Genomic DNA, 115,343 nt, shown 5'->3' with positions numbered 1-115,343 from the left:
TCCCGTCGGCGAACTCCTGACGGATCGTGAGGGCGAGCGCCTCCTCCCCGATCCGGCGGCCGCGGAATCGCGTCGCGAGGAAGAGGTGGATGACGGTCGTGGGGTACTCGGGGTCGTCGCCGCGGAGGATGAACATCGCGCCGGCGCAGACGCCCTCGACCTCGATGATGCGGGTGATCTCGGGCTCGTCGATGAACTCGGCGCGGACCCGCTCCGGCGTGTAGCCGACCCACCAGAGCGACACCTCGGGCTCGGAGAGGATCTCGACGAGCGGGGCGAGGTCGCCCTCGTGCGGCGGACGGAGGGTGACGAGGGGGCCGACGAGCGGGGCGGCAGGCGGGGCAGCGGAGTCTGACATGCGTTCAGCGTAGCGCGGGATCGGGGCGGGCGTTCAGACCAATCCTGCGCGCGGGCGGCGGTCCTCTCGGCCGCTCTCTCGCTCGGCCGCTCGCTCCCTGGCTCCCGTTCGCGAGTGAGCGCACGGGCCCCGTGTCACGGACGAGACAGGGCCAGTGCGTTCACTCGGACAGAAGAGGGATAAGAAGAGATCCCACTCCCCCTCGTGTGAGCGATTTGGGGTCAAGAATGCTCTCAGCAGAACAGAAATCGCTCACGCCCCGATGCGGGAAGAGGCGGAAAGGTTCGACCCTAGGACTCGGACCCGAGGTCGGCGAGGCGGGCCTCCTCGTCGGCCTGAATGCACGAGTCGATCACGGGCCCGAGCGCGCCGTTCATGACCGCGTCGAGGTTGTACGCCTTGTACCCGGTGCGGTGATCCGCGATGCGGTTCTCCGGGAAGTTGTAGGTGCGGATGCGCTCGGAGCGATCCATCGTGCGGATCTGGCTCGAGCGGTGCGCACTGGCCTCCGCCGCGACCTCCTCCTGCTGCTTCGCGAGCAGGCGGGCCCGCAGCACGCGCATGCCGGCCTCGCGGTTCTGCAGCTGGCTCTTCTCGTTCTGCATCGCGACGACGATACCCGTCGGCAGGTGCGTGATGCGCACTGCCGAGTCGGTCGTGTTCACGGACTGACCGCCGGGCCCGCTCGAGCGGTACACGTCGATCTTGAGGTCGTTCTGGTTGATCTCGACCTCGCCCGGCTCATCGACCTCCGGGTAGACGAGCACCCCCGTCGTGGAGGTGTGAATGCGCCCCTGCGACTCGGTCACGGGCACCCGCTGCACGCGGTGCACGCCGCCCTCGTACTTGAGGTGCGCCCACACGCCCTGCGAGGGATCCGTCGCGTTCGACTTGATCGCGATCTGCACGTTCTTGTACCCGCCGAGGTCGCTCTCGTCCTTCTCGAGCATCTCGGTCTTCCAGCCCTTGGACTCCGCGTAGTACATGTACATGCGGAGCAGATCGGCGCCGAACAGTGCCGACTCGGCACCGCCCTCACCGCCCTTGATCTCGAGGATCACGTCGCGGGCGTCGTCAGGATCGCGCGGGATCAGGAGCCGGCGGACCTTCTCCTGCGCCTCGGCGAGTCCGGTCTCGAGGCTCGGGATCTCCTCGGCGAACGCCTCGTCCTCCTTCGCGAGCTCGCGCGCGGCCTCGAGGTCATCCCCGTGCTGCTGCCAGCTCTCGTAGGCGGCCTTGATCTTGCTGAGCTCGGCGTAGCGGCGATTCACCTTCTTCGCGCGTGCCGCGTCGGCGTGCAGCGCGGGATCGGCCAGCTCCTCCTGCAGCTGCGCGTGCTCGCGGAGCAGCCCCTCGACCTGTTCGAACATTCGTGACCTCTCGTCGTTCCGCGGCCGCGAAGCGGAGCGCGGACTCTCTCACCGATGGAGTTCCAGTGTCGCCCCCGCGGCTGAGCGCGAGGGCGACGGTCCGGAACCTAGGAGATGCCTCCGGCGCGCTGGATCTCAGCGAGCAGCGCGGCGTTCGAGGAGGACGAGCGGAGGCGGGCCCGCAGGCTCTCGACGGCGTCGTCTTCGGTGAGGGACACCTGGAGCTGCGCGAGGACGCGCGCCTCGTCGGCCCCGAGCATCGTGTCGGCCTGCAGCGTGTGCGAGGCACCGAGGTCGACCGCGGGAGTGTGCCCGATGGCCGTCTTCGTGAAGCGGACCTCGCTGTTGGCGACCTGGCGCACCTCGCGCAGCAGGGTCTTGTCGACCTGCACCCCGGTGCCGGTCTGCGTCGTCGCGAGGATCGTGAGCGATCCGCCGTTCTCGAGGTTGCGCGCGGCGGCGAGCAGTCGCTTGACCTGCGCGATCGCGTACTCGTCGACCACGTCGGTGGCGACCTTCACGGCACCCGGCTGGGTCTGCGCGTAGGCGCGGGCCAGACGGTTGAGCGAGTCGAGCAGCACGACGACGTCGTGGCCGAGCTCGACGAGACGACGCGCACGGTCGATGGCCAGCTCGGCGACCGTCGTCTGATCCTCAGCGGACCGGTCGAACGTCGCGGCGACGACCTCGCCGTGCACGGTGCGCTGGAGCTGGGTGACGACCTCGGGCCGCGCGTCCGTCAGCACCACCATGAGGTGCGCGTCGGGCTTGTTCGCGGTGACCGCGGCGGCCAGCTCGGTGAGGAGGCCGGTCGCCGAGGCCTGCGCCGGCACCACGAGGAGGCCGCGCTGGCCGAGGCCGATGGGGGCGACCAGATCGATCCCGCGCCCGACGAGCTGCTCGGCGGAGGTTTCGAAGCGAAGGCGCTCCTGCGGGAAGACCGGCGTCAGCTCGGCCTCGTCGGCGCGCGTCTCGTCCTCATCGACCTGACGGCCGTTGACGGAGTCGATCTTCACGATCGCGTTGTACTTCTGACGGCTGCCGCCCTCGCCCTCGCGCGGCTGGCGGATCGCACCGACCACGGCGTCGCCGCGGCGCAGCGCGTACTTCTTCACCTGTCCGAGCGAGACGTAGACGTCGCTGGTACCGGGCAGGTAGCCGCTCGTGCGCACGAAAGCGTAGTTGTCGAGCACGTCGAGGATGCCCGCGATGGGCAGCAGCACGTCGTCCTCGGTGATCTCGGGCTCGAAGTCGTCGCCCTGACCCCGACGCTTGCGATCGCGCTGGCGCGTGCGGCTCGAGCGGGTCGAGTTGTCGTCGTTCTTCGGGCCGTTCTGGCCCTGGCCCTGGCCACGGTTCTGGTTGCCGTTCTGGCCTTGGCCGCGCGACTTGGACTCATCGGCGTTGCCGCCGTTCTGCTCGCCCTCGGACTGCTCGGCGTCGTTCTTCGCGCCGCGACCGCGGCGGTTGCGCGACCGGCCATTGTCGGACGCGCCGTCACCGGCGGCGTCGGTTCCGTCGTTCTTGGCGCCCTGCTGAGCGGAGGCCTCGGCGGCCTCGGCTTCGGCCGGCGCCGCTGCGGCGTCGGACTGCGCTCGGCGGCCGCCGCGGGTGCGGCGCGCGGGGGCAGCGGTCTCGGTGGCCTCGGACTCCGCAGCGCCGGTCGTCGCGCCCGCGGCGGCGTCGGCGGCCGGGACCTCAGTGGAGGCGGGTGCTTCCGTGGAGGCCGTTGCGGCATCGCCCGCGGCCTCAGCAGCCTCTGCGGGATCAGCGGCCTTCTTGCGGCTGCGTGTCGCGCGCTTCTTCGGCGCCTCGGCAGCCGGCGCCTCGGCAGCGGGAGCATCGGCAGCGGGAGCATCAGCAGCGGCGGCCTCCGCGGGCGCGTCCGCAGCGGCGGCATCGCTCGCCGGAGCAGCGTCGGTCGATTCAGCCGCCTTCTTGCGGCTGCGCGTCGCGCGCTTCTTCGGCGCCTCCTCGGCTGCCGGAGCAGCGGGTGCCTCAGCAGCAGGGGCCGAAGCAGCAGCGGCGGGTGCCTCGGCAGCAGCCGGAGCCGCTGCCTCGGTGACCTCCGGCGCAGCGCCGGCCGCAGCGGTCACCCGACGCGACGCGCGGCGACGCACGGGCTTCTCGGCGACCGGAGCGGCGTCCGCAGCGGTGGTGGGGGTGGATTCATTCGCGTTCAGTTCCACGTTCTTCCTTTCAGAACGCCGCCAGAAGAGAGCAGTCACTCGGCTTCTCCTCCACGCGGGGGTGCACAGATGTGCGTCGGGATCACCGGTCACATGCCGGCGAGGAAAACGATCCACGTTTCGCAGCGATGCACCTCGAAGGGCGCGTGCGACGGAGCCGGAACGACTCCGCGAGGGCTCGGCCCTCTCGAACACTCGCGCTAGTGCGCGGGGATCGCCTCCACTGTAGCACCCTTGGTGTCGACGGCCAGGAGCAACGCCCGCCATTCGTCTCCGCGAGCGGCGACGAGGTCGGCGGCTGCGAGCCGCTCCGCCGGGCCGTTCGAGAGCACGAGGATCGAGGGCCCTGCCCCCGACACCACTGCCGCGTGACCCGCCGCGCGCAGGTCTCCGATGAGATCGCGCGTGGCCGGCATGGCCTCGCCGCGGTAGTTCTGGTGCAGGCGATCCTCCGTCGCCTCGAGCAGCAGCTCGGGGCTCTGGGTGAGCGCGGCGATCAGCAGTGCGGAGCGCGACACGTTGAACACCGCGTCCGCGTGCGGCACCTGCGCCGGCTGGAGGCTCCGCGCCAGCGCGGTCGACATCGTGAAGCCGGGCACGAGCACGAGCGGCGCGACGCCGCGGTGCACCATGAGCCGCTTGAACCGCGGCCCGTCGGGGGTGGTCCAGGCGATCGTCAACCCGCCGAACAGCGCCGGAGCGACGTTGTCGGGGTGCCCCTCGAGATCCGTCGCGAACGCCAGCAACTGCTCCTCGGTGAGCGCGATCGGATCGTTCGGGTCGCTCTCCAGCAGCCCCGCGGCGATCATCACGCCCGACACGATCGCCGAGCCCGACGATCCCATGCCCCGCCCGTGCGGGATCCGGTTGTGCGCCGTGATGTGGAGCCCCGGCAGCTCACGGCCGAGGCGCTCGAAGACGTGGGCGACCGAGCGCACGACGAGGTTCGTCTCATCGGTGGGCACCTCCCCCGCGCCGACACCGGTGACGACGACCGTCGCGCCCGGCGCCTCTCGTGTCTCGGCGGTCAGCTCGTCGCCGTAGGCGAGCGCGATCCCCAGCGTGTCGAACCCCGGGCCGAGGTTGGCGCTCGTGGCGGGAACGCGGACGCGGACGGCGCGTGCCGCGCTCACGCCTGTCCCTCGAGACGGAGGATGCTCGTGACACTCACGACCGTGTCGCTCGTGCGCAGGGCCTCGACCATTGCCGCGAGATCGCCCTCGCGGGCGACGTGCGTGCCGATGACGAGCGTCGCCCGCCCCGTCGCGCCGGGCTCGACCGACTGCTCGACGCTCGCCGCCGAGACGCCGTGCGTGGCGAGGATCCCCGCGACCCCCGCGAGCACACCCGGCTCATCGCGCACCTCGAGCATCACCTGGTACGCCGTGCTGACCTCGCTCACCGGCAGGATCGGAAGCTCCGCGTGCAGCGATCCCGGGATCCCGGGGCCGCCGACGACGTGGCGCCGCGCCGCGGAGACCAGGTCGCCCAGCACCGCCGAGGCCGTCTCAGCGCCACCGGCGCCGGCACCGTAGAACATGAGCTCGCCGGCGGCCTCGGCCTCGACGAACACGGCGTTCTTGCCGCCGTAGACCACCGCGAGCGGGTGGTCGCGCTCGATCAGCGCCGGGTACACCCGGGCCGAGACGCCGTCGGTACCGTCGGCCGAGGTGATCCGCTCCGCGATCGCGAGCAGCTTGATGACGTAGCCGGCGTGCTTCGCGGCATCGATCTGGGCCGCGGTGATCTTCGTGATGCCCTCGCGGTAGACGGCGTCGACCGGCACCTCGGTGTGAAAGGCGATGCTCGCGAGGATCGTCGCCTTCTGCGCCGCGTCGTAGCCCTCGACGTCGAGGGTGGGATCGGCCTCGAGGTACCCGAGCTCGCTCGCGAGGCGCGCCGCGTCCTCCGCGCTGTCGCCGAAGCGATCCATGCGGTCGAGGATGTAGTTCGTCGACCCGTTCACGATCCCGAGCACACGGGTGATGTGGTCGCCGGCGAGGCTCTCGCGGAGGGGACGGAGGATCGGGATCGCGGCCGCCACGGCAGCCTCGTAGGAGAGCTGGGCGCCGACCTGCTCGGCGGCCTCTGCGAGCTCCGGCCCGTGCGCCGCGATCAGCGCCTTGTTCGCGGTCACGACGTCGGCACCGCCCTGCAGCGCCTGCAGAATGAGCGACTTCGCGGGCTCGATGCCTCCCATCAGCTCGATCACGATGTCGGCGCCCTGCACGAGGCGCTCCGCGTCCGTCGTGAAGAGGTCCCGCGGCAGGTCGACGTCGCGCGGCGCGTCGATCGCGCGCACCGCGATCCCGGCGAGCGTCAGCCGCGCTCCGGCGCGCGCTGCCAGCTCATCGCCGTGCTCGAGGATGAGCCGTGCCACCTGGGCGCCGACCGAGCCGCAGCCCAGCAGCGCCACGCGAAGATCGCGGTATCCGTTCACTTCGTATCTCCATTCGTGCGGGCGTCGCCGGTGACGACGCTCTGTGCGAGTAAATCTTCTTCGGTCTGCCCGCGCACGATGACGCGGGCCACGCCGCCGCGAATCGCGACGACGGGTGGCCGGGGGACGTAGTTGTAGGTGCTCGAGAGCGACCAGCAGTAGGCGCCGGTCGCGGCGACCGCGAGGGTGTCCCCCGGGCGGACGTCGCCCGGCAGCTCGTCCCGATCCACGACGATGTCGCCCGACTCGCAGTGCTTGCCGACCACCCGCACGAGCGCGGGATCGGCCTCGCTCGAGCGGTTCGCGATCCGCACCTGGTAGTCCGCGCCGTAGAGCGCGGGGCGCGGATTGTCGCTCATGCCGCCGTCCACACTCACGTAGAGGCGTTCGGGGTAGCCGCGGTCCGCGGGATCCTCCGCGGCGTCCGACCCCGCCAGCTGCACCGTTTTGGTCGTTCCGACGGTGTAGAGCGTCACGCCCGCTTGCCCGATCACGGCGCGACCGGGCTCGAACGCGAGCTTCGGGATCGGGATCCCGAACTCCTCGGCGCTCGACGCGACGATGTCGGCGAGCTCGCGGGCGATCTCGGCGATCTGCGGTGCCTCGTCGGCCTCGGCGCTCGTGTAGGCGATGCCAAAACCGCCGCCGAGATTGAGCTCCGGGATCGGCGACCCCGCGAGCTCACCCAGCTCGCGGTACACGCTGAGCAGCCGGCGCGCGGACTCGCGGAAGCCGTCGGTGGCGAAGATCTGCGAGCCGATGTGGCAGTGGAGACCGACGAACTCAAGCGTCTCGTGGGCGAGGATGTCGCCGACGAGACGCGCGGCCTCGCCGAGCGGCTGACCGAACTTCTGGTCCTCGTGGGAGGTCGCGAGGTAGGCGTGGGTGGAGGCGTGGACGCCGCTGTTGACCCGGAGGCGGACCCGCTGACGGACGCCCGCCGCGCTGGCCGCTGCGGCGATCCTGCCGGTCTCGACCTCGCTGTCGATGATGAGGGTGCCGACCCCGGCGCGCACGGCGCGCTCGATCTCGGCCACTGATTTGTTGTTGCCGTGGAACCCGATGCGGGCGGGATCCACGCCTGCGGCGAGCGCCACAGCGAGTTCCCCGCCGCTCGCCACGTCGATCGCCAGGCCTTCCTCCGCCATCCAGCGGGCGACCTCGACGCACAGGAACGCCTTGCTCGCGTAGTAGACGGTGGCCTCGGTGCCGACGCGGCGGGCTTCGCCCTGCAGCGCCTCGCGGATCACCCGGGCGGTCGCCCGCGCCGCATCCTCGTCGACCACGTAGAGCGGGGAACCGAAGGACTCGGTAAGGGCGGTCGCGCGGAGGTCGCCGATCTTGAGTTCACCGCACTGGCGACCGCGACGCGCGCTCGGCGGGAAGACCCGCGGATCGATCGCGTTCGGATCCGAGGATCCGCCTGAGACCGCGGCTCCTGGCGCGGGGCGCTGCGGGGGGTGAGTCATCGATCGCTCCTCGCTCGGGTGGGGGTCGGGTTCGCAGGCGCTCGGGATCCGCCGACGACGGACCGGTGGCGAGCGGACCCGGATTGGCCCCTGAAGCCGTGCGCACGGAGCCCAGGGCTCGGAACGAACCCGTCTAGCTTAGCGTGCGGTGCATGCCCCGGGCGTGTGCCGCGGGGTCGGATAGTCGTGCACGGCGCGGCGCGGAGACCCGCGCGTCCCCGCCCTCCGTCGCGCGAGTGCGCGGATGACGGAGGACGGGGACGCGGTGTTCGGTGCGCAACGCGCGGACGCTCGGGGCTCAGCCCACACCCTCGAGCATGTCGGTGTGCGTGTTGCCGATGTTCTTCAGCACCTCGGGGCGGTTCGCCTTGATCCACCAGAACCGCAGGAACGCGAGCAGCATCGTGGCCACGAAGAGGTACGGGAGGATGTTGATCGGGAACGCCGGGACGGGCCACACGTTCGCGAAGAACACGTAGGCCATCGCGACGACCGCGACGACCGCGGCGATCCAGATCAGGGTGTTCGGCATGGCGTGCTTGCGGGTGTAGATGACCCCGGCGATCGCGACGAGCGCGTAGGCCACCATGTAGCCGTAGGTCGCGTAGGTGTCGACCCACACCACGATGTCCATCGGGTGGGTGCCCGCGAGGAGCAGGATCACGTCGAGCAGGATCGCGGCGGGTCCGGCGATGAGCAGCACGCGGTGCGGCGTCAGGTGGGTCTCGTGCGTGCGGCCGAAGCGCTCGGGCACGACGCCCTCCTTGCCCATCACGTAGATGATGCGACCGACCACGTTGAGCGGCGCGACGACCACGGCGAAGAACGAGGCGGCGACGCCGAAGACCAGCACGGGCGCGAACCAGCCCGGCATGCCGATGCGCTCGTTGATCGCCTGGAGCGGGCTCGCGACCTCGCCGAGCTCGTCGCCGAGCACGGCGATCTGCGTGTAGGCGGCGAAGACGTAGAGCACACCCACCACGACGGCGCTCCACATGATCGCGCGCGGGATCGCGGTGTGCGGGTTCCGCGCCTCGCGGCCGAGCGCATCGGCTGAGGAGAAGCCGACGAAGCCGAGGATACCGAGCACCATGCCCGCGGCGACGCCCTGGAACGGTACGCCCTCGAAGGAGAACTGCGCGGGGTCCCAGGCGTCCGGCCCGAGCCAGATGAGCGCGGCGACGAGGAGGACCACGATGATGAAGACGGAGACGAGCTCGAGCACCAGGGAGACGCGAGCCGAGATCCGGATCCCACGAATGGTGAAGAACGTCGCGAGACCGCCGATGACGACCGTGAGCACGATCAGCCAGACCGTGCCGGTCGCGGGGATCCCGAAGATCTGCAGCAGATCGGACGCGTAGGAGACTGCACCGCCGAGCGATCCGGCCGCGATGCCCCAGGAGCCGATGAGCAGAGCGACGCCGGCGGCGAATGCGCCGGTCGGGCCGAGTCCCTTCGAGACGTAGGTGTAGAGCGAACCGGCCGATGCGTGCTGGCGGGCGAACATCGAGACGATGTAGCCGACGCACAGGATGACGATGGTGGCGAGCAGGAACGCGAACATGGTGCCGTTGCCGGCTCCGAGGAAGATCGAGGCGGCGGTGAACGCGATGACGGCGCTCGGCGCGATGCTGGCGATGGCCTGGGCCGCGAGTTCGGGGCCGGACATCACCCCTTCGCGGAGGCCGGCGTCGGCCTTTCGTTCGGTGGTCTGGGTCATAACGTCTCTCCTGTGAGGATGGGTGTGGGGTGGGGTGCCGGGGACGGGGTGGGCCGCCCCCGGCAGTCAGGGGGGTGCGGCGCAGGAACAGCGCTGCGGTCGATGCGCTCCGGGCTACGGGATCAGCAGCGTACGGAGCACTCCGCCGGCCTCGAGGTCGTCGAGCGCCTCGGCGGCCTCGTCGAGCGGGCGGCGGCCCGAGATGAGCGGATCCAGCATGAGCTGTCCGTCCATGTAGCGATCGACGAGCGCGGGGATGTCGATCGAGGGCCGCACCGAGCCGTAGTTCGAGCCGAGGATCCGCTGATCCGCCTCGGCGAGCACGAGCGGCTCGAAGGAGGCCCTCGCCCCGGTCGGGGGCAGACCGACGATCACGGCGGCACCGCCGAGGCCGAGCATCTGGATCGACTGCTCGGTCGTGGAGGTGCGACCGATGGCGTCGAACGCGTAGTCGACCCCGTCGGGGATGAGCTCGAACAGCTGCTCGACGGCGTCGCGCGCCGAGGCGTCGATGCGGTCGGTGGCGCCGAACTGCAGCGCCATCGCGGTCTTCTCCGGGACGATGTCGATCGCGATGATCCGCTCCGCGCCGGCGAGCTTGGCGCCCTGCACCACGTTGAGGCCCACGCCACCGCAGCCGATCACGGCGACGGTCGCGCCGGGCTCGACGGCGGCGGTGTTCAGCACGGCGCCGACCCCGGTGGCGACGGCGCAGCCGACCACGGCGATGACGTCGAGCGGGGCGTCGTCGCGCACCTTGATGGCTCCCGACGCCGGCACGATCGTCTCCTCGGCGAAGGAGGACACCCCGAGGTAGTGATGCAGCGGCTCCTCGTCGAGGCTCAGGCGCGAGGTGCCGTCGAAGAGCACGCCCTGCGGCGCGACGACCGTGGCGACCTTCTGGCAGCGGGCCTCGTGGCCCTGCAGGCAGTAGCGGCACTCGCCGCACGGCGGCACCCAGCTCAGCACGACGTGGTCGCCGACGGCGAGCGACGTGACACCCTCGCCGAGCTCGGTGACGACCCCGGAGCCCTCGTGGCCCATGACCATCGGCGCGGGGGCGACCCACTCGCCGCGCTTCACGTGCAGGTCGGAGTGGCAGACGCCGGCCGCGGCGATCTTGACGCGGACCTCGCCCGCCTTCGGCGCGGCGAGAGTGACGTCTGCGACCTCGGCGCGGGTTTCGGGATTGCGGAACACCACGGCTTTCATGGGGAACTCCTTCGTTGCTCGACGGGCTGGGTGCCTCCCGGTGCTGTGCGGGTGGGAGTTCGGCCCACCCGGATCACACAGGCGACTGTGGAGATGGTACGGAGCCTGGAGCGGCCCTGTCACTGCACCAGAGGTCGCGCACCCCATGAAGCCTTCGCCACTTGGTACACTCCTGGCATGTCGCACGACCTGGGATCCATCGTCCGCGCGGTCGGCGGCGAGTGCCTGCCGATCGGGATCACGGACCGCTCGCTCGTCGACGTCGTCACCGAGATCGACGCGTTCGTCGTGGTCGGCAACCCGGACTTCGTGACCCTCGTGACCGGCCCGGTCGAGACGCTGCAGCGCCGACTCGCCGCCGCGGGAGACACCGAGGATCCCCTGATCAGAGCCGTGTTCGTGAGCGACGAGGATTCCCCCGCACTGCGCGCCCTCCTCGCGCGGCACGGGATGTCCGCGATCCTTGGCGCGGAGCCCGACGGCGCCGCCCTGCACGCGATCCTGCGCACCCTCATCGCCGAGGATCGGGCTGCCTCGGACCGCCTCGTGGCCGCCGGGATGAACCTCCTCACCCAGGTCGCCCGGCGCGGTGGCGTGACCGCCGTGATCGCCGAACTCGCGCACCGCATCGACGGCTGGGCCGTGCTGCTCGACGCGCAGGGCCAGCTCATCGCGAGCGCGGGCGCCGGGCGGCTGCACATCTCCGACGCCACGGCCGTGGCCCTCGGCCGCCCGGTGCGCGTGCGCCACGTCGGGCTGCAGGTGCACCAGGTGGGCTCGGATCGGGATCTCGCTGGCTCACTCGTGGTCGCCACCCGCTCGGGCTCGACCAGCCGCTCCCGCGACCTGGCGACTCAGGCCGCGGCGCTCTTCGACTTGCTCCTGCGCACCCACGACCCGTCGCGCACCGAGCACCTGGGGCGCGAGGCCCTCTTCGACGTGCTCCTCGCCGGCGGCGACCCCGCGCGGGATCTGCTGCGACGGTGGGGCGTGCACGAGACGCACCTCACGGGGTTCGCGTTCGGCGCCCGCACCCGCACGATCGACCTGGAGCGCGTGCTGCGCCGGTGGTTCGACGAGCTGGGCGCAGAGCACGTCTTCACCGCGGATCCCGGCCGCGTGCGGGGCTTCCTCCGCACCGATCTCGTCGACGAGCTCGCGGCGCGCGTCGAGTCGTTCACCCCCGTGGGCGGCAGTCACGTCGCGCTCGGGATCGGCGATCCCGCCCCCACCGAGCGTCTCGGCCCGAGCGCCACCCAAGCCCGGCAGGCCCTCGACACGGCACTGGAGGACGGGCAGCGGATCCTGCACTACGCTCGCCTCCCGAGCATCGAACTCGTCATGAGCGGCCTCGCCGGGATCCCGCGCGAGCAGCTGTCGGGCGTGCTCGACCCGCTCCGCGACGCCGACGGCGCGCACGGCGAGCTCACCCGCACGCTGCGAGTGTTTCTCTCGGAGCACGGCGGGCATCGCAGCAGTGCGGCCCGGCTCGGGATCCATCGGCAGACGCTGCGGTCGCGGATCGGCCGGGTCGAGGAGCTCACCGGGCTCTCGATGGAGCACGCCGACGACCGCGCGACCGCGTGGATCGCCCTGCGGGCCATCGGACGGTAGGCGCCAGGGGGTCGGGCGGGGGTCGCAGCTGGCATGGCGCGCTGAAGCGACTTCTGGTCGCACGGAAAAGCTCCCACCGCCGAAGCGATGGGAGCTGGTGTCGCAGTGCCCCCGGAGGGAATCGAACCCCCGACCTACGGTACCGGAAACCGGCGCTCTATCCCCTGAGCTACGGAGGCGAGCAATTGCAACTCGACCAGCCTAGCGCAAGTAGACTGGGTGATTGTGACACCTCAAGAACTTGCCCTCGCACTCGCCCGGATCCTCACCGACCTCATCGCCGCACGCGACGGCGAAGGGGCTCGAGACCTCACCGTCTCCGAGCAGGACACCGCGGTGGAGCGACCCCGCAACCGGGAGCACGGCGACTGGGCGTCGAACGCGGCGATGAAGTTCGCGAAGCGCCTCGGCGTCAACCCGCGCGAGCTCGCGACCGAGATCGCCGCGCGTGTCGCAGAGATCGACGGCGTCGCGAAGGCGGAGGTCGCCGGTCCCGGCTTCATCAACATCACGCTCGACGCGGCCAGCGCCGGCGAGACGGCCCGGCGCATCGTCGAGGCGGGTGAGCAGTACGGCCGCAGCGACACGCTCGCGGGCCAGCACATCAACCTCGAGTTCGTCTCCGCGAACCCCACGGGACCGCTCCACATGGGACACACGCGCTGGGCGGCGCTCGGCGATTCCACGGCCCGAGTGCTCCGCGCAGCGGGTGCCGACGTGACGAGCGAGTACTACATCAACGACGCCGGCGCGCAGATGGAGAAGTTCGGTCGTTCCGTGCTGGCCGCGGCGCTCGGGGAGCCCGCGCCGGAGGATGCGTACCCCGGCGCCTACGTCCAGGAGCTCGGACGGCAGATCCGGGAGCAGATCCCGAACCTGCCCGAGATCGCCGCCGAGGATCGCGCCGCCGCGCTGGAGCAGGCGCAGGAGCTCGGCTACGCACTGCAGCTCGCCGAGATCAAGGACTCGCTCGAGCGCTTCAACGTGCACTTCGACGTCTACTTCTCGGAGCGCACGCTGCATACGCCCGCCCCAGACGGCGGGGCGAGCCCCATCGCGGCCGCGATCGACCGCCTCCGCGAGCAGGGTCACGTCTACGAGGAGGACGACGCGATCTGGGTGCGCACGACCGACTTCGGCGACGACAAGGATCGGGTGTTCACCCGCGGCAACGGCATTTACACCTACTTCGCGGCCGACGCGGCGTACTACCTGTCGAAGAAGGATCGCGGCTTCGGCGAGAAGATCTACCTGCTCGGCGCGGACCACCACGGCTATATCGGGCGACTCACGGCGATCGCGGGCGCAGCGGGCGACAACACCGAGACCGACATCACGGTGCTCATCGGCCAGCTCGTGAACCTGAACGGCGCGCGGTTGTCGAAGCGCGCGGGCAACATCATCGAGCTCGACGACCTGCTCGAGTGGCTCGGCAGCGACGCGCTGCGCTACTGGCTCGCCCGCTACCCGGCCGATTCGCCGCTCGCGCTCGACGGCGAGCAGGTCCGCAGCCGTTCGAACGACAACCCCGTGTTCTACGTGCAGTACGCCCACGCCCGCACCTGCGCGGTCGACCGCAATGCTGCGGCCGCCGGGATCGACCGGTCCGCCTTCGCCCCCGAGCTGCTGACGCACGAGACCGAGACCGATCTGCTCGGCCGTCTCCAGCAGTACCCGGGCGTCGTCGCGAGCGCGGCCGAGCTGCGCGAGCCGCACCGCATCGCGCGCTACCTCGAGGAGCTCGCCGCGTCGTACCACCGCTGGTACGACCAGTGCCGGGTGATCCCGCTCGGCGACGCTACGGTCGAGGATCTGCACCGCACGCGCCTGTGGCTCAACGACGCCGCGGGCCAGGTGCTGCGCAACGGCCTGGACCTGCTCGGCGTCTCGGCGCCCGAGCGGATCTAACGGACCGGCGGAGACTCGGATGAGCGAACGCAGACCGCGCTGGTGGCTTCGGATCCTCGGCGTCGTGGTGGCGCTCGGGCTGCTCGCAGGAGCGGCCGAGGTGGCCCTGCGGCTCATCATCCCTGGGGTGATCGCGGGGGCCGTCCGCAGCCAGCTCAACATGACCGACGATCACCCGGTCGATGTCTCGCTCGGTGGATCGGCGCTGTTCAGCGCGGTGCGCGGCGAGGTGGGCGACGTGACGATCGCCGTGCCGAACGTCCCGCTGCTCGAGGGGGTGGAGACGGATGCCTCGCTGCACGCTGCCGCGGTGCCGTTCGACCCGACCTCGGGGGAGATCTCCGACGGCACCGTCGAACTCGTCGTGCCGAAGGATCAGCTCGGCGCGGTGGTCGACCTCGTGACCTCGGGGGTCGCGCAGACCGGCGAGGTGCGCGACGGCGCGCTCGTCGTCGGGCGATCGATCGAGATGTTCGGCCAGGAGGTGCAGCTCTCGGCGTCGATCGGGATCACGGTGGTGGACGGCGCCGTGGAGATCGAGCCCCTCGGGGTGAAGGCCGCGGGCTTCGACTTCACGGCGGAGCAGATCTCGGCCGCGACGGGCTCGCTGCTGGATCCGGTGCTGCAGCCCCAGACGGTGTGCGTGCGGGATCAGCTGCCCGCGGGCGTCACGCTGACCGACATCTCCCTCTCGAGCACCGGATCCGCGACGATCCGCGCGAGCCTCGCTCCGGGCATCCTCTCGGATCCCGCGCAGCAGGCGCAGGGAACCTGCGGTTAGGCCCCGCCCGACACACCTCGCCTGATGCCCGTGCCAACTCCCGCGGTCCGGTTCACGATCGCGAGGGCGTCGGACGGATGCACCGGGCTCGGAAATCACCGCTTCGATCGCGTCGCGCTATCACCCGCAGCTTCTACGCACCCCACTGAGCCGGCCATGATGTGAACGGTGAGTTCACGCTGCAGTCTCCGGCTTCGGAATGGCGCTCCACGATCCGTTCGACCACACCTTGTTCACCGAGTACCGGGAATGCTGGCCTTCACCAGCCCAAGGCTCGGTTCAGCTCGTGAGTATCTCAACCGACCTCGATCCCTCGCCAGCTCCACCAGAAGATCAGCGCGACTCCCCAGGATGCCGAAAGCGAAAACGCGTGCGCTGAGAGATACACATCCCACTCGATCACCGGATCGTGGAGGGAATACGTCGCTGCGGCAGAGGCGAGGATCGTACCGAGCACCAGTGCCGAAATCGTCAGAAGCGTCATCACGACCACCACAACGAGGCGTGCCTTGGGTCGGTCCTCAACTCGTTTCAATTTCCCGAGATGGTGCAGGACAACAGCCGCTGCGCAGCCCAGGGCGAGGGCAACGAGGTCTGCGCCGACCGTGTCGGAGAGGCGATGCCACTTCGCGGTGATCGTGTACGCGCCGATGCCGGCTGCCCACCCCATCGTGAGCATCATCGCGAGACCACGGACACGATACGGGACGACGAGAAAGATGGCGACCATGACGGTCATCGCGATGGTCGTATGCCCGGAGGGAAAGGAGTTCTCCGTGAAGCTGCCACTCACTGGAACGAGTTCGGGCCTGGGGAGGATGTAGCGTTTGAGGCTCTGCGTGACGACCTGACCGCCCACGATGACCGCAACGGCTGCGAGGGCGAGCGCGGGTTGTCTCCGGAGAAGCCCGATCGCACCGACCACGAGGGTCGCGATGCCCAGGCTCCACACCGTGATGTGCCCGAGAGCGATGTTCGCCTGGTCCATCGCGCTCGCCCCGACCTGATCAGCACCCCGCAACGCGGTGTTCTCGAAGGCTTGCCCGACCGCGGTTTGCACGGCGAGCAGGTACACTCCGGCACCTGCGATGGTGGCGCAGATCAACAGCGCCCACCATCGCCGAGGGGTGATCGGGGATGCCGAAGTCGCTACCGTCGAAGTCGTTGCGGCCGTTGCGTCGCTGCGGGAACTGAACGCGCGGATGTTTCTTTGCATGTTGTTCCGATTGTGACATGAGCAGCGCTCGGTTCTTCCGAAGGCCACGCGTGATGCGAAGACCGCGAGACCTGGGGGGGGCCACTCCCCCACCAGGGGTCCGCTAGCGAGCCCATGTCGATATGCCACGTGCATCGCTGCTTTTTCCCTCCCCAGCACTCATCACTGACCAGCATCCGGCGTCCTCGACCACGCCCCACCCGGCAGGAGTTCCTGAAACCCGTCGGCGGCTTGCTCGAGATCGCCGCGTGTGGCCGGAGAGAGTGCGCTGTGGCGTGCAGTGAAGCTCAGCACGTGGAGCCCTCCGGTCAGACCGCAACCGACGGAGACGTCTCGGGGGTGTTGCCTGCTGCGATCCAGGCCGCGTAGCTGCCGTCGAGCTCGGCGACCTCGTAGCCCGCCCGGCGCAGCGCGCTGGCTACGACACTGTTGCGGACTCCGCTCTGGCAGTAGGACACGATCGTCCCGGCTCCGGGCTCAGGAAGCAGATCGAGATTCCACAGCACCCTCCCGCCCGAGACCTGGCGTGCACCGGGCAGGTGCCCGTCGGCGTATTCAGTGGCGTTGCGCACATCGAGCAGCACCGCCCGCTCGACGCCATCGAGCTCGTCGGGCTGCACGAGCCTCGGCGTCACCACCTCGAGGCCGTCGAATGAGGTGACGTACCCGCGCACCGTATCGATCCCAACACGGAGCAGGTGATCCCGGATCGCCTCTGCCTGTTCGAGATCGGCGGCGAGGAGCACCAGGGGGCGAGGCTCGACCAGTGGGTCGAGCACCCAGGCGCCGTAGCTCGCGGCCTTGGCGACCCCCGGAATGTTGAGCGAACGCTCCACCGTGCCGCGGTGCACGTCGCTGTTGTGCCGCGTGTCGATGAGGATCACCGCATCTGCGGCGAGTTCCGCCGACAGCTGCTCGGTCGTGTACTCGATGAGCGAGGGCACCTCGCCGATGACATCGGGCCCGGCCCGGTTCTCCATTTTCATGCGCCCGAAGTAGGCGTGCGCGTCGGGCTGCCCACTGAGGAGTTCGTCGATGAAGCCCTGCTCGTCGTCGTTCTGCAGGTACTGGCTCCACCAGGAGAAGTTGCGCTCATAGCCGACGGTCGAGGCGGGGATCGCGCCGAGGGCCTTGCCGCACGCGCTCCCGGAGCCGTGGGCCGGGAGTACCTGGACGTAGTCGGGCAGGGTGAGGAAGCGGTCGTTGAGGCTCGCAAAGAGGTCCCTCGCTCCCTGGAAACGGGTATCGACGAACCCGGCCGCCTCGTCGAGCAGATCGGGACGGCCGAGATCTCCGACGAAGACGAAATCTCCGGTGAGCATGAACCCGGGCTCAGCCGATTGTGCACCGTCGGTGACGAGGAACGACAGGTGCTCGGGGGTGTGGCCAGGAGTGTGCACCGCCTCGACCTCGATGTTGCCGAGCTGGATCCGGTGGCCGTGCTTCATGCGCACTGCGTCGTCGAAGTCGGTGCCGTACGTCCAATCGGCCCCGCCCTCGTCGGAGACGTGCATCCGCGCGCCGGTTCTCCCGGCGAGCTCGCGGGTGCCCGAAAGGTAGTCGGCGTGGATGTGCGTCTCGGTGACGGCGACAATCCTCAGGGCGTGCTTCGCAGCAAGGTCGAGGTAGGTGGCGATGTCGCGGCGCGGGTCGACGACGATCGCCTCGCCCGTCGCTTGGCAGCCGATGAGGTAGCTCGCCTGCGCGAGGTCCTCATCGTAGATGCGTTCCAGCAGCATGATCGGATCTCTTTCTCGTCGTCAGCGGAGCGGTATCAGCGGCAGGCGCAGCGGTCGGCCTCGGGAACCCCGGCGAGGGCGTCCTCGATGTGCTGGCCGCACCCGGTCCAGGTCGTTTTCCCGCAGGTCTTGCACGTTGTCGCTCGACACATATCGTCTTCTCGCTCCTCAGGTCAGGCTGAATACCCCCCGGGGTATCCTAAGCACAGCAAAACTATACCCCCTGGGGTATTGTTGTTGTCAAGCCCACCCCTATTCGACTCCCGAAAGCAGGCAACGTTGTCACACACGACCGCACCCGACCTCAGCACTGCCTCGCACGACGAGGAGGCCAAGCGCAAAGTGGTGAACCGGCTCCGACGCGCCCACGGGCAGCTTGCTGCCGTAATCGGCGCGGTCGAGAGCGATGCCCACTGCCGGGACATCGTCAATCAGCTCGCCGCGGTCTCCAAAGCACTCGATCGCGCGGGTTTCCTCGTCATCTCCAGCGCACTCAAGGAATGCCTGACCGACCCGGACGGTGAATCAGCCGACCAAGACGAATTGGAGAGACTCTTCCTCAGCCTTGCGTGACACCGCAGGCTTCGCGCAGCTCGAGCGATCGACTCGACCAGTGGAGGACGGCGAGGCCACCGTGCGCACGCCCGCCCGCCCCGCGCGACAGAACCTACGGCCGCTCCGCCGGTTTCAGCGGCAGCACCTGGTCGCACGTCGGGGCGACGGGCACGCCGTCGAAGCGGTCCTGGAGCCAATCGACAGCGAGCATGCCCCCCATGACCGCGGTGTCCTCGTGGGTGACCATGTCGAGCCATGACACTGCAATGCCGGGAGCGGGGAGCTCGCAGGCCGACTCCGCGAGCAGCGCGGTGGTGTTCGGCAGCACCACGTTGTCGGTCAGACTCTGCACCACGAAGATCGGCGCCTCGATTCGGGCCGGATCGATCTGCTCCCGTGAGACCGCAGACGCCCATGCCGGATCGGAGAGCGGATCCTTCTGGAAGAACTGCTCGTCGAACGTCTTTTTCACGAGGAGTTGATCGACCTCCTGGAGCAGGCAACCGTGGGCAAGTTCACTGTAGTCCCGCTGCGCCGACGCGCTCAGCACCCCATCGAGCGTGAGGTCCGTGTGCACCAACGGCCATGACGCCGCGACACTGGGGCCGTCACCCCACGCCACGGGCTTGTCGTACTGCTGGGCGAAGAGCGCCCCCAGCTCGGCTGCCGGCGCCGCTCCCGACACGGCGACGAGCTCGAGCTCGGGCGCGTAGTCCGCGTACATCCCGGCGGCGAGCGACGCGTGGCCACCCTGCGAGTGACCGAACGTCGCATACCGGCTCCCCGCATGCGCATCCGGGAAGTTCTGGGCGGCACGCACGGAATTGATGACGTCCTGAGCTTCACTCTGCGCGATCAAGTAGTAGGGGTCACCGTCGGTCCCCACCCCCGCGTAGTCGGTCGCCGAGACGACCCATCCGCGCTGCATGGCGACGCCGAGCCACGACCCGAAATCCAGACCGTGCAGCGTCGGATGGTAGGTGCGGGACGGCGTGCAGTCATTGCCGAACCCGAGGGTGCCGTGCGCCCAGGCCAGCACCGGTCGGCCCTCCGCCGGCGCGTCGCCATCTGGGACGATGAGCATCCCCGACGACACGGTCGCGCTGCCGTCAGGGGCCTGAGTCCCGTACATCATGCGATACGCGGTGCCGCCGGGAACCTCGAGGTCGGTGATCTCTTCCGCGCGGATCAGCTCACCGGGTGCGGCGGGCGCATCCGGTGACGCGTAGAAGTCCTGCAGATCTTCCTGGAACGCACGGACCGAAGCCGACTCCACGTTTGCGGACACCAGCGCCCAAACACCCCACCCGGCGACGGCAGCCACGACGAGCGCACCGACGACGGTCAACGCCACGACCCCCCGACGTCTCCTCGGCCGCACGGCCGCTGCCGTCTCGGTGGTCTTGCGCGCGTCATCGCCTGACATGAGTGCTCCAATTCCCCACAATTGAACGCCACATCACGGTCGTTCGCGGCCCGTCGCAAATGTATCGCGTCCCGCCCCTCTCGTGACCACACCAATTCTCCCGAAACCGGGTCGACCAATCATGCTCGTATCGCGTACTGAGCCGCACGCACGAGGACACCCACTATTCACTTGCGTATCGACACCACAAGCTTCAATATAGAAATGTTTCAATACAAGATACGCGGCCTCGGAGTGCGACGGCTTCGGGATCGACACACGGCGCTCGCACGCGCGAGTTGAGCATGAGGGACGGTTTTTCGTGGCATCTGCAGGAGCGGCACCGGCGCGCATGAAACCCCAGCGGCTGTCCACGCTCGACAAGTGGTTGCCGTTGTGGATCGGGCTTGCGATGGTGGTGGGTATCCTGCTCGGCCGATTCGTGCCGGCGCTCTCTGACCTGCTTGCCGGCATGGAGGTCGGCGGGATCTCGGTGCCGATCGGGATCGGGCTCCTCGTCATGATGTACCCCGTGCTCGCGAAAGTACGGTACGACAGGATCGCAGCAGTCACGGGAGACAGGCGGCTCCTCGTGTCATCGTTGCTGCTGAACTGGGTCGTCGGACCCGCAGTGATGTTCGCTCTGGCCTGGATCTTCTTGCCTGACCTGCCGGAATACCGGACCGGGCTGATCATCGTCGGTCTCGCGCGCTGCATCGCGATGGTCGTCATCTGGAACGACCTTGCGTGCGGTGACCGTGAAGCGACCGCGGTCCTCGTGGCCATCAACTCCGTGTTCCAGGTCGTGGCGTTCTCCCTCCTGGGGTGGTTCTACCTCACGATCCTGCCCGGCTGGCTCGGCCTCGACGCCCAAGGACTTGAGGTGTCGGTCTGGCAGATCGCGCTCAACGTGCTCGTGTTCCTCGGTGTTCCCCTGCTCGCAGGGTTCGCGTCGCGTTGGATCGGAGAGCGCCGCCGCGGCAGAGACTGGTACGAGAAGCAGTTCCTGCCCGTGATCGGACCGTGGGCGCTCTACGGTCTGCTCTTCACCATCGTGCTGCTGTTCGCCTTGCAGGGTGACGCGATCATCGAGAACCCCTGGGACGTCGCGCGCATCGCGCTGCCGCTGCTCGTGTATTTCGCCCTCATGTGGTTCGCAGGCATCTTCCTGGGACGGGCGCTGGGGCTCGGCTACGCGAGGTCCACGGCGCTCGCGTTCACCGCGGCTGGCAACAACTTCGAGCTCGCCATCGCCGTCGCCATCGGCACGTTCGGCGCCACGAGCGGACAAGCGCTCGCCGGTGTCGTCGGCCCCCTCATCGAAGTTCCCGTGCTCGTCGGACTCGTCTACGTCTCGCTGCGGGTGGCCCGCGCCTGGTTCAACATCGACCCCTTCGCCGCAGAGACGATCGCTGCAGATACGAGGACACCATGACCCCCACGATTCCCGCACCCGAAACAGTGTGCACGCCGTCCCCCACACACGCGATCGGTGCGGAGTCCGCCGCGGCCGTCGCGGGCACCTTGAAAGCGCTCGCCGACCCCCTCCGCCTCCGCATGCTCTCCGCCATCGCGACCGACCCTCGCGGCGAGTCGTGCGTGTGCGACCTCGCGGAACTCGCCGACGTCACCCAACCCACCGTCTCTCACCACCTGAAGGTCCTGAAAGACACGGGGATCCTGACGTCGGAACGCCGCGGGACCTGGGTCTGGTACCGCATCATCCAGTCCCGTCGGGGGGCCGTCACCGCGCTGCTCGACGCGTTTGCCCCGTCAGCCGTGATCGAACGCGCAGAGGATGAAGCCTCGCGAGCGGAAGCGCTGCGCACCATGGATGCGCGGGTGACGAGGCTCGCGGATGAGCTCGCAGACGAACTCACAGACCTGAATCGGGATCTCGTCATCGCGATCGTCCGGGAGTCGTACGCAGGGCTCGTGAAGTCCGCGAAGCTCACCCAGCACATGATCCCCCTGACGGAACGATTCGCCAGGCAGCGCCTCCAGGATCTCACCCGGGATCGCACGACCGGCACCCCGCAGGTGCTGTTCGTGTGCGTTGCAAACGCGGGGCGCTCGCAGCTCGCGGCGGCCCTGGTGAACCACATGTCGAACGGCACCGTGATCGCCCGGTCGGCCGGATCGACTCCCGCAACGGACATCCACCCGCACGTTCGCTCGCTCCTCACCGAGATCGCAGGTGAGTCTGACGCGCTCGACACGTTCCCGAAACCACTCACCGACGACGCCGTGCGCGCCGCCGACGTGGTCATCACGATGGGCTGCGGCGACGTCTGCCCCATCATCCCGGGCGTCCGCTACGAGGACTGGGTCGTGGGCGACCCGGCTCTTGCATCCGCGGAGGGTGTCGCGGCGATCCGCGACGACATCGCTGCCCGCGTCCGCACCCTCCTCGACACCCTCCCCTCCCGCTGACACCGCGAACAGGACACCCGCTCATGACTGAACCCCACCCGTCCGTGCTCTTCGTATGCGTGCACAACGCCGGCCGCTCACAGATGGCTGCCGGCTACCTGCGGCAGCTCGCTGGTGCCAAGATCGACGTGTACTCCGCAGGATCGATGCCCGCCGACCAGATCAACCCGACCGCCGTCGAAGCCATGCTCGAAGACGGCATCGACATCGCCTCCGAGCACCCCAAGGTCCTCACGACCGAGGCCGTGCACGCCGCCGACGTCGTCATCACGATGGGGTGCGGCGACACGTGCCCGATCTTCCCCGGCAAACGTTACGAAGACTGGACGCTCGACGACCCCGCAGGGCACGGCATCGACACCGTGCGGCGGATCCGGGACGACATCAAGCTCCGCGTCGAGCGGCTCGTCGCGGAGCTCGCCTGAGGCGCTGCCACACCGCGTCGCCTACTGGCGATGCTGGTACATCACCTGTTTGCGCAGCAGGAACGCACCAGCTGCCATGCAGGCGAGCCCGAACGCGATGCCGACACCTCCGCCCTGCCCACCGGTGGCACTCAGACGCTGCTCATCATCGCCCGGTGAACGCTCCGGGGTCCCCACCAAGCCCGTCGATACCACCACCGTGGCATCGTCGACCCGGACGAGCGGCTCGATCCCCAACTCCTCCGCGCACGTTCCAGGCGCCTCCGCGCCGGTGCATCGCATCGCGATGCCACTGGCACTCGCGGTGTTGACGAACCTCTCCGCCCGGTCTGCGGTCCAGGAGCAGCTGACGGTGCGCGTCTCCCCTGGCAGCAGCGTGCCGATCTGCTGCGAGCACTCGGCGAGGTCGAGATCCTGGAGCACCACCTGATCGAGGCGCACATTGCCGTCATTCGTGACAGCGATCGCGAACGTGGCAGTCTCCCCCACGCGAATGTCCTGGTCGGAGACGGACTTGTCGACGGCGAGCGAGGGGCGCGCGGCGATCATTCGAGCCGTGTCCGCCTCTTCGAGCGTGTTCCCGAGCGGGTCGGTTCCGATGGCGGTGGCCGAATTCTCTCCTCCGGCGATCGGCGCAACCGCGGAGCACCGGAGCGCGTGTTGTGCCCCGGCGGCGAGCACTCCGATGTCCGCTGAGCAGTCCGGCACCTTCTGATCCTCGACGCGCACCTCGCTCAGGTCGACATCGCCCGTGTTGTGGACGGTGATCGCGAAGTTCACCGTCTCTCCGTCCAGGGCGAGTGCCGTGTCCGAGGTCTTGGTGATCGACAGCGCCGGATGAATCACCTCGACGGTGGCACTGTCTTCGGCGCTGAGCACGGTACCCAGTTCGGTCCGCGCGGTCACGGTGGCAGTGTTGGTCACGGTCTGCTCCGGGAGCACTCCCGCACAGGTGTAGGTGAAACTTCCAGATGCCAGGAAGCTCGACGGGATCTCGCGCTCGCAGCTCGCTTCGTGCGGGTCGGTGACGATCACCTCTCGAATCGCAGCCGGGCTCGGGTTCGATACCGTGATGGTCCACACCACCGGGTCTCCCGGCCTCCCAACCGCGATGTCTGCGGTCTTGTCGATGCGGACACTCGCGATCGGAGCCTCGAGCCAGACGGACTGTAACCAGTAGCCGTCTCCGTTCGTCCGGAACCCCAGGGTTGCCTCAGTGTCACCCGCCTGGATCAGGTCGGTTTCGAAGTCATTCACATCGACGCTGAAGTTCACACCCCATGCGGGATCACTCGAAATGTTCCCTGCGGAGACGAAGAAGTCGTTGACAGCACCGTAACCCGTCGGTTCGGGGATATCGGTCCCGTTGATCGAGAAGCGATCGCCCACGGTACCTCGGTCACCCTCGTAGGCCACGAGTCCGATCCTGTTGGTCGAGGACGCCGCTTCGAACCCGCTGAAGGTCGCGGTGGACGGGAGATCGGCCGCACCCTGTCGGATGTGCCCCTGGTAGATACTGATCGTGTTCTGGTATTCGGCGACCCCCTCGACCGGAGCGTCAAATGCCCACACGACCGTGAGCCCCCATCCAGCGGTGCAATTCACGCCAGCAGGTGCCCAGATATTCGAGACCGTCACCGTGGTGAGTCCGGAAAGCTCCGAGCTCTCGAGAAGATCCGTCACGTCGGACCACCCCGTGTACATGCGATCGCTGTTGTTGGGCCACCCGAGGCCACTGTCGCGCGTCACGTGCGGCGTCACTTCGACCGGTGCCGCGCCATTGATCTGGACACCCGGGGACTGCGCCTCCGGCGTCGCTGCTGCAGGGGCCGGAGGGAGTCCCGTCGGGAACAGCGTCGAATACTGCTGCCCCACGATGTTGCATGAGGAGATCGACGACGTGTTGCCGCCAGCGGTTTTGAACTCTCCCGTGTGGCCCGCCCACTCGAGCATGGCGTACGTGATGGTCGCTCCGGCCGGAATCGTGAACTGCGCGGACGAGTTGTTGAACGTATCGCTGCGTCCGTCCGTGTCGTTCCAGCGCATCGAGTGGTCGTTGTTGTTGGTGCGGATACCGGCAGGGATCGTTCCCGCCTGCGCCTGCGCGCACGATTCAAACGTCGTACCGGCCCGCAGATTCACCCCGTCAGTGGCAGTCGGACACCGCATGCTTCCATTGCCCACGGAGAGCACTGAGCCGTACACCGTATCCGCATAGACGGGTTCCAGAGGCACGACAACCGCTGCCTGAGCGGCGGCTGGGGAGAGTGATACCCCCAGCGCCAGCCCCGCGCACATCAGAAGCATCGGAATGACGCTCCGCTTCCGGTGAGGTGCTACGCAGACACGATGCATGTGGGTGTCGATTCTCTCCGGCCACGTCGAGACCCGCGAGCCTCCCCTGGCCACCGCTCGGTGCGATTGATCCTAGTCAGTTGATGTTGATGAGGCGAGGGGTTTGCCGCCGCCTCGACGTGTCCGCATCCCCGCGACGACACCACCGCGCGTGCAGTCGACCCATCCGATCGATTGTCTCGGTTGCGGCGCAGCGCGATGACACGAATGAGCGCGGTTACGTGGTCGTGTGATGGACATCAGTAGCGACGTGCGCGCCGACACTTCCTGCCGGCCTCTTGCGACCCCTGGTCACGAGGCGGATCACGAATCTCAGGGCCCTCGGGTACCGCCGCGGAGGCTCGCCGCGCCGCGGCGCGCCTGCAGCGGGAGTGGCATTCGCCGACGTGGCCTGAGCCATACCGGAAGAGTGCAATTCAGACGACATACCCGCTGCCCTCGCAGAGATGGTTCTTGGTCCCCGGAGCTGATTCGACGAGCACGCTCGATCGCTCGGGGCTGGACACGATCTCCCCAAGCCCACAGAGTACCCCGGCTCTTATCACCTCCATGCCCCAACCCTCCAGCCTACGTACCAGCAGCCGCGAGGCACCGTAGTGCGTCGCTCACCCGTTGGTGAGCACCGTGGGGAGCTTGCGCCGCCCCCGTTGGAGGGCCATGCTAAGGCCCAGGGGGTACGCATGACGAATGACGAGTCGCGATCGGACGCAGCACGCGTCCCCACTGCGCAACACGAGAACGAACCGCACCAGGGGCGCATCGGTGGAAAACTGAACTGGCTTCGCGCCGGGGTCCTGGGGGCGAATGACGGCATCGTGTCCACTGCGGGTGTGGTGATCGGTGTCGCCGGCGCCACACCGGGCAACGTGCTCGCCATCGCGACCGCCGGGATCGCCGCGCTGGTGGCCGGCGCATTCTCCATGGCGGGTGGCGAGTACGTCTCGGTGAGCACGCAACGCGACACGGAGCACGCACTCATCGAGAAGGAGCGGCGCGAACTCGCGGACGCACCCGAGGAGGAGCTGCACGAGCTCGCCGGCCTGTACCGCGAGCGCGGGCTCTCCGATGAGCTTGCGCTCCGAGTGGCCGAGGAACTCACCGCCCACGACGCGCTCGCCGCGCACGCCGAGGTCGAGCTCGGCATCGATCCCGAGGAGTTCACGAGTCCGTGGTCGGCGGCGCTGTCGTCGTTCATCGCGTTCACCGCCGGAGCGCTGCTCCCGCTGGTCATGATCCTGCTGCCGTTCGGGGACCATCGCGTGTGGGCGGCCGCAGCCGCGGTCGTCATCGGGTTGATCGCAACCGGGTGGATCAGCGCCGCACTGGGCGACGCTCCGCGGGGCCCCGCGATCGCGAGGAACGTGATCATGGGGAGCGCCACCATGGCCGCGACCTATGGCATCGGGCTCCTCTTCGGGGTGGCCGTCTCGTAGCCCGTTCGTCGCCCCGTCAGGAGATGTCAGTCGAATCGGCGCAATCGACCACGAAGGCGGTGACGAGACCCTGGCTGGCCGCACTGGCGTGCTCCGCGATGAACGCGTCGCGAGTACCCGATTCCGAGCGGAGCGGACGCATCCTCGTGAGCTCGCGGAGGGCCTCCGCGCTCATCCTGACACAGTGCGCAGCAGGCTCGCTACGCAGCGGCGCCGAGGAAGACGAGCGCGGTGCCGGCCATCGCCCCGAGCACGACCACCGTCCACGCCGGCAACCGGGTGAACTGCAATAGCACGAAGGCACCCGCGGCGATCCCGAGTGCCGGGAACCCCGTGATCGACGAGGTGATGATCGGGGTGATGAGCGCGGCGGCGAGGATCCCGACCACCGCGGCGTTGCCCCCGAGCAGTGCAGCCCCCGCGCGGGGGAACGCCTGGAGGCGACTCCACAGCGGGAGCGCCGCCAGCAGCACCAGCATGCCGGGAAGAAAGACGGCGACCAGGGCCACGAGAGCCAAGAGGAGGCCCTGGGCGCCTGGTGCAAGCTCGAACCCGACGAACGCCGCGTAACTGAAGAGCGGGCCCGGCACCGCTTGTGCCGCAGCGTAGCCCGAGAGGAGCTGATCCGACGCCACCCCCGTCGTGACCGTCTGATCGCCGAGCAGCATCGGCAACAGCACATGTCCGCCGCCGAACACCAGGCCGCCCGCCCGGAAGAACGCCGCAGCGACCTGCGCCCCGAGCGACTGCGTGACCGAGGCGAGCACGGCGAGACCGACGAACACCGTCACGGCTGCCACCAGCGCCCCCACCGCGACCCTTCGAGACACGCCGAACGACGACGATTCCGGCTGCGGCGAGGACATCCCGTGACAGAGGATCGCGCCGGCGAGAAACCCCGCCAGCAGTGCGGAGACCTGACCGGCCGTTCCCGGGAGGAGCAGCGCGAGCGCGAGCGCGCCGATCCCGATCAGCATGCGTCGGACATCCGGAGTGAGGGTTCGCGCCATCCCCAGCACGGCGTGCGCGACCACGGCCACGGCGACGGACTTCAAGCCGAGAAGCAGCCCGTGTCCGAGCGCTCCGTCGAGCGCGAATGCACCCCAGGCGAAGAGCACCAGCAGGATCGCGGACGGCAGGGTGAACGCGATCCATGCCGCGAGAGCCCCCGCGTACCCGGCCCGCTGCAGCCCCAGGGCGAAGCCCACTTGGCTCGAAGCCGGGCCGGGAAGGATCTGACAGAGGGCCACCAGCTCCGCATAGCGCCCTTCGGAGACCCACTTGCGCTTCTGGACGAGTTCGTCCCGGAAGTATCCGAGGTGGGCGATCGGACCACCGAACGACGTCAGCCCGAGTTTCGCAAAAGCGAAAAACACCTCGCGCACCGAGGGCCGACTCGTCCGGTCGCTGAGCACGTCTCATCCTAACGCGGATCGTGTCCGCACTCGCCGCATCGCGAGAAACGAGCTGGAGGCGTGCCGCGACGCGGGTCTCGACGCGGCGATCCCAGCGACCTTCGAGGGTCGCCCGGGAGACTGGCGACACGGGTCTCGCGATGCGTCCCGATACCCCCGCGATGAAAGGAACCTCATGAAAGTCGAACGACCGACAGATTGCGGCAATGCCCCTCGGATGCAGATCGTGACTGACTTCGTCACGCAGTGGGCTCGGGCGGACGAGGCGAGGTGCTCGGAACGGCTCGCCGACGACGCCCGCTGGCGCATCCGCGGAGCCGCCGACGACATTCCAGCGGATGTCTACCCGACTTCGAGCCCGGATCGATTGGTCATCATCTCAGTGCTCACGCACGGTCGTCTCGCGGCGTGCGACGGGTACCTGGAATCTCAGGACGGCCGGCTCGACTTTAGCCACATGTTTCGATTCGCAAGCACCGCGAAGACCGCGAGCATCGCGGAGATCCGGAGCTACTGCATTCAGACGGCTCGCGGTTGAGCGGCCCGGGGCGCTCCCACGACGCGTCAGCGTACAAACCGCAGGAATACGCGCGAGAACAGGCACATTTTTCAGATCTGAATAGGGCTATCTTTCTTTCCTGTTCTATGCCACGGTGCGCATATGGGGTACATCACGCATGCCGGAAATGAATACGAAATCGACGATCGCTGTCTGGCGCATCTGAAGGTGGTTGTGGGCTCGAAACTCAGACGACGGGAGTCATTCTTTCTCAACCTCTCGACCGGCACCCGTTACCGACCCGGCACGGTGGCGCTCTGGATCAGCCCGAACGTACCACTTGAATTCCGGTTCGCCGGAAGCCGGGTTCCGCCGCTGAATGAGAACTGGATCCTGGCGATGCGTGAGAGCGCGAGCACGCCGCGCGGGATCGTGCTCATGACGGAGGCGGCGGCTGATGCGCGCGCTGTGGCGAGGGGGCAGGCTGGGCGGTAGCAGATCGTGGACCGCGGGCGTCAGCGCGCGACCGTGGTGCAGGACGCGCGATCGTCACGCTCGACGCAGACCCGCGTGCCGGGATCGCCGAATTCGACGAGCAGCTCGGTGAACCGGTCGACCTCCGCGTCGGAGGCGTCTGGTGCGGTGATCCGGGCCGAGCGCGGACCGATGGCGATCGAGGTGACCGCGTCGGCGGCGACCAATTGGGCGAGCACGATGGTGAGTGTCGCGAGTTCGTCGGGGCGCGGAAGGTCGACCGTGACGGAGGTCCCTCCCTCGGCGCGCACGTGCGCCGACTGCGCACCAGCCTGCGACGCCGACGACCCGACCGGCGTCACCAGCGCCGGGACCGCACTCGCGTCGACGGCCATGACCTGCACGGCACCCTCCGACTCCCACACGAAGCGCACCAGCTCCCGAGTCGGATCATCGAGGAGCCCGAGCAGGCTGCGGGCGATCGTGCCGTCGGCGTTGCCGAGCCGCACCCGGTCGCTCTCGAATCGGATGGGCGTCACCGAGCCCACCTGCGCACTGGCCGCCTCGGCCGCAGCCAGGTCGGATTCGTGCTCCAGCGCGACCGTGGTGACGGTGTCGTCGGCCCGGATGCCGGACACCGTGACGTCGTGCGACACCGCGGACCAGACGGCAGCAGCTTCCGTGAGCCGGGCCTCCGAGAGGTCGGTCAGGACCGTGGTGTCGTCGTCGGTGCGCGCGGTGACGTCCATCGATCCCGCGACGCCGGCGTCATCCGCGAGCGCGGGCACCAGACCCGCCACCGCAAAGGCGTCGTCGGCCATGAGCACTCGCACGCTCAGGGACACCGCATCGTCGCCCGTGAGGGATCCCGCGACGAACCCGGGCTGCTCGCGCAGTGCGAGCAGGAACGCCACGCGGGTCGCGTCCTCGGTCGTGACTCCGGAGACGGGGAGGGAAACATCGGGACCGACCACGGTGACGCGACCGCGCATGGTCGTGCCATGCGCGGCGGTGTAGTCCGAGACCCGGGCGACGAGCGCTGCGAACTCCTCGTCCGTCAGCTCGTCGTCGGCGACCACGTCACCGCTCACTCCCCCGGTGAACGGCTGATTGTCGTGGCTCGTGAGCTCCAACGAGGCGACTGCCGGGTCATCGGCGAACGCCGCGGCGAAGTCCCGCACGGCCCCGTCTCCCGTGCACGCCGTCAGCAGCGACAGCAGCAGACCGACGGCCGCAGCGGCCGTGATCGCGCGTCGTCCGCGCGGCGCTGGACCGCTGCGGGGCACCCTCTGCCGCCCCCGGTTGCCCGGAACACCCCCACGACACCCTTCTGCCACGTGTTCAGTCTAGAGACTCGGGATCCCGAGCACCCGATGCCCGAGCAGGTCTTCGGGTCCAGCGCGGGTGCGGTGATCTTCGCCGACATCGGACGTCTACCGCGTGAGCTGCCGTCTGCGCCAGGCGGCAGCGGCACCGAGCGCAATCAGCAGGGCTGCGGAGGCCAGGAGGATCGTGACCGTCGCGCCGGTCTCGGAGAGGATTCCCCCGCGGGGGCCTCCATCCCCCGATCCAGCCCCGGTGTCCTGCGAGCCGCCCCCGCCCCCCGGGGCGTCCGGATCGGCACTGCCGACCGCGGTGATCCGCACGGAGGCCTCGATCCGGTTGCCCCAGGTGTCGATCGCCGCAAGCTCGACCGTCCAGCTGCCGGCCGTCTCGGGCCGTGCGACGAGCACCCCATCAGTGTCGATGCGCACCCAGTCGGGGGCGTCGGCGAGTGCGAGATCGACGAGCGGGAACCCCTCGGTCACCGTCAGCGGAAGGGTGAGCGTGTCGCCGACACGACCGTCGAGCGCGCGGGCGCTGGTGACATCTGCACGAACCACGGGATACACGATCTCCCCGGTGAACGCACCGTCCGCGCTCGCGAATCCAGCAGTGAGTGAGGTGTCCGCCGCGGTCAGCCCGTTCCAGGTGAGGATGCCGCCATCCCCGCCGGAGGGCTGCAGCGAGATCGACTCCCCTCCGAGACCCAGCACGCTGCGGGCGTCCTCCGTGGTGAACGTGTCGGCACCCGCCGGCACGAAGACGGTGCTCCCGGGGATTCGCTGCGACTGCGCGCTGAACGACTCCAGGTATTCGAATGCGGGGAGCGGACTGAGATCGGTGATCTCATTGCCGTCCAGGTACAGTTCGCCGAGGTTCGACATCGACGCGAGCGGTGAGATGTCTGCGATCCGGTTCTGCCGCAGAGACAGCACGGAGAGGTATGCGTTCCCGCTGAGTGCGGACACGTCCGTGATCTGGTTGTTGTCGAGGAACACTTCGTACAGGGTCGTGGTCCCGGCCAGTGCGGAGAGGTCCGAGATCTGATTGTCGTCAAGCGAGATCGAATACGGGCCCGTGAGGCCCGTGAGCGGCGTCAGGTCGGAGATCTGATTCCCCGCAGCGCGCAACATGCTGAGGCCAGTCAGTGCAGCGACAGGGCCCAGATCCGTGACGCCCATTCGGTCGATGCTCAGATCACCCAAACCGGTCAGGCTTCGCAGCACCTCGATATCGGACGTCGGATTGTCGCTGAGATCCAACAGATACAGGTTCGGATACGCGGCGAGCGCATCGAAATTGACGATCGCGTTCAGGCTCAGATCGAGGTACTGCAGGGTAGGAGCCTCGGGGAGCCCGTCGGTGCTGGTGATGTTGTTGCCGCTCAGCTCCAGCGTTTGCAGTGACGGTGCGGTGAACGACGGCATGCGGGTGAGTTCGTTGTCGTTGGCCCGGAATCCGTACAGGATCTCCCGGTACCCGAGATCGGGAAGCTCTTGCAGCCGATTGCCTGAGATGTCCACCTCGAAGAGGTATTCCTGCGCTGCGAGGAAGTTCACGCTCTCGATGGCGTTGTCTTGCAGCCGCATCTCATACAGTTGCGTGAGGCCGCCGAGCACCGAGTCGACCTCGCGCACGTCGTTGCTCGCGAGAATCAGCCGTCCCAGCGACGTCATCCCCGACAGCGCGCTGACGTCCTGAATGCGGTTGTCGCCCAGGTCCAGAACGGTCAGTTTCGTCGTTCCGGCGATTCCGCTGATGTCTCGGGTGCCGTTGCCGGCCGCGTAGAGCCCGGTGAGCTCGGTGAGCGGTGCAAGGGCGTCGAGGTCGGGAATCTCCGCCGCGAGACTGCTCATCGTGAGATAGCGCAACTCCGTCAGCACCGACAGTGGCGCGATGTCGGCGACCTGGCTGTGTGAGATCATCAGGTACCCCAGCTGGGACATGGTCCGCAGCAGCTCGGCGTCGGCGAAACTGGACCCCTCCACGTTCAGATCCGTGAGGTTGATCAAGCTCGACAGCGGACTCCAGTCGTCCACCTGGATCTGCCGTGCGGTGAGCCCTTCCAGCTGGGTCATGTCCCGGATCGGATCGAGCGACGAGATGGGAAGCCCGATGACTCTCAGATCAGTCAGCGTGTTGCCGGCGAGCGGAGCAATATCCGTCACCGGCATATCCTCCAGGTACACCGACGCGAGAAGTGGCAGATCTCCGAGCGGAGTGAGATCGCTCACGCCCTGACGAAGCACTGTGAAGTGCGTCAAGTTCGTGGCGTACTCCAGACCGCTGAGGCTCGACACGCTGTCGCCGAAGTAATCTGCGATGGTCAGTCGATCAAGTGACGCGAGATCCGCATCAGTGACCGGCTGGGTCGCCGGGTGCCCGAGCGTCCGATTGACCGCCTTGGCAAGAGCGGGCTCGAGATCGATGACCACCGGGTCGGCCAGGACCTCCGCAGCATCGAGATCCGCGTCGGGGTGGGCTCGGAGAGGTTCGTCAGAGGAGCGTCAACTTCGTCCTGCGCCGCCGCGCCATCTTCGACGACCGCGGAGGGTGGCGGCGTATCCTCTGCGAAGCCGGGTGACGGCGCCAGCAATGGCACCCCCACGATCACAGCGGTGGCCAGACCGACCACTACCGAACGTATCACTCGTGCACTTCGGGGTCGTTCGCTCATCACGTCGCTCTTTCAATGGTGTCTCGTGACTCGCGCTCCCCCCGGAGATCACCCTCTCGTCAAGCATGCCCGCCTCTCGGCCCCACCCTGACCATGCCCGCGGTGCCGCGAGTCCGGCTCCTGAGATGATCCCCTACGGGTGAACACTGTTGATGCAAGCTTCCCCTTCCTCGGGGATGCCTCCAATGATATCATCCGGCGTCTCCGTGCACACCAGGGGAATTGCTGCTCGGGCCCCGTGATGGGGTCACTTCACGTGCTCGTCCGACGCCGCCCCTGAAGCCTGGTCTGGCCGGGCCGGCACCGTGCGCTGCCCTGCCGCGGCCGTGATCCGATTCGCCATGCCGTTGAAGATCACGCCGTGGAACGGGAGGATCGCGAACCAGTACAGTCGACCGGCGAGTCCCCGCGGGAAGAAGATCGCGCGTTGACGGTACTGGGACCCGGTGCCGTCCGGGAGCACCTCCATCTGGAGCCAGGCGAGCCCGGGCACCTTCATCTCCGCTCGGAGCAGGAGCAGTCGCCCCCGTTCCAGCCGCTCGACCCGCCAGAAGTCGAGTGCGTCGCCCGTGTTGAGGTGCTGCGGGTGCCTTCGGCCGCGTCGCAGTCCGACCCCGCCGACGAGTTTGTCCATCCACCCTCGAGCGGCCCACGCGAGCGGGAAGGAGTACCACCCGTTCGCTCCGCCGATGCCCTCGACGATGGCCCACAGGCGATCAGGAGCCGCGCTCGTGCGCCGCTCGCGGAAGTCCGTGTAGACCGTGCGCCCCGCCCAGTCCGGATCACTCGGCAGCGGATCGCTCGGCGCGTCGACCACGGAGGCGTTCTGCCACGTGGTCTCCACCGCGCCCGCGTCGATCTTGGCGAGGGCCAGGCGAACGGCCTGCCGATAGCCGGTCAGCCCGCCTTCGGGCGGTGGGATGACCTCGTCGATGTCGTGATCCGCCATGACGCAGTCGTGCTGCAGCGACGCGATGATCGGGATCGCCAGGCGACGCGGGATCGGAGTCACCAGGTTCACCCACTGCGATGCGAGCCACGGGGTCAACACCGGCAGCGCCGCGATGGGCCGCTGGGGCAATCCCGCCTCGACGGCGTATCCGTTCATCATCTGCCCGTAGCGCAGCACATCGGGCCCGCCGATGTCGAAGGCTCTGCTGACCGACGACGGAAGCTCCGCCGCCGCGACGAGGTAGTGGAGCACGTCGCGCACCGCGATCGGCTGAATGAAGTTGCGCACCCATTTCGGAGCGGGCATGTAGGGCAGGACCTCGGTCAGGTGCCGGATCATCTCGAACGACGTCGATCCGGAACCGATGATCACCCCGGCCTGCAGCGCCACGGTCGGGACACCGGAGTCGAGCAGGATCTCCCCCACCCGCTTCCGCGAGGTGAGGTGGCGCGACAGCTTCGGCGTCGCCGGGGAGAGTCCACCCAGGTACACGATTCGTTGCACACCGCAGGCCTGCGCGGCCCCGGCGACGTTGCAGGCGGCGCGGCTCTCGGCCGCCTCGAAGTCGCCCCGGGATCCCATCGCGTGCACCAGGTAGTACAGCACATCGATCCCCTCGCAGGCGCGCGAGACCGTGTCGGCGTCGAGCAGATCCCCCTCGATGATGGAGACCTCGGCCGCCCACGGCACGTCCACGAGCTTCGAGGCGGACCGCACGAGCACGGAGACCTCGTACCCGGCGTCCAGCAATCGCGGCACGAGCCGCCCGCCGACGTAGCCGGTCGCTCCGGTGACGAGCACGGTGGTCATCGCTGGTCTCCTTCCGCTCCGCTGGCCGCATTCATGTCGCGTTCGGCACGGGGCGACCGGCGAAGAATCCCTGGATCTCGTCGAACCCCTCCCCCCGCAGGAGCTCGAGTTGGTTCTGAGTCTCCACCCCCTCGACGAGCACCGTCGTCGTCAGCGCGTGACCGAGCGCCAGGATGGCGCGCAGCACGCTCCGGGTGCGCGAGGGCTGCAGACTGGCGTGCAGCACCGACCGGTCGATCTTGATGCGGTCGAACGCAAAGGCGAGCAGGGTGTCCAGTGAGGAGAACCCGGTTCCGAAGTCGTCCAACGCGATCTTCACTCCCAGCGCCTGCAGCCGCGCGAATACGTCCACGACCTCGGTGCGCTGGCGGATGAGCGTGGTTTCCGTGATCTCGAGTTCGAGCCGCTGGGGATCCAACCCGCTCGACCTCAGCGCCTCTGCAACGGTGGATGCGAAGTCCGCATCGCGGAGCTGCAGGGCCGAGATATTGACCGCGACTCGCGTCCGGTCCGGCCAGCCGGCGGCGTCGGAGCAGGCCTGGGCGAGCACCCATCGACCGAGCTCGATGATGCTCCCGTTCGCCTCGGCGAGCGAGATGAACTCTCCCGGGTAGAGCGTGCCGAGCACCGGGTGATGCCACCGGATCAGTGCTTCGCGCCCGACGATCGCCCCGTCGCGCAGAGACGTCTGCACCTGGTACTGCAATTGGAACTCGCCGCGGCCGATCGCGCCGGCGATCTCGCGATCGAGGAATCTCCGCGAGGCCGAACGCTTCAGCAGTCCCTCACGGTAGGTCACGGGGTGCTCGGACTGCGTGTCCTTCGCTTCGTACATGGCGGCGTCGGCACGCGCGAGCAGTTCTGACACATTGGTGGCGTCCTCGGGGAAGCAGGCGACGCCGACACTCGCGGAGACCTCCGACTGCGCGTCGCCCAGCATGACCGGCTTGCGCACCGCCTCCGCGAGCAATTCCACGAAGTCGTCGCAGGCATAGCCCTCATGCGTTTGCGCGGCAACGGCGAACTCATCGCCGCCCAGTCGGGCCGCGATGATCCCCCGGAGGCCGCATCGTGCAGGTGCTCGGCGAACGACTTCAGCAGCGTGTCGCCGGCGGCGTGGCCGAGGGAGTCGTTGACCAGCTTGAAGCCGTTGAGATCGATGATGCTCGCGGCGAACACCTTGTCCGTCGCGACCCAGCGATCGAGCTCATCGAGGAACGCGGTCCGGTTCCACATGCCCGTCAGCGGATCCGTGAGCGCGGCGGTGCGCAGCGCCCGCGAAGTCTCCCTCGCGGCCGTGACATCTCGGGTGATCTTGGCGAAACCGATGAGCGACCCCTGCTCATCCTCCACCGCATTCAGGGTCGCCCGCGCCCAGAAGTGCGATCCGTCCTTCCGCACCCGCCAGCCCTCGGTCTCGTGCCGACCGTGGCGCCGCGCCTCGTCGAGGATCTGCTCGGGGATGCCGTTCTCGCGATCGTCCGCGGTGAAGAAGTGGGAGAAGCATGTGCCGAGAATCTCGGTCTCCTCGTAGCCCTTGATGCGCTCTGCGCCTCGGTTCCAGCTACTGACCTCACCGTCGGGGGACAGCAGGAAGATCGAGTAGTCCTCGACCGCTTCGACCAGAAGCTTGAACATCTCCGCGTCCTGCACAGCATTCCTCTCGGGTTCCGAGACCATTCTCCCGTACTCAGCAGTCTCGACCTGCACCCGCCCCCCGTCAATGCGCTGCCCGACGGGTGTCGGATCGGGTAGACTCGCCCGCCTCGGCGGGTCGGAGCGGGCGCGCACTGGGTGCTGACCGCCCTTAGTAGACCCCGCGGAGCACGTCAATGGGGTCCGCGGTGTCGCCGGATGCCGATACGATTCGATCGATCTGCCGATCGCACGCACCGATAACGAGGAGAGACTCCGCATGGAGCACAGGAGTACGACGGATTCGAAGGTCCTGTGGGCCAGAGTCGACGAGGGATTCTACGTCTGCAGTCAGGAGGCGGACTTCTTGGGCTACGTCGACCAGGACAGCGAGTCCCGCTCGGTGGCCTACGACATGTTCGGGCGCGCGGTCGGGTCCTTCGCCTCGCTGCAGGACGCGATGGCGCGCGTCGAAGCCGGAGTGACGACCGAGGGAGAGTGCCCCAGTGTTGCATGAGTCAGCGGCTGCCCCCGCGACGATCTCGGGCTCGACCGCCGTGCGGTCGCTCGTGTACTCCAGCGATGCGCTCGCTCGCTTCTATCAAGAGGATCTCGACGCGCTTCTCACTCACGCGAGAGCGAAGAATCACGCCGCGGGCATCACCGGGATCCTCCTGTACCGGAACCACCAGTTCATCCAGTTCCTGGAGGGGCCCTCCAGCGCGGTCGACGCGATCATGGCGGAGATCACCGCGGATCCACGGCACGGCAGGATCCGCATCGCGGTCGACGAGTTCACCTTCGAACGACAGTTCTCCGACTGGTCGATGGGGTACGTGCCGCTCATCGGGCAGTCCTCGGAGCGCATTCCAGGCTTTCGCGACTCCTTCGCCGATATCGCGGAGGCGCCCGAGGCGATCGTGCGCGGACGAGCGGCGAAGGAGCTGGCGCTCTGGTTCAACGTGCGTTCGGCCCCCACGGAAGTTCGGGAACGGAGTGCCGCACCCGCCTAGGCCGAGATGCTGCGGTGCATGCCCAGGGATCCCGAGCTCGTGAATCCCAGGGACTCGTAGACCCCTTCCGCCTCCGGGCTCGCGAAGAGGCCGACGAAGAGCTCGGTGCCGGGGTGAGGCCGGAGCAGCGTGAGCAATCGCTCGACGAGACGCGTTCCGATGCCCGCGCCCTCATGACCCGGGTGCACGATGACGTCCTGCACGTAGGCGTACTGCATGCCGTCGCCCACGGCCCGTGCCATTCCGACCACGCCGTCCTCATCGTTCTCGAACACCACTCCGGCGATCGACGCGTCGAGCGACGCCGCGCGCACCGCATCATCGAAGTGACCTTCCCACCCCACCGCGGCGGCGAGCGCGGCGTGCTCGGCCGGTGTCGCCACGCGGTCGACGATTCGGCCTGATCCAGCGCCTGAGGCGCCGTTCGCGAGTGCGTTCGTTCGATGCTCCATACGGTCCATTCTCTCGTGCTCCGGTCCGCTCGCGGCTGGCATGTGCATGGTTCCGATGCCCCGCGGGTCATGGGCGGGCGGCGGGCGGCACCGCGCATCGGCAGACGGTGGGGTGCTCGAGCGATCACGCCGATCGAGTCCTCCCCGCGCCGGGTCGTCGCCCCCGTAGAGCGACGACCGGGGCCGGCGGATCCTCCACGGCCGACCACTCACGCGTCGTGCACCTCGCCGTCGTCGCCTCGACCAGCTCGCGGGTCATCGACGCGAGATCCCCGGCCTGGCCGAGCGCAGCGCGTTGCAACGACGCCCCTCCGCCCACCCGGATGATCTCCTCGATCACCGCACGCACCTCGGCCCACTCCCCCAGGTCGACGAGGACCGGCCGCACCGTGGCGAGCAGCCGATCGACGGCGGCGCGGGCCGGGACCATGCGACCGGTCAGCGGATCCGCGAGCTCTCCCGTCACCCCGTAGCGACTCGCGTGCCATGCCCAGAGGCGCAGCACGGCCCCCGGGACCGGATCCGGATCGAGGCCGCGGTGCCAATCCCGCGCGCACGTCTCGACGAGCGCGCGGACGAGCGCGGCAATCGCGGCGGCGTGCGTCGCATCGGTGCAGACATCGGCGACGCGGATCTCCACGGTCGGAAAACGGTCGCACAGCCGTGCGTCGAAGTAGAGCATGCCGCGGTCGAGGGGCACACTCGTCCGGAGCAGCGCTGCGCGGTGCTCGTCGTACGCCGCGACCGACCCGAAGACCTCCGTGGGCCCGGAGGTCGGCCACTGCGACCAGGCCTGGTAGCGGTAGGAGGCGTAGCCGCTGTCGCGCGCCCGCCAGAAGGGAGAATTCGCGCTCAGGGCGAGCAGCGCGTGCAGCCAGGGGCGGATCCGGTCGATCACCGCGACCCCCTCGTCGCGCGAGCCGATGGCGACGTGCACGTGGAAGCCGTTGGTGAGGTGCCGATCCGTCGTGCGCTGGAACTGCGCCGACACCCGCTCGTAACGATCGTCGGGATACAGGTGCGGCCACTCGAGATCCGGTGCCGTGCCGATGGCCGCAAGCCGTGCTCCGAGCCGCTGCGCCGCCTCGTCCACGGCGGCACGCGAGGAGCGGATCGACCGCAATTGCGCGCTGAAGGTGCGCTGCGGCGCCGTGATCAGTTCCAATTGCTCGCGCTGCAACTCCGCGCTGACCCGCATCGCGTCCGGTTTCAGCGGCCCGATGCTCTGAATGATCTGCTCGGCGACCGGCATCGGTGCCATGGTGGATGCGTCCACCAGCAGCATTTCTTCTTCAACACCGAATGTGCGCATGCGCTCCGTCGTCCTCCCAGGAGCGCCCTCGGGCGCGTTCCGGAACGCGAGCCCGCTGCTCCGCCCGATGCACCGCACTCCGCGTTTCCACCCCTGCTCTGATGGTCACAGGTCGCCCGCTTTCTCAGGAGTGCTTCTCATCTCCGCCCGACCGGCGTACAATAGCCCGGGCTCCACCGGTTGACGCCGACCGGTGGGCCGTGCAAAGTGGATCTGTGCCGCCTGGCGCCGCCCCCGAGCGCCGCGCATCTGCAGTCCACCGAGCAAAGGAACACGCACTATGGGATCGATCCGCTACGACGGAATGGTGACGCATTTCGAGGACCGCCTCCTCACCCACTTGCAGATCGTGATCGTGCAGAAGCTGTCGCGAGGCGAGAGCTTTCTCATGTCCTGGAAGGACAGCTCGACGATGGGCGACGGGCGCTCTGCGATCTGGCTGAACCCCCAGACGCCGCTGAGCTTCAAGTTCGCGGGGAGCCGGGTGCCGGAGATCAACCGGGATTGGCTGCTCACCCTTGGAAAGTCGGTCGAGTCCTCCACCGGGCTCATCGTGACCAAGGAGGACGGCTCGCTCGCGGAAGCCGACGCGACCGGGCCGAAGTACCCGGGCAACCTCCGCGCCTGAAATCGCACCGGATACACCGCTTTCCCGGGAAGCGTCGATAGCATCGGCTGGACGCCCTGTTCCTGACCCACGAGAGAGACCCCGTGAGCCATCAACGCACCTCCACCGATCAGGAGGGTCGATCACCGCGCCCTCTCGCACGTCGAGGGGGTGATTCCGAATGGTCGAGGCAGGCGTAACGCTGCTGCTCGGCACGATCCTGACGCTGGCGATCATCGCCGCGTGCGGGTTCTTCGTCGCGCAGGAGTTCGCGTACATGTCCGTGGACCGCTCGAAGCTCTCCGCGCAGGCGGAGAAGGGCGACGAGCAGGCGAAGCGGGTACTCGCGATCACGAACCGCACCTCGTTCATGCTCTCGGGTGCGCAGCTCGGGATCACGGTCACGGGTCTGCTCATCGGGTACGTCGCCGAGCCGCTCATCGGCGCCTCCATCGGCACCCTGCTCGGCGGGGTCGGGATCGATCCCGCCGTCTCGATCCTCATCGGCACGATCGGCGCGCTGCTGCTCGCGACCATCGTCACGATGATCTTCGGCGAGCTGTACCCGAAGAACCTCGCCATCGCGAGCCCGGAGCCGCTGGCGCGCGCCCTCGCACTGCCGACGCGCATCTACCTGCTCCTGTTCGGCTGGCTCATCACGATCTTCGACCTGGCGGCGAATGCGCTGCTGCGACTGCTGCGCATCGAACCGCTCGAGGACGTCGATGAGAGCGCGACGGCGCGCGACCTCGAGGCGATCGTGGAGGAGTCCCGCTCATCGGGGGATCTCACCGACGAGCTCTCGATGGTGATCGACCGCATCCTGGACTTCCCGGAGCGGGACGCGGAGCACGCGATGGTGCCGCGCTCGCGCGTCGATTCGGTCTCCCGCGACACGACGATCGGCGAGGTGCTCACGCTCATGTCCACCGGGCACACCCGCTACCCGGTGGTCGACGACGAGGACTACCCGATCGGGATCGTCGCGCTCATCGATCTGCTGCGCGGACACCATGATCCGAGCGACACCGTCGAGTCGGCGATGCGGGAGGTCGTGGTGATCCCGACCTCCATGCGGCTGCCCGTCGCGCTCGACCGCATGCGCGAGAGTCGCAACGAGATGGCGTGCGTGATCGATGAGTACGGCAACTTCGACGGCATGCTGACCATCGAGGATCTCACCGAGGAGGTCATCGGAGAGCTCTCGGACGAGCACGATCTGGAGGTGGAGGAGGTGTCGGTGCACGACGACGGGCACTGGTCGCTCCCGGGCGACGTCCACCTCGACGAGGTGGAGCGGCTCATCGGCCACGACCTCCCGGGCGACGACTCGGAGACGATCGCCGGACTCATCATCAGCCGCTTCGGCGACCTCGTGCCCGTCGGCGGCCGCGTGCGCGTCGATCTGCCCGAACGGCCCTCCGAGGTCGCGCTGGGGCTGGAGATCGAACGCTGGCTGGACGTCGAGGTGACGGAGGTCACGCGGTTGGTGCCGTCCCGCCTGACGGTGCGGCTGCACGAGACGGGCCCGGACGATCCGTCTCCTTCGACTTCGACTGGCACCGAGGAACCGCATGCGGTCGCCTCGGCAGTCGACGACGGGGAGGTCGACCGATGAGCTGGTGGCTGGTGACGATCATCACCGTGGCGCTGATCGTGGCGAGCGCGTTCTTCGTGATCGTCGAGTTCGCCCTCCTCGCCGCACGGCGGCACCGCCTCGAGCAGGAGGCCGACCGCAGCGCGGCTGCGCGATCCGCACTCCGCAGCATGAACGAGCTCACCGTGATGCTCGCGTTCGCGCAGCTCGGGATCACCGCGTGCACCTTCCTCCTCGGTGCGATCACGAAGCCCGCGATCGACTACGCGCTCTCCCCGGTGTTCGAGCAGTGGGGCCTCCCCTACGTGCTCGCCGACATCATCGCGTTCATGCTCGCGCTGATCGTGGTGACGTTCCTGCACCTCGTCATCGGTGAGATGGCCCCAAGTCGTGGGCGATCGCCCACCCCGAGACCGCGGCGAAGGCGACCAGCATCGTCGCCCGTGGGATGACCTGGCCGCTCCGCCCGCTGCTGCTCTGGATCAACCGGATCGCCAACCGGCTGGTGTCGGCCTCGGGCGTCGAGCCGGTCGAGAAGGCCGCCGCCGGTGGGCAGGACGCCGACACGATCCGCGAGATCGTCGCCCGCTCGCGCGCCGCCGGCACGCTGGAGGAGCAGTTCTCCGGGCCGATCGCCCAGGCGATCGCACTCGGATCGCTGACGGTCCGCGGGATCGTGCAGACCGAACGGCCGCCGACGGCGGTGCCGACCACCGCGACGGTCGCCGACGTGCGGGAGGTGGCCGGGCGATCCGGACACCTGCGGGTGCTCGTCGGGACCGGTGCGGACTGCCGCGTCGTGCACGTGCGCGACACACTTGCGCTCCCCGACGATACCCCGGTGACGCAGGTCGCGCGCGACGCGCTCTCGCTCACCGGCGACACCTCGGCCACCGAGGCGCTGACGCGCATGCGCCGCGCGCGGGTGCAGCTCGCGACCGTGGTCGAGGGCGAGCGCCTGCTCGGCGTGGTGACGCTCGATGACCTCCTGCGGGAGATCGTGCCGAGTTCCGCGGGCCCGGCCGGGGCGCTGCCGGCGTAGGGCGGCGCGGGTGGGGCGCGCACTCACGCGGAGATCGCGCGTCACGCGGATCGAAACCGGCAGATCGGTCCGCGTAACGCGCGATCTCCGCGTGACGCGCCGCGGTTGCGCCGCGGTTGCGCCGCGGTTGCGCCGGAGTTGCCCCGAGGATCCGCCCAGACGCACTCGGTAGGGTGAGCCGATGGCGGATCCGGACCCACCGGCTGGATCGCACGATGCAGGTCACCACGACCAGAGCCACCACGACCAGAGCCACCACGACCAGAGCCACCACGACCAGAGCCACCTCGACCAGCCACGGAGGACAATCATGACCGTCATGGAACAGCGCACGCTCGGCCGCTCCCCGAAGCGGGCCTCCGTCGTGGGGCTCGGCACCTGGCAGCTCGGCGCGGACTGGGGTGACGTCTCCGAGGCCGACGCGTTCGCGGTGCTCGACGCCGCGGTCGAGGGCGGCGTGACCTTCTTCGACACCGCGGACGTCTACGGGGATGGGCGCAGCGAGCAGCTCATCAGCCGATTCCTCGACGATCGCGGGCTGCGGGATCGCATCACCGTCGCCACCAAGATGGGCCGGCGGCAGGATCAGGTCCCCGAGAACTATTCGCTCGAGAACTTCCGCGCCTGGACGGACCGCTCGCGCCGCAACCTCGGCGTCGATCGCCTCGATCTCGTCCAGCTCCATTGCCCGCCGACCCCGGTGTACGCGACCCCGGCCGTGTACGACGCGCTCGACACGCTCGTCGATGAGGGCGTGATCGCCCACTACGGCGTCAGCGTCGAGACGACTGCGGAGGCGCTCGAGGCGATCGGGCACCCGCACGTCGCGACCGTGCAGCTCATTGTGAACGCCTTCCGGCTGAAGCCGATCGACGATGTGCTGCCCGTCGCCCGCGAAGCAGGGGTCGGGATCATCGCGCGGGTCCCCCTGGCCTCGGGGCTGCTCTCGGGGCGCTACACCGAGGACACGACATTCGCCGCGAACGACCACCGCACCTACAATCGCACGGGCGCGGCCTTCGACGTGGGCGAGACCTTCGCCGGCGTCGACTTCGCCGAGGGCGTCGCCGCCGCACGCGAGTTCTCCGACCTCGTGCGCGAACACGCTCCGGCCGGCACGACCCCCGCGCAGGCGGCCATCGCATGGCTCTGGCAGCAGCCGGGGATCACCACTGTCATTCCGGGCGCCCGGAACGCCGAGCAGTCGCGCGGCAACGCGCAGGCCGGCGCGATCCCGGAGCTCGGCCCCGACTTCTCCGCCGGGGTGCGCGACATCTACGACCGGCGCATCCGCGGCGCCGTGCACGAGCGGTGGTAGCCGCCCCCTCCTCCACGCGAGCCGGCGGCGGCGATCCCACTCGTGGCCTCGCCGGTGCCCGCACGATCGCCGTCGTCTCGGTGCTCCTGACTCTGACGATCGCGCTGCACTCGATGCTCCCGGGGTCGCTCGGCACGCTCGTCGCGACCGCGCTGCCCTGGCTCGGGTGGCTGCTCCCGCTGCTCGGGATCGGCGCGCTCCTCACCCGGCGCAGGCGCGCCTGGCTCATCGTGCTGCTGCCGACCCTCGTGTGGGCGCTGCTCGTCGGCACGGTGCTCCTCCCCCTCGGCCGCAGCGCGAACGCGGTGCCCGCGGACGAGCGCTTCACGGTCGCGTCGCACAACGTGCGGGGCGACTCGAACGCCGCCGCCGCGTCGGCCCGGGATCTGGCCGTCGAGGGCGCCGACGTCATCGCGCTCGTCGAGCTCGACGCCGACGACCGCGAAGCCGCCGCCGCGGAACTCGCTGCCACGCACCCCTACGCGTACACGGTGGGCACCGTCGGGCTCTGGAGCGTGTACCCGCTCGAGCAGCAGACGCCGCTCGATCTGGGCCTCGGCTGGCAGCGCGCCCTATCCGCGGACGTCATGACGCCCAGCGGACCGGTCAGCGTGTACGTGGTGCACGCGGCCTCGTTCCGTCCCTGGGACCAGGGCAACCGAGACACGATGCTGCAGCGCCTCGGCGAGCTCGTACCCCAGGATCTCGCGGAGCGCGTCGTGGTGATGGGCGATTTCAACGCGACCACCTTCGATCCGGCGATGGCGACGCTGCAGAGCGCCGTCAGCGAGCCGCGCCAGTCGTCGCCCTCCTGGGGGTTCACGTGGCCGTCGGCTTTCCCCGCTGCGCGCATCGACCATATCTTCCAGCGCGGCATGACACCGCTGGAGAACCGGGTCGTCGCCGCGGGCGACAGCGACCATCGGGCGGTCCTGGCGGTGCTGCGGAACGAGTGAGCCACCGGCCCGGCGCGGTGCCTCGGCACGCGCGACCTGCGAACATGGAGCCATGGGGATCGTGCAGAAGGGCGTGTGGTGGGCCGCGGACTACCTCTACGCGGCGCGCGCCCAGCTCCGCGCGCTCGACCCGCGCGTCACCCCCGAGGCCTTCCGCAGCGGCGATCGTCGGCCGGTCCTCGTGATTCCCGGCGTCTACGAGCCCTGGCGTTTCATGCTCCCCCTGATCCGGACCCTGCACGGCGACGGGCATCCGGTGCACGTCGTGGATCCGCTGCGCGCGAACCGGCGGCCAGTCGCGGACGGTGCGGCGGCGGTCTCGCGCTATCTCGCCGCAACGGGCCTCGACGACGTCGTGATCGTCGCCCACAGCAAGGGCGGGCTGATCGGGAAGCATGTCATGGCGCTCGACGCGGAAGGGCATCGCGTCCGCGCGATGGCGGCGATCGCCACCCCCTTCGGCGGTTCCGCCCTCGCCCGCTACCAGTTCTCGCGCACGCTGCGGGCGTTCTCACCCCGCGACGCCACGCTGCGCCGGCTCGGCGCGGAGCGCGAGGTGAATCGTCGGGTCGTGTCGATCTTCGCCGACTTCGATCCGCACATTCCCGAGGGCAGCGAGCTCGCGGGCGCCCGCAACGTCCGGCTGGCCACCGGCGGGCACTTCCGGATCCTCGCGCACCCTGAAACGCTGCGCGTCGTCCGTGAGGTCGTGGGAGCGACCGCAGACCCCGACGGGTTCCCCGCGCACGACGAGGCTCCTCCACACGACAGCGGGCGTGCGGAGCACCCGTGAGGGTGCCCGCACGCCCGCTGCGTGGTGCGCTGTGACCGAGGCCTGCGCCTAGCTCTTCCGACCGGTGAGCGATCGGATGAGCCAGGCGATCACCGCGAGGATCGCGAGGATGATGCCCACCCAGAGCAGGAAGTTGACGGCCTCAACCAGACCGCCGACGATTGCGAGCACGATGGCGACAATGATGATGATGATAAATAAACCGTTCATGGCTTCAGCGTAGGCCTCGCGCGAGATTCGCCGCGCCCCCTTGCGCTGGCACCCTGATCCTTGCTACTCGTGCGCCCGCGGTCAGCGATCGTCGAGCGCCTTGCCGCGGCGATCCACCAGCCCCCACGTGGCCGCGGCGGCCACGATGAAGAAGATCGCGAACACCGTGAAGGTGAGGCCCGCACCGCCAGCCACGAGCAAGATCGGCACGAGCAGGGGTGCGATGATCGAGGCGATGCGGCCGACGCCCGCCGCCCAGCCCGCCCCGGTCGCCCGGAGCGACGTCGGGTAGATCTCGGGGGTGACGGCGTAGAGCGCGCCCCAGGCCCCGAGATTGAAGAACGACAGCGCCATTCCGGAGGCGACGATCGCCGCCTCCGTGTGCACCGTACCGAAGACGATGGCGGATCCGGCGGAGCCGATCAGGAAGATCGAAAGGGTGAGGCGCCGCCCCCACCGCTCGATCAGCCACGCGGCGACCGCGTACCCCGGCAGCTGGGCGAGGGTGATGATCAGCGTGAAGCCGAATGAGCGCACCAGGCTGAAACCGGCGTCGACGAGGATGCTCGGGATCCAGATGAAGGCGCCGTAGTAGGCGAAGTTGACGCAGAACCAGACCAGCCAGATCGACACCGTGCGCTTGCGGAACTCCGTCGACCACAGCGCGGCGACCCGACCCCCGGCGCGGCGGGCGAGCGCCGGCTGCGGTGCGGCGAGGTCGGCGACGTTCGGTTCGGCCGACGCGGGCTCGGCGGCACGGGGCGCGGCCGGGTCTGCGGTCGTGGCCGATCCCGCACCCGCGACCCGCGACTCCAGCTGCGCCTCGAACGACGCGACGACCTGCTCGGCCTCGGCGGTGCGGCCCCGACTCGCGAGCCAGCGCGGGGATTCGGGGAGCCCCCAGCGTACGGCGAGGGCGTAGAGCGCGGGGATCGCCCCGATCGCGAACGCCCAGCGCCAGCCGTCCTCCGACGCGGGCACCACGAAGTAGCCGATGATGGCGGAGGCGGTCCAGCCGACGGCCCAGAAGGCCTCCAGGATCACGATCAGGCGTCCGCGGATCCGGGCGGGGGCGAACTCGCTGACGTACGTCGAGGCGACGGGCAGCTCCGCGCCGAGCCCCAGCCCGACGAAGAAGCGGAGCACGAGCAGCAAGGCGATCCCACCGACGAGCGCGCTCGCGCCGGTCGCCAGCCCGTAGACGAGGAGCGTGAGGGCGAAGACCTGGCGACGGCCGATGCGGTCCGCGAGCAGCCCGCCGAGCGTCGCGCCGATCGCCATACCGGCGAAGCCGACGGACGCGATCAGGCCGCCCTCACCCTTGGTGATGCCCCAGTGCTGCGTGAGCGCGGCGAGGATGAAGGAGATGAGGCCGACGTCCATCGCGTCGAGCGCCCAGCCGATCCCGGATCCGGTCAGGATCTTGCCGTGCTTGCGGGTGAAGGGCAGCGCGTCCAGCCGCTGGGAGATCGTGCGCGGCGCGCCGGGATCGGTTCGACTCATGGGTTCATCGTAGAGGGCGCGCGAGCTCGCGCACCACGTCGGCGGCGGAGCGCACCGTCGTGACCGCACCGACCCCCTCGCCCGCGTCGAGCGGCACCACCGTGTAGTCCTGCGCCGCCAGCGCCGCACGGAACTCCGCCTTCGCCACCGTGTCGGCCGCGAGTTCGGACTCGCGGCCCTGCCAGCGCTCGACGAACGGGGTGCGGAGCAGCCGCTCGGGGTAGTGCGACGGCCACGGTCGGTCGAGCGCGACGTCGAGCACCCGGGAGACCACGGTGTCGCGCCCCTCGGCGGCGATGAGGGCCGCGCGGGCCGGCGCACTCGTGAGCGCCTCGGTGCACGCGGCGAACGCCGTGCCGATCCACGCCGCGGACGCGCCCCGCCGCTGCACCTCGACCAGGTCCGCTGCGCTCGTCACGGCCCCGGCCGCGAGCACGGGGATCTCGACCGCGGCGAGCACCGACTCCAGCAGCGGATCGCGGGGCTCCCGGTGCTCCCCGTGGCCGCCGCCCTCCTTGCCGCGGGCGACGACGGCGTCGACGCCGGCCGCGGCGGCGGATCGGGCCTCGTCGGCGGTCGCGACCTGGGTGATGGTGCGCACGCCCGCCCCTCGCGCCGCACCGATCCAGGCGTCGCGCTGCGCGCGGGCCGCGGGTTCGGCACGCCAATCGACGAAGCTCACCGACAGGAGCGCCGGGGCGGCCTCCAGTGCACGGGTGAGGAGCTCGGGCTCGCGCGCGATCCCCCAGGCGACGAGCCCGATCCCGAACGGCGCACCGCCCGTGTCGAGCCGCGCGAGCTCGCGCTCGAGCGCGGCGACGGATCCCGCGCTCCCCATGCCGATCATGCCGAGCGCGCCCGCCCGCGACACCGCTCCCGCGAGCGCACCGCCCGCGACCCCGCCCATGGGCGCGCAGACCACGGGTACGCGGAGCCCGAGGCGCTCAGCCCAAGCGCTGCGCTCTCGGCTCGGGGCAGGTGTCAGAGGTGCGTCGGGGGTCGTATCGCCGGAGGTGCTGCTCATCCCTCACACGCTACTCCGTGGGCCCGGATGGCGCTCAGTCGCGGCGGTAGCCGAGATCCCGGATCGCGCGACCCTTGTTCGCGCCCTTCGTCTCGAAGGCCGTGATGATCCGACCGTCGAAGCGATCGGCCCAGTCGCCGGTGAACTCCCGAGTGAACCCGGGGGCCGCGTCCATGACCTCCCGCATCTGCACGGCGTAGTCCTCCCAGTCGGTGGCGAGCCGCAGCACGCCTCCCGGGCGCAGCGCCCGAGCAGCGATCGCCGCGAAGTCTGCGTCGACGAGCCGGCGCTTCTGGTGGCGCGCCTTCGCCCACGGATCGGGGAAGAACACCCACAGCTCGTCGACGGAACCCGCGGACAGGCCCTTCTCGAGCAGTTCCGGGGCGTTCACCTCGGCGAGGCGCAGATTCGTGAGGCCACCCTGCTCCGCGCGGATGATGGTGCGCGCGAGCCCCGCGCGGAAGACCTCCACGGCGAGGAAGTTGATCTCGGGCCGGGTCGCCGAGGCGTGCAGGATCGCGTGGCCCTGCCCCGAGCCGACCTCGACGATGAGCGGTGCCTCGCGGCCGAAGATCTCCGTGGGATCGAGCCGCGCGTCATCCGCCACGCTCGTCGCGGCGGGGCCGCGCGGCACATCGATCACGTACTTCGTCTCGTGCTCGGCCCAGGCCCGCTCCTGCGAGGGGGTCATGCGGCTGCGACGGACGAAGGACACCGGCTTGTCGCGGAAGGTGCTCGGGTCGCTACGCTGGGCGGGCAGGGGCTGCTCGGGGTGTTCAGTCACCCCACAACGCTAGCCCAGGATACGCTTGCACCCAACCGACGAACCGAAGGGCTCCCACATGACCGGTCAGATCCTGCTGGTGAACGGCCCGAACCTGAACCTGCTCGGCACCCGCGAACCGCACATCTACGGCACGGAGACCCTCGACGACGTGGAGGCGCTGGTCACCCGCACGGCCGCCGACTTCGGCCTGAGCGTGCGCGCGGTGCAGAGCAACCACGAGGGCGAGCTGATCGACGCGATCCACGCGGCCCGCGAGGACTGCGCCGCGATCCTCATCAACCCGGGCGGCCTCACCCACACCTCCGTGGTGCTGCGCGACGCGCTGAGCGGAGTGTCGCTGCCCGTCGCCGAGGTGCACATCTCGAACGTGCACGCGCGCGAGGCGTTCCGGCGGCACTCCTATGTCTCCCCGATCGCCGCGTTCGTGATCGCCGGGTGCGGGGTGCAGGGGTACGAGTTCGCGGTACGCCGGATCGCCGCGCTGCTCGCGGACTAGCCGATCCGGTACCACCCCGGTATCACCCGGCAGCACCCCGGCCCCGCCGCCTACGGCGCGAGCGGGAAGATGTCGAAGAGTCCGGGGTTGTGCGCGTGCACGAGCACCGCGAACACGACCGCGTCGAAGAGCAGGTGCACCACCACCACGTAGCCGAGCGACTTGGTGCGCAGGAAGATGTAGCCCTGCACCAGCGCGAACGGGATCGTGAGCAGCGGCCCCCACGCGCGGTATCCGAGCTCCCACAGGAACGACACGAACACGACCGCCTGCAGCACGTTCGCGAGCCAGACCGGGAAGTGACGGAGCAGCACTGCGAACACCGTGCAGATGAAGAACAGCTCGTCCCAGATCCCGACCGCGTTGACACCTACGAACAGACGGGCGATGAGGTCGGGCGACGTGACCTCCGGCCAGTTCCGGTAGACGCCCGAGGAGATGAAGTAGCCGGGCAGGATCAGCCAGCCGAGTACCAGCACGCCGACCAGCCAGGACCAGTGCAGACGCCCCCAGCGCCCGCCGCCGCGCCACGGGAAGCCGGTGGCGCGATCCCGGTAGATGAATCGGGAGACGAGGTACGGCACCGCCACTGCACCGCCGAGGGCGAGCGTGAACTTCACCATCGACCAGGTGTCGAGCTCGGCCGCGAGCGGGATCGAGCGCACGATCCCGAGTCCGATCGCGATCAGGGAGAGGTCGCGCAGCAGCGACGGCGCGCCGCCGCGGGGTGAGATCGGCCGATCCACCAGCCACGCGAGCAGCAGGCCCGCAATGAGCAGGCCGAACCCGAGCACCGGGATCTCCGCGACGAAGAACGCCGGCGCGGCGAGCACCGTGAGCGCGGCCGCCGCCAGATGGGCGGGTCGCACGCTCGTCACCGTTGGCCGCTCCCCGATGTCCATGCGTCCAGCGTAGTGAGCGTGCGGCGGCTCCGCCCAGTTCGGCGCCGGCAGAATTCATCTTCCGGCCGCACGGCAATGTCCGAACCGCCGGGTAATGTCTCTCCTATGACTGCACCGCACCCCGCCGACACCCACGACCGCATCCGGGTCCAGGGCGCCCGCGAGCACAATTTGAAGGACGTCAGTGTCGACCTCCCGAAGCGCCGTTTGACCGTCTTCACCGGGGTCTCCGGCTCGGGCAAGAGCTCGCTCGTCTTCGCGACCATCGCTGCGGAGTCGCAGCGGCTGATCAACGAGACCTACAGCGCGTTCGTGCAGGGGTTCATGCCGAGTCAGAGCCGCCCCGACGTCGATGTGCTCGAGGGGCTGACGACCGCGATCATCGTGGACCAGGAGCGGATGGGCGCGAACCCGCGCTCGACCGTGGGCACGGCCACCGACGTCAACGCGATGCTGCGCATCGTGTTCTCGCGGCTCGGCTCCCCGCGCATCGGCTCCCCGAACGCCTTCTCGTTCAACGTCGCCTCGATCAGCGGTGCCGGCGCCGTGACTCTCGAGAAGGGCGGCACGACCGTCAAGGAGCGCCGCAGCTTCGAGATCCTGGGGGGCATGTGCCCCGAGTGCGAGGGGCGCGGCACCGTCAGCGACTTCGCGCTCGACGAGCTCTACGACGCCGACAAAACCCTGACGGAGGGCGCCCTCAAGGTCCCCGGGTTCAGCATGGACGGCTGGTACGGCCGCATCTTCGCGGTGATGGTGCCGATGGATACGCCGATCCGCGACTTCACCGACGAGCAGCTGCACGTGCTGCTCCACAACGAGCCCGTGAAGGTCAAGGCCGACGGCGTCAACGTCACGTACGAGGGGCTCATCCCGCGGATCCAGAAGTCGATGCTCTCGAAGGACCGGGAGGCGATGCAGTCGCACATCCGCGCGTTCGTGGATCGGGCGATCGTGTTCACTGCGTGCCCGTCCTGCGACGGCACCCGACTGAACGAGACGGCCCGCTCCTCGAAGATCCGAGGACTCAGCATCGCCGATGCGTGCGCCATGCAGATCTCCGACCTCGCCGAGTGGGTGCGCGAGATCGACGATCCCGGCCTCGCGCCGCTCATCGAGAAGCTGCTCGACACCCTCGACTCGTTCGTGCAGATCGGTCTCGGCTATCTGAGTCTCGACCGCCCCGCGGGCACCCTGTCGGGCGGCGAGTCGCAGCGCACCAAAATGATCCGGCATCTCGGGTCGAGCATCACCGACGCCACCTACGTCTTCGACGAGCCGTCGATCGGACTGCACCCGCACGACATCCAGCGCATGAATCAGCTGCTCCTGCGGCTTCGCGACAAGGGCAACACGGTGCTCGTGGTCGAGCACAAACCCGAGATGATCGAGATCGCCGACCACGTCGTGGATCTCGGCCCGGGCGCCGGCGCGCAGGGCGGCGAGATCTGCTTCGAGGGCTCCGTGGCGGCGCTGCGGGAGTCGGGCACGCGCACCGGCATCCACCTCGACGACCGCGCGCAGTTGAAGCCGGAGACGCGCACCGGCTCCGGCAGCATCGCCGTGCGCGGGGCGGATCGCCACAATCTGCAGGGCATCGACGTCGATGTGCCGCTCGGCGTCCTCTGCGTGGTGACGGGTGTTGCGGGATCCGGCAAGAGCACGCTCATCCACGGCTACGTGTCGCCGCAGGAGGGCGTCGTGGCGGTGGACCAGGGCGCGATCAAGGGATCGCGCCGATCCAACCCCGCCACGTACACCGGGCTGCTCGATCCCGTGCGCACCGCGTTCGCGAAGGCCAACGGGGTGAAGCCCGCGCTCTTCAGTGCGAACTCGGAGGGGGCCTGCCCGGAGTGCAAGGGCGCGGGAGTGATCTTCACGGACCTCGGCATGATGGCCACGATGGAGAGCCCGTGCGAGGTGTGCGAGGGCAAGCGCTTCGCCGCCGAGGTGCTGGAGTACACCCTCGGCGGCAAGAACATCGCCGAGGTGCTCGACCTCAGTATGGCCGACGCTCGTGAGTTCTTCGCCGGCGGGGAGTCGAAGGTGCCCAAGGCGGCGAAGATCCTCGACCGGCTCGTCGACGTCGGGCTCGGGTATCTGACCCTCGGTCAGCCGCTGTCGACGCTCTCGGGCGGTGAGCGGCAGCGCTTGAAGCTCGCCATCCACATGATCGAGGACGCCGATGTGTACGTGCTCGACGAGCCGACCACCGGCCTGCACCTCGCCGACGTCGAGCTGCTGCTCGGACTGCTCGATCGGCTGGTCGATGCGGGCAAGAGTGTGATCGTGATCGAGCACCACCAGGCCGTGATGGCGCACGCCGACTGGATCATCGACATCGGCCCCGGCGCGGGACAGCAGGGTGGCACCGTGGTCTTCGAGGGCACGCCGCAGGACCTCGTGGCAGGCAAGGCGACGCTGACGGCGCAGCACCTCGTGGAGTACGTGGGCGCGGCGTAGGGGTGCGCTCAGACGAGCTGATTGAGCGCCCGGATCAGGCGGTGCAGGTCTCCCACTGAGCGACGGAGCGGCGTGAACACGATGCGCGGCAGCTCAAGCAGGTCGCGCTCCGAGTGCTCCTCGTCGAGCGGCTCGGTGTGTTCGATCCGGCCCGTTGCGCAGAGACCGGAGAAGCGCGCGTTCAGGTCCGCGAGCTCGGCATCCGTCGGTGCGGTGCGCAGTCTGAGCACGAGTCGATCCCCCACCCAGCGCAGTGAATCGTAGTTGCGCCAGAACCCGGTGATCTCGTCGATCGCCGCGTCCACCGAGTCGGTGACGAGCACCCGATCGAGGTCGTTGATCGTGATCATGCCTGTCCCGGCGAGCTCCTCCGTGACGAACCGCGCGAAGCCTCGCCAGTACGTACCGCCCGGTCGGTCGAGCAGCACGATCGGCGTCGGCTCCATCTTGCCCGTCTGCTGCAGGGTCAGGAGTTCGAGGGTCTCGTCGAGGGTGCCGAACCCGCCCGGCAGGCACAGAAACCCGCTCGACTCCTTCACCAGCATGAGCTTGCGAGTGAAGAAGTACTTCATAGCCACGAGGCGATCGTTCGCCGCGGACTGCGCGTTCGGGTGCTCCTCGAACGGCAGCCGGATCGATACCCCGAGCGAGCGCTCCGGGCCCGCCCCGGTGGCTGCGGCCTCCATGATCCCGGGCCCGGCCCCGGTCACGACGAGCCAGCCACGCTCCGCCAGACCCCTCGACGCCGCCTCGGCAGACACCCAGAGGGGATCCTGCGCCCGAATCCGGGCTGAGCCGAAGAACGTCACCTTCGGAATCTCGCGGTAGGGCGCGAAGAGGCGGAACGCGGCCCGCATCTCCTCGAGCGCCGCCGCGGAGATCTTGAGGTCGAGCCGGTCCGCGCCGTCGTGCGCGAGGCCGATGCCCGTCGCGATGATCCGGCGCACGAGCGAGCGCTGCCCGGTCACCCCGGCATCGGCCAGGAGCGCGTCGATGGCAGCGTCTACGGTGTCGGGATCTGGCGCAGTCACGTGTCCAGTCTAGGGAGCAGCGGCTAGCACTCGACCACGTTCACGGCGAGCCCACCCGTCGACGTCTCCTTGTACTTGTCGCTCATGTCGCGGCCCGTCTCGCGCATCGTTGCGATCACCTGGTCGAGACTCACGTGGTGGGCGCCGTCGCCCATCAGCGCCATCTTGGCGGCGTTGATGGCCTGCGAGGCGGCGATCGCGTTGCGTTCGATGCACGGGATCTGCACCAGCCCGCCCACCGGGTCGCACGTCAGCCCCAGGTTGTGCTCCATCGCGATCTCCGCGGCGTTCTCGACCTGCGCCGGCGAGCCGCCGAGCACCTGGGCCAGCCCGGCCGCTGCCATCGACGACGCCGATCCGACCTCACCCTGGCAGCCCACCTCGGCGCCGGAGATCGATGCCTGCTCCTTGACGAGCACCCCGATCGCGGCCGCGGCGAGCAGGAAGTCGCTGACGATCCGCTCCCGAGCGGCGGCGTCCGCGGGATCCACCCCCGGCGCGTAGTGCGTCGCGTAGAACAGGACCGCCGGAATGATCCCGGCCGCACCGTTCGTCGGGGCGGTCACGACCCGTCCGCCCGAGGCGTTCTCCTCATTGACCGCCAGCGCCACGAGGTTCACCCACTCCTGCCAGTAGCGCGGGTCGCGATCGGGATCCTGTGCCGTCAGCCGTCGATGCCAGTCGGGGGCCCGCCGCCGCACCTCGAGACCGCCCGGCAGCACGCCCGTGCGCCGGAGCGCCGCGTCCTTGCACTCCTCCATCACCCGCCAGATGTGCGAGAGACCCGCCTGAATCTCGGCGGCATCGCGGCGCACGAGCTCGTTCGAGCGCATCACCTCCGCGACGGAGAGCCCGCTCGCCTCGGTGTGCGCGAGCAGTTCCGCGGCCGTGGTGAACGGGTACGGCTGCTCGGAGATCGCGGCCTCGAGGCCGTCGAGCACGGTCTGCTCGGCGCCCTCGCGAACCACAAACCCGCCGCCGACGGAGAAATAGGTCTGCTCCTCCAGCACCTCGCCCACACCGTCTCGCACCCGGAACCGCATGCCGTTCGTGTGGCGCGGCAGCACGGTGAGTGGGCGCAGCACGATGTCGGCGATCGCGAACGGTACTTCGGCGTAGGCGGCGGAAGATCCCGACGCGGCGGCCGATCCCAGCCCGGCAGCGAGTGCACCACCGAGCCGCACGATCCCACTCGTCTCGATGCGCGCGAGCGCCTCCTCCGACTCCGCAGGCAGAATCTGCGCGGGATCGAAGCCTTCGAGGCCGAGGAGCACCGCGGTGAAGGTGCCGTGCCCGTGCCCCGTCGCCGCGAGCGACCCGAAGAGTTCGACCTCGAGCGAGGCGACGGAACCGAGCGCGCCCTCGCGGCGCACCCGCTCGACGAAGTGCTGGGCGGCGCGCATCGGCCCCACGGTGTGGGAGCTCGATGGCCCGACGCCGACACTGAAGAGGTCGAACGCACTGATCGCCATGGGCGGCCGCGTCTCCTCCGAGGATCCCGGATTACTCCGAGAGCTCGGCGTCGTTCGCGGCCGCGTACTCCTCCGCCGAGAGCAGCGGGCCGGCCTCGGTCGTCGCGACGCGGAAGAGCCACCCGGCACCGTAGGGCTCCGCGTTGATGATCGCAGGATCGGCGACCGCGGCGTCGTTCACCTCGGTGACCTCGCCCGTGACCGGCGAGAACAGCTCCGAGGCCGACTTCGTCGATTCGATCTCACCGCAAGGCTGCCCCGCGGTCACGGTCGCGCCCACCTCGGGGAGGTCGACGTACACGATCTCTCCGAGGGCGTCGACCGCGACCTCGGAGACGCCGACGGTAGCGGGGGTCTCGGAGGTGATCCACTCGTGCTCGACGGAGTACTGGAGTCCGGTGCGTACGGTGCTCATGTGCTGCTCATTTCTGTGTGTGGTGCGGTGCTGTGTGGTGCGGTGCTGAATGTGATGCGGTGAAGAAATACGAAGCGGTGCCGTGACGGTCCCGGCCGAGCGCTCAGGCCGGCCGCGCGTAAAACGGCAGCGGCACGACCTCGAAGGGCTCGGCCTTGCCGCGCAGGTCGACGGACAGGGCGGTGCCGGGCGCCGCGAACTCGGGGCGGACGTACGCGAGCGCGATCGGGTACCCGAGTGTCGGACTCGGAAGCCCGCTCGTGACCGAACCGACCACCTCGTCGCCCGCCAGCACGGCGTAGCCGCTCCGCCCGGCGCGGCGGCCCGCGCCGCGGAGGCCGACGAGCACTCGCTGCGGCCCGGTCTCCCGCACGGCCTCGAGCGCGGCGCGTCCGACGAAGGACTCCTCCTTCGTGAAGGAGACCACCGGCCCGAGGCCCGCCTCGAACGGATTGGTCTCGCGGCTCAGCTCGTTGCCGTAGAGCGGCATCCCCGCCTCGAGCCGCAGCGAATCGCGGGCGGCCAGCCCGGCGGGGATCAGCTCGTGGTCGGCCCCGGCCGCGAGCAGCGCACGCCAGAGTTCGGCGGCGCGATCGTTCGGCACGTAGAGCTCGAACCCGTCCTCCCCGGTGTAGCCCGTGCGCGCGAGCAGCACGTCGATCCCCGCGACGGTCGCGTCGTCAGCCGCGTAGTACCGCATCTCACTCACGAGGGCGTGCTGGGACTCGGGAGTGACGGTGTGCAGGATCGCCACCGCGTTCGGCCCCTGCACCGCGATCAGGCTGGTCTCCGCCGACACGTCGGTGATGGTGACATCGAAGCCGCGCGAGCGCTCGCGCAGCGCCTCGGCGACGGTGTCAGCGTTGCCCGCGTTCGGCACCAGGAGGTATTGATCCTCGGCGCGCCGGTAGCTGATGAGGTCGTCGATGATGCCGCCGTCCTCGGCGCAGATCAGCGAGTACTTCGCCTTGCCCACCGCGATGGCGGCGAGGTTGCCGACGAGCGCGGTGTTCAAGAACGTCGCAGCGTCGGGGCCCTCGACGCGGATCTCCCCCATGTGCGAGAGGTCGAAGAGGCCCGCGGCGCCACGGACCGCCCGGTGCTCGGCGAGCTCCGAGGCATATCGCAGCGGCATATCCCAGCCGCCGAAGTCGGTGAACACGGCGCCGAGCGCGGCGTGCTCCTCGTGCAGCGCGGTGTGTTTCGGATCAGTCACGGTGAGGTCCTTTCAACGGGTGATGCGAGCGAGCTGGGCGGGGATCCAGCGCAGCCCTACTCGGCGAACGCCTCGAGCGGCGGGCACGAGCAGACCAGGTTGCGGTCGCCGTGCGCGTTGTCGATGCGCCCGACCGGCGGGAAGTACTTGTCGGTGCGGAGCACGGCCACCGGGTAGACCGCCTGCTCGCGCGGGTATGCGCGGTCCCAATCGCTCGCCACCGCGACCGCGGCCGTGTGGGGCGCGCCGCGCAGCGGGGAGTCCTCGATCGAGAAGTCCCCGGCGATCACCTGGTCGATCTCGGCTCGGATCGTGATCATCGCCTCGATGAACCGCTCGAGCTCTCCGAGATCCTCGGACTCCGTGGGCTCGACCATGAGTGTGCCCGGCACCGGGAACGCCAGGGTCGGTGCGTGGAACCCGAAGTCGATGAGGCGCTTCGCCACGTCCTCGGCGGTCACCCCGGAGCGTGCGGTGAGCTCGCGCAGGTCGAGGATGCACTCGTGGGCGACGAGCCCGCGGTTGCCCGTGTACAGCACGGGGAAAGACTCCGAGAGCCGGGCAGCGATGTAGTTCGCGTTGAGGAGCGCGATCCGGGTCGCCTGCGTGAGCCCGTCGCCGCCCATCATCGCGATATAGGCGTAGGAGATCGGCAGCACCCCCGCCGACCCGAAGAGCGTCGCGACGACCGGCACTCCCTCGCTGACGCTGACGGACCCCGTGGGGTCGTTCGGCACGTAGGGCAGCAGGTGCTCGGCGACCCCGATCGGGCCGACGCCGGGACCGCCGCCGCCGTGCGGGATCGCGAAGGTCTTGTGCAGGTTGAGGTGCGACACGTCGCCACCGAACCGGCCCGGCTGCGCGAGCCCCACCAGGGCATTCATGTTCGCGCCGTCGATGTAGACCTGTCCCCCGGCCTCGTGCACGAGATCGCACACGTCGCGCACGTCGGCGTCGTACACGCCGTAGGTCGAGGGGTAGGTGATCATGATCGCTGCGAGCGCATCGCGGTGCGCGGCGATCTTCTCCCGCAGATCGACCAGGTCGATCGTGCCCGTCTCGGTGTTCTGCACCATGACGACGCGCATGCCGGCCAGGACGGCCGAGGCCGCGTTCGTGCCGTGCGCCGAGGCGGGGATCAAGCAGACGTCGCGCTGCAGATCGCCGTTGGCCCGGTGGTAGCCGCGGATCGCCAGGAGCCCGGCGTATTCGCCCTGCGCGCCCGAGTTCGGCTGCAGCGAGATGCCGGCGTAGCCGGTGATCTCGACGAGGCGCCGCTCGAGCTCCGCGATGAGGTCGCGCCAGCCGCGGCTCTGCTCGGCCGGCACGTACGGGTGGATGCCCGCGAACTCGGGCCACGAGATCGATTCCATCTCCGCGGTCGAGTTCAGCTTCATGGTGCACGACCCGAGTGGGATCATGGTGCGATCGAGCGCGAGATCCCGGTCCGCAAGGCGGCGGAGGTAGCGCAGCATCTGCGTCTCGGAGCGGATCGAGTGGAAGATCGGGTGAGTCAGGAAATCGCTCGTGCGCGTGAGCTCCGCGGCGAACCCGAAGTCCCCCGCGCGCACCCGCTCCCGAACCTCCGCGCCGAAGGCGGTGGCGACCGCGTCGATGGTCGCGTCGGCCGTGGTCTCGTCGGCGGAGACCCCCACGGTGTCCGCGTCGACGAGGCGGAGGTTGATCCCGGCGTCCGCGGCGCGCGCGACGATCTCCGCCGCACGACCGGGCACCGTGGCGAACACCGTGTCGAAGAACGACTCGGAGGCGATCGGGATCCCGGCGTCGGTGAGCGCGTTCGCCAGCGTGCGGGCGTGCGCGTGGGTGCGCTCGGCGATCCCGCGCAGCCCATCCGCTCCGTGGTAGACCGCGTACATCGACGCGGTGATCGCGAGCAGCGCCTGGGCGGTGCAGATGTTGCTGGTGGCCTTCTCGCGCCGGATGTGCTGCTCGCGGGTCTGCAGGGCGAGGCGGTACGCGGGGGCGCCCGCGGAGTCCTTGGAGACCCCGACCAGGCGGCCGGGCAGCGAGCGCTCGAGCCCGGCGCGGATCGCGAGGTACGCGGCGTGCGGGCCGCCGAAGAACAGGGGCACCCCGAAGCGCTGGGTGTTGCCGACGGCCACATCGGCGCCCTGCTCCCCGGGCGGTGTGATCAGCGTGAGCGCGAGCAGGTCGGCGACGACCGTCACCATCGCGCCCCGCTCCTTCGCGGCCGCGATGACCGCGGCGTGGTCGACGACGGCGCCGTTGTCGCCGGGCTGCTGCAGCACGATGCCGGAGAGGTCGCCCTCGGGCAGCCCCGCGCCCAGGTCGGCCACCTCCACCTCGAAGCCGAGCGCCTCGGCGCGACCGCGCACGACCGAGATGGTCTGCGGGAAGAGGTTGGCGTCGAGCACCGTCTTCGCCGTTGCCGGAGCGGCCTTGTTGGCGCGGCGCATGAGGAGCACGGCCTCGGCGGTGGCCGACGACTCGTCGAGCATCGAGGCGTTCGCGACCGCCAGCCCGGTGAGATCCGCGACCATCGTCTGGAAGTTGAGCAGCGCCTCGAGTCGACCCTGCGAGATCTCCGGCTGATAGGGGGTGTACGCGGTGTACCACGCCGGGCTCTCGAGCACGTTGCGTCGGATCACCGGCGGGGTGAAGGTGCCGTAGAAGCCCTGACCGATCATCTGGGTCTTCACGACGTTGCGGTCGGCGAGCTCGCGGAGATGGGCGAGGATCTCCTCCTCGCTGAGCCCGGCCGGGATCTGCAGAGCGTCCGGGCGACGGATCGCTGCGGGGACGGCGGTGTCGACGAGCTCGTCGAGGCTCGTGTATCCGAGCCGGGCGAGCATGGTCTCGACGTCGGCGGGATCGGAGACGCCGATGTGCCGGTCGGTGAATGTGCGGGTGACGGGAGTGATGCTCACGAGGATCTCCGAGGATAGTGCCGCGCGGGCGCGACGGATGGGGATCCTCCCCGCTCTGTGGTGTACCTGAGAGATTCAGACGCGTCCGAGCTGACTCGGGGCGTCGTTGCACCGTCGGTGAGCCGCGTCTCTCGGAGACGGAGGGCTGCTTTCCAGAGTTGCCTCGCTGCGACGGTACGGGTGCCTGAGAGATTCCCGGGGAGGATTTGCTCCTTCGGCGCCGGACTCTGGGTCCGAACTCTCCCGCCATAGCTCAGCGGCCGATATTCACATGTGTGTGTAGCGTAGCAGTCTTCGCCGGCGGGAGCGCGGGTGCGGCCTGGCACCGCGCCCGCGCTCCCGCCGGCGGGGGTCATGCTATCCCCGGGGCGCATCCCGGCCGTCGAGGCCGAGCAGCTCCTCCTCGACCGCACCGCCGTAACCCTCGGTCTGCGGGTCGCCGTGCAGGCCACCCGAGACCGCGTACTCCTCCTCGGGCGACAGCACCAGGTGGTGTCGCGTGTAGAGCCCGAAGATGACGAGGCCGACGACGTACACGATGACGATCGCGATGATCGCCGGACGGAACGTCTCGTTGAGCAGGAAGCCCACGAAGATGAGCGCCGAGATCACCGCGGCCGAGACCGCGCCGAACACGCCCCACGGGCTGACGTAGGGCCGTTTGGCGTTCGGGTACTTCCGGCGCAGGATCACGAACGACAGCATCTGCATGAAGTAGGCGAGCACCGCGCCCCACACGGCGATGTTGAGCACGATCGCTCCGCCGACGCCGCTGTCGCCGCCCGTGAGTTCGACGACGAAGAGTGCGACGAGGCCGATCACCGCACCGGCGAGGAGTGCGACCCACGGCGTCTGGCGCTTCCCGGTGAGCGAGAGCCACTTCGGGTAGTACCCGGCGCGGGAGAGCGAGTACATGTTCCGACCGTAGGCGAACATGATGCCCTGCAGCGACGCGAGCAGCCCGAAGAGGGCGAACAGCGCGAGCAGGCCGGCGACCCAGGCGAGCTCATCCCCGAGGATCGCGCGGAACCCGTCGAGCAGGGGCTCGCCGGCCACGCCGGTCGCCTCGGCGCCGAGCACGGCCGTGTTGAGCACCAGCACGAGCAGACCGGTCACGATGAGCGTGCCGCGGGCCCAGAGGCCGGCGCGGGGGATGTCGCGCACCGGGTTGTGCGACTCCTCGGCCGCGAGCGGCAGTTCCTCGATGCCGAGGAAGAGCCACATGGCGAACGGCATGGCGAAGAGGATCGGCAGGATCCCGTGCGGCAGGAAGACGCTCTGGCCCGGATCCGGCTCGATCTGCCAGAGGCTGCCCCAGTCGAGCGAGCCGCTCGCGAACGCCATGATCGCGAACAGCACGAGCACACCGATCGAGATGAAGGAGACGACGACCGCGAACTTCAGCGAGATCGCGGCGCCGGCGGTGTTGAGCCCGACGAAGGCGGCGTACAGGATGATCCACCACAGCCAGGTCGGCAGGCTGAAGCCCATGAGTCCTTCGGTCACACCGTTCGCGTAGCCCGCGGAGAAGTAGACGATCACCGCCGTGGTGGCGACGTACTCGATCGTCTCGGCGAGCCCGGTGACGAACCCGCCCCAGGGGCCCATCGCGGCCCGGCCGAAGGAGTAGGCGCCGCCGGTGTGCGGCATCGCCGCCGCCATCTCACCGATCGAGAAGACGAGGCCGTAGTACATGACCACGAGGATCGCGAACGCGATGAGCATGCCGCCGAAGCCCGCGGCCTCGATGCCGAAGTTCCACCCCGAGAAGTTGCCCGAGATCACCGCGCCGACGGCGAGGCCCCAGAGCCCCCAGATGCCGGCGGCCCGCTTGAGCTTCCGCTTCTCGAAATACCCCGACTCCGCGGTGGTATATGTCACCCCGGAGACCTTCAGTGTGTCCTTGGCCATCTCGACCCCTTTCACTGCGTTGTGATCGGTACGCGAGGACCCGTGCCCGCGCGATGCGATGTCAAGGCCGAGTATGCCATCTATTGGTAGTCTTTCACCACCTTTATTGAAAACTCGTCCGGGTTCGCGATCGCCGCCGAGCCACCCATGTGCTTTAATGGTCGGGAAATCGACCTTTTGGTGCGAGCACACCGGCACTCGACGACGAGCAAGGAGCCTTCATGACCCCGGCAAGCGGAAACCTGACACCGGACGAGCTGCGGCACGCCGTGGCTGCAGGCGAGATCGACACCGTGATCGTGGCCTTCACCGACATGCAGGGGCGCCTCGTCGGAAAGCGCGTCTCGGCGCGACTGTTCCTCGAGGACACGATGCACCACGGCGCGGAGTGCTGCAACTACCTGCTCGCCGTCGACGTCGAGCTCAACACGGTCGACGGCTACGCGCTCACCAGCTGGGAGAGCGGCTACGGCGACATGGCGATGATCCCGGATCTCGGCACGCTCCGACGCACCCCGTGGCTGCCCGGCACCGCGCTCGTCATCGCCGACCTCGTCACTGCCGCCGAGCACTCCCCCATCAACGTGTCGCCGCGGGCGATCCTCCGCGCCCAGGTCGACCGGCTCGCCGCCCACGATCTCGTGCCGTACGTCGGCACCGAACTCGAGTTCATCGTCTTCGAGGACGACTACCGATCCGCCTGGAAGAACGGCTACCGCGGCCTCACCCCGGCGTCCGACTACAACGTCGACTACTCGCTCCAGGGCTCCACGCGCATGGAACCGCTCCTGCGCGACATCCGCAACTCGATGGACGCCGCCGGCATGTACTGCGAGGGCGTGAAGGGCGAGTGCAACTTCGGGCAGCAGGAGATCGCCTTCCGCTACGCGCCCGCGATCGACACCTGCGACAACCACTCGATCTACAAGAGCGGGTCGAAGGAGATCGCCGCCGCGCACGGCCAGAGCCTCACATTCATGGCGAAGTTCAACGAGCGCGAAGGCAACAGCTGCCACGTGCACACGAGCCTGCGGAGCACAGCCGGTGACCCAGTGTTCTCCGACCCGAGCGCCCCCGACGGGATGTCGCCCATGTTCCGCAGCTACATCGCCGGGCAGCTCGCCGCGATGCGCGAGTTCGCACTGCTCTTCGCTCCGAACATCAACTCGTACAAGCGTTTCGTCGACGGCAGCTTCGCCCCGACCGCGGTGGCCTGGGGTCACGACAACCGCAGCTGCGCGCTGCGCGTCGTCGGCAAGGGGCACGCGATGCGCGTCGAGAACCGCGTGCCGGGCGGCGACGTCAATCAGTACCTCGCCGTCGCGGGCATGCTCGCCGCCGGGCTCACCGGGATCGAACAGGGGCTCGAGCTCGGCGATCCCCTCACGGGCAACGCCTACGAGGCCGAGATCGACCGGGTGCCCACCACCCTGCGCGACGCGGCCGACCTGTTCGAGCGCTCGGAGCTCGCCCGCACGACCTTCGGCGACGAGGTCGTCGACCACTACGTGCACGCGGCACGGACCGAGGTCGCGGCCTTCGACGCCGCGGTCACCGACTGGGAGCGGGTGCGTGGCTTTGAGCGCCTCTGAGTCCTCCCCGACGACGCATTCGTCCCCGAGCCCGGCACCGGGCGCCCCCGAGCGTGCGCCCGTCATCGGCATCACGAGCTACTTGGAACAGGCCCGCACCGGGGTGTGGGACGTGCGCGCCTCCTTCCTGCCGCAGGTCTACCTCAACGGCGTGACCGACGCCGGGGGCATCGCGCTCGTGCTGCCCCCGCAGCCGGTGACCTCCGAGATCGCCGCCGGGATCGTCGCGTCGCTCGACGGGCTTATCCTGTCGGGCGGGGCCGACGTCGACCCTGCGCGCTACGGCCAGGAGCCGCACGAGCGCACGGCGCCGCCCCGCACCGACCGCGACGCGTTCGAGGCCGCGCTGCTCGAGGCCGCGATCGCTGCAGAGCTCCCGTTCCTCGGTATCTGCCGCGGCGCTCAGGTGCTCAACGTCGAGCTCGGCGGCACCCTCACGCAGCACGTGCCCGACCTCGTGGGCGACGACCGGTACCAGCTCGGCGAGGGCCGCTTCAACCGCATTGAGGTGTCCGTCGAACCCGACAGCCGGATCGGCGCCGTGCTCGGCGACGACCCCCGCGCGGAGGCCGACCTCTACCATCACCAGGCCATCGACGAGGTGGGTGCCGGCCTTACCGTCACCAGCCGCACCGAGGACGGGATCATCGAGTCGCTCGAGCTCGACTCCGTGCCGTTCGGGATCGCGGTGCAGTGGCACCCGGAGGAGAACGCCGAGGACCGGCGGCTCTTCGAGGGACTCGTGCGCGCCGCCGTGGAGTACCGCGCTGCCCGCGACGCCTCGCGCGCACCCTCCGGACCGACCGGCACCGGCACTGACCCAGCCGGCACCGGCACCGATCCAGCCGGCACCGATCCCGCACCCGCACCCGCACCCGCACCCGAGCCGAAGGACGCCCCATGAGCTATACCGTGATCAATCCCGCCGACGGCAGCGCGGTCACCGAGGTGGCGCACCTCGACGCGGCCGAGACCGACACCGCGATCGCGGCGGCCGTCCGCGCGCAGCGGGAGTGGGCGCGCGTCGCCCCCGCCGACCGGGCGCGCGCGCTGCGCCGCTTCGCCGACGCGGTGGACGGCGACATCGAGCACCTGGCGCGCCTCGAGACCACCAACTCGGGGCACCCCATCACGCAGTCCCGCTGGGAGGCCGGCCACGTCCGCGACGTGCTCGAGTACTACTCGGGATCACCCGAACGCCTCATCGGGCAGCAGATCCCGGTGGCCGGCGGCATGAACGTCACGTTCCACGAGCCTCTCGGCGTCGTCGGGGTCATCACCCCGTGGAACTTCCCGATGACCATCGCGTCGTGGGGATTCGCGCCCGCACTGGCGGCCGGCAACGCGGTCGTGCTGAAGCCCGCGGAGTGGACTCCGCTCACGAGCCTGCGGCTCGGTGAGCTCGCGCTCGAGTCCGGACTGCCGGAGGGGCTGTTCCAGGTGCTCGCCGGACGCGGGTCGGTCGTGGGTGAGCGCTTCGTCACGCACCCCGACGTGCGGAAGGTCGTCTTCACCGGCTCCACGGAGGTCGGCAAGCGCATCATGTCGGGCTGCGCCGACCAGGTGAAGCGCGTCACGCTGGAGCTCGGCGGCAAGAGCGCCAACATCGTCTTCGCCGACTCCGACATCGAGCGCGCCGCCGCGACCGCCCCGTACTCCGTCTTCGACAACGCGGGCCAGGACTGCTGCGCCCGCAGCCGCCTGCTCGTCGAGCGCAGCGTCTACGACCGGTTCATGTCGGAGTTCGAGCGCGCCGTGCAGGGCGTCCGGGTCGGGGATCCGATGGACGAGTCGACAGAGGTCGGACCGCTCGTGACCCAGGCGCACCGAGACAGCGTCGCCGCTTTCGTGACCGACGACACCCCGGTCGCGTTCCGCGGATCCTGCCCCGATGGCCCCGGCGCGTGGTTCGCCCCCACCGTCGTCACCCCCGAGCGCGGCGACCGGATCGCGACCGAGGAGATCTTCGGTCCCGTGGTCGCGGTGCTGCCCTTCGACGACGAGGCCGACGCGATCGCCCTCGCCAACGACACCGAGTACGGCCTGAGCGGTTCGATCTGGACCGGAGATCTCGGCCGCGGCATCCGGGTCGCCCGCGGGGTCGAGGGCGGCAACCTCTCCGTGAACTCGCACTCATCGGTGCGGTACTCGACCCCGTTCGGCGGATTCAAGCAATCGGGGCTCGGGCGCGAGCTCGGCCCGGACGCCCCGCTCCACTTCACCGAGACGAAGAACGTCTTCTTCGCCTCCGAGTAACCCTCGCCGTCACCTCTGCAGCACCCACCCGAAAAGGAACCTCCCATGAGCGACATCACCCCCATCGATCTCACCCAGCGCCTGGCCGGCAAGGTCGCCGTCATTACCGGCGGAGCCAGCGGCATCGGGCTCGCCACCGCCCGTCGTATGCGCGCCGAGGGCGCCACCATCGTCATCGGCGATATGAACCCCGCGTCGGGCGAGGCCGCCGCGGCCGAGGTCGGCGGGCTCTTCGTGCAGGTCAACGTCACCGACGAGGCGCAGGTCAACCACCTCTTCGACACCGCTGCGAGCGTCTACGGGTCCGTGGACATCGCCTTCAACAACGCGGGCATCTCCCCCGACGACGACGACTCGATCGAGATCACCGAGCTCCCCGCCTGGGAGAAGGTGCAGGACGTCAACCTGAAGAGCGTCTACCTGTGCTCGCGAGCCGCACTGCGCCACATGACGAAGCAGGGCAGCGGATCGATCATCAACACGGCGTCGTTCGTGGCGGTCATGGGCTCCGCGACCTCCCAGATCTCCTACACCGCGTCGAAGGGCGGTGTGCTCGCGATGAGCCGCGAGCTCGGCGTGCAGTTCGCCCGTCAGGGCATCCGCGTCAACGCGCTCTGCCCCGGCCCGGTCAACACCCCGCTGCTGCAGGAGCTGTTCGCGAGCGATCCCGAGCGCGCCGAGCGTCGCCTCGTGCACGTGCCGGTGGGGCGTTTCGCCCGCCCGGAGGAGCTCGCCGCGTCGGTCGCGTTCCTCGCGAGCGACGACGCCTCCTTCATCACCGCGTCGACGTTCCTCGTGGACGGCGGGATCAGCAGCGCGTACACCACGCCGCTGTAGGCCGCGGCGCTCAGGCGGGGCGCGCTACACTCGCTTCACGCGCATCGAACCCGGCGAAGGAGCCCCATGAAGCAGCCCGCAGACGGTGTCGAGCTGCTGATCCGCGCCGTGCGACCCACCAACGCGTACGAGGAGACGATGCAGCGGTTGCTGCAGTCGATCCGCCTCGGGCTCATCGGCCCGGGCGAGAAGCTGCCCGCCGAACGCGACCTGGCGGGCATGCTGAAGGTGAGTCGCGACACCGTGCGCGAGGCGCTCTCGACACTCGCCGAGGCCGGGTACGTGGTGTCGCGCCGGGGTCGGTACGGCGGCACGTTTGTGGTCGAGGCTCTGCCCGCTGCGTCGACGCTGCGGGCAGTGGCCTCGCTGCCGGGTGCGGATGAGGTCGAGGACACGGCGGTGCTCCGCCGAGTGCTCGAGGTCGGTGCGGCGCGGGAGGCGGCGGCACGCGAGCTCTCCGCGGAGGATCGCGCGGCGCTCCTGCTCGCACTCCAGGAGTGCGGTGCCGCGCAGCAGGACGACCACCGGCGGCTCGACTCGCGTCTGCACCTCCTCATCGCAGAGGTCTCGGGGTCGCCGAGCCTCGTGCCGCTCGTCGCGAACCTCCGGACGCGGGTGAATGCGCTGCTCGACAGCATCCCGATGCTCGCGCCGAACCTCTCCCATTCGAACGAGCAGCACGAGGCGATCGTGTCGGCGATCCTCGACGGCCGCCCCGACGACGCCGCGGCGGCGATGCTCGAGCACGTCGAGGGATCCTCGGCGCTGTTGCGCGGATTCCTCTAGGCGCCGACGCACCGACGAGACGCGCCAGAGCGCAGGAATCACTGGACCTCCCAAGCGCTGAGCACCGAGCGCCCACCACCGGGCGCCGAGGACCTGAGGATCTACGGCTTCCGCCTCCGGAGAGCGCGGGCGAGCTGCAGTCCCGCCCAGCCGTAGAAGCCGACGGCGACGAGGATGACCAGCATCGTGTGGTGCGCGCCGTTCCCGTTCACGAAGGAATTCACGTACCCGAGGAGCGGGAGGTGATAGGACACTTCCCCACGCACCATGTAGTCCTCGACGGCGGGATCGGCCGCCGCGTTGTTGTCTCCCTGGGTGAGGAACTCGCGCGTTCCATCAGCGCGATCGGTCACCCCGATGACTCGGTGCATGATGAGTGTGGAGTCGTCCGCGCTTGGCTGGTAGGCGATCACGTCGCCGAGGCGGATGTCGTCGACCCGATTGACGGCTCGCACATCGTCGATCTCGAGGGAGCTGGCGTCGATGTCCATCGTGGGTCGCACCACTGCGAGCGCTCCGACCGGCATGCCGGGCGACATCGAATTGGACAGCACCGTCAGCGGTACGGCACCCGTGAGTTTCGGCAGCACAATGGTCGCGCAGGCCACGGCAACCGTGAGCAGGAGCACACCGATGCTCAGCCCCTGCAGCAGCGAGGCCCACCCGGAGCGTCGGCGCGGCACCTCGGCATCCCCGAGATCGCGCGTCACGTCCGGTCCCGGTGCTAGTGCCGGTGCTGGTGCTGGTGCTGGTGCTGGTGTGCCGAGGGTGTGGAGTGCGTTCACGGTGTCATCTCCTCTTCCGCTGTGGAGTCGGCCACCGGTGCGTTGTCGCCATCGGCGACCGGTGCATCATCGCCGCCGGCTGACGGCGCGCCGCCAACGGTCCCGACCGCGGCGTCACCGGAGTCGGGCGACTCGGTGTCGGCTTCCGCCGACGGGTCGGCAATCGGGGCGTCTGTGCTTGGCCCGTCTGTGGTTGGCCCGTCCGTGGTTGGAGCAGACGCGTCAGGAAGCGCCGGGCCCCCGAAGACGGCGCCGACAGCGGAGCCGCGATCGGCTGCCACCGGGCCGGGAGGTAGGCCGGAGGGAACCCCGCCGGGGCGAACAGCGGCGGAGTACTCGCGATGAGATTGACCGTCCAGGCAGACAGGTCCTGGCGGAAGGCGGTCGCGGCATCGAACATGTACCCCATGTTCGTGACCTTGGCGGTGCTCCAGCCGCTGATGTCCTGGTTGAACGAGGCCGCACCGCGGAACATGCTCGCCATGTTCGTCACCTTGGCGGTGCTCCAACCGCCGATGTCCTGGTCGAACGCGGCCGCCCCCTGGAACATGTACGAGAGGTCGGTGACCGTCGCGGTGTTCCACGCACCGATGTGCTGGTCGAAGGACACCGCGCCGCTGAACATGGCGAGCATCGTGTTCACTTTGGAGGTGTCCCAGTCCCCGATGTCCTGATTGAACGCGGCCGCACGTTGGAACATGTAGTTCATCTGCGTGACCCTCGAGGTGTTCCACGTGCCCAGGTCTTGGTTGAACGCCGCAGCTCCCGAGAACATGCTCGACATCGAGGTGACCTGCGACGTGTCCCAGGCACCGAGGTTCTGGTTGAACGCCGACGCCTCGCCGAACATACTGATCATTGAGGTCACTCGCGACGTGTTCCAGGAGCCGATACTCCCGTTGAACGCGGTTGCCCCGTAGAACATGTTCGCCATGGTGCTCACGGTGCCGGTGTTCCAGGCACCGAGGTTCTGGTTGAACATCAGCGCCCCGTGGAACATGTACGACATGTTGCCGACCTTGCCGGTGTTCCAGGCACCGATGTTCTGATTGAAGGCTGCAGCTCCCTGGAACATGTAGGTCATGTTGCCGACCCGAGAGGTGTCCCACGCACCGATACTCGGGCTGCCGCCGTTGTTGAAGACCGTGGCCGACTGGAACATCGACGCCATGTTCGTGACCTTGGAGGTGTCCCAGGCGCCGATGTTCTGATCGAACGACTCTGCACCGGTGAACATGTTGAACATGTAGAGCACCGAGGACGTCTCCCACGCACCGATGCTCGGGCTCCCGCCATTGGTGAACACCCGGGCGCTTCGAAACATGCTGGACATGTTGGCGACTCGTGACGTGTCCCACTCGCCGACATTCTGATCGAAGGCGGTTGCCGAGTTGAACATGTTGTTCATATCGGTGACCGCAGCGGTGTCCCATGCGCCGATCCCAGAGCTACCGCCGTTGTTGAAGGCCATGGCGGTGTTGAACATGTTGGACATGTTGACGACCGCGGACGTGTTCCAGTCGCCAACGCCTTGGTTGAACTGAGTCGCACGGATGAACATCGCGGACATGTCGGTGACGTTCGAGGTGTCCCAGCCGCCGATGCTGTCGCTGCCGCCGTTGGTGAACGCGGCCGCGTCGCCGAACATGTACGACATATTGGTGACGTTCGAGGTGTCCCAGCCGCCCAGATCTTGATTGAACTTCGTCGCACCGTCGAACATGTGGCTCAGGTTGGTGACGGTGCGCGGCGGCGCAACGGTCGACACGAGTCCGGTCGCGCCCTGGAATGCGTAGCTCGCGTCCGCGACCCCGTTCTCCTCCCACACGTCGACGGACTGCAGGGCCCGCATGGTGCCTCCCCCGCCGAAGCGGCTGAAGGTGCCAGTGATCGTGACCGTGTACGAGCCGGCGTTCGCGTAGGTGTGCGACGGGTTGGCCGCGGTGACGGTGTGGGGCGCGGTGCCGTCGCCCCAGTCGATGGTCACCGGGTCGGCGATGCCACCGACCGGGACCGAGACGTTTTTGCTCGCTCCGGGCAAGGAGGTGTTCATCGTCAGCACCATCTTGCGGCTCGGTGCGGCCATCGTGATGTTCGCGAGATGCAGTGTCTCGGAGTCCTCCCACGTGGTGCGGGTCTCCAATTCCAGGAGCAGCCGGGACAGGTCGATGACCTCGCCCTGGAACACCGCGTCGGGCGATGCCGCAATGGTGAGCGTGACGGTGGCGTTCTGAGGGGCCGCGGAGACCACGAGCGGCGTGCTGTCAGCGGTGACCGTCACTTTCGAGGTCAGCGACGCGGGCACCGTCCACCGGCTGAGGCCCAGATGAGGGCTCATCGTGCTCCCGGTCCCCAGCACCGTCACCGGGATGGTGACGGTCAGCGTCTGGCCCGCGGAGAGCGTCGATGCGGTGGGCTGGAAGCTGTTGCCACCGACGCGATACGTGGGCACCCCGGTCGCCGTGATCTGGGCGGACCCGCTGGCGATCCCCTCGGACCCCGCCGGCGCCGCATCGCGCCACGCCGAGAACCCTCCGGTACCGGGGAGGAGGAGGGCGGCCATCGCCGCGACGAGCAGACCGAGGAGCGTCGCCCACGCGCACCACAGCTTCACGCTGGGTTGAGGGGAGGTCGCACGCATCATCGGCTCTTTCCGCGCGCTCGTGCGCGCCTGGTCAGGGGGGAAATAGGTGCGGGGCCGTCACGTCAGACGTGCGGCCCCGCTCTGCTGTGTGAGGACGCAGGCCTCACGATGCACTCAGGGAGTGGTGACCTGGTTCAGTTCGAAATTCAATCCGCTGAGACTCACCGCCGAGGCGAGGCCCTGTCCGGTCAGACCGGAGATGGTGTCGTTGAACGCGACTGTCACCTTGACATCGATGTTGCGGGTGCCGTCGGCGCCGGTGATCGGGATGCCATCGGGAGAGGTCCCATCGGCCTTGGTCAGCGTGACGGTGACGTCGCTCGCCAGTTCCGTGGCGACGGCGTAGGAGCCGGGGTCGACGTTCAGCTCGGCGAGCAGGTCGGAGCCATCAGCGGTGACCTGGACGCTTGCGGTGTACTGCAGTACGTCACCCGGCGATGCCTTGAACGACGCGGGGTCGATCGCGGTGCCGGGAGCGAGAACACCGTCGGACTGCTCGATGGTCCACGCACCGGGGGTCACCGAGTCGAGCGTCAGGGTGCCCGTTGCGATGTCGGTGCCGGCCCCGGAGGCCAACGAGTCGTTCCACAGCGAGAAGGCACCGAATCCGCCGAGCAGCACGGCGGTCGCCACGGTGGTCGCGATGCCGCTCTGCAGAACCAGTGCCACGCGATGAGATTTCTTTTCAGACATGGGTGTGTTGCGCCTTTCCGAGGGGGTGACCCGTCAGCGTCCGAGTCCCGAATATGCTCGGAGGTGGGGTTACCGTATGACCTTTCCATGGTCACACGCGTACACGGCAGGTCAGTACGGCGCAGGTTGAATGTGCGTAGTTGCACACGTCGATTCAGTATTCGAATCGGCGATCAGCGACCTATTGCCCCGCACCCGCAAGTATGCGAACGTGCTGCGTTCAGATGCCGCGGTGCGACACGCACCACCGGTCGGGCGCTCCATCGCACGGCCGTCACCCGCGCGACATCCGCGCGAGACTACGGGGTGTAGACGTCGGGTGTGCCCGACTCGCTCGACGCGGGCATCTCTGCGGCGATCCGGTTGGCCTCTTCGATGAGCGTCTGCACGATCTCGCTCTCGGGCACGGTCTTGATGACCTCGCCCTTCACGAAGATCTGCCCCTTGCCGTTGCCCGAGGCGACACCGAGGTCGGCCTCGCGGGCCTCGCCGGGACCGTTCACGACGCAGCCCATCACCGCGACGCGGAGCGGCACGCTCATGCCCTCGAGCCCCTTCGTGACCTGCTCGGCGAGGGTGTAGACGTCGACCTGCGCGCGTCCGCACGACGGGCACGACACGATCTCGAGCTTGCGCTCGCGCAGGTTCAGCGACTGCAGGATCTGCAGCCCGACCTTCACCTCTTCGACGGGCGGGGCGGAGAGCGAGACGCGGATCGTGTCGCCGATGCCCTCGGAGAGCAGGATGCCGAACGCCGTGGCGCTCTTGATCGTGCCCTGGAACGCGGGGCCTGCCTCGGTGACCCCGAGGTGCAGCGGCCAGTCGCCCCGCTCCGCGAGCAGGCGGTAGGCCTTCACCATGACGATCGGGTCGTTGTGCTTGACCGAGATCTTGAAGTCGTGGAAGTCGTGCTCCTCGAACAGCGACGCCTCCCACACTGCGCTCTCCACGAGCGCCTCGGGGGTGGCCTTGCCGTACTTCTGCAGCAGACGGGGGTCGAGCGAGCCGGCGTTCACGCCGATCCGGATCGAGGTGCCGGCGGCCTTCGCGCGCTTCGCGATCTCCCCGACCTGGTCATCGAACTTCCGGATGTTGCCGGGGTTCACGCGCACCGCGGCGCAGCCGGCGTCGATCGCGGCGTAGACATAGGCCGGCTGGAAGTGGATGTCGGCGATCACGGGGATCTGGCTCTTCATGGCGATGATCGGGAGCGCCTCGGCGTCGTCGCGCGACGGACACGCCACGCGCACGATGTCGCAGCCGGACGCGGTGAGCTCCGCGATCTGCTGGAGGGTCGCGTTGATGTCGGTCGTCGGAGTGGTGGTCATCGACTGCACCGAGACGGGCGCGTTGCCGCCGACCGTCACCGAACCGACCTTGATCTCCCGCGACTTGCGCCGCGGCGCGAGAACCTCGGGGACCTTGGGCATTCCCAAATTGACTGCTGCCACGTCGTAGAGTCTAGCGCCGCGGGCCGGGCACCCGCTGAGTGCGCCTACCCGGCGTAGCCGGGCGCGGGCGGCAAGTCGAAGAACTCCTCGAGCGTGCTGACGCCGGTGGCGCGCATCTCGGCCGCGAGCTCCGGCCCCACGTACCGGAAATGCCAGGGTTCCGGCATGAATCCGGTCACGTCTTCTTTGCCCGCCGGGTATCGCACGATGAAACCGTAGTCGGCGGCGTGCTCGGCGAGCCACACGCCGGTCGGCGTCTCCCCGAAGCACGCCTGCAGGTAGCACGCCCCGTGGTCGTCGAGGTCGATCACCAGGCCGGTCTGGTGCTCCGAATGCCCCGGACGCGCCGAGTACGTATCTGCTGCCGCCTGACCGTCGCGGGCCACGTAACTGTCGTAGAGGCCGACCTGCGTGCCGTAGTCGCGGTACGCGCTGATGATCCGGACCGGAACCCCGGCCTCACCCGCCGCCGCAAACAGGGCCTCCGCGGCGCGTGCCGCGGGTTCCCGAAGCGGCTGGCCGAACTCGTTTTCGAGCCCCACCGGCATCGAGAGGTCGGTCGGTGCGAAGTCCATGGGGGTGAGCGGTCGGAGCTTGTTGCTCACGACCCAGATCGACATCGGGTCGTCGATTGAGTGGGCGGTGCGATCGAACGCGGGTGCGGGCGGCTCGGTGGGTTCGGGATCCTGCGTCGCAGCCGGCGCCTCGGACACGGTCGGCGGGCTCGTCGTCTCGGGCGCCTCCGCAGCGCAACCGGCGAGCAGGAGCACGACCAACGCGCCCGTCACCGTCGCTCCGATCCAGGACCCGCGGAGCCTCGCACGCATCATGGTTCCATGCTAGTGCGGTGCTCGCACGGTGTCGCGGTGCTCGCGCCGCACCGTCACCCCGCCGCAGACATCGGCGCCGTCACCCAACCGCAGAGATCTGCACTCCCGCTGAAGGATCCGGCTCGTCCGGTCAGCAGGAATGCAGATCTCTGCGTGAGTGCTTGTCGGCCCCGCGCGCGGCGAATACTAGGGTGGAGCCATGGCGGAGCACACGGAACCCGGCGATCAGGCGACTCCGAACGGGAGCGACCCGGTGCGCGGTGCTCCGACGGGCGGTGCTCCGGCGATCGACGCGCGCCCGGCGAGGGCGCGGCCGTCGCGGCGCACGCGCCTCATCATCACCCTGAGCGTGGCCGCCCTGCTCCTCGCCGGAGCAGGCGTGGGCACCGCGTTCGCCGTGAACGCGGCTCGGGGCGGCGATCCCGCACCCGCGGCGACGGAGTCCCCCGATCCCGAACCCACGACCCCCACGACCACCGCACCTCCCCCGGAACCCGAGCAGCCCGTGCGCGTCATCGCTATGGGCGACATGCTGCCGCACGATTCCGTGAACGCCAACGCCCAGATCGAGGGTGGCGGGTACGACTACAGCCCGTTCTTCTCCGGCATCGCCCCGCAACTCGCTGCCGCCGACCTCACCTTCTGCAACCTCGAGGTACCGACGGCCGGCGTCGACTTCGGGATCAGCGGCTACCCGACGTTCAACGCTCCAACGGAATTCGCGCGGGATCTGCACGGCGCCGCCGGCTGCGACCTCGTGAACGTCGCAACGAATCACACCGCGGACAAGGGGGTCGCGGGGATCGCCGCCACCCGCGCCGCGTGGGACGCCCTCCAGCCGTCGACGGTCGCCGGCGCGAACCGCACCCCGGAGGAGCAGCGCACGATCCCGGTCACCGAGATCGACGGCATCTCCGTCGCCCTCGTCTCCTTCGCCGAGTACTCGAACGCCCCGATCGACGGCGTCTCCCTGAACATGATGGGCGACGACGCCCTCGTGCAGGAGCTGATGACTCAGGCCCGCGGGCTCGCGGACGTCGTGATCGTCTCGGCGCACTGGGGCACGGAGGACTCCCACGAGGTGAACGGGCAGCAGTCCGCGTTCGCCCAGCGGGTCGCCGACCTCGGCGCCGACGTGATCATCGGCACCGGCCCGCACGTGCTGCAGCCGGTCACGTGGCTCCCCCGCGCCGACGGCGGGCGCACGCTCGTCTGGTACTCGATCGGCAACATGCTGAGCACGCAGCTCACACTCGACCAGCGCACCGGGGTGCTCGCGGGCTTCGAACTGGCCCGCAACGCCGACTCGGGCGCGGTCGAGGTCGCGAACCCGACCGCGATGCTCACCTACATGCACTACGACTGGACGGCGGAGCAGGAGGCCGCCGGCGACCTGCTCGCGCGCCACTCGCTCTCGCTGACGCCGCTGGCCGCGTCGGACGATCTGCTCGCGCGGACCAGTTTCGGCGTGACGGCGGAGCAGCAGGTGGCCGCGTCGAGCGCGATCCTCGGTCCCGACGTGACCGTGGTGGCGGAGTAACACGCCTGGGCCGAGGGGCAAGCCTGAGTCGAGGTGGCGCTATCCGAAGAGCGACACCGGTTTCACGAGGTCCGCGTAGACGAGCAGCAGTCCCATCGCCCCGAGCACGACCACCACGGCGAACGTCACGGGCACCATCTTCGCGGTGTCGATCGGACCCGGATCGGGCTTGCCGCGCAGACGCGCAATCTTGCGCTTCGCCCCCTCGTACAGGGCACCGGCGATGTGCCCTCCGTCGAGCGGCATCAGCGGCACGAGGTTGAAGACGAAAAGCGCGACGTTCAAGGAGCCGAGCAGCCCGAACATCGCCTGCGCGCGGGCGGCGACGGGGGCGTCCTCGACGCTCACGATCTCCCCTGCGAGGCGGCCGACCCCGACCACGCTGATCGGACCATTGGCGTCGCGCGCCTCGGTGCCGAACGCGGCGTTCCAGATGTCGACCAGGCGCTCCGGGAGCCGCACGATGACCCCGACGACCTGCGACACGTTCTCCCCCACGAACGCCGGCACCGCCGTGATCGGCTGCGGCACGAGCTCGGAGGCGGGCGTCGCTCCGATCATGCCGACCGTCTCGTACGTGGGATCACCCGACGCATCGGTGACGACCTCGCCGGCGGCGTCGGTGCGGACGCGCTCGTTCGCGACCGGGGTGAGCTGCACGGACTGCTCGGCCCCGTCGCGCTCGATCGTCACCCGCAGCGTCGTGCCGGGCGACTCGCTCACGAGGGTGCGGAAGGCGTCCCAGTCGGTGATCGCGACCCCGTCGACCGCGACGAGGCGATCGCCGGGCAGGAGTCCCGCCGCGGCCGCGGGGGCCGCCGGATCCGAGCTGCCGCAGCTCGTGGCCGAACTCGAGGCCGGCACGAGGCACTGGTTGAGCTGCCCGAGCGTGGTACTGCTCTGCGGGGTGCCGAACCCGACGAGCACGATCGCGAAGAAGACGAAGGCGAGCACGAGGTTCATGAGCGGACCGCCGAGCATCACGACGATCTTCTTCCACATGGGCAGCCGGTAGAAGGTGCGGTGATCCTCGCCCTGAGCGATCGTCTCGGCGCTCGCGGCCCGGGCATCGTCGACGAGACCCGCCATTCCGCGGCGCAGCTCGGTCGGCTCCACGTCGCCGATGCGCTCGAGCTCGGAGACCACGTCCGTCGCGTGCGTTCCGTCGCCCGTGACGTGCCCGTCGCCCGCGTCGGCGCCGTCACCGGCGCCTCGGGTCGGTATCGGGCCCTCCCGCACCACCGTGTTGAGGAACCCCGTGGTCGACGCCCGGGGCGCCTCGCCCGGCTTGTCCGGTGGGTACATGCCGATCATCGCGATGTAGCCGCCGAGCGGGAGGGCCTTGATCCCGTACTCGGTCTCGCCCTTCCGCTTCGACCACAGCGTCTTGCCGAAGCCGACCATGTACTGCGTGACCTTCACCCCGAAGAGCTTCGCGGGCAGGAGGTGGCCGATCTCGTGCAGGCCGATCGAAACCGCGAGCCCGATCAGAACGATCAGGATCCCGAACACGTACAAGAGCACCTCAATCACGGACTCAGGCTAGCCCCCGTGACTGCTGGCCGGCTGTGGGATCGCCTAACGCTCGCGCGCGGAGAGCACCAGCTGCGCCTCCGCACGAGCCCAGCGCTCCGCCTCGTGCAGCGCCTCGAGGGTGAGCTGCTCGGGCGCTGCGTGGCGCTCGAGCACGTCCTCGACCGTGCCGACGATGTCGAGGAACCCGATCCGACCATCGTGGAACGCCTCGACGGCCTCCTCGTTCGCGGCGTTGTAGACGGCCGGGTAGGTGCGCCGCGCACGCCCCACCGTCTTCGCGAGCTCCACGGCCGGGAACGCCTCGTCGTCGAGCGGCGCGAACTCCCAGCTCGTGGCCGTTCGCCAATCGAGCGGTGCTCCGGATCCCGAGAGGCGATCCGGCCAGGTCAGCCCGAGCGCGATGGGGAGCCGCATGTCGGGCGGCGACGCCTGCGCGATCGTCGAGCCGTCGGTGAACTCCACCATCGAGTGCACGATCGACTGCGGGTGCACGACCACTTCGATGTCGCTGTACGAGACGCCGAAGAGCAGGTGCGCCTCGATCACCTCGAGCCCCTTGTTCATGAGCGTCGCGGAGTTCGTCGTGACGACACGACCCATGTCCCAGGTCGGGTGGTTCAGCGCCTCGGCCGGGGTGACGTCCTTGAGCGACGCGCGGTCGCGGCCCCGGAACGGTCCGCCCGAGGCCGTGAGAATGAGGCGACGCACCTCGTCGGGGCGGCCGGATCGGAGCGCCTGCGCGATGGCCGAGTGCTCCGAGTCGACCGGGACGATCTGGCCGGGCGCCGCGAGCCCCGTCACGAGGTCGCCGCCGACGATGAGCGACTCCTTGTTCGCGAGCGCGAGCGTGCGCCCCGCCGTCAGCGCGGCGATCGTCGGACCGAGCCCGATCGAGCCCGTGATGCCGTTGAGCACCACATCCGCCGGCACGTCGCGCACGAGCGCGACCGCCTCGTCGGCGCCGAGGCCGGTGTGCTCCACGTTGAACTCGTCCGCCTGCTGCCGCACCCGGTCCGCCTGGCTGCCGGCCACGAGCCCGACGACTTGGAACTTCGAGGGATGCTTCCGGATCACGTCCAGCGCCTGCTCGCCGATCGAACCGGTGGACCCCAGAATCACAACTCGTTTCATGCGTCCCATTCTGCCGGGTCGCAGCGAAGCGCGGGCCCCCGCCTTCGAAAGGAGGGAGCCCGCGCTCAGCTTCGGGTGCGGCCGAGAGGCGGCCGCCGACGGCTACTCTGCGTGGACGGTGCCGAGGATATCGAGCACGAAGACCATCACGTCGTCGGCCTGGTGCCCCTGCTGCTCGAGCCCGGCCGCGCCGTACCCGCCGTCTTCAGCGGGAACCACCGAGATGATCTGCGAGCCGACCTTCTGGCCCTCGAGCGCCTGCTGGAAGCCGCCGATGACCTGCGTCGTCAGGAAGTCGGTCGGGGCGCCGCGGCTCCAGCTCGAGTCGAACTCCTCGCCGGTGCGCCAGATCACGCCGCGGTAGTTGACGTAGACCCGGTCTCCCGGCTCCACCGTCTCACCGTCGCCCTCGATGATCGTCGCGATCTCGAGGGAGGTGGGGGCCTCGACGCCCTCGGGGATGGTGATCGTCGGTTCGCCGTCCTCCGCGAGCTTCACCGTCGGGAAGCCCTCGGGAGCGGCCTTCGCCGTGCCCTCGGCCTTCTTCAGGAGCTCATCGGACTCGAGGGTGCCCGGCTCGCTCGCCGTCGCGGACTCGCTGACGTCGCCGAAGTCCATCACGATGACGACCGAATCGTCGTTGGTGACCCCGGTGAGTCCGAGTGTTGCGGGATCCTCGCCCGCCGTGATCTCACTCACGGGGCTGACCAGCGCGACGCGCTGCTCGGGCGCCGCGCAGCGCAAGGCCTCGTAGGCCCAGCCGTTCAGCTGATCTTTCGCGAACGTCACAGTGCTCTCGGGCGCCTGCTGCATCGCGGAGCCATCGACCCCGCTGAACATCGTCATGGTGACGGCGATGGCCTCGCCGTCCTTCGGGGCGTCTCCCGAGCCCTCGGTGAGCACGGTGCGCTGCAGTTCCTTGGCCGACACCGGGGTCTCGGAGGTGAGCTCGAGCTCATCTCCCGCCTCACCGGTGACCTTGACCGAATTGCTGGCGTCGCCGGGGGCCAGGCAGGACTCCCCGCTCGCGTCCGCGGAGCCGTCGGATCCGGCGGAGCAGCCGCTCATGAGCAGCGCCGCAGCGATGGCGACGGGAATCAGGGTGCGCGAGCGCTTCACAGGTGTCCTCACTTCGATGGCGGGCGCCGATCCGCCCTTCCGGGGACCGCGCAATGTCGTCAAGTCTGGTGCATCTCCCGGCCGATTCCCTGTGGAGCGGCTGGATGCACGCTGAGTGCAGCTTAGCGGCGGACCAGGGCGGGCGAGCGCAGGATCGCGCGCGCCGTCAGCACCGCGAAGACGACGAGCAGCACGAGGGTCGCGACGTCGCAGGCGATGTAGACGTAGTGCCAGGGCGACTGCCCGGGATCCGCTCCCGCGAGCACCAGATCGGTGCGCGCATTGAGCGGCGGGCGCACGAAGACCACCTTGCCGGCGAACACCAGGATCAGCCCGAACCACACCAGAAGGCGTGCACCCGCGATGCGCGCGACGACCGGCCAGAATGAGAGGACCGTGAGCGTGAGCAGGATCGCGCCCTCGACGATGTTCAGGGTGGCGAAGACGAGACGGCCGATCCCGAGCCCCAGCGGGATCGTGATGCCGGGCGCCTGGAACTTGAGCGGGGCCTCGATGAACGAGATCGCCGCGACCATGCCGAACCACAGCACGGGCAGGGCGAGTCGCCAGAGCTCGATCCGGATCCGCGCCCGCTCCGCGTCGCGCTCGCGCTCGGCGGCCCGCGCGTCGGCGGCGCTTCGAGATGCAGCGCGGGTCATGGGGTGTCCTTTCGGGCCTCGAGCACGGCGGCGTACAGGTCTCGCGCCGAGAGGCCGGTCGACTCCGCGACCTCGCGCGTCGCGTCCTTGAGCCGCTCGCCCGCGGCGACACGACGCTGCACCTCGGCGAGCGCCGCCTCGGGCGACACGACACGACCGGGTGCCCCGGCGATCACCAGCACGATCTCTCCCCGGACCCCCTCGGCGGCCCATTCCGCGAGCTCGCCCACGGGGCCTCGGCGCACCTCCTCGTGGAGTTTCGTCAGCTCGCGGCACACGGCGCCGCGACGATCCTCCCCGAATGCCTCCGCGATGGCGCGCAAACTCGCGGCGACCCGGGCGGGCGACTCGAAGAACACGAGCGTGCGCGGCTCCTCGGCCAGTGCGGCGAGCGCCCGCGCCCGCTCCCCCGCCTTCCGCGGCAGGAAGCCCTCGAACGCGAACCGGTCCGTGGGTAGCCCCGCGACCGCCAGCGCGGTGATCACGGCGCTCGGTCCGGGAATGACGGTGACGTCGACCCCGCGCTCCGCGGCGAGCTGCACGACGCGGAACCCGGGGTCGGAGACCGTCGGCATCCCCGCGTCGCTGACGAGCACCACGTCTTCTGTCGCGGCGCGGTCGACGAGGGCCGAAGCGCGGTCGTGCTCGTTGTGATCGTGCAGCGCGACGAGCTCGGGGCGGTGATCGATCCCGAGCAGCCGGAGCAGCTGCGCGGTGTGCCGGGTGTCCTCCGCGGCGATCACGCGCGCCGCTGCCAGCGTCTCACGGAGGCGGATCGACGCGTCCCCCAGATTGCCGATCGGGGTGGCCGCGAGGAGGAGCATGGTCCCATCGTACGCGCAGCGCTCAGGCCGGACTGCCAGAATGGACCCCATGAGCACCCCTGAGATGCCCGAGTCCGCCGCACCGTCCACGCCACCCGTCGAACCCGAGGCTCCAGGGGCCTTGGGCACCACCGCACCGCCGCCGCACCCGTACGCCACGCCGCAGCCGGCACCCGGCGGCAGCACCGGTCGCGGCGGGCGGGCGTTCACGATCGCCGCCATGGCGGTCGGGCTCGCGGCGCTCCTCACGACGGTCGTCGCAGCGTTCTACTCCGGTGTCTTCGTGATCGTCGGAGTGGTGCTCGGCATCGCGGCGATCGCGCTCGGGATCATCGCGCTCGTGCTGCGTCAGCGCCCGCTCGCCCCGGGGATCGTGGGCCTCGCGTCCGGTGCGCTCACCCTCGTCGTCGCGCTCGTCGTCGGTGCCTTCGCCCTGGGTTCGGCCTTCATGCCGGCCGCGCAGATGGCCGCCGACGGCGGCGCAGGGCAGCACGGCGGGGACGGATCGGGCGGTTCCGAGGTCGCCCCGGTCGACCCCATGGCGCCCGTGCAGTGGCCCGCGAACTTCGCCACCGGTGGGATCGCGTTCATCGGGAGCGGCGACGACATCACGACGATCCGCTCGGACGCGCCGGCCGACAGCGCTCTGCCGGAGCCGACGGAGCTCGCGGGCCTCGGCGACGGCACCGCCACCAACCGCATCCAGGTCTACGTGGACTACCGCTGCCCCTACTGCGCACTCTTCGAGGAGGCCAACATCGACACCCTCGAGGAGGTCGTCGAGTCGGGATCGACCGTGCTCGAACTGCACCCCCTCACCTTCCTTGACCGCGTTTCCGAGGGCAGCTACTACTCCTCGCGCATCTCCGGCGCGATGTCGTGCGTCGCCGACGCGCAGCCGGACGCGGCCTGGGACGCGCACACCGCACTCATGGACACCGACTTCCAGCCCGCCGAGGGGATCCCCGGCCACGACAACGCAGCGATCATCGCCGAGCTGAACGACGCCGTCGACGGACTGAACGACGAGGTCCGCTCCTGCATCGAGACCGAGCGGTTCGTGCCGTTCGCGCAGGCGCTCAATGATTGGGTGTTCGCGAACCCGGTGCCGCACGCCGAGGACGGCGAGCTCATGGTGAGCGGCACGCCGCTCGCCGTGGTGAACGGGGTGCCTTATACCGGGGATCCCGCGAACGGCCCGGCCTTCCGCGCGTTCCTGGAGGAGCAGGGCGTGGCGCTCCGGTAGTGGTCGCGGGGCGCTGCTCGCCCTCCATTCGCAGCTCACGCGGTTCTCACCGTTCCTGCGGTCGCCGACGGCCGAATTCATCCGCATGACGTGTGAGAACCGCCCGAGCGGCGAACCCGTACCCCCACCAAAGCCCCTCCCGCGGCTCTGGTAAACTCGGTCGGCTATGCGTCCTTCCGAATCACCCGCCGCCGGAGACCCGGTCCCGGCACCCGCCGCGCAGCCGACCGCACCCGCGCAGCCGACCACCCTGCTGGGGCAGACGGGCGTCACCTACTTCCCGCTGGCCTTCATCTCGCGGCTCCCCTTCGCAATGATGGTGATCGGCGTGCTCACGCTGGTCGTGTCCGCGCGCGGCTCCGTCGAGCTCGCGGGCCTCGGGTCGGCGTTGGTCGGGATCGGCGCGGCCAGCATCGGGCCGTTCATCGGCGCCGCCGCCGACCGCTTCGGCCAGCGGCCGACGCTGCTCATCGCCGCGATCGTGAACAGCGCCGCGCTCGGTGCGCTCGCGTGGGTCGCCTACAGCGACCTGCCGAACTGGGTGATGCTCGCGGTCGCCTTCATCACCGGCGCCTCCGGACCGCAGACCTCCCCCATGTCGCGCTCGCGGCTCGTCACGATCATCCAGACGGATCTGCCGGTTGAGCGCCGCCCGCGCACGATCTCGACCGTGCTCGCTTACGAGTCCGCCGCCGATGAGATGGTGTTCGTCTTCGGCCCTGTGGTCGTGGGGGTCCTCGCGACGACGATGGGCGCGTGGGCGCCCGTCGCGGGCGCCGCGATCCTCACCCTCGTCTTCGTCGTGGCGTTCGCCCTCCATCACACGAGCGCACCGGCCAAATCCGCCGCCGAACGCGCTGCCACCCTCGCGCCCGCATCGGAGCTCGCGCGCCCGACCCTGCTCGTCGTCGTCGGCGGCATCTTCACCGTCGGTCTCGTCTTCGGGTCGACGCTCACGTCGCTCACCGCGTTCATGCAGGACGCCGGCTCCGCCGAGTCGGCCGGGCTGCTCTACGGCGTCATGGGCGTGGGGTCCGCGATCCTCGCCCTCTGCGTCGCGCTGTTTTCCCCCAAGTTCACCCTGCGCCACCGATGGCTCGCGTTCGCCGTGTTCATCGTCGCGGGTGAGGCGCTGATGGCGCAGGCGGACAGCGTCGGCACCATCCTCGTCAGTCTGGCGCTCACCGGCATCGGGATCGGCCCCCTGCTCGTGACGCTCTACGGCTTCGGCGCGCAGCGCAGCCCGGTCGGGCGCTCGGCCACCGTCATGACGATGCTGGGATCCGCGCTCATGCTCGGCCAGTCGCTCGCGGCCGCGGCGACCGGGAGCGTCGCCGAGAACCTCGGCACCGACCCCGCGATGAGCCTGCCCCTCGGCGCCGCGGCCCTCGTCATGGTGCTCGGGATCGCGAACTGGATCCTCACGCCGTCGAGTCGCCGCTGAACCGCGCTTTCGGCAGGTGCCAGCCGCGCGCGTAAGAGGCGAGGCGGAGTGTCACCGCGAGGGCGCCCCCGATCAGGGACGCGAGGGTAGCGTCCCCCGTGAGCCGCAGGATCGCGATCGCGGATCCCGCCCCCAGCAGGGCCGAGACGGCGTACAGCTCCCGCGTGAGCACGCCCGGCACCGTGTTCACCAGCACGTCACGGATCACGCCGCCGCCGATCGCCGTGATGGCCCCCACGAGCACCGAGGTGAGCGCGGTCTGGCCGGAGACGGCGGCGACGACCGCGCCGTTCGCGGAGAACAGCCCCAGTCCGAAGGCGTCGAACACGATCTCGAAGTGGCGGATCCGCGCGAATCCCGGGTGCAGCACGAACACGACGAGCGATCCTGCGATGGCGACGGTGAGGTTCTGCCAGTGCAGGAACGACAGCGGCGGATGCACCCCGATGAGCATGTCGCGCAGGATCCCGCCGCCCACCCCGGTGGACGCGCCGACGACGATCACCCCGAGCAGATCGAGCTGCCGCCGCACCCCTACGAGTGCCCCGGAGATGGCGAACGCCAGAATGCCGGCGAGCTGCAGGATCTCGGTGAGGATGGAGGTTGCCACGGGCCCGAGTGTACTGCGCGCGATCCCGACCCGCGTCGCGCACCCGCTCTGGGGCGCCGTACGGAATACTCCGCGGCACCGCACGGAATACACCACGGCACCGCGCCGTTGTAGCCCTCGTACCACCCGCGGACCCGCAGGTGGAAGAATGGGAGTCATGCCTGCGCTTACCCCAGCGGAGGTCGCCGAGTTGCGCGCGGCCTTCCCGTATTTCAGCCTTCCCGCTCGCGAGGATGGGCGGACGGTCGCCTACCTCGACGCCGCAGCGACCTCGCAGCGGCCGGGAGCCGTCCTCGACGCGGAACGCACGTTCCTCGAGACCGCGAACTCGGCGGTGCACCGGGGCACGAGCGGTGCCGTGGGCGCGGCGACCGCGGCCTTCGAGGGCGCGCGCGCGGCGGTGGCCGAGTTCGTCGGTGCCGGCTCCCCCGATCAGATCGTGTGGGCCGAGAATGCGACCGACGCGCTCAACCTCGTGGCGCTCGGGATCGGCGAGGCGAACGCCGGCCTCGGGGTCGAGGGCAGCGACCGCTACCTCCTCGGCGCCGGTGACGAGATCCTGGTCACCGAGGCGGAGCACCACGCGAACCTGATCCCGTGGCAGCGACTCGCCACCAAGACCGGCGCGACGTTCCGCTACATCCCGGTGAGGCCGGACGGCACCTGGACCATCGACGACGCCCGCGCGGCGATCACCCCGCGCACCCGCATCGTCGCCTTCGCCCACGTGTCGAACGTGACCGGCTACGTCGCACCCGTCGCCGAGGTGGTCGAACTCGCCGGCGCCGTCGGCGCCGTGACCGTGCTCGATGCATGCCAGTCGGTGCCGCACATCCCCGTCGATTTCGCCGCGCTCGGCGTCGACTTCGCCGCGTTCTCCGGGCACAAGATGCTCGGACCGAACGGGATCGGCGTACTGTACGGCCGCCCCGAAGCTCTGGCCGCGCTACCGCCTGCGCGCACCGGCGGGTCCGCGATCACCCGAGTGACCATGGAGGCCGCCGAGTTCATGCCTCCGCCGCTCCGCTTCGAGCCCGGCACGCAGCCGGTCTCCCAGGTGGTCGGTCTCGGGGCCGCGATCGCGTTCTCCCGCACCGTCGGCATGGAGCGCGCCGCGGCTCGCGAGCATGAGCTGGTCGAGCGCCTGGTCGAGGGCATCACCGCGACCCCCGGGCTGCGACTCCTCGGCCCCGCAGATCCCGCGCAGCGCGTGGCCCTCGCGGCGGTGTCGGTCGACGGCCTGCACGCGCACGACGTCGGTCAGTTCCTCGACGAGCAGGGGATCCTCGTGCGGGTCGGCCACCACTGCGCGCAGCCGTTGCACCGCGCGCTCGGCATCACGTCGAGCACCCGCGCGAGTGTGCACCTCACGACCACCGAGGACGAGATCGACCGATTCCTCGACGCGCTCCGCGGCGCCCAGCGGTACTTCGGTGTGGAGGTGGCGGCATGAGCGCACTCGACGGGCTCTACCAGGAGGTCATCCTGGATCATTCGAAGCGTCCGATCGGCAAGGGAACGCTCGAGCCGTCGGAGGGTGCGCTCACGGCGTCGCACCACGAGTTCAATCCGAGCTGCGGCGACGAGATCGACGTCTCGATCGCGGTGGACCCCGCGACGGGGAACGTCACCGGTCTCGCCTGGGACGGGCAGGGGTGCTCCATCTCGATGGCCTCCGCCTCGATCCTCTCCCAGCTGCTGCGCGAGGAGGAGCTTACGGTCGAGCAGACCCAGGAGCGGATCGACGCGTTCCGCGAAATGATCCAGGCGCGCGGCGCCGGCGAGCCCGATGAGGAGCTGCTCGGCGACGCGGTCGCTCTGCAGGGGGTCTCGAAGTTCGTGATGCGCGTGAAGTGCGCGATGCTCGGCTGGGTGGCGCTCGAGGCGGATCTCAAGCAGATCGACGCGCAGCGGGCGTAGGGGGTTTTGGCTCGGGCCGCGCGGGTGTCCGGGGGCCCGGCGCCAGTTCTGCCCGGCGCCAGTTCTGCCCGGCGCCAGGTTTGCCCGGCGCCACTTCTGCCCGGCGCCACTGATTGCGGAGATCTCAGCAATTGAGGATCCAATACCCCAGTTCGCTCCGTAGGAATCGAAATCTCCTCCCCAAGTGACGCTCGGATCGGGATCCGGACCCGCGCCGGGCCCGGCCCCGGTATAGCGCGGGACCCAGCACCGCTACATCCGGGTCACGAGGTCGGCGGTCGCCGCACCCGGCGCGGTGAGCCGGTCGGCGATCTCCCGGATCAGCGCCTGCAGCGCCGCACTCGACGGGGTCGGCGCCATGTCCGAGCGGCGCGCCACGCTCACCGTGCGGAGGAGTGCCGGATCGGCCAATGGGGTGGCGCGGAGCAGCGGCCGATCCACTGCGACCATCGCGGGCACCACCGCGACCCCGATGCCGCGCTCCGCGAACCGCAGCGCCGCGTCCATCTCGGCGCCCTCGACCGCGACCACCGGCGTGAGGCCCTCGGCGTGGAAGGCCGCGTCCATTGCCACACGGAGGTCGTAGTTCTCCGGGAACGACACGTGCGGCACGACGGCGAGCTCACGGAGCTCGACTCCCGTGCCGTTCGCGCTCGCGAACGGATCCGGCCCGGCCGCGGCCGACACCACCACGAGTCGCTCGCTCAGGATCGGCTCGTGCTCCAGCACCGCGCGGGCGGAACCCGAGGAGACGCTGGTCACGATCAGCGCGAGGTCGAGCGTCCCCTCCATGAGCGCGGCGATCAGGCTCCGCGATCCTCGCTCGAGAATCTCGATGTCGATACCGGGGTACCGCTCGTGAAAATCCGCGAGCACTTCGACGACGAGGCTCGTGCACAGCGTCGGCGTTGCGCCCATGCGGATGCGACCCCGCCGCAGACCCGCGAGCTCGGCCATCTCCCCGCGCGCTGTCTCGGCGTCCGCGAGCATGCGCCGTGCCAGCGGCAGCAGGCGCTCCCCCGCAGTCGTGAGTGCAACGTGACCGCGGGTGCGGTGCAGGAGTTCGACGCCGAGTTCCGCCTCGAGCGTGGAGATCTGCCGGCTGAGCGAGGGCTGAGCGAGATGCAGCCGCTCGGCCGCGCGCGTGAAGTGACCCGTGTGCGCCACCTCCGCGAAGCTCCGCAGCTGATCGAGATTCATCGTGCTCGCCTCATATTCATAGCGTACACGCATCGTAATGATCCGAACTATTCATTGGAGTAATCGAAAGCGCGTCCCTAACGTGGTGTCCATGACCACGACAGCATCATCCAGCCGCACCGAGCGCCTGCTCGCCACCTCCGTCCTCGTGATCGGAACCGGCGGCGCCGGCCTCCGCGCGTCCATCGAACTCGCCGAGCGCGGGATCCAGGTCCTCGCCGTCGGCAAGCGCCGCGCCCACGACGCGCACACGACTCTTGCCGCGGGCGGGATCAACGCCGCTCTCGGCACCATCGACCCCGAGGACAGCTGGCAGCAGCACGCCGCCGACACGCTGCGCGAGTCCTACTACCTGGCCGATCCCGCGATCGTCGAAATCGTCACCCGCGGTGCTGCTCAGGGCATCGAGGATCTCGAGCGCTGGGGCATGCCCTTCGCGCGCGAGGCCGACGGTCGCATCAGCCAGCGCTTCTTCGGCGCCCACAAGTACCGCCGCACCTGCTACGCGGGCGACTACACGGGACTCGAGATCCAGCGCACGCTCATGCGTCGCGCCTCCGAGCTGCGCGTGCCCATCATCGACACCGTGTACATCACGCGCCTGCTCGAGAGCGACGGCAAGATCTTCGGCGCCTACGGCTTCGACATCGTCGACGGCTCCCCCGTGGTGATCCACGCAGACGCCGTGATTCTCGCCGCCGGCGGCCACACCCGGATCTGGCGCAACACCTCCTCGCGGCGCGACGAGAACACCGGCGACTCGTTCCGCCTCGCGGCCCTCGCGGGCGGCAAGATCCGCGACGCCGAGCTCGTGCAGTTCCACCCGTCCGGGATCCTCGAGCCCGCCGACGCCGCGGGCATGCTCGTCTCGGAGGCCGCTCGCGGTGAGGGCGGGATCCTGCGCAACGCCCTCGGCGAGCGCTACATGGAGCGCTACGACCCCGAGCGCATGGAGCTCTCGACCCGCGACCGCGTTGCGCTCGCGAGCTACACCGAGATCATCGAGGGCCGCGGCACCACGAACGGCGGCGTGTTCCTCGACGTGTCCCACCTGCCGCGCGAGCAGATCCTCTCGAAGCTCCCCCGCGTCTACCGCAACCTCATCGATCTCCAGATGCTCGACATCACCGAGCAGCCGATCGAGATCGCACCCACGGCGCACTACTCCATGGGCGGAGTCTGGGTGCGCCCCGAGGATCACGGCACCGGCGTCGCGGGTCTGTACGCCATCGGCGAGGCGTCGAGCGGCCTGCACGGAGCGAATCGCCTGGGCGGTAACTCCCTCATCGAGCTGCTCGTCTACGGTCGGATCACCGGCGAGGACGCGGCCGAGTACGTGAGCGGGCTGACGACGGTGCATCGGGATCCCGCGGCGGTCGCCGCGGCCCGGGCGGAGATGCAGGGGCTGCTCGGCGCGGGCGATGCAGCCTCGGCCGCGAAGAGCACGGAGAGCCCGCGTCGGCTGCAGCGCGCGCTGCGCGATCTGATGACCGAGCACGCGGGTGTCGTCCGCGACGAGGAGGGGCTGCGCGCAGGGCTCGCGAAGCTCGACGCGCTCGAGGAGCGGGTCGCTCGGGTCACCGCGCACCCCGACATCGCCGGATTCGACGACCTCGCCCACGCATTCGATCTCTACGGATCGATGCTCGCGGCCCGCGCCACGCTCGAGTGCGCGCTGGAACGGCGCGAGACCCGCGGCTGCCACAACCGCTCCGACTTCCCCGAGATGAACGACGAGTTCCGCGGAAACATGGTGTGGTCGCCGTCGACCGGCGTCACCTTCGAGCGGGTCGCCGAGGCCCCCGAATCCTTCCGCGATCTGGCCTACGCGGCCGCCGACGACACGGTCGAGGGCAAGCTCGTCGAGTAGCATGAGCGGTCAGCCGAGCGGAGGTCGGTCCACCTGCTATTCGGGTGGATCGACCTCCGCTCACATCCCGCCACTCTCATCCGATTTCATTCGGCCTCGACCCCTACTGTGGAGAACCCGCCTCGGCCTGCCTCCATCGCCGAGGATCGGACCATGAACGATCTCTCCGACGACCTCCCCGAAGATCCCTCCCGCGTCATCACGTGCCACGGCACCGCGGACTTCCTCGCCGCGCTCCCGCAGCTCACCGGGTTCACCGCGCAGGGCAGCCTGTTCGTGGTGCTCTTCGCCGAGGCCCGCGCCGGGCGGGCGGTGCGCATGGACCTCCCGGAGCCCGACGATCCGCGCACCACTGCGCAACTGCTCGAACTTGTGGTCGACATCCTCCGCACGAGCGGGGCCGTCGGCAGGTCAGGCTCTGCACCGGCCATCGTGATCTCGAGCGCACACACCTTCGCCGCCGCGGGGGGTGTGCCGTGGGTTCGCCTCGCCCGTCGAATCGAACGCCGCCTGCGTCGCGAGCGCATCGGGATCAGGGAACTCTGCTGTCTCGCCCCCGACGGCTGGGCGAGCTACCTCGAACCGGATCCCCCGAGTGCGGGCCACCCGCTCAGCGACATCGCGACGAGCCCGGTGGCCCTCGAAGCGAGCGTGCACGGGCCACCCGTGCCGCGCCTCTCCGAGCTCGGAGCGATTCCCACGCCTGACGGGCGCCGCGCGCGGGCCGTCGCCCGGGCGCTGGCCGCACTGACGCAGGTGCCGGCGCCTGCTCATATGCCTGCGGCACCATCACCGGGATCGGACTCTGACGTGGATTCGGCCACGGAGAGCCTCCCATCACCAGGAGCAGGCCCGGGCCTCCGCGGATACGACGTGCCGCAGTGGTTTCACGACACGGCAACAGCGACGCGGGCGCTCCGCTCCGAGGGCCCCGGCCTGAGCGCGGCCGCCACCGCCGCGGTGATCCACGCGGCGGCGCACCCGGATCGCTGGCTGCTCATCGCTCTGGGGATCCTCACGCGACCGGAGTTCCCCGCGGAGCTGGCACGGGACATGTCGGCTCGCCCCTTCACCGACGTCGCCGTGGACCTCGACGCGGACCCGCAGACCGCCGCCCGCCCCGGGTGGTCGATCCGGCGGGTGCTGGCCTCGATCTGCCCGGAGTTCACCGACCACGCGCGACTGCACACCATCCGCACCCGGCTCCTCACGGTGATCTCCGAGTCGCCCGCTCCCGAGCGCCCCGCTCTCCTCGCGCTGAGCGCCTGGGTGTGGTGGCTCGGCGGGAACCAGACGGTCGCGCAGCGGCACGTTCGCGCGGCGCTCGACGAGGCGCCGGAGCACGAGCTCGCCCGCATGGTCGACCGGATCGTCCGTGTCCCGCTCTACGCCGGGATTCTCGCGGCGTCGCTTCGCGGTGCCGCATCTGCAGCGTAATGCGACGGCACAGCGCGGCGCTCGGCCTAGGCGAGCCCGCCATTCGCGAAGAGCACCTGGCCGTTGACCCAGCGCCCGGGACCGGCGAGGAAGGCGACGGTCTCGGCAATGTCGTCCGGCTGCCCGAGCCGCTCGAGCGGCACGGCACGAGCGAGCGCTGCGACAGCGGCGTCGTCTTTACCGTCGAGGAACAGCGGCGTCGCCGTCGGGCCCGGAGCCACGGCGTTCACCGTGACGTCTCTGCCGCGGAGTTCCCGAGCGAGGACGAGCGTGAGCCCCTCGACGGCCGCCTTGCTCGCCGCGTAGGCCCCGTAGTTCGGGAACGAGGTCCGAGTGACCGTCGTCGAGAAGTTGATGATCGCACCTCCCTCTCGCACGCGGGCCGCGGCGAGCTGGTCAACGACGAACGTGCCGCGCACGTTGGTGCGATGCAGTCGATCGAACGCGTCGAGGTCCATCGACTGGATGGGCGCCAGGATCATGATGCCTGCGGTGTGCACCACGACGTCGATCCCGCCGAACGCCGACGCTACGGCATCGAACACCTCGGTCATCTCAGCCTCGTCCGCGACGTCGCCCCCGACCGCGATCGCACGCCCGCCGTCGGCCACGATCCGGTCCGCGAGCTCCGTTGCGGCGTTCCGGTTGCCCGCGTAGTGCACCGCAACGGCGTATCCGTCACGCGCCAGTCGCTCCACGACTGCGCGTCCGATTCCTCCCGAGCCGCCGGTCACGAGCGCTACTCGCGGGGTGGTCGGGGGTGTGCGGTGATGCAATGCAGATGTGGACATCCGTTCCTCCAAGATCTTCGGGGTGGTCATGTGTGTCGGTGCGGCGCGAGAGCGTCAGGCCGTAGGGGTCTGCCGGTCCTGCAGACGACCGAGCCATTCGGTCAGCAGCGCTTGCTCACCCGCGGAGAACTCCGCGGCGCCACCGAGCTGCGCCCGCAGGGTGGTCGCCGCCCGTGCCGCGGGATCATCGGCGGCCGTGTCATCCACCCCCGCATCGATCAGGATGCCGCGAAACGTGGCTTCGCGCACGGCAACCGACACCGAGGGATCGGGGTAGAGCTCGGGGTGCACGATCTGCCCGAGTGCCACTCCGGAGTTCGCCGCCATGACGATCTCGGCGGCCCGAACCGGATCGAGCCGCAATCGCCCGTGCGCGGCGACTCGTTCGAGCACTGCGCGGAGCAGCGACATGGCTTCGACCGCCGCGGCCGGGCGGGACGTCAGCGCGGACCCGAACAGCAGGCGGTACGGATGAGGGTGCGCACGCGCGAAGGCGGAATGGCGGTCCCATCCGGCTCGCAAGTCCGCGAGCGGATCATCGGAGACCAGCGCCGAGCGCTTGCTCGCGAGGTACTCCTCCCACACCGTGTCGACGACCGCGGCGAGCAATCCGTCCTTGTCCCCGAACAGCCGGTACAGCACCGGCTGCGTCACCCCGGCGGCGTCGCAGACCGCGCGAGTGGAGATATCGCCCGTCGGCGAGCTCGCCAGCAGCTCCGAGGCCGCGGAGAGTATCGATGATCTTGTATTCACGTATCGATGATAACACCCGAGATCTGGGAGAGAGTTCAGCGCCCTCGGGCCGACTCGACTTCCGAGCGCAGCACTCCGGCGATACGGTCGAGGGTGACTGCTTCCAGCGGAGCCGGCAGGGTGAACCGAATGGCGGTCTGCGCGAGAGCGGGATCGATCCCCATCGCGAGGAGCGCGGGCGAGGGCTCGTCCATTCCCGCCGCGCAGGCGGACCCCGAGGAGACCGCGAACCCCGCGGTGTCGAGGGCGATCAGCAGCGACTCTCCGCTCACCCCCGAGACGACGAACGAGGCGTGCCCGGGCAGCCGCTCCGTCGCGTGTCCGGTGAGCTGGGCACCCGGCACCTGCTCGAGCACCCGAGCGATCAGCGCATCTCGACTCTCCAGCAGTGCGAGCGCGCGGGTGCCGACGTCGGCGGTGTGCGCCTGCACCGCTGCGGCGAACCCCGCAACGGCGGCCACATTCTCGGTCCCCGAGCGGACTCCGCCCTCTTGACCGCCGCCGTGCACCAGCGGTTCGATGGGCAGGTGGCGGCGCACCAGCAGGGCACCCGCGCCCTGCGGCCCGCCGAACTTGTGCGAGGCGATCGTCATCGCATCGACGTCGCTGCCCGGCCAGCCTGCAGCCTCGAGAGCTCGACCGGTTCCAGGAGCTCGATCGGGTCCGGCCCGCAGGTCGCGATGCCCGAACACAATCGGCAGGGAGGCGGCGGCCTGCACCGCGTCCGTGTGCACGAGCACGCCGAGCTCCCGCGCGATCGCCGCGATCTCGCCCACCGGCTGGACGGTTCCGACCTCCGCGCTCGCAAGGCCGACCGAGACCAGCGTGGAGTCCGGCCGCAGCGCGCGAGACACATCGGCCGGAGACACCCGGCCCTCGGTATCGACCGGAAGCAGCGTCAGCTCGAACCCGAAGACTCGCTCGAGGTACCGGCAGCTCTCGAGCACCGATGGATGCTCGATCGGCGTCGTGACGAGGTGCCGACCGCGGGGATTCGCGAGCGCCAAGCCGATGATGGCGAGATTGTTCGCCTCCGTCCCGCCCGAGGTGAACACCAGGTCTGCCGGGCGAGCCTCGAACGTCGTGGCGATCCGTGCGCGCGCATCGTCCACGATCGCTCGCGCGCGGATCCCCGGCGAGTGCACACTCGACGGATTCGCCGCGCCGGCGTCGTGCACCGCGTCAATCGCGGCCCGGGCTTCGGCCCGGAACGGTGCGGTTGCCGCCGCATCGAGGTAGGCACTCGTGCGTCCGGTCGGCTCCGCAGGATCGGAGTGGGTGGCCATGCGGAACACCGACTCAGTCCGCGTCGAGACCGAGGTCAAGAGCGCGGGCGCCATGGGTGAGCTGCCCCACCGAGATCACCTCGACCCCGGTCTCGGCGATCCCGGCGACTGTGTCGAGCGAGACCCCACCGCTCGCCTCGGCGATCACCCGGCCGCCGATGAGTCGCACGCCCTCCTTGAGCTCGTCGTTCGTGAAGTTGTCGAGGAGTATCCCGGTCACGTCCGCGGCGAGCACCGCCTCGATCTGGTCGACGCGATCGACCTCGACGATGATCGACGTCGTGTGCCCCGCGCTCCGGCGGAGCTCGCGCAGCGCTGCGGTCGTGCTCGCCGCGTCGACGGCACCGAGCGCCACCAGGTGGTTGTCCTTCACCATGATCGCGTCGGAGAGCCCGAAGCGATGGTTGGATCCTCCGCCCGCGCGCACTGCGTGCTTCTCGAGCGCCCGAAGCCCGGGCGTGGTCTTGCGGGTGTCGGCGATGCGTGCCTCGGTGTGAGCGACGGCGGCGACGAACGCGGCTGTCAGGGTAGCGATGCCGCTCATGCGCTGGCAGAAGTTCAGCGCGACACGCTCCCCGGTCAGCACCCCCTGCGCCGGACCGGCGATCCGTGCGAGGACGTCGCCGGGCTCGAACACGGTGCCCTCCGCTGCCAGGGCGGTCACCTCGATGCGCGCGTCGGTCTGCGCGAAAGCGGCCGAGACGAGCGGCCCCCCGGCGAAGACGCCGGACTCCCGCGCGACGAGACGCGTGTCGAGCACCGCGCGCTCGGGGATCGAGAGCTGCACGGTGAGGTCGCCCCACGGCGCATCCTCACGGAGCGCATTCGCGACGACGGTCTCGATGATCTGGTGGGTCAGCACGGTGACAGGCTCCTCAGCAGCTGCGATTCGGCCGCGGGCGCAGCCTCAGGAAGGTCGGTGATGGTGAATCGGAACGCGCGCCGCGCGGCCTGCGCCGGATCGGTCTCCGGATGGTCGCTGCGCTGATGGGCGCCGCGGGACTCGGTGCGGGACTCGGCGGAGATCCGGATCATCGACGCCAGGGTCGCGGCGGCGCCCGGTCGCGAGGAGAACACGCGGCCCGCATCGCGGAGCCCATCGGCGTCGCGCTCGATCCCGAGCCCGGCAGCGAGCGCCCCGGCGACCGCGGCATCAGTGCCATCGCCAGTGCCATCGCCATCGCCATCGCCCGTGCCATCGCCAACGCCAACGCCAATGCCGCGAGAGTCAGCGGGGAGCATCGAGGCCAGTGCCGTTCCGGAGAGCCCACGAGCTCCCGCACCCCGGAGGCGCCAATCCCCCGCGCGATCTGCGCCGACCGCACGACCCGCGCGGGCCCCGAACACCAGGCCCTCGAGCAGGGAGTTCGAGGCCAACCGGTTCGCACCGTGCACACCGGTCGCCGCGACCTCGCCGACGGCGTAGAGTCCCGGTACGGTCGTCCGACCGTCGAGGTCGCTCACGACGCCGCCCATCGCGTAGTGCGCCGCCGGCGAGACGGGAATCGGCTCCCGGCTCCAGTCGAGGCCCGAACGCGCGACGGCGGCCGAGATCCCCGGGAAGTGCCGGGCGAGCGTTCCGGATCCCCGATCGCGCTCGATCCCCGTCGCGTCGAGCCACACGCTCGCCTCGTCGCGCTCGCGAAGCACCCGATGGATCTCCCGCGACACGACGTCGCGGGGCGCGAGCTCTGCGAGTGGGTGCCGGGCGCGCATGAATCGCCGTCCGGCGCCGTCCAGGAGCACGGCACCGTCGCCCCGCACCGCCTCGGAGACGAGCTCGCCCGTGCCAGCGAGCACCGTGGGGTGGAACTGCACGAACTCGAGATCCGCAACGGCCGCTCCGACGCGCACAGCGAGGACGATGCCCTCACCCCGGGCGCCGGCGTGGTTGGAGGTGCGCGGGTAGAGACCGGCGTACCCGCCGGTGGCGAGGACCACGGCATCGGCACGCCGCGGGGCGAGCGTGCCATCGTCGTGTCGGAGCACCGCCCCGGTCACCGCGCCCCCGTCGAGAACGAGCGAGCGCGCAGAGCAGCACTCAATCACCTCGATCCGCCCGGCGCCCACTTGCCCCCGGACGCGCGCCGCGAGCACGGCGTGCAGGATCGCCCCCGTGCGGTCGCCGCCCGCGTGCACGATCCGGGGGCGGCGATGCGCCGCTTCGAGTCCGAGGCTCAGTTCACCGGTGGCGTCGCGATCCGCGGCAAACCCCGCGGCGAGCAGCGCACGCACGGCATCGATGCCCTCGGCCGTCAGCAACTCGGCGGCCGAGGGATCCACGATCCCTGCCCCGGCAGCCAAGGTGTCGGCGCAGTGATCGGCGGCGCTGTCCGCCGCGCCGAGTGCCGCGGCGATCCCTCCTTGCGCCAGAGCGGTGTTGCCGCCGCCCAGCTCGCTGTGCTCCGAGCCCAGCGTTCCCGGGGTCACCAGCACCACATCGTGCCCCTCGGCCACCGCAGCGAGCGCGCAGGACATGCCCGCGACCCCTGCCCCGAGCACGAGGATCGACGCGGGGTTTCCCACCCGACCGGCCCGATCGGTCATGGCCGGGCCGCGAGCATCCGCTCGAGTGCGACCCGCGAGTCCTCGGCGACCGAGTCTGCGACGCGGATCCGGTTCGGCTCCTCCCCCGCCAGCAGGGACTCGAGCGTCCACGCGAGGTACGCGGGGTGAATGCGGTACATCGTGGAGCACGGGCAGACCACGGGGTCCAAGCAGAAGATCGTGAGTTCCGGGTGCTGCTCCTGGAGCCGGTTCACCAGGTTGATCTCGGTGCCGACGGCGATGACGTCGCCGGGCTGGGCCGCCTCGATCTCCTTCCGGATGTACTCGGTCGATCCCGCACCGTCCGCGGCCTCGACGACTGCGGCCGGGCACTCGGGGTGGACGATCACCCGCACCCCGGGGTACTCCGACCGCGCCTGCTCGATCTGCGCGACGGTGAACCGCTTGTGCACCGAGCAGAAACCGTTCCAGAGGATCACACGGGACGCCTCGAGCTGCTCGATCGTGTTGCCGCCGAGCGCCAGGTGCGGCCGCCACAGGGGCATCAGATCCTCGGAGATCCCCATCGCCTTCGCGGTGTTGCGGCCCAGATGCTGGTCAGGGAAGAACACGACCCGCTGCCCGCGCTCGAATGCCCACTCCAGCACAGTTCGGGCATTCGACGAGGTGCAGACGATCCCGCCGTTGCGACCGCAGAATGCCTTGATCGCCGCGGAGGAGTTCATGTAGGTGACCGGGATCACCGGCTGACGACCGTCGGGCCCCGGAGCCTCGCCGAGCGCCGCCGTGAGCTCGCGCCAGCAGTCCTCCACCTGCTCGATCGTCGCCATGTCGGCCATCGAGCACCCCGCCGCGAGATTCGGCAGGATCACCGCCTGGTGCGCGTCGGACAGGATGTCCGCGGTCTCCGCCATGAAGTGCACTCCGCAGAACACAAAGGCCTCTGCCTCTGGGTGGCTCTTCGCGGCTTGGGCGAGCATGAACGAGTCGCCCACGAAGTCGGCGTGCTCGATGATCTCGTCGCGCTGGTAGAAGTGCCCGAGGATCTGCACGCGGTCGCCGAGCGCCGCCTTGGCATCGACGATCCACTGCCGGAGCTCGTCGTCGCCGGCGTCGGTGTACCGCGCGGGCAGGGGTCCCTGTCGCGGCGCGCTGCGCGGGATCTCGTCCGCGAGCGACGCGCCCGGACCGTACCCGGGATCGCGGTCGATCGCCCACGGATCCTTCACGAGGCCGGAGTCGCAGCTCGAGGCCCCCGTGGCACGGAGCACGATCGGCTTCCGATGCGGGGCGGCGCTCGGGCGGCCGGCGGCCTCTCGCTCGGCGGCACCGCGAATGAGTTCGTGCACGCTCGTCATGGCTTGCTCCCTGTGGATGATGGGTCTGGGGTGGTGGGTTCGAGTGCGGGATCGGACGCGAAGCGGTACAGCCTCGCCGGACGATGCCGGGTGCCCGTCTCGCACCGGCCGGTATCGACGAGGTTGCCCTGCGCGAGCGCCTGCCGTCGGAAGTTGGCGGGATCCACCGCCTGTCCACGCACGGCCTCGTGCACGGCGCGCAACTGGCCGAGCGTGAACTCGGGGCCGAGGAATCGGTGCGCGACCGCCGAGTATTCGGTCTTCGAGCGGAGCCGCGCGAGCGCCGTATCGACGATGTCTCCGTGGTCGAACGCGAGATCCGGGAGCCGGTCCGCGGAGAACCAGGCGACGTTGCGATCGGTGCCCGAAGACGGGTCGTTCCCTTCGTCGATACGCGGAGACCTGGGCGGGACGACATCGTCCCAGCGCGCGCCGCCCGACGGGGCGCCGGACGTGCTCACCGGCACGGCGGGGGCGGTGAGGTCGCGCTCACCGAAGAGCGCCCAGTAGGCGATCGTGACGAGACGCTGCGCTTGGGCGGAGCGCTCGACACCGCCGAAGGAGTACAGCTGCTCGAGATACCCCGGGGCCCGCAGCGCTGCGTCCTGCAGCGTGCGGAGCGCGGTATCAGTCAGGGTCTCGTTCCAATGCGTGGGGCCGCCTGGGAGCGCCCACCGGTCGAGGAACGGCGCCCGGGTTCGCCGCACGAGCGGGATCCAGAGGGTCGTCTGCCCGGCACCGGCGGGTGCCGACGGGTCGACGGTCGCGTCCTCGGGCGGGGTCAGCGCAAAGGCGACCGTGGACACGGCGACGGCGGGCGGCATCGTGAGACGCTCACTCACGCTGGCGTTCTCGTAGAACACGTCAGCCTCCTCGCCTCGCACCAACTTATGGTCACCTTGACCATAAGCCAGCATACGCCTCGGCGCGGGAATGTCAAAGACGGGAGCGGAACGCTGAGCTCGGGCACAGCGTCTCCGTCACATGCCGGATGCCGCTACTCGGTCGCTGTGGTGCGATGGACTCGATCGGGCGAATACATCGCCTCTCACCTCAGGAGTCTCGAATGGATCTGAATGCCACGCTGCCCCGCCGCGTCATCGTCACCGGCGCGTCATCCGGGATCGGCCGCGCCGTCGGCGACGCCGTGATCGACTCCGGCGGTCGCGTTTACGGTCTCGACCTCCGCGCACCGGCCGTGCCGCGGGACGGTCTCGTCTCCCGCACCGCGGACCTCACCGATCCAGCCGCAACCGCCGCCGCGTTCGACGATGCGGAGTCTGCACTCACCGGACCGCCCGATGCCGTAGTCCACTGCGCGGGCGTCTACCGGTGGAGGCCGATTTCCGAGATGACTGTCGCCGAGTGGGACCGGGTGATGCGCATCAACGGCACCGGCTCGTTCCTCGTTGCCCAGGCCGCGGCGCGCGTGATGACCCGCGGCGCAATCGTTCTGCTCTCCTCCGTCGCGTACGGCCGCGGCGACGCCGCTGAGCCGTGCGTCGCCTACTCCGCGAGCAAGGGGGCCATCGTCAGCCTCACGCAGCAACTCGCCGTAGAACTGGGCCCTCGCGGAATCCGCGTGAACGCCGTGGCCCCCGGCATGATCGACACGCCGATGCTGACGCTGGGCGACACCCCGGGTGCGGTCGCGGCCCTCACGGAGCGGCTCCCCGTGCAGCGGCTCGGCGAACCCGCCGACGTCGCTGCGGCGTGCCTCTTCCTGATCAGCGAAGCCTCCTCCTACATCACCGGGGCGACCATCCCCGTCGACGGCGGGTATCTCATCTCATAGACCCCGCTCGGCGCCCTCCCGTGCCGCCGCCGCGGGCGATTCAGAGGACGATTCCACGGATGCCCCATCCTCGACGTCCTCGTCCTCGTCGTATTCGTCCTCGTCCATCCAGGCCTGGAAGCGGGCCCAGACGGCGCTGAAGAACGGCACGAGCCCGCGCGGCATCAAGAGGATGACGATGAGGAGCACCGCGCCGAGTGCCGCGAGCCGGATCTCCGGAACGTCCTGGAGCTGCATCTGCACGAAGGAGAGGATCAGCGTTCCGATGATCGGTCCGGTGACCGTCCCGAGGCCGCCCACGACGAGCATGGTGACCACGAGGGTCATCGGCCCCAGGCCCATGAGTGTCGGCGAGGCGACTTCGAAGACATGCGCGTAGAGCGATCCCGCGACGCCGGCGAGGAACCCCGACACCGCGAACACGAGCATCTGGTAGGTCCGCTGGCTGATCCCGCGCGCCGAGGCGAGCGTCGGGTTGTCGCGCATCGCGATCATGCCGTTTCCCAGCGGCGAGCGCACGAGGATCAGCACGATGAGGCAGGTCACCACCGCGGCCGCGAGCCCGATCCAGTAGTTCACATTGGCGGCGCCGGGGCCCGTGAACCCGAATCCGCCGAAGCCGGAAAGCCCATAGGCGCCCCCGGTCACACCGGATTGATCGGCGATGATCAGCAGCCGCACCACCTCCGCGAACCCGAAGGTGAGCAGAGAGACGTAGATCCCCCGCAGTCGCAGGATCGGGATCGAGAGCAGCAGCGCGATGCCCCCGGAGACGAGCCCGGCGATCGGGATCGAGAGCCATGCCGGGATCGGGAGGTACATGGTGACCAGCGCTGCGGAATAGGCCCCGAGCGCGTAGAAGGCGAGTTGGCCGAAGTTCCAGACGCCACCGTACCCGAGCACGAGGTTCCAGCTCTGGGCGAGCGTCAGCGTGATCATGGCGAGCGTGGCCACGGTGAGCCAGCTACGATCTGGGGCGAGGAACGGGAAGAGGATCCCGACGACGAGGGCCACGGTGATGGGGAGCGGCCGTGGTTGCGGCCACCCCATCACCTTTGCGTTCCAGCGCGGCAGTGCGACCGCGCGCGGATCCGAGACGGACGTGGGTGCGCTCATAGCCTGGCCTCCTGGGGCTTCCCGGCGATTCCGAAGGGTCGTGCGATGAGCACGACGACGATCAACGCGTACAGCACGGGCATGGCGTACGTGGAGCTCCAGAAGATGGAGACCGCGGCCTGCACGAATCCGATGATGTACGCGGCGATGATGGTGCCCTTGGTACTCCCCAACCCCGCGAAAATCGCCACGATGAGGGCCTGCAGCATGGGCAGCTCGCCCATCGTCGGCGACACGAAGTAGACCGGGGCGAGCAGCACGCCGGCCAGGCCGGCGAGTCCCGCGGCGAGGCCCATCGTGAGCACGTACGCCCTGCGCGCAGGGATGCCCATCAGGCGAGCGGCGTCGAGATTCTGCGCGACCGCGACGATCGCCAGTCCGTATCGCGACCGGCTGAGGAAGAGCCCGAGCGCGACAAGGGCCAGAATTGCGATCCCCGCGGTCAGGATCTGCTGCCACGTGATCGATACCCCGTCCGTGAGCTGGATCCGGCCTTCCACGAGCGACGGGAAGTCCTTCTGCCGCGGACCGTAGACGAGTTGCACGACGCTCTGCACGATCGAGGCGATCGCGAACGTGGAGATGAACGCGGTCATCTCGAAGTCGACCCCGGCGCGGCCGATGAGCCGACTGATGCCGACGCCGTAGCTCAGCATGCCGAGCGCGAACGTGACGATCACCGCGAAGATCATGGCGATCCAGGGCGAGAGCCCCGTGCCGGCGACGAACGTCCAGGCCGCGATGCCGCCGACCATCACCATCACCCCCTGCGCCATGTTCAGCACGCGGAGCGTTCCGTAGACGAGGCTCATGCCGATCGTGATGAGCGCCAGCATCGATCCCTGCACGAGCGTGCTCACGAGGGTCTGCAGGACGAGGTTCATTCGGTCACCCCCAGGTAGGTCTCGCGGATCGCGCGCTCGTCGAGCACCTCCGCGCCGCTGCCCGAACGCACGATCTCGCCGTTCTCGACGAGGTGCAGGCGGGACGCCAGGCTCTGCGCGCGGTTGACGTTCTCCTCCACGAGCAGGACGGTCATGCCGCTGTCGACGATCCGTCGCAGCTGCTCGTACACCTCATCGACGATCACCGGGGCCAACCCGAGGCTCGGCTCGTCGACCATGATGAGGCGGGCATCTCCCATGAGCCCCCTCCCGATGGCGAGCATGCGCCGCTCACCACCCGAGAGGGTGCGGGCGCGCTGCGTGCGCCGTTCCAGGAGCCGCGGGAAGATCTCGTAGACCTCCTCCATCCGCTGCCGTGCCCGCTTCGACGCAGCAGAGGTGAACGCGCCCAGCACGAGGTTTTCCTCGACCGACATGTCGGGGAACACCAGATCACCCTGCGGCATGTGGATGATGCCGCGCTCCACGATCTTCTCGGCGCGCTCACGCGTGAGGTCGACACCGTCGAATCTCACCGTGCCCGACCGGATCTTGATGAGCCCGCTGATCGCGCGAAGCAGGGTCGTCTTGCCGTGCCCGTTGGGTCCGATGAGCGCAGCGCATTCCCCGGCATCCACTTCGAGAGAGATCCCCTGCACGATCGTCGTCGACCCGTAGCCTGCGACCAGGTCCGTCACCTCAAGCATCACGCGCCGCCTTTCCGTACGACTCGATGCGCCGCGGTCGACGCGGCTTCGTCGGCGGAGGAGCCGAGATACACCCGCACGACCTCCGGATCGCTCATGACCTCGCCCGGTTGCCCCTGCCGGAGCGTCCTGCCCTGGTTCATGATGAGCACCCGATCGGAGAGCGACATGAGCGCCCGCATCACGTGCTCGATCAGCACGATGGTCACCCCGTCGCCATTGATCCGTTCCAGCAGCACCAACAGCGCGTCGATCTCCTCGTCGCTGAGGCCACCGAACGGCTCATCCAGGAAGAGCATGCGCGGCGAGCTCGCCAGCGCCGAAGCGATCATGAGTCGTTTTTTGTCGTACACCGGGAGCGGTCCGGAGAGCTCGCCGGCCTGCTCCCCCAGTCCGACGAAATCGAGTGCCGCGGCGGCGCGATCCCACGCATCGGCGTTCCGCGACAGTCCCCGCCACCACGGGGCGCCCGAACCGAAGTGCGCACCGACCACGGCGTTGCCCATCACGGTCTCGCTGTCGAAGACCGATGGCTTCTGGAACGTGCGGGTGATTCCGAGGTGGCAGATCTCGTGGATCGAGGCGCGATGGATCGGCGTTCCTCGGAACCGGACCTCGCCGCTCGTCGCGCGCACCATGCCGGTGACGACGTCGAACAGGGTGGTCTTCCCCGCGCCGTTCGGTCCGGCGATGCCGAAGATCTCGCCCTCGTGCACCTCGAAACTCACCTGGTCGACGGCGGTGAGCCCGCCGTAGCGCTTGGTCGCCTGTCGGACCTCGAGCATCACGTCGCCCATGATGCCGCTCACAGCCACGGGGGGAGCTGGAATTCCCCGGTCTCATAAGGCGATGGCGAGATCAACTGCTGCTCGCCGCCCTGAATCTGGTAGGTGAGGTGGGGCATCCCGAGGCTGGGGTCGTTCGTGGCATCCGGGTACGGGATGGCCGTGCGCTCGGTCGGATCGAAGTGGTAGGTGCCGACGACCCCGCGGAACGTCGACTGTCGCACGGCCTCGGCGACGCGCTCGAAGTCGTAGGCGTCGCCCGCGCGCGATGCGGCCTGCGCCCACAGTCGGACGATGTCGTACTGCGCCCCCGACTGGCTCAGCCCGGCTTCCGAACCGTAGGCCTCGAGGTAGCGCGCGCGGAAGTCCGTGCCGATGGTGTCGGGGAGTGTGCCGATCGTCGTCGACCAGATGACGCCGTTCGCGGCATCCCCCGCGAGTTCGAGATACTCCGGAACGCTCGGGCCGTACTGCTGGTACAGCAACGACGGTGTGGGGGCGGTCGCGAACTGCTTCGCGAAACTCGCCAGGTCGCCCGCCAGGTAGTCGGTGACGAAGATCAGCCCGGGCGGGTTGTTCCGGATCTTCGAGAGCTGCGGACCCCAGTCGACGTAGGGCACCGAGACCTCTTCGTACATCGTGATGTCCCAGCCGATCTCACGCAGCCCGTCCTGCAGCACCGTGGCGATCGAGATGGAGTACGCGTCGTTGCTCGAGATCACCGCCGCGGTCTGCGAGGACGGCGTCCAGACTCCCTCGTCGATCCAGCCCTGCATGAGTTGCAGGAATCCGCTCGCGTACCAGATTTCGGTCGGGCAGCACTGGAAGACGTTGGTCAGGCCTCGCTCGACGACGAAGTCCGTGTTGGCCTGCAGGGTATTCGTGTGGAAGAGCGGCACACCCGCCTGCGCGTAGGTGTCGAACTCGACGGATGTGGCGGTCGTGTATCCGCCCGAGGCCGCAGCGACGTTCTGCCGCGAGACGAGTCGTTCCGCGACCTGGATGAAGTTCTCGGGCGACTGGTCGCCGACATCGCCCACAACGAGCTCGACCGTGTTGCCGAGCACCCCGCCCGCGGCATTGATGTCTTCGATCGCGAGCTCCGCTCCTCGCACCATCTCCTGGCCATCGCCGGAATACGGGCCCGTCACCGGCGCCACGATGCCGAACGGGATCGTTCCGCCGCCGCCCGTGGAGGCACCCGTCGCCCCGCGGCGCGGTGAGAGGAAGAATCCACCCGCTCCACCCGCCACCAGCCCGGCCGCCCCCGCAACCCCGATGCCCCGCATCAGGTCCCTGCGCGTGACCCGCGGTTTCCGGGGGCCGGTGACCGGATTGTGCTCGCTCATTTCCACTCCTTCGTGACAGGCATGCACGTGACTCCCCGGCGAGAGATCGAGCCGGATCTGTGCTGCCTCTCACGCTAGGCGAGGGCCCGCACGGGAGCATGCGTCATTTGACGGATTCTGCACTCCGCCCGAGCCAGCGGGGTACCACGAAGTCGTCGATCGATCCGAACGGCTCGGGATCGAGCAGCACGTGGTGACCGCCCTGGATCTGGTAGACGAGGTGGGCCTGGCTGAGCGCGGCATCCGGAGTGGTGTCGGGGTACAGCCGCGGCGCCTGGCCGGTCTCGCCGAAGTAGTAGACGCCGTTCACGCCGCGATACGGCCACCGTCGCAGGTACCGCACCACATCGACCGTGTTGCGGGCGTCGACCGAGGACCAGGCGGCGGCCAGCATCCGAACCTGGTCGTACACGGCCCCGGCGATCGACCAGCCCGGGTCCTCGCGGTACTTCGCACGATACTGCGTGCGGAAGCGGCTGCCGAGATCGTCGTCGTAGGTGCCCGTGGTGGTGGACCAGATCACCCCGTCCGCCTGCTCGCCCAGTTGCCCGATGAAGGATGGGCTCGACGGCGAGTAGATGCCGTATACCAGCGCCTGCAGCGGTGCCCGCTGGAACGCGCGCTGGAACTCCACCAGCTCGCTGTCGATGTAGTTGGCGATGAGGATCACACTGGGGTCGTGCGCCGAAGCCCGCGCGATGACGTCGTCCCAGTCGGTCTCCCCGACGGGGGTGCGGATCGGGTCGGCGACGTGCCAGCCCTGCGTGGCCGCCTGGGCCAGGAACTCGGGTGTGGCGAGATGCATGCTTTCGGAGGGCATCTCGATCGGCACGATCGTGCGTCGCGCAGGACTCCAGAGCTCCGCGAGCTCGAGCTTGCGGACGAGACGCAGGAGGCCCGGACCGTAGTAGGTTTCCGACGCGCAGGTCTGGAAGATCATGCCGTACTTCCACGGCTCGAGCTCGGCTCGGCGCACGTCGGCCTCGAACGTCGCCGTGTGGAGGAACGGCTTGCCGTAGTCCGCGATCACCTCCATGAACTGCGGATGCTCGGCACTGACGTAGGTGGTGATGATCGCATCCACGTCGGCGTCGAAGAGGCGGCCGAGCCCGGCTCGGATGTCGTCCCAATCGAAGGTGCGCACGACCTCGCGGATCGGCTCGATCATACGCCCGCCGATGCCGCCCTGCTGGTTGATCTCGTCGATCGCGAGCAGCGCACCGTTGAGGGCCTGTGCACTGTCCGTCGCCGGGCTGTCGGGCACCACGATCCCGAGGCGGATCGGCACCCGGGTCATGAAGTGATTCCGGATCGGCTCGAGGTCGCGATCGAGCCGGTGCCGGAAGGCGAGTTCGAGTTCCGCGACCCCGATGCCGCCGCTTTCGGGGGCGCCGCCCGGGAGCGGCATCCGCAGCAGTCCGAGGTCCACCGCGATTGCGGCGAGGCCACCGCGAGAGCTCTGATCCAGCTTCTCGAGGAGGCGCTCGAGCTGACTCGAGACCGTGCGTGCCGAGGTGCCGAGGCGCTCGGCCACGCCGAGGTTCGTGAGCCCGAGTGCGAGAAGCGTCAGCACGTCCAGCTCCCGCACCGTGATCCCGCGCGGCATCTCGACCTGCTCGACGCGGGCGATCATCCGATCCGGGCTCCGACTGAGCGACCCCCGGCTGCTCTCGCGGGTGAACTGCACGTCGAGCCACTCGTCGTCGCTGCGCCAGAGAAACCGGAGCGACGGCCGATGGATGATGAGGAACGCTTTCGCATACGCCCAGATCTCTGCGGGGACCTGCGACGGCAGCATCGACTCCGACGTATCTGCGGTGATCGTGCGTTCGATCGCCCAGTGCGGCATGCGTCTTCTCCCGGTCCGTGTCCTCCGCCAGTCGACCCCGGGGTCAGGTGGCCAAGAACCCTCCGTCGACGGCGAGCGCCACTCCCGTGACGTACGACGAGGCCCTGCTGATCAGATAGTAGCAAGCTTCCGCGACCTCCTCGGGGCTCCCTTCGCGCCCCAGCGGGATCCTCCGGGAGAGTTCCTCCGGCTGCAGGCCGCCACCCGCGATGAGCCCGGCCTGGAGCATGTTCACCCGGATCCCGTAGGGCCCCCACTCCACCGCCAGTTGCCGCATCATCCCGGTCATACCCGTGACGGCGGCGCCGGACGACGCCCTCGGATACCCCGGGATGCCGCGGGCCGCCGAGGCCTCTCCCAGAAAGACGATCGAGCCGTCGTCGACGGGAGCCCCGCCACGCAACCGGAGCATCTCCCTGGCGCCCGCCTGCGCGAACACAAAAGCGGCGCCCAATTGCCGGTCCTGCACCCGGTCCCAGCGGGTGACCGACTCGGTGACCGCCGCAAGCGGCGCCTCGATCCCTCCCGCGTAGACCAGTGCCGCCGGCGGCTGCCGCCACGAGGAGGTGAGGCGCGACAGCGCCGATTCGATCGCCTCGGACTCCGTGGAATCGACCTGGATGCACTCCGCGCCCGCCCGTTCCAGTTCGGGGTCCGAGTGACGTCCCACGCAGGCCACGCGCCAGCCCCGCGCCACCGCGAGCCGGATGAGCGCACCGACGACCGGCCCGGCGTCTCCCGCGATCACCAGGCCCGGCGCCCCCTGGCACTCGATCATCCGACCGCCACCCCTCCGTTCACCGCGATCTTCTGCCCGGTGACGTAGGCGCTCTCGGGCGTCGCGAGCCAGAGGATCGTCGACGCCACGTCATCGGGTGTACCGTGGCGACCGAGTGGCACCTCGGACCGGAGCTCCGCGTACCGCTCCTCGGCCGTCATGCCCCGCTCCGCCGCCTGGAACTCGACCTCCTCGGCGTGCATCGGGGTGAGGATGTACCCCGGCGCAACCGTGTTGCAGACGATGTTCTGCGGTCCGAGCTCCACCGCGAGGGAGCGTGTCAGCGTGTGAATCGCACCCTTGCTGACGCAGTAGGGCGCCCCGCCCGCCACGGGTTCGTCGCCGAACAGTGAGCCCACGTTCACGATCCGACCCGCACCGGATGCGACGAGCAGCGGCAGGGCCAGCTGGACGAGTCCGATCACGGCGACCACGTTGACCTCCAGGGTCCGACGGAGGTCGTCGAGGTCGAGCGCACCGACCGTGGCGGACTCCCCTCCCGTGGCGGCATTGTTCACGAGGACGTCGAGTCGACCGAAGCTCGAGCGCACGGCATCTACGAGTGCACCGCGCACCCCGGCATCCGTCACATCACCGATGACCGCCACGGCCAGCCCGTCCCGGATCTCCGCCGTGAACAGACGGTGCAGCGCCTCGGAGCGATCGCAGATGCCGACCGCGAACCCCGATCGGAGGAATCGGCGGGCGGCCGCCAGGCCGATCCCCGACGCGGCGCCCGTCACGATCGCGACGGGTCGCGGCGCCGCTCCCCGGTCATTGGTGACTCCTGACATGGACCCGTGCCTCCTCGTGACGTGCGGTGATCTGCCGTGGCTCCACCCTCGCGTCAGGGCCGCCCGGGGGCATCGGTCAAATGACGGACGTCGACCGCGGGGCTCCACGGTGGATGTACGTCGAATGACGCATGTATCGGCGCCCGGAGACGCTCAGACTGGCATCACCGGGCACCTCGATCCGCCCGGCACGAACAGGAGTCACCGATGACCGCACGGCAGTGGACGATCAGCATCGACGCCGGAGGGACCTTCACCGACGCCATCGCGCGCCGCTCCGACGGCGAGGTGCGCGAGGCGAAGGTCGCCTCCACGCCCCAGGACCCGTCGCAGGGACTGCGCGATGCCGTGGCCTCCCTCGAGGCGCTCGGGGTGCCCCTCACCGAGGTCGCGCTCGTGTGCCACGGCACGACCGTCGCCACCAATGCCACGCTCACCGGATCGCTGGGTCGAGCCGCTCTCGTGACCACCCGCGGGTTCCGCGACGTGCTCGGGTTTCGGCAGCAGAATCGGCCCGACGTCTACAGCCTCACGCCGGAACGCCCCTCGGAGCTCATCTCCCGCGAGCTCCGCTTCGACCTCGACGAGCGGCTTGACTCTGCCGGCCGGGTGCTGTCCCCGATCGACCCGGCGGAACTGACGGACCTGATCGAACGCCTCCGCGCCGCGGATCCCGAGGCCATCGCGGTGTCGTTCCTGTTCAGCTATCTCAATGACGCGCACGAGCGCGTCGTCGGCCAGGCCCTCCGAGCGGCCTTCCCCGACCGCCCGGTGACGCTCTCGTCGGAGGTGGCCCGAGAGTTCCGGGAGTATCCGCGCACCGCGACGACCGCGATCAACGCCGCACTGCGTCCGCTCGTCGAGCGATACCTGAACCGCGCGAGCGCAGCGCTCGCTGCCAGCGGCGTCTCGTCGCCGCTGCTCGTCATGCAGTCGAACGGCGGCAGCGTCCCCGCGGCCCGCGCCGGCGCCGAAGCGCACCGGCTGGTCCTCTCCGGCCCGGCCGGCGGTGTCGCGGGCCTGGCGGCCCTCGCCGTATCGCTCGACGAGCCCAACCTGATCAGCCTCGACATGGGCGGTACGTCCACCGACGTCTGCCTGCTCCGCGACGGACGGATCCCGTTCACGACCGTGCAGCACGTGCAGGATCACACACTGCTCGCCCCGACGGTGGACATCCACACCATCGGCGCCGGCGGCGGCAGCATCGCATGGATCGATCAAGCCGGCAGCCTGAAGGTCGGACCGGCCTCGGCGAAGGCGGTGCCCGGGCCGGCCTGTTACGGGCGCGGCGGCATCGAACCGACCATCAGTGACGCCCATGTCGTGCTCGGCACGCTCGGCGCCGGCGCGCTCGCGGGCGGGCTCGTCATCGATCGTGACCTGGCGAGGCAGGCCGTGCAGCGGATCGCCGAGCCGCTCGGGATGTCGGTCGAGGAGGGCGCTGAAGCGATTCTCGCCATCGGACTGGCGCACATGGTCCGGGCGGTGCGCAAGGTCAGCGTGGAGCGCGGCCTCGATTCTCGGGACTTCGCCCTCGTCCCGTTCGGCGGCGCCGGTCCCCTCCACGCCGGCATGATGCTCCGGCATCTGGCGCTCAAGTCCGCGATCATCCCGCTGCGGCCGGGCCTCTTCGCCGCCGACGGTCTCCTCGTCGCCGGGCTGCGACTCGATCACTCCCAGACCCTGCTGAGCGATGCCTCGGCGGAGACGTCCGCGTCGCTCAGCGAGTGGTTCGATGATGCCGCGGCCGAGGCCGTGGAGCAGTTCCAGCACGACGGCATCGCGGCCGACCGCATCTCGACCACCGCCTCGCTCGATTGCCGGTACCGGGGCCAGGGCTTCGAGCTCAACATCCCTCTCACCGATTGGAATCCGGAGACCCTGCAGCGCGTGCCCGAGCTTTTCCATGCAGCGCACGGCGAACGCTACGGTCACAGCAATGTGCTGGAGCCCGTCGAGATCGTGACCGCCCGTCTCACCTCGAACGGCGACGTGGACCGCACCCTTGAACATGCACGGGAGAGCGTCCCTCGGCCACTCGACGATGCAGCGGTCCTCGCGAGACGGGACGTGCGACTCCCGGGGATCGGGGCCGTGGAGCTCCCGGTCATCGATCGCTCCCGACTCCTCCCCGGCACCGACTTCACCGGACCGGCCATCATCCAGCAGATGGACGCGACCACGATCATCCTTCCGGGGCAACGATGCCGGGTGGCCAGCACCCTCGACATCGTCGTCACCGAACCGACCCGAAACGAGGACGCACGATGACCGCACCGCACCTGATCGACGCCGTGACCGCGGAGGTCGCGTCCGCGGCGCTGCAGTCGGCCGCCGAGGAAATGGGGAGCGTCCTCAAGCGCTCCAGCTACAGTCCGATCATCCGGGACATGGACGACTTCTCCTGCGCCCTCTTCACCGCGGACGGCGATCTGGTCGCGCAGGCCGACTACATTCCCGCGCAGCTCGGCGCCATGTCCCTCGTCGTGCAGTCGATTCTCGAGCGCTGGCGCGGACGGATCTCCGAGCACGACGCGTTTATCTGCAATCACCCCTACCAGGGCGCCATGCATCTCCCGGACGTCAACGTCGTGATCCCCATCTTCCTCGACGGCGCACTGGCCGCGTGGGCCGGCACGGCGGCGCACCACATCGATGTGGGCGGCGTCAACCCGGGGAGCGAGGGACCCGAGCTCACCGAGCTCTACGGCGAGGGGGTCGTCATGCCTCCGGTTCGGCTCTCCATCGCCGGCGTGGAGAACGAGGACCTCGTCGCCCTGCTGACCGAGAACATCCGCGACCCGCTGTCGACGCTCAGCGATCTGCGCGCGCAGCGCGCGGCCTGCCGGCTCGGCGAGGAGCGCGTGCACGAGCTCGCCGCCCTCTACGGAGCCCCGGCTCTGCGCGAGGTGATGCAGCGCATGCTCGACTCGGTCGAGTCCGCCGTCTCGCGGCTCCTCTCCGCGCTTCCCGACGGGGTGGGCGAGGCGGAGGGAGCGCTCGACGACGACGGTCGCGGAGGCCCACCCACCCGGATCCACGCTCGCATCGAAAAACGGGGCAGCCGGCTCACCATCGATCTCTCGGGATCGGATCCCCAGACCGCCGGAGCGATGAACATCCCGTGGGCGAGCGCGCGTGCGGGGCTCGTCTACGCCGTCCGCTGCGTCGTCGCACCCGGCCTCGGCTCGAACGACGGGCTCCTGCGCGCACTCGACATCATCGCCCCAGAAGGTTCGGTCGTGAATCCCCGGCACCCGGCAGCCGTCTCGATCCGGCACAATTCCTGCCAGCGTCTCGCCGACACGCTCATCCGAGCGATGTACGAGATCTGGCCGGATCGCGCCGTCGCCTCGAGCACGGTGACCTTCTTCAGCTTCAATGTCGGTTCGACCCACCCGCGCACCGATCGACCGTCCGTCATGGCCGATGTCGTCGGCGGGGGCACGGGCGCCACCCCGACCGGCGACGGCATCGACGGCGTCGACACCTATATGTCGAACGTCGGCATCATGCCGACGGAGGTCGTCGAGACCAACTACCGCATCCGCGTCCGGAAGACGGAGTTCCGCCCCGGCTCCCAGGGGCTCGGAGAGTTCAACGGCGGTCTGGGTCTGGTGCGAGAGTACGAGATCCTCGATCACCCGCAGCACGCGACGTTCTACGCCGAGCAGACCGACGCGCGATTCGCTCCGGAGGGCGCCGGGGAGGGCGGCCCCGCCCGGCCGACGATCATCACCGTGATCGGGCCCGACGGCGCAGTGCTCGACCGCCCGCAGAAGACGTCGCGGGTGCTCGAGCCCGGCACCGTCGTCCGTGTCGAAACCGCGGGCGGTGGCGGGTTCGGGGATCCGGCGCACCGCTCGGCGGAGCTCCGGAGTCGCGACGCCCGCGAGGGACGGCTGGGAGCGCCGAACCTCGACGACCACCGACCGGCTTCGACCGGTCCCGTCACGAAGGAGGCATGACATGACTCAGTGGCCGAACGGTCATTCGTACGCCGCGACGCTGAGCTTCGATTTCGACGCCGAAGAGGTGTGGGTCGGAGAAAATCCGGCCAACGCCGCAGCGCCAGGGGTGCTGTCGCAGGGGCGGTACGGTCCCCGCGTCGGTGTGCCTCTGATCCTCGACCTGCTCGAACGGCACGGGATCACCGCGACCTTCTTCATCTGCGGGCGCGACGCCCTGCGCCACCCCGACGCGGTGCGCCGGATCATCGCGGCGGGCCACGAGGTCGGCCATCACGGTCACTCCCACATCTCCCCGACGGCGCTCACCGTCGACGAGGAACGAGAGGAGCTCCATCAGGGGCTCGAGGTGCTGCGGGAGCTCGGTGCGGACGTGACCGGGTATCGATCGCCCTCGTGGGAGTTCAGCCCGAACACACTCGATCTACTCGTCGAGCACGGCTTCGGGTACAGCTCCAATCTGCTCGACCATCTCCTGCCCTACATCCACGAACATCACGACCTCGTCGAGGTCCCCGTGTCGTGGATCCTCGACGACGCCCCGCACTTCTGGTTCGCCAACGACACCTGGGAGAAGACGATCCGGTCGCCTCGGGAGGTGCTCGATGTCTGGCGTCCCGAGATCGAGGGTATCGCCAGTGTCGGCGGCCACGTGATGGTGACGACGCACCCCATGCTCATCGGACGGCCATCGCGCCTCGCGATGCTCGAGCAGGTCGTGGAGCACCTCGCGGAGACCGGCGCTTGGATCGCCCCGACCCGTGACATCGTTGCGCACACCCGCGCGTTCGGGCCCCTCACACTCGACGTCGGCGGTGCACGGTGAGCGAGTTCCCGAGGATCCGAGTGAGCGGCGACTCGGCGACGCGCTCCGAGCAGTATGGCCACCTCGCCGCGACCCAGATCGCGATCATCCGCGACGGCTACGAACGCGCGTTCGCGGCGCAGGGCGTCTCGTGGGCGGAGGCGACCGCGCAGGCGCGCGGGTACTTGCCCGCGATTGAGACGCATCTGCCCGATCTCGTGACCGAACTGCGCGGGATCGCGACGGGAAGCGGGCTCGGCTTCGACGAGATCCTCACGATCAATTGCCGCACAGAAATCCTGCACCGGGCCACCGTTGCGTCGGTGCCGACATCGACGCGGATCCCCGGTGAGTGCTCGTCCTTCGCCTTCGAGGGGGACCGGGTGTCCACGGGTGCGGCCGTGATCGGGCAGAACTGGGACTGGCTCGCGTTCCTGCAGCCGGGAACCGTGATCCTCGAGGTCGAACGACCTGACCTGCCAAACTACGTCACCCTGGTCGAGGCGGGACTGCTGGGCAAGATCACCCTCACTGCCAGCGGGCTCGCGCTCGGACTGAACACGCTGGTGACGTCGCTCGACGGCCGCGCCGACGGCGTGCCCTTTCACTGCGTGATCCGGGCGCTCGCGGACAGCCCGCACGTCGCGGCCGCGCTCGAGACGGTCTCGCGACTCCCCCGAGCGTCATCCGGCAATTACCTGCTCGCCGGGTCGGACGGCGCGATCCTCAACCTGGAGACCTCTCCGGGCGGACCCCGGAACGTGCGGCCGCAGGTGGCGCGCGACGGGGCGCTCTTCCACACGAACCACTTCCTCGATCGGGTGCCCGACGGTTTCGATCTCGCTCCGGTGGGCATGTCGGATAGCTTCGTGCGCTTCGGCCGCATCGAACGCCGGCTCGGATCCACGGCGGTTCCGCACCCGGACGCGGCGCTCCGAGTTGCACTCACCGATCACGTCGCGGCCCCCAACTCCGTCTGCTGTCACCCGGACCCGTCGAGTCCCGAGGGAGCGCAGTGGAAAACGATCGCCTCGACCATCCTCACGCCGGAGACCGCCACCCTCGAGTACACCGCCGGCCCGCCGTGCGAATCCACCTGGAATCGACTCGATTACGCGGCCTTTTTCACGTGACCGTCACCCATGGACACAAGAAGGTCACGAAACCACGACAAGACGCGCGTCTTGGGGTAGGCTCAGGCCGTAAGACCAGTAATGCCGAACGTTGGGAAACCTCAAGCACGTTTTATTTGTCGCGATCTCGCGGCACGCTACCAGTCTCCACGTCGGCACCGTCGCCGTGGCACCCAAAGATCGTCACGGCGATCAGCAACACGAAGGAATACAGATGGCTCAGGGCACTGTGAAATGGTTCAACTCCGAAAAGGGCTTCGGCTTCATCGCTCCTGACGACGGTTCCGCCGACGTCTTCGCGCACTTCAGCGCGATCCAGGGCAGCGGCCGCCGCGATCTGTTCGAAGATCAGCGCGTCGAGTTCGACGTCGAGCAGGGCCAGAAGGGCCTGCAGGCAACGAACATCCAGGCGATCTAAGCACCTGGAAACGGTGAAGGGGTGGGGCTTCGGCCCCACCCCTTCCGTGCGTTTGGGGCAGGTGCCGCGGAGCGGACGTGCCGATGCCGCGGAGCAGCGTGCCGGGGCAACGAACCCGCGACCCCACCCGCCCGCACTTTTGTACACTCGCCACACTCCGCTCGACACGCAGTTGTGACTCCCCGTACATTCGAGGGACTCACCACCGCCCCCAGACCCCAGGGACACATGTCAGCGCAGACTTACCCCCACCTCTTCGCACCGCTCGATCTCGGGTTCACCACTCTCCCGAACCGTGTACTCATGGGCTCGATGCACCTCGGCCTCGAGGAGGCCCCGGGCGGCTTCGCCCGCATGGCCGAGTTCTATCGCGAACGGGCCCGCGGCGGTGCGGCCCTCATCGTCACCGGCGGCATCTCCCCGAACGAGGAGGGCCGCCTGACGCCCGGCGCCGCCACGCTCAGCTCGGAGACGGAGGCCGCCGAGCACCGAGTGCTCACCGACGCGGTGCACGCGGAGGGCGGCCGGATCGCCCTCCAGGTCCTGCACGCGGGTCGGTACGCCGCGCACCCCGCCCTCGTCGCCCCGAGCCCGATCCAGGCCCCGATCTCGCCGCTCGTCCCGCGGGAGCTCACGGCGGAGGACATCGAGCGCACGATCGACGACTACGTGCGCACGGCGGTGCTTGCCCAGCGCGCCGGATACGACGGCGTGGAGATCATGGGCTCGGAGGGCTACCTCATCAACGAGTTCATCGTGCGCCACACGAACCACCGCACCGACGCCTGGGGCGGAGACTACGCGAATCGGGTGCGCTTCCCGGTCGAGATCGTGCGCCGCGTGCGCGAGGCCGTCGGCGACGATTGGATCCTCATCTACCGACTCTCGATGCTCGACCTCATCCCCGACGGGTCGACGCTCAGCGAGGTCATCGACCTCGGCCGTCGGGTGGAGGCAGCAGGGGCGACGATGATCAACACCGGGATCGGCTGGCACGAGGCCCGGGTCCCGACCATCGCCACGTCGGTTCCCCGAGGCGCCTTCGCCTGGGTCACGGAGCGGCTGTCGGGCGAGGTCTCGATCCCGCTCATCACCACGAACCGGATCAACACCCCGGAGGTCGCCGAGGAAGTGCTCGCGTCGGGCGCCGCCGACATGGTCTCGCTCGCCCGCCCGTTCCTCGCGGATCCCGAGTTCGTCGCGAAGGCCGCCGCGGGCACCCCGGAGCGCATCAACACCTGCATCGGGTGCAATCAGGCGTGCCTCGATCACACATTCTCGGGCCGGATCACCTCCTGCCTCGTCAACCCGCGCGCCGCGCACGAGACCGAACTCGTCATCGCACCCGCGGCGGAGCGCCGCCGCATCGCCGTGGTCGGCGCGGGACCGGCGGGGCTCTCCTTCGCCACGACCGCGGCGTCGCGCGGTCACGACATCACCCTCTTCGAGGCCGACGAGCGGATCGGCGGGCAACTGAATGTCGCCCTCCAGGTGCCGGGCAAGTTCGAATTCGCCGAGACGCTCCGCTACTTCCGGCAGCGCATCCTCGAGACGGGGGTCGAGCTCCGCCTCGGGCACCGCGCCGAGGCGACCGAGCTCGCGGGGTTCGACGAGGTCGTCATCGCCGCGGGGGTCGAACCGCGGGTCCCCGACATCCCCGGGCTCGACCACCGCAGCGTGGTGACGTACTTGGAGGTGCTGCGCGAGAAGGTTCCCGTCGGCGAGCGCGTCGCGATCCTCGGTGCCGGCGGGATCGGCTTCGACGTGGCCGAGTTCCTGACGGCCGCGGAGCCCGAGGATCCCGAGGACATCGCCGGGTTCCTCGCGCACTGGGGCGTCGATGCCGGCTACACCCACCGCGGCGGGGTCACCGCGCCGACGGAGGCGCCGTCCCCGCGCGAGGTCGTCATGCTGCAGCGGAAGCCGGGAAAGCTCGGTGCGGGCCTCGGCAAGACGACCGGCTGGATCCACCGCACGGAGCTCGCGCGGCGCGGGGTCCGGATGATCCCCGGTG

At 69.5% G+C, this 115,343-nt stretch carries 99 protein-coding genes, 1 tRNA gene, 1 pseudogene and 1 riboswitch (2 of these 102 running past the window's edge); of the genes and pseudogenes, 40 read left to right on the top strand and 61 right to left on the bottom strand.

What is annotated here, in order from left to right; all coding sequences use genetic code 11:
- From MUN76_RS14710 to MUN76_RS14675, 8 genes are all read right to left on the bottom strand, one after another.
- A protein-coding gene (locus MUN76_RS14710; protein WP_244685754.1) for a GNAT family N-acetyltransferase crosses the window boundary here: on the bottom strand, positions 1 to 358 show its 5' portion. Its footprint begins 194 nt before the window's first position; the window shows 358 of its 552 coding nt (coding positions 1-358); its start codon is at positions 356 to 358; the stop codon falls past the left edge of the window.
- Between the two features lie 290 nt (positions 359 to 648).
- Positions 649 to 1,728, bottom strand: a complete 1,080-nt coding sequence (gene prfA / locus MUN76_RS14705) for a peptide chain release factor 1 (protein ID WP_244685752.1) — start codon at positions 1,726 to 1,728, stop codon at positions 649 to 651.
- A gap of 107 nt (positions 1,729 to 1,835) precedes the next feature.
- Positions 1,836 to 3,917, bottom strand: a complete 2,082-nt coding sequence (gene rho / locus MUN76_RS14700; RefSeq protein WP_244685750.1) for a transcription termination factor Rho — start codon at positions 3,915 to 3,917, stop codon at positions 1,836 to 1,838.
- A gap of 200 nt (positions 3,918 to 4,117) precedes the next feature.
- Entirely contained in the window at positions 4,118 to 5,050 is a 933-nt protein-coding gene (gene thrB, locus MUN76_RS14695) for a homoserine kinase (RefSeq protein ID WP_244685749.1), read from the bottom strand.
- Complete coding sequence (locus MUN76_RS14690) at positions 5,047 to 6,357, bottom strand: homoserine dehydrogenase (RefSeq protein ID WP_244685747.1); 1,311 nt, start codon at positions 6,355 to 6,357, stop codon at positions 5,047 to 5,049. The genes thrB and MUN76_RS14690 overlap by 4 nt, the downstream gene beginning before the upstream one ends.
- Positions 6,354 to 7,826, bottom strand: a complete 1,473-nt coding sequence (gene lysA, locus MUN76_RS14685; RefSeq protein ID WP_244685745.1) for a diaminopimelate decarboxylase — start codon at positions 7,824 to 7,826, stop codon at positions 6,354 to 6,356. The genes MUN76_RS14690 and lysA overlap by 4 nt, the downstream gene beginning before the upstream one ends.
- A gap of 298 nt (positions 7,827 to 8,124) precedes the next feature.
- Entirely contained in the window at positions 8,125 to 9,549 is a 1,425-nt protein-coding gene (locus tag MUN76_RS14680) for an APC family permease (protein WP_244685743.1), read from the bottom strand.
- Between the two features lie 114 nt (positions 9,550 to 9,663).
- Complete coding sequence (locus MUN76_RS14675; RefSeq protein ID WP_244685741.1) at positions 9,664 to 10,761, bottom strand: alcohol dehydrogenase catalytic domain-containing protein; 1,098 nt, start codon at positions 10,759 to 10,761, stop codon at positions 9,664 to 9,666.
- Positions 10,762 to 10,938: 177 nt separating this feature from the next.
- Between MUN76_RS14675 and MUN76_RS14670 the strand changes: the two genes are divergently transcribed.
- Positions 10,939 to 12,375 carry a PucR family transcriptional regulator gene (locus tag MUN76_RS14670; protein WP_244685739.1) on the top strand — a complete coding sequence of 479 codons (1,437 nt, stop codon included), beginning with the start codon at positions 10,939 to 10,941 and terminating at the stop codon, positions 12,373 to 12,375.
- 106 nt (positions 12,376 to 12,481) lie between these two features.
- Here the strand turns inward: MUN76_RS14670 and MUN76_RS14665 are convergent.
- A tRNA-Arg gene (locus MUN76_RS14665) sits at positions 12,482 to 12,554 on the bottom strand.
- Positions 12,555 to 12,600: 46 nt separating this feature from the next.
- Between MUN76_RS14665 and argS the strand changes: the two genes are divergently transcribed.
- Entirely contained in the window at positions 12,601 to 14,283 is a 1,683-nt protein-coding gene (gene argS / locus MUN76_RS14660; protein WP_244685737.1) for an arginine--tRNA ligase, read from the top strand.
- Between the two features lie 19 nt (positions 14,284 to 14,302).
- Entirely contained in the window at positions 14,303 to 15,064 is a 762-nt protein-coding gene (locus MUN76_RS14655; RefSeq protein ID WP_244685735.1) for an LmeA family phospholipid-binding protein, read from the top strand.
- A 295-nt stretch (positions 15,065 to 15,359) separates the two neighbouring features.
- On the opposite strand, the gene MUN76_RS14650 is transcribed toward MUN76_RS14655, so the two are convergent.
- The 3 genes from MUN76_RS14650 to MUN76_RS15660 form a co-directional block, all read right to left on the bottom strand.
- On the bottom strand, positions 15,360 to 16,328 hold the full coding sequence (locus MUN76_RS14650) for a phosphatase PAP2 family protein (protein WP_244685733.1): 969 nt from the start codon (positions 16,326 to 16,328) through the stop codon (positions 15,360 to 15,362).
- A gap of 260 nt (positions 16,329 to 16,588) precedes the next feature.
- The gene (locus MUN76_RS14645; RefSeq protein ID WP_244685731.1) at positions 16,589 to 18,019 is read right to left on the bottom strand and encodes an MBL fold metallo-hydrolase; all 1,431 of its coding nucleotides are present in this window, start codon (positions 18,017 to 18,019) and stop codon (positions 16,589 to 16,591) included.
- 35 nt (positions 18,020 to 18,054) lie between these two features.
- Positions 18,055 to 18,171 (bottom strand): hypothetical protein, encoded by a 117-nt coding sequence (locus MUN76_RS15660; RefSeq protein WP_488167803.1) that lies wholly within the window; start codon positions 18,169 to 18,171, stop codon positions 18,055 to 18,057.
- Positions 18,172 to 18,298: 127 nt separating this feature from the next.
- Between MUN76_RS15660 and MUN76_RS14640 the strand changes: the two genes are divergently transcribed.
- A complete protein-coding gene (locus MUN76_RS14640) occupies positions 18,299 to 18,592 on the top strand; it encodes a metal-sensitive transcriptional regulator (RefSeq protein ID WP_244685729.1) in 294 nt (97 codons plus the stop codon).
- Positions 18,593 to 18,686: 94 nt separating this feature from the next.
- Here the strand turns inward: MUN76_RS14640 and MUN76_RS14635 are convergent, their stop codons facing one another.
- Positions 18,687 to 20,000, bottom strand: a complete 1,314-nt coding sequence (locus MUN76_RS14635) for a lipase family protein (protein ID WP_244685727.1) — start codon at positions 19,998 to 20,000, stop codon at positions 18,687 to 18,689.
- 331 nt (positions 20,001 to 20,331) lie between these two features.
- Here MUN76_RS14635 and arsB point away from each other — a divergent pair, with 331 nt between their 5' ends.
- From arsB to MUN76_RS14620, 3 genes are read left to right on the top strand one after another with little or no spacing between them, the layout of a single operon-like run.
- Complete coding sequence (gene arsB / locus MUN76_RS14630; protein WP_244688806.1) at positions 20,332 to 21,414, top strand: ACR3 family arsenite efflux transporter; 1,083 nt, start codon at positions 20,332 to 20,334, stop codon at positions 21,412 to 21,414.
- The gene (locus MUN76_RS14625) at positions 21,411 to 22,412 is read left to right on the top strand and encodes a metalloregulator ArsR/SmtB family transcription factor (protein WP_244685725.1); all 1,002 of its coding nucleotides are present in this window, start codon (positions 21,411 to 21,413) and stop codon (positions 22,410 to 22,412) included. Before arsB ends, MUN76_RS14625 begins: the two co-directional genes overlap by 4 nt.
- 23 nt (positions 22,413 to 22,435) lie before the next feature.
- The gene (locus MUN76_RS14620) at positions 22,436 to 22,837 is read left to right on the top strand and encodes an arsenate reductase ArsC (protein ID WP_244685723.1); all 402 of its coding nucleotides are present in this window, start codon (positions 22,436 to 22,438) and stop codon (positions 22,835 to 22,837) included.
- Positions 22,838 to 22,858: 21 nt separating this feature from the next.
- On the opposite strand, the gene MUN76_RS14615 is transcribed toward MUN76_RS14620, so the two are convergent.
- Positions 22,859 to 24,979, bottom strand: coding sequence for a DUF11 domain-containing protein (locus tag MUN76_RS14615; RefSeq protein ID WP_244685722.1), 2,121 nt, complete (start codon positions 24,977 to 24,979; stop codon positions 22,859 to 22,861).
- 893 nt (positions 24,980 to 25,872) lie between these two features.
- Here MUN76_RS14615 and MUN76_RS14610 point away from each other — a divergent pair.
- On the top strand, positions 25,873 to 26,625 hold the full coding sequence (locus MUN76_RS14610; protein ID WP_244685720.1) for a VIT1/CCC1 transporter family protein: 753 nt from the start codon (positions 25,873 to 25,875) through the stop codon (positions 26,623 to 26,625).
- A gap of 16 nt (positions 26,626 to 26,641) precedes the next feature.
- On the opposite strand, the gene MUN76_RS14605 is transcribed toward MUN76_RS14610, so the two are convergent.
- Together MUN76_RS14605 and chrA are read right to left on the bottom strand one after the other, a co-directional pair.
- On the bottom strand, positions 26,642 to 26,800 hold the full coding sequence (locus MUN76_RS14605) for a hypothetical protein (protein ID WP_244685718.1): 159 nt from the start codon (positions 26,798 to 26,800) through the stop codon (positions 26,642 to 26,644).
- A gap of 25 nt (positions 26,801 to 26,825) precedes the next feature.
- Complete coding sequence (gene chrA, locus MUN76_RS14600) at positions 26,826 to 28,040, bottom strand: chromate efflux transporter (RefSeq protein WP_244685716.1); 1,215 nt, start codon at positions 28,038 to 28,040, stop codon at positions 26,826 to 26,828.
- A gap of 217 nt (positions 28,041 to 28,257) precedes the next feature.
- On the opposite strand from chrA, the gene MUN76_RS14595 reads away from it, so the two are divergent.
- Together MUN76_RS14595 and MUN76_RS14590 are read left to right on the top strand one after the other, a co-directional pair.
- The gene (locus MUN76_RS14595) at positions 28,258 to 28,578 is read left to right on the top strand and encodes a hypothetical protein (RefSeq protein ID WP_244685714.1); all 321 of its coding nucleotides are present in this window, start codon (positions 28,258 to 28,260) and stop codon (positions 28,576 to 28,578) included.
- 123 nt (positions 28,579 to 28,701) lie between these two features.
- Positions 28,702 to 29,034: a DUF7882 family protein gene (locus MUN76_RS14590; RefSeq protein ID WP_244685712.1), complete on the top strand. Its 333-nt coding sequence runs from the start codon at positions 28,702 to 28,704 to the stop codon at positions 29,032 to 29,034.
- 20 nt (positions 29,035 to 29,054) lie between these two features.
- Here the strand turns inward: MUN76_RS14590 and MUN76_RS14585 are convergent, their stop codons facing one another.
- From MUN76_RS14585 to MUN76_RS14565, 5 genes and pseudogenes are all read right to left on the bottom strand, one after another.
- A complete protein-coding gene (locus tag MUN76_RS14585; RefSeq protein WP_244685710.1) occupies positions 29,055 to 30,299 on the bottom strand; it encodes a hypothetical protein in 1,245 nt (414 codons plus the stop codon).
- Between the two features lie 147 nt (positions 30,300 to 30,446).
- Positions 30,447 to 32,771, bottom strand: coding sequence for a leucine-rich repeat domain-containing protein (locus MUN76_RS14580; protein ID WP_244685709.1), 2,325 nt, complete (start codon positions 32,769 to 32,771; stop codon positions 30,447 to 30,449).
- A 489-nt stretch (positions 32,772 to 33,260) separates the two neighbouring features.
- Positions 33,261 to 34,775 carry an SDR family oxidoreductase gene (locus tag MUN76_RS14575; protein WP_244685707.1) on the bottom strand — a complete coding sequence of 505 codons (1,515 nt, stop codon included), beginning with the start codon at positions 34,773 to 34,775 and terminating at the stop codon, positions 33,261 to 33,263.
- Between the two features lie 31 nt (positions 34,776 to 34,806).
- The gene (locus MUN76_RS14570; protein ID WP_256451825.1) at positions 34,807 to 35,814 is read right to left on the bottom strand and encodes a putative bifunctional diguanylate cyclase/phosphodiesterase; all 1,008 of its coding nucleotides are present in this window, start codon (positions 35,812 to 35,814) and stop codon (positions 34,807 to 34,809) included.
- Between the two features lie 35 nt (positions 35,815 to 35,849).
- Positions 35,850 to 36,413 (bottom strand): annotated as a pseudogene (locus MUN76_RS14565) (PAS domain S-box protein); the annotation flags it as partial.
- Positions 36,414 to 36,690: 277 nt separating this feature from the next.
- Here MUN76_RS14565 and MUN76_RS14560 point away from each other — a divergent pair.
- Both MUN76_RS14560 and MUN76_RS14555 read left to right on the top strand, forming a co-directional pair.
- Complete coding sequence (locus MUN76_RS14560) at positions 36,691 to 36,927, top strand: hypothetical protein (protein WP_244685705.1); 237 nt, start codon at positions 36,691 to 36,693, stop codon at positions 36,925 to 36,927.
- On the top strand, positions 36,917 to 37,423 hold the full coding sequence (locus MUN76_RS14555) for a BLUF domain-containing protein (protein WP_244685703.1): 507 nt from the start codon (positions 36,917 to 36,919) through the stop codon (positions 37,421 to 37,423). The genes MUN76_RS14560 and MUN76_RS14555 overlap by 11 nt, the downstream gene beginning before the upstream one ends.
- Here MUN76_RS14555 and MUN76_RS14550 read toward each other — a convergent pair.
- Positions 37,420 to 37,875, bottom strand: coding sequence for a GNAT family N-acetyltransferase (locus MUN76_RS14550; RefSeq protein WP_244685701.1), 456 nt, complete (start codon positions 37,873 to 37,875; stop codon positions 37,420 to 37,422). The two genes, MUN76_RS14555 and MUN76_RS14550, sit on opposite strands and share 4 nt — an antisense overlap.
- A 124-nt stretch (positions 37,876 to 37,999) precedes the next feature.
- Positions 38,000 to 39,187 (bottom strand): carboxylate-amine ligase, encoded by a 1,188-nt coding sequence (locus MUN76_RS14545; protein ID WP_256451794.1) that lies wholly within the window; start codon positions 39,185 to 39,187, stop codon positions 38,000 to 38,002.
- Positions 39,188 to 39,467: 280 nt separating this feature from the next.
- Here MUN76_RS14545 and MUN76_RS14540 point away from each other — a divergent pair, with 280 nt between their 5' ends.
- From MUN76_RS14540 to MUN76_RS14515, 7 genes are all read left to right on the top strand, one after another.
- Positions 39,468 to 39,815: a DUF7882 family protein gene (locus MUN76_RS14540; protein ID WP_244685699.1), complete on the top strand. Its 348-nt coding sequence runs from the start codon at positions 39,468 to 39,470 to the stop codon at positions 39,813 to 39,815.
- 160 nt (positions 39,816 to 39,975) lie between these two features.
- Positions 39,976 to 41,412 carry a hemolysin family protein gene (locus MUN76_RS14535; RefSeq protein WP_244685697.1) on the top strand — a complete coding sequence of 479 codons (1,437 nt, stop codon included), beginning with the start codon at positions 39,976 to 39,978 and terminating at the stop codon, positions 41,410 to 41,412.
- Complete coding sequence (locus MUN76_RS15585; protein WP_346730399.1) at positions 41,409 to 41,843, top strand: CNNM domain-containing protein; 435 nt, start codon at positions 41,409 to 41,411, stop codon at positions 41,841 to 41,843. The genes MUN76_RS14535 and MUN76_RS15585 overlap by 4 nt, the downstream gene beginning before the upstream one ends.
- On the top strand, positions 41,840 to 42,433 hold the full coding sequence (locus tag MUN76_RS15580; protein WP_429952855.1) for a CBS domain-containing protein: 594 nt from the start codon (positions 41,840 to 41,842) through the stop codon (positions 42,431 to 42,433). The genes MUN76_RS15585 and MUN76_RS15580 overlap by 4 nt, the downstream gene beginning before the upstream one ends.
- 319 nt (positions 42,434 to 42,752) lie before the next feature.
- Positions 42,753 to 43,751, top strand: a complete 999-nt coding sequence (locus tag MUN76_RS14525; protein ID WP_244688800.1) for an aldo/keto reductase — start codon at positions 42,753 to 42,755, stop codon at positions 43,749 to 43,751.
- Positions 43,745 to 44,707 carry an endonuclease/exonuclease/phosphatase family protein gene (locus tag MUN76_RS14520; RefSeq protein WP_244685695.1) on the top strand — a complete coding sequence of 321 codons (963 nt, stop codon included), beginning with the start codon at positions 43,745 to 43,747 and terminating at the stop codon, positions 44,705 to 44,707. The genes MUN76_RS14525 and MUN76_RS14520 overlap by 7 nt, the downstream gene beginning before the upstream one ends.
- Before the next feature lie 52 nt (positions 44,708 to 44,759).
- Positions 44,760 to 45,500, top strand: coding sequence for an esterase/lipase family protein (locus MUN76_RS14515; protein WP_244685693.1), 741 nt, complete (start codon positions 44,760 to 44,762; stop codon positions 45,498 to 45,500).
- A 48-nt stretch (positions 45,501 to 45,548) separates the two neighbouring features.
- Here the strand turns inward: MUN76_RS14515 and MUN76_RS14510 are convergent, their stop codons facing one another.
- From MUN76_RS14510 to trmB, 4 genes are all read right to left on the bottom strand, one after another.
- A complete protein-coding gene (locus tag MUN76_RS14510; protein WP_244685691.1) occupies positions 45,549 to 45,710 on the bottom strand; it encodes a hypothetical protein in 162 nt (53 codons plus the stop codon).
- Between the two features lie 81 nt (positions 45,711 to 45,791).
- The gene (locus MUN76_RS14505) at positions 45,792 to 47,213 is read right to left on the bottom strand and encodes an MFS transporter (RefSeq protein ID WP_244685690.1); all 1,422 of its coding nucleotides are present in this window, start codon (positions 47,211 to 47,213) and stop codon (positions 45,792 to 45,794) included.
- A 4-nt stretch (positions 47,214 to 47,217) separates the two neighbouring features.
- Positions 47,218 to 48,237, bottom strand: a complete 1,020-nt coding sequence (locus tag MUN76_RS14500) for an NAD(P)H-dependent flavin oxidoreductase (RefSeq protein ID WP_244685688.1) — start codon at positions 48,235 to 48,237, stop codon at positions 47,218 to 47,220.
- Positions 48,238 to 48,271: 34 nt separating this feature from the next.
- Entirely contained in the window at positions 48,272 to 49,021 is a 750-nt protein-coding gene (gene trmB, locus MUN76_RS14495) for a tRNA (guanosine(46)-N7)-methyltransferase TrmB (RefSeq protein ID WP_244685686.1), read from the bottom strand.
- A 58-nt stretch (positions 49,022 to 49,079) separates the two neighbouring features.
- Here trmB and aroQ point away from each other — a divergent pair, with 58 nt between their 5' ends.
- Positions 49,080 to 49,520, top strand: coding sequence for a type II 3-dehydroquinate dehydratase (gene aroQ, locus MUN76_RS14490; RefSeq protein WP_244685684.1), 441 nt, complete (start codon positions 49,080 to 49,082; stop codon positions 49,518 to 49,520).
- A 50-nt stretch (positions 49,521 to 49,570) separates the two neighbouring features.
- On the opposite strand, the gene MUN76_RS14485 is transcribed toward aroQ, so the two are convergent.
- Positions 49,571 to 50,422, bottom strand: a complete 852-nt coding sequence (locus MUN76_RS14485; RefSeq protein ID WP_244685682.1) for a CPBP family intramembrane glutamic endopeptidase — start codon at positions 50,420 to 50,422, stop codon at positions 49,571 to 49,573.
- A gap of 105 nt (positions 50,423 to 50,527) precedes the next feature.
- Between MUN76_RS14485 and MUN76_RS14480 the strand changes: the two genes are divergently transcribed.
- On the top strand, positions 50,528 to 52,885 hold the full coding sequence (locus MUN76_RS14480) for an ATP-binding cassette domain-containing protein (RefSeq protein ID WP_244685680.1): 2,358 nt from the start codon (positions 50,528 to 50,530) through the stop codon (positions 52,883 to 52,885).
- A gap of 8 nt (positions 52,886 to 52,893) precedes the next feature.
- Here MUN76_RS14480 and MUN76_RS14475 read toward each other — a convergent pair whose 3' ends face one another.
- From MUN76_RS14475 to MUN76_RS14450, 6 genes are all read right to left on the bottom strand, one after another.
- Positions 52,894 to 53,916 carry an LOG family protein gene (locus MUN76_RS14475; RefSeq protein WP_244685678.1) on the bottom strand — a complete coding sequence of 341 codons (1,023 nt, stop codon included), beginning with the start codon at positions 53,914 to 53,916 and terminating at the stop codon, positions 52,894 to 52,896.
- A gap of 23 nt (positions 53,917 to 53,939) precedes the next feature.
- A complete protein-coding gene (locus MUN76_RS14470; protein WP_244685676.1) occupies positions 53,940 to 55,388 on the bottom strand; it encodes an L-serine ammonia-lyase in 1,449 nt (482 codons plus the stop codon).
- A 31-nt stretch (positions 55,389 to 55,419) separates the two neighbouring features.
- Entirely contained in the window at positions 55,420 to 55,803 is a 384-nt protein-coding gene (gene gcvH, locus MUN76_RS14465; protein ID WP_244685674.1) for a glycine cleavage system protein GcvH, read from the bottom strand.
- A 103-nt stretch (positions 55,804 to 55,906) separates the two neighbouring features.
- Positions 55,907 to 57,019 (bottom strand): glycine cleavage system aminomethyltransferase GcvT, encoded by a 1,113-nt coding sequence (gene gcvT / locus MUN76_RS14460; RefSeq protein WP_244685672.1) that lies wholly within the window; start codon positions 57,017 to 57,019, stop codon positions 55,907 to 55,909.
- 56 nt (positions 57,020 to 57,075) lie between these two features.
- Positions 57,076 to 59,928: an aminomethyl-transferring glycine dehydrogenase gene (gene gcvP / locus MUN76_RS14455; protein ID WP_244685670.1), complete on the bottom strand. Its 2,853-nt coding sequence runs from the start codon at positions 59,926 to 59,928 to the stop codon at positions 57,076 to 57,078.
- A gap of 162 nt (positions 59,929 to 60,090) precedes the next feature.
- Positions 60,091 to 60,184: riboswitch (glycine riboswitch) on the bottom strand.
- 101 nt (positions 60,185 to 60,285) lie between these two features.
- Positions 60,286 to 61,839, bottom strand: coding sequence for an amino acid permease (locus MUN76_RS14450; protein ID WP_244685668.1), 1,554 nt, complete (start codon positions 61,837 to 61,839; stop codon positions 60,286 to 60,288).
- Positions 61,840 to 62,060: 221 nt separating this feature from the next.
- Here MUN76_RS14450 and MUN76_RS14445 point away from each other — a divergent pair, with 221 nt between their 5' ends.
- The 5 genes from MUN76_RS14445 (at position 62,061) to MUN76_RS14425 (ending at position 67,310) form a co-directional block, all read left to right on the top strand.
- Entirely contained in the window at positions 62,061 to 63,431 is a 1,371-nt protein-coding gene (locus tag MUN76_RS14445) for a glutamine synthetase family protein (protein ID WP_244685666.1), read from the top strand.
- Complete coding sequence (locus MUN76_RS14440) at positions 63,412 to 64,335, top strand: gamma-glutamyl-gamma-aminobutyrate hydrolase family protein (protein WP_244685664.1); 924 nt, start codon at positions 63,412 to 63,414, stop codon at positions 64,333 to 64,335. The genes MUN76_RS14445 and MUN76_RS14440 overlap by 20 nt, the downstream gene beginning before the upstream one ends.
- The gene (locus MUN76_RS14435; RefSeq protein ID WP_244685662.1) at positions 64,332 to 65,687 is read left to right on the top strand and encodes an aldehyde dehydrogenase family protein; all 1,356 of its coding nucleotides are present in this window, start codon (positions 64,332 to 64,334) and stop codon (positions 65,685 to 65,687) included. The genes MUN76_RS14440 and MUN76_RS14435 overlap by 4 nt, the downstream gene beginning before the upstream one ends.
- 45 nt (positions 65,688 to 65,732) lie before the next feature.
- Positions 65,733 to 66,524: a 3-oxoacyl-ACP reductase gene (locus tag MUN76_RS14430; protein WP_244685660.1), complete on the top strand. Its 792-nt coding sequence runs from the start codon at positions 65,733 to 65,735 to the stop codon at positions 66,522 to 66,524.
- A 66-nt stretch (positions 66,525 to 66,590) separates the two neighbouring features.
- On the top strand, positions 66,591 to 67,310 hold the full coding sequence (locus tag MUN76_RS14425) for a FadR/GntR family transcriptional regulator (protein WP_244685659.1): 720 nt from the start codon (positions 66,591 to 66,593) through the stop codon (positions 67,308 to 67,310).
- A 101-nt stretch (positions 67,311 to 67,411) separates the two neighbouring features.
- On the opposite strand, the gene MUN76_RS14420 is transcribed toward MUN76_RS14425, so the two are convergent.
- From MUN76_RS14420 to MUN76_RS14400, 5 genes are all read right to left on the bottom strand, one after another.
- Entirely contained in the window at positions 67,412 to 68,020 is a 609-nt protein-coding gene (locus tag MUN76_RS14420; protein ID WP_244685657.1) for a signal peptidase I, read from the bottom strand.
- Between the two features lie 79 nt (positions 68,021 to 68,099).
- On the bottom strand, positions 68,100 to 70,736 hold the full coding sequence (locus MUN76_RS14415; protein WP_244685655.1) for a BspA family leucine-rich repeat surface protein: 2,637 nt from the start codon (positions 70,734 to 70,736) through the stop codon (positions 68,100 to 68,102).
- A gap of 117 nt (positions 70,737 to 70,853) precedes the next feature.
- Positions 70,854 to 71,408, bottom strand: a complete 555-nt coding sequence (locus MUN76_RS14410) for an alternate-type signal peptide domain-containing protein (protein ID WP_244685653.1) — start codon at positions 71,406 to 71,408, stop codon at positions 70,854 to 70,856.
- A gap of 323 nt (positions 71,409 to 71,731) precedes the next feature.
- Positions 71,732 to 72,883 carry a flavodoxin-dependent (E)-4-hydroxy-3-methylbut-2-enyl-diphosphate synthase gene (gene ispG, locus MUN76_RS14405; protein WP_244685652.1) on the bottom strand — a complete coding sequence of 384 codons (1,152 nt, stop codon included), beginning with the start codon at positions 72,881 to 72,883 and terminating at the stop codon, positions 71,732 to 71,734.
- 44 nt (positions 72,884 to 72,927) lie between these two features.
- Positions 72,928 to 73,713, bottom strand: coding sequence for a M15 family metallopeptidase (locus MUN76_RS14400; protein WP_244685650.1), 786 nt, complete (start codon positions 73,711 to 73,713; stop codon positions 72,928 to 72,930).
- A 199-nt stretch (positions 73,714 to 73,912) separates the two neighbouring features.
- Here MUN76_RS14400 and MUN76_RS14395 point away from each other — a divergent pair, with 199 nt between their 5' ends.
- Positions 73,913 to 75,253 (top strand): CapA family protein, encoded by a 1,341-nt coding sequence (locus tag MUN76_RS14395; RefSeq protein WP_244685648.1) that lies wholly within the window; start codon positions 73,913 to 73,915, stop codon positions 75,251 to 75,253.
- Between the two features lie 39 nt (positions 75,254 to 75,292).
- Here the strand turns inward: MUN76_RS14395 and MUN76_RS14390 are convergent, their stop codons facing one another.
- From MUN76_RS14390 to rsmI, 5 genes are all read right to left on the bottom strand, one after another.
- Positions 75,293 to 76,786, bottom strand: coding sequence for a M50 family metallopeptidase (locus MUN76_RS14390; protein WP_244685646.1), 1,494 nt, complete (start codon positions 76,784 to 76,786; stop codon positions 75,293 to 75,295).
- Between the two features lie 45 nt (positions 76,787 to 76,831).
- Positions 76,832 to 77,920, bottom strand: coding sequence for a 1-deoxy-D-xylulose-5-phosphate reductoisomerase (gene dxr / locus MUN76_RS14385; protein WP_244685644.1), 1,089 nt, complete (start codon positions 77,918 to 77,920; stop codon positions 76,832 to 76,834).
- A gap of 102 nt (positions 77,921 to 78,022) precedes the next feature.
- On the bottom strand, positions 78,023 to 79,039 hold the full coding sequence (locus MUN76_RS14380; RefSeq protein WP_244685643.1) for an FKBP-type peptidyl-prolyl cis-trans isomerase: 1,017 nt from the start codon (positions 79,037 to 79,039) through the stop codon (positions 78,023 to 78,025).
- A gap of 122 nt (positions 79,040 to 79,161) precedes the next feature.
- Entirely contained in the window at positions 79,162 to 79,698 is a 537-nt protein-coding gene (locus MUN76_RS14375) for a hypothetical protein (protein ID WP_244685641.1), read from the bottom strand.
- A complete protein-coding gene (gene rsmI / locus MUN76_RS14370) occupies positions 79,695 to 80,522 on the bottom strand; it encodes a 16S rRNA (cytidine(1402)-2'-O)-methyltransferase (protein ID WP_244685639.1) in 828 nt (275 codons plus the stop codon). Before rsmI ends, MUN76_RS14375 begins: the two co-directional genes overlap by 4 nt.
- A gap of 49 nt (positions 80,523 to 80,571) precedes the next feature.
- Here rsmI and MUN76_RS14365 point away from each other — a divergent pair, with 49 nt between their 5' ends.
- Both MUN76_RS14365 and MUN76_RS14360 read left to right on the top strand, forming a co-directional pair.
- Positions 80,572 to 81,768: a thioredoxin domain-containing protein gene (locus MUN76_RS14365; protein ID WP_244685637.1), complete on the top strand. Its 1,197-nt coding sequence runs from the start codon at positions 80,572 to 80,574 to the stop codon at positions 81,766 to 81,768.
- 166 nt (positions 81,769 to 81,934) lie between these two features.
- The gene (locus MUN76_RS14360; RefSeq protein WP_244685635.1) at positions 81,935 to 83,212 is read left to right on the top strand and encodes an MFS transporter; all 1,278 of its coding nucleotides are present in this window, start codon (positions 81,935 to 81,937) and stop codon (positions 83,210 to 83,212) included.
- Here the strand turns inward: MUN76_RS14360 and MUN76_RS14355 are convergent.
- Positions 83,190 to 83,822 (bottom strand): trimeric intracellular cation channel family protein, encoded by a 633-nt coding sequence (locus tag MUN76_RS14355; RefSeq protein WP_244685633.1) that lies wholly within the window; start codon positions 83,820 to 83,822, stop codon positions 83,190 to 83,192. The genes MUN76_RS14360 and MUN76_RS14355 overlap by 23 nt on opposite strands.
- Positions 83,823 to 83,979: 157 nt before the next feature.
- Between MUN76_RS14355 and MUN76_RS14350 the strand changes: the two genes are divergently transcribed.
- Together MUN76_RS14350 and sufU are read left to right on the top strand one after the other, a co-directional pair.
- The gene (locus tag MUN76_RS14350; protein ID WP_429952842.1) at positions 83,980 to 85,275 is read left to right on the top strand and encodes an aminotransferase class V-fold PLP-dependent enzyme; all 1,296 of its coding nucleotides are present in this window, start codon (positions 83,980 to 83,982) and stop codon (positions 85,273 to 85,275) included.
- A complete protein-coding gene (gene sufU, locus MUN76_RS14345) occupies positions 85,272 to 85,742 on the top strand; it encodes a Fe-S cluster assembly sulfur transfer protein SufU (protein ID WP_244685629.1) in 471 nt (156 codons plus the stop codon). The genes MUN76_RS14350 and sufU overlap by 4 nt, the downstream gene beginning before the upstream one ends.
- Positions 85,743 to 85,994: 252 nt before the next feature.
- Here the strand turns inward: sufU and MUN76_RS14340 are convergent, their stop codons facing one another.
- Positions 85,995 to 86,942, bottom strand: coding sequence for a LysR family transcriptional regulator (locus MUN76_RS14340; protein WP_244685628.1), 948 nt, complete (start codon positions 86,940 to 86,942; stop codon positions 85,995 to 85,997).
- Positions 86,943 to 87,033: 91 nt separating this feature from the next.
- On the opposite strand from MUN76_RS14340, the gene MUN76_RS14335 reads away from it, so the two are divergent.
- Both MUN76_RS14335 and MUN76_RS14330 read left to right on the top strand, forming a co-directional pair.
- The gene (locus MUN76_RS14335; protein WP_244685626.1) at positions 87,034 to 88,812 is read left to right on the top strand and encodes an FAD-dependent oxidoreductase; all 1,779 of its coding nucleotides are present in this window, start codon (positions 87,034 to 87,036) and stop codon (positions 88,810 to 88,812) included.
- A gap of 153 nt (positions 88,813 to 88,965) precedes the next feature.
- Entirely contained in the window at positions 88,966 to 90,249 is a 1,284-nt protein-coding gene (locus tag MUN76_RS14330) for a DUF4192 family protein (RefSeq protein ID WP_244685624.1), read from the top strand.
- 26 nt (positions 90,250 to 90,275) lie between these two features.
- Here MUN76_RS14330 and MUN76_RS14325 read toward each other — a convergent pair whose 3' ends face one another.
- From MUN76_RS14325 to MUN76_RS14295, 7 genes are read right to left on the bottom strand one after another with little or no spacing between them, the layout of a single operon-like run.
- A complete protein-coding gene (locus tag MUN76_RS14325) occupies positions 90,276 to 91,040 on the bottom strand; it encodes an SDR family oxidoreductase (protein ID WP_244685622.1) in 765 nt (254 codons plus the stop codon).
- 54 nt (positions 91,041 to 91,094) lie between these two features.
- Positions 91,095 to 91,793 (bottom strand): TetR/AcrR family transcriptional regulator, encoded by a 699-nt coding sequence (locus tag MUN76_RS14320; RefSeq protein WP_244685620.1) that lies wholly within the window; start codon positions 91,791 to 91,793, stop codon positions 91,095 to 91,097.
- A 35-nt stretch (positions 91,794 to 91,828) separates the two neighbouring features.
- Positions 91,829 to 93,079, bottom strand: coding sequence for a cysteine desulfurase family protein (locus tag MUN76_RS14315; protein WP_244685619.1), 1,251 nt, complete (start codon positions 93,077 to 93,079; stop codon positions 91,829 to 91,831).
- 13 nt (positions 93,080 to 93,092) lie between these two features.
- Positions 93,093 to 93,941, bottom strand: coding sequence for a carboxylating nicotinate-nucleotide diphosphorylase (gene nadC / locus MUN76_RS14310; protein WP_244685617.1), 849 nt, complete (start codon positions 93,939 to 93,941; stop codon positions 93,093 to 93,095).
- Positions 93,935 to 95,626, bottom strand: a complete 1,692-nt coding sequence (locus MUN76_RS14305) for an L-aspartate oxidase (protein WP_244685615.1) — start codon at positions 95,624 to 95,626, stop codon at positions 93,935 to 93,937. Before MUN76_RS14305 ends, nadC begins: the two co-directional genes overlap by 7 nt.
- On the bottom strand, positions 95,623 to 96,945 hold the full coding sequence (gene nadA / locus MUN76_RS14300) for a quinolinate synthase NadA (RefSeq protein ID WP_244685613.1): 1,323 nt from the start codon (positions 96,943 to 96,945) through the stop codon (positions 95,623 to 95,625). The genes MUN76_RS14305 and nadA overlap by 4 nt, the downstream gene beginning before the upstream one ends.
- Positions 96,942 to 97,808 (bottom strand): NUDIX hydrolase, encoded by an 867-nt coding sequence (locus MUN76_RS14295; protein WP_244685611.1) that lies wholly within the window; start codon positions 97,806 to 97,808, stop codon positions 96,942 to 96,944. The genes nadA and MUN76_RS14295 overlap by 4 nt, the downstream gene beginning before the upstream one ends.
- Positions 97,809 to 98,011: 203 nt before the next feature.
- On the opposite strand from MUN76_RS14295, the gene MUN76_RS14290 reads away from it, so the two are divergent.
- On the top strand, positions 98,012 to 98,740 hold the full coding sequence (locus MUN76_RS14290) for an SDR family NAD(P)-dependent oxidoreductase (RefSeq protein WP_244685609.1): 729 nt from the start codon (positions 98,012 to 98,014) through the stop codon (positions 98,738 to 98,740).
- Here the strand turns inward: MUN76_RS14290 and MUN76_RS14285 are convergent.
- The 8 genes from MUN76_RS14285 to MUN76_RS14250 all read right to left on the bottom strand — a co-directional run bounded on the left by MUN76_RS14285 (position 98,735) and on the right by MUN76_RS14250 (position 107,002).
- A complete protein-coding gene (locus MUN76_RS14285) occupies positions 98,735 to 99,856 on the bottom strand; it encodes a branched-chain amino acid ABC transporter permease (protein ID WP_244685608.1) in 1,122 nt (373 codons plus the stop codon). The genes MUN76_RS14290 and MUN76_RS14285 overlap by 6 nt on opposite strands.
- Positions 99,853 to 100,740, bottom strand: coding sequence for a branched-chain amino acid ABC transporter permease (locus tag MUN76_RS14280; protein ID WP_244685606.1), 888 nt, complete (start codon positions 100,738 to 100,740; stop codon positions 99,853 to 99,855). The genes MUN76_RS14285 and MUN76_RS14280 overlap by 4 nt, the downstream gene beginning before the upstream one ends.
- Entirely contained in the window at positions 100,737 to 101,447 is a 711-nt protein-coding gene (locus MUN76_RS14275; protein ID WP_244685604.1) for an ABC transporter ATP-binding protein, read from the bottom strand. The genes MUN76_RS14280 and MUN76_RS14275 overlap by 4 nt, the downstream gene beginning before the upstream one ends.
- Positions 101,447 to 102,262 carry an ABC transporter ATP-binding protein gene (locus MUN76_RS14270; protein ID WP_244685602.1) on the bottom strand — a complete coding sequence of 272 codons (816 nt, stop codon included), beginning with the start codon at positions 102,260 to 102,262 and terminating at the stop codon, positions 101,447 to 101,449. Before MUN76_RS14270 ends, MUN76_RS14275 begins: the two co-directional genes overlap by 1 nt.
- Positions 102,253 to 103,581 (bottom strand): ABC transporter substrate-binding protein, encoded by a 1,329-nt coding sequence (locus MUN76_RS14265; RefSeq protein WP_244685600.1) that lies wholly within the window; start codon positions 103,579 to 103,581, stop codon positions 102,253 to 102,255. Before MUN76_RS14265 ends, MUN76_RS14270 begins: the two co-directional genes overlap by 10 nt.
- A gap of 103 nt (positions 103,582 to 103,684) precedes the next feature.
- Positions 103,685 to 105,430, bottom strand: a complete 1,746-nt coding sequence (locus MUN76_RS14260; protein WP_244685599.1) for an ABC transporter substrate-binding protein — start codon at positions 105,428 to 105,430, stop codon at positions 103,685 to 103,687.
- Positions 105,431 to 105,473: 43 nt separating this feature from the next.
- Positions 105,474 to 106,208 (bottom strand): SDR family NAD(P)-dependent oxidoreductase, encoded by a 735-nt coding sequence (locus MUN76_RS14255; protein WP_244685597.1) that lies wholly within the window; start codon positions 106,206 to 106,208, stop codon positions 105,474 to 105,476.
- The gene (locus tag MUN76_RS14250) at positions 106,205 to 107,002 is read right to left on the bottom strand and encodes an SDR family NAD(P)-dependent oxidoreductase (RefSeq protein ID WP_244685595.1); all 798 of its coding nucleotides are present in this window, start codon (positions 107,000 to 107,002) and stop codon (positions 106,205 to 106,207) included. The genes MUN76_RS14255 and MUN76_RS14250 overlap by 4 nt, the downstream gene beginning before the upstream one ends.
- A 207-nt stretch (positions 107,003 to 107,209) precedes the next feature.
- On the opposite strand from MUN76_RS14250, the gene MUN76_RS14245 reads away from it, so the two are divergent.
- The 6 genes from MUN76_RS14245 to MUN76_RS14220 all read left to right on the top strand — a co-directional run.
- Entirely contained in the window at positions 107,210 to 109,276 is a 2,067-nt protein-coding gene (locus MUN76_RS14245; protein ID WP_244685593.1) for a hydantoinase/oxoprolinase family protein, read from the top strand.
- Entirely contained in the window at positions 109,273 to 110,973 is a 1,701-nt protein-coding gene (locus MUN76_RS14240) for a hydantoinase B/oxoprolinase family protein (RefSeq protein ID WP_244685591.1), read from the top strand. Before MUN76_RS14245 ends, MUN76_RS14240 begins: the two co-directional genes overlap by 4 nt.
- Before the next feature lies 1 nt (position 110,974).
- Positions 110,975 to 111,799: a polysaccharide deacetylase family protein gene (locus MUN76_RS14235; RefSeq protein ID WP_244685590.1), complete on the top strand. Its 825-nt coding sequence runs from the start codon at positions 110,975 to 110,977 to the stop codon at positions 111,797 to 111,799.
- A gap of 20 nt (positions 111,800 to 111,819) precedes the next feature.
- Positions 111,820 to 112,911 carry a C45 family autoproteolytic acyltransferase/hydrolase gene (locus MUN76_RS14230; RefSeq protein WP_244685588.1) on the top strand — a complete coding sequence of 364 codons (1,092 nt, stop codon included), beginning with the start codon at positions 111,820 to 111,822 and terminating at the stop codon, positions 112,909 to 112,911.
- 214 nt (positions 112,912 to 113,125) lie between these two features.
- On the top strand, positions 113,126 to 113,329 hold the full coding sequence (locus MUN76_RS14225; RefSeq protein ID WP_244685586.1) for a cold-shock protein: 204 nt from the start codon (positions 113,126 to 113,128) through the stop codon (positions 113,327 to 113,329).
- Positions 113,330 to 113,557: 228 nt separating this feature from the next.
- Positions 113,558 to 115,343 carry the 5' portion of an NADPH-dependent 2,4-dienoyl-CoA reductase gene (locus tag MUN76_RS14220; RefSeq protein WP_244685585.1) on the top strand. The gene runs 251 nt beyond the window's last position, so only the first 1,786 of its 2,037 coding nucleotides appear in the window; its start codon is at positions 113,558 to 113,560; its stop codon lies off the right edge, out of view.

This window comes from Leucobacter rhizosphaerae, assembly GCF_022919175.1.
GTDB lineage: Bacteria > Actinomycetota > Actinomycetes > Actinomycetales > Microbacteriaceae > Leucobacter > Leucobacter rhizosphaerae.
Note: the sequence above shows the minus strand (reverse complement) of the source record. Positions and strands in the feature narration are given on the sequence as shown.

Coding starts and splice junctions, on each gene's coding strand:
- MUN76_RS14375 (WP_244685641.1), bottom strand. CDS start 79,698: ATGACCCGCGCTGCATCTCGAAGCGCCGCCGACGCGCGGGCCGCCGAG.
- arsB (WP_244688806.1), top strand. CDS start 20,332: ATGAAACCCCAGCGGCTGTCCACGCTCGACAAGTGGTTGCCGTTGTGG.
- MUN76_RS14280 (WP_244685606.1), bottom strand. CDS start 100,740: ATGAACCTCGTCCTGCAGACCCTCGTGAGCACGCTCGTGCAGGGATCG.
- MUN76_RS14485 (WP_244685682.1), bottom strand. CDS start 50,422: ATGGACATCGGGGAGCGGCCAACGGTGACGAGCGTGCGACCCGCCCAT.
- MUN76_RS14480 (WP_244685680.1), top strand. CDS start 50,528: ATGACTGCACCGCACCCCGCCGACACCCACGACCGCATCCGGGTCCAG.
- MUN76_RS15660 (WP_488167803.1), bottom strand. CDS start 18,171: ATGTGTCGAGCGACAACGTGCAAGACCTGCGGGAAAACGACCTGGACC.
- MUN76_RS14575 (WP_244685707.1), bottom strand. CDS start 34,775: ATGACCACCGTGCTCGTCACCGGAGCGACCGGCTACGTCGGCGGGCGG.
- MUN76_RS15580 (WP_429952855.1), top strand. CDS start 41,840: ATGACCTGGCCGCTCCGCCCGCTGCTGCTCTGGATCAACCGGATCGCC.
- MUN76_RS14305 (WP_244685615.1), bottom strand. CDS start 95,626: ATGACCGATCGGGCCGGTCGGGTGGGAAACCCCGCGTCGATCCTCGTG.
- MUN76_RS14670 (WP_244685739.1), top strand. CDS start 10,939: ATGTCGCACGACCTGGGATCCATCGTCCGCGCGGTCGGCGGCGAGTGC.
- aroQ (WP_244685684.1), top strand. CDS start 49,080: ATGACCGGTCAGATCCTGCTGGTGAACGGCCCGAACCTGAACCTGCTC.
- MUN76_RS14635 (WP_244685727.1), bottom strand. CDS start 20,000: ATGTCAGGCGATGACGCGCGCAAGACCACCGAGACGGCAGCGGCCGTG.
- MUN76_RS14470 (WP_244685676.1), bottom strand. CDS start 55,388: ATGGCGATCAGTGCGTTCGACCTCTTCAGTGTCGGCGTCGGGCCATCG.
- MUN76_RS14435 (WP_244685662.1), top strand. CDS start 64,332: ATGAGCTATACCGTGATCAATCCCGCCGACGGCAGCGCGGTCACCGAG.
- MUN76_RS15585 (WP_346730399.1), top strand. CDS start 41,409: ATGAGCTGGTGGCTGGTGACGATCATCACCGTGGCGCTGATCGTGGCG.
- MUN76_RS14260 (WP_244685599.1), bottom strand. CDS start 105,430: ATGCCGCACTGGGCGATCGAACGCACGATCACCGCAGATACGTCGGAG.
- MUN76_RS14510 (WP_244685691.1), bottom strand. CDS start 45,710: ATGAACGGTTTATTTATCATCATCATCATTGTCGCCATCGTGCTCGCA.
- sufU (WP_244685629.1), top strand. CDS start 85,272: ATGAGCGCACTCGACGGGCTCTACCAGGAGGTCATCCTGGATCATTCG.
- nadA (WP_244685613.1), bottom strand. CDS start 96,945: ATGACGAGCGTGCACGAACTCATTCGCGGTGCCGCCGAGCGAGAGGCC.
- MUN76_RS14595 (WP_244685714.1), top strand. CDS start 28,258: ATGCAGATCGTGACTGACTTCGTCACGCAGTGGGCTCGGGCGGACGAG.
- MUN76_RS14550 (WP_244685701.1), bottom strand. CDS start 37,875: ATGGAGCATCGAACGAACGCACTCGCGAACGGCGCCTCAGGCGCTGGA.
- MUN76_RS14240 (WP_244685591.1), top strand. CDS start 109,273: ATGACCGCACCGCACCTGATCGACGCCGTGACCGCGGAGGTCGCGTCC.
- MUN76_RS14450 (WP_244685668.1), bottom strand. CDS start 61,839: ATGGCCAAGGACACACTGAAGGTCTCCGGGGTGACATATACCACCGCG.
- MUN76_RS14250 (WP_244685595.1), bottom strand. CDS start 107,002: ATGTCAGGAGTCACCAATGACCGGGGAGCGGCGCCGCGACCCGTCGCG.
- MUN76_RS14350 (WP_429952842.1), top strand. CDS start 83,980: ATGCCTGCGCTTACCCCAGCGGAGGTCGCCGAGTTGCGCGCGGCCTTC.
- MUN76_RS14225 (WP_244685586.1), top strand. CDS start 113,126: ATGGCTCAGGGCACTGTGAAATGGTTCAACTCCGAAAAGGGCTTCGGC.
- MUN76_RS14255 (WP_244685597.1), bottom strand. CDS start 106,208: ATGATCGAGTGCCAGGGGGCGCCGGGCCTGGTGATCGCGGGAGACGCC.
- MUN76_RS14560 (WP_244685705.1), top strand. CDS start 36,691: ATGGAGCACAGGAGTACGACGGATTCGAAGGTCCTGTGGGCCAGAGTC.
- MUN76_RS14680 (WP_244685743.1), bottom strand. CDS start 9,549: ATGACCCAGACCACCGAACGAAAGGCCGACGCCGGCCTCCGCGAAGGG.
- MUN76_RS14340 (WP_244685628.1), bottom strand. CDS start 86,942: ATGAATCTCGATCAGCTGCGGAGCTTCGCGGAGGTGGCGCACACGGGT.
- MUN76_RS14335 (WP_244685626.1), top strand. CDS start 87,034: ATGACCACGACAGCATCATCCAGCCGCACCGAGCGCCTGCTCGCCACC.
- MUN76_RS14430 (WP_244685660.1), top strand. CDS start 65,733: ATGAGCGACATCACCCCCATCGATCTCACCCAGCGCCTGGCCGGCAAG.
- gcvH (WP_244685674.1), bottom strand. CDS start 55,803: ATGAGCACCGTACGCACCGGACTCCAGTACTCCGTCGAGCACGAGTGG.
- MUN76_RS14645 (WP_244685731.1), bottom strand. CDS start 18,019: ATGCTGCTGGAACGCATCTACGATGAGGACCTCGCGCAGGCGAGCTAC.
- MUN76_RS14515 (WP_244685693.1), top strand. CDS start 44,760: ATGGGGATCGTGCAGAAGGGCGTGTGGTGGGCCGCGGACTACCTCTAC.
- MUN76_RS14415 (WP_244685655.1), bottom strand. CDS start 70,736: ATGCGTGCGACCTCCCCTCAACCCAGCGTGAAGCTGTGGTGCGCGTGG.
- MUN76_RS14590 (WP_244685712.1), top strand. CDS start 28,702: ATGGGGTACATCACGCATGCCGGAAATGAATACGAAATCGACGATCGC.
- MUN76_RS14325 (WP_244685622.1), bottom strand. CDS start 91,040: ATGTCCACATCTGCATTGCATCACCGCACACCCCCGACCACCCCGCGA.
- MUN76_RS14500 (WP_244685688.1), bottom strand. CDS start 48,237: ATGAGCAGCACCTCCGGCGATACGACCCCCGACGCACCTCTGACACCT.
- lysA (WP_244685745.1), bottom strand. CDS start 7,826: ATGACTCACCCCCCGCAGCGCCCCGCGCCAGGAGCCGCGGTCTCAGGC.
- MUN76_RS14285 (WP_244685608.1), bottom strand. CDS start 99,856: ATGAGCGCACCCACGTCCGTCTCGGATCCGCGCGCGGTCGCACTGCCG.
- MUN76_RS14425 (WP_244685659.1), top strand. CDS start 66,591: ATGAAGCAGCCCGCAGACGGTGTCGAGCTGCTGATCCGCGCCGTGCGA.
- prfA (WP_244685752.1), bottom strand. CDS start 1,728: ATGTTCGAACAGGTCGAGGGGCTGCTCCGCGAGCACGCGCAGCTGCAG.
- MUN76_RS14605 (WP_244685718.1), bottom strand. CDS start 26,800: ATGAGCGCGGAGGCCCTCCGCGAGCTCACGAGGATGCGTCCGCTCCGC.
- MUN76_RS14505 (WP_244685690.1), bottom strand. CDS start 47,213: ATGAGTCGAACCGATCCCGGCGCGCCGCGCACGATCTCCCAGCGGCTG.
- MUN76_RS14525 (WP_244688800.1), top strand. CDS start 42,753: ATGGAACAGCGCACGCTCGGCCGCTCCCCGAAGCGGGCCTCCGTCGTG.
- MUN76_RS14620 (WP_244685723.1), top strand. CDS start 22,436: ATGACTGAACCCCACCCGTCCGTGCTCTTCGTATGCGTGCACAACGCC.
- MUN76_RS14655 (WP_244685735.1), top strand. CDS start 14,303: ATGAGCGAACGCAGACCGCGCTGGTGGCTTCGGATCCTCGGCGTCGTG.
- MUN76_RS14610 (WP_244685720.1), top strand. CDS start 25,873: ATGACGAATGACGAGTCGCGATCGGACGCAGCACGCGTCCCCACTGCG.
- MUN76_RS14275 (WP_244685604.1), bottom strand. CDS start 101,447: ATGCTTGAGGTGACGGACCTGGTCGCAGGCTACGGGTCGACGACGATC.
- MUN76_RS14330 (WP_244685624.1), top strand. CDS start 88,966: ATGAACGATCTCTCCGACGACCTCCCCGAAGATCCCTCCCGCGTCATC.
- MUN76_RS14395 (WP_244685648.1), top strand. CDS start 73,913: ATGGCGGAGCACACGGAACCCGGCGATCAGGCGACTCCGAACGGGAGC.
- MUN76_RS14545 (WP_256451794.1), bottom strand. CDS start 39,187: ATGCGCACATTCGGTGTTGAAGAAGAAATGCTGCTGGTGGACGCATCC.
- MUN76_RS14315 (WP_244685619.1), bottom strand. CDS start 93,079: ATGGCCACCCACTCCGATCCTGCGGAGCCGACCGGACGCACGAGTGCC.
- MUN76_RS14445 (WP_244685666.1), top strand. CDS start 62,061: ATGACCCCGGCAAGCGGAAACCTGACACCGGACGAGCTGCGGCACGCC.
- MUN76_RS14535 (WP_244685697.1), top strand. CDS start 39,976: ATGGTCGAGGCAGGCGTAACGCTGCTGCTCGGCACGATCCTGACGCTG.
- MUN76_RS14245 (WP_244685593.1), top strand. CDS start 107,210: ATGACCGCACGGCAGTGGACGATCAGCATCGACGCCGGAGGGACCTTC.
- MUN76_RS14625 (WP_244685725.1), top strand. CDS start 21,411: ATGACCCCCACGATTCCCGCACCCGAAACAGTGTGCACGCCGTCCCCC.
- MUN76_RS14675 (WP_244685741.1), bottom strand. CDS start 10,761: ATGAAAGCCGTGGTGTTCCGCAATCCCGAAACCCGCGCCGAGGTCGCA.
- MUN76_RS14265 (WP_244685600.1), bottom strand. CDS start 103,581: ATGAGCGAGCACAATCCGGTCACCGGCCCCCGGAAACCGCGGGTCACG.
- MUN76_RS14365 (WP_244685637.1), top strand. CDS start 80,572: ATGAGCACCCCTGAGATGCCCGAGTCCGCCGCACCGTCCACGCCACCC.
- MUN76_RS14400 (WP_244685650.1), bottom strand. CDS start 73,713: ATGATGCGTGCGAGGCTCCGCGGGTCCTGGATCGGAGCGACGGTGACG.
- rsmI (WP_244685639.1), bottom strand. CDS start 80,522: ATGCTCCTCCTCGCGGCCACCCCGATCGGCAATCTGGGGGACGCGTCG.
- dxr (WP_244685644.1), bottom strand. CDS start 77,920: ATGAAACGAGTTGTGATTCTGGGGTCCACCGGTTCGATCGGCGAGCAG.
- MUN76_RS14540 (WP_244685699.1), top strand. CDS start 39,468: ATGGGATCGATCCGCTACGACGGAATGGTGACGCATTTCGAGGACCGC.
- MUN76_RS14360 (WP_244685635.1), top strand. CDS start 81,935: ATGCGTCCTTCCGAATCACCCGCCGCCGGAGACCCGGTCCCGGCACCC.
- MUN76_RS14235 (WP_244685590.1), top strand. CDS start 110,975: ATGACTCAGTGGCCGAACGGTCATTCGTACGCCGCGACGCTGAGCTTC.
- MUN76_RS14290 (WP_244685609.1), top strand. CDS start 98,012: ATGGATCTGAATGCCACGCTGCCCCGCCGCGTCATCGTCACCGGCGCG.